Source organism: Nocardioides sp. zg-1230, assembly GCF_013155335.1.
Lineage (GTDB): Bacteria > Actinomycetota > Actinomycetes > Propionibacteriales > Nocardioidaceae > Nocardioides.
This window is the reverse complement of the sequence record NZ_JABJQZ010000001.1, coordinates 1,233,705-1,345,828: the sequence shown is the minus strand read 5'-3', so window position 1 is coordinate 1,345,828 and position 112,124 is coordinate 1,233,705. Positions and strand designations below refer to the sequence as shown.

At 72.1% G+C, this 112,124-nt stretch carries 102 protein-coding genes and 1 tRNA gene (2 of these 103 cut by a window edge); 31 read left to right on the top strand and 72 right to left on the bottom strand.

Annotated elements, in window-relative coordinates; all coding sequences use genetic code 11:
- Together HOO61_RS06530 and HOO61_RS06525 are read right to left on the bottom strand one after the other, a co-directional pair.
- On the bottom strand, positions 1-590 hold the 5' portion of the coding sequence (locus HOO61_RS06530) for a citryl-CoA lyase (protein ID WP_172257795.1). 223 nt of this gene lie to the left of the window's left edge; only the first 590 of its 813 coding nucleotides appear in the window; its start codon is at positions 588-590; the stop codon falls past the left edge of the window.
- On the bottom strand, positions 587-1,750 hold the full coding sequence (locus tag HOO61_RS06525) for a CaiB/BaiF CoA transferase family protein (protein WP_367650045.1): 1,164 nt from the start codon (positions 1,748-1,750) through the stop codon (positions 587-589). Before HOO61_RS06525 ends, HOO61_RS06530 begins: the two co-directional genes overlap by 4 nt.
- A 174-nt stretch (positions 1,751-1,924) precedes the next feature.
- Here HOO61_RS06525 and HOO61_RS06520 point away from each other — a divergent pair, with 174 nt between their 5' ends.
- The 3 genes from HOO61_RS06520 (at position 1,925) to HOO61_RS06510 (ending at position 5,178) form a co-directional block, all read left to right on the top strand.
- Positions 1,925-3,406 carry an amidohydrolase family protein gene (locus HOO61_RS06520; protein WP_172257793.1) on the top strand — a complete coding sequence of 494 codons (1,482 nt, stop codon included), beginning with the start codon at positions 1,925-1,927 and terminating at the stop codon, positions 3,404-3,406.
- Between the two features lie 3 nt (positions 3,407-3,409).
- Entirely contained in the window at positions 3,410-4,243 is an 834-nt protein-coding gene (locus HOO61_RS06515) for an IclR family transcriptional regulator C-terminal domain-containing protein (protein ID WP_172257792.1), read from the top strand.
- Between the two features lie 656 nt (positions 4,244-4,899).
- Positions 4,900-5,178, top strand: a complete 279-nt coding sequence (locus HOO61_RS06510; RefSeq protein ID WP_172257791.1) for a hypothetical protein — start codon at positions 4,900-4,902, stop codon at positions 5,176-5,178.
- Positions 5,179-5,190: 12 nt separating this feature from the next.
- On the opposite strand, the gene HOO61_RS06505 is transcribed toward HOO61_RS06510, so the two are convergent.
- The 3 genes from HOO61_RS06505 to HOO61_RS06495 are packed head-to-tail and all read right to left on the bottom strand — an operon-like array spanning position 5,191 to position 7,077.
- On the bottom strand, positions 5,191-5,577 hold the full coding sequence (locus HOO61_RS06505; RefSeq protein WP_172257790.1) for a DUF1801 domain-containing protein: 387 nt from the start codon (positions 5,575-5,577) through the stop codon (positions 5,191-5,193).
- Between the two features lie 26 nt (positions 5,578-5,603).
- Positions 5,604-6,596, bottom strand: a complete 993-nt coding sequence (locus tag HOO61_RS06500) for an aldo/keto reductase (protein ID WP_172257789.1) — start codon at positions 6,594-6,596, stop codon at positions 5,604-5,606.
- 19 nt (positions 6,597-6,615) lie between these two features.
- On the bottom strand, positions 6,616-7,077 hold the full coding sequence (locus HOO61_RS06495; RefSeq protein WP_216658566.1) for a MarR family transcriptional regulator: 462 nt from the start codon (positions 7,075-7,077) through the stop codon (positions 6,616-6,618).
- A gap of 54 nt (positions 7,078-7,131) precedes the next feature.
- Here HOO61_RS06495 and HOO61_RS06490 point away from each other — a divergent pair, with 54 nt between their 5' ends.
- Together HOO61_RS06490 and HOO61_RS06485 are read left to right on the top strand one after the other, a co-directional pair.
- Positions 7,132-8,022: an ABC transporter ATP-binding protein gene (locus HOO61_RS06490; protein WP_172257788.1), complete on the top strand. Its 891-nt coding sequence runs from the start codon at positions 7,132-7,134 to the stop codon at positions 8,020-8,022.
- On the top strand, positions 8,019-9,635 hold the full coding sequence (locus tag HOO61_RS06485; RefSeq protein ID WP_172257787.1) for an ABC transporter permease: 1,617 nt from the start codon (positions 8,019-8,021) through the stop codon (positions 9,633-9,635). Before HOO61_RS06490 ends, HOO61_RS06485 begins: the two co-directional genes overlap by 4 nt.
- Here HOO61_RS06485 and HOO61_RS06480 read toward each other — a convergent pair.
- The 22 genes from HOO61_RS06480 to HOO61_RS06375 all read right to left on the bottom strand — a co-directional run bounded on the left by HOO61_RS06480 (position 9,605) and on the right by HOO61_RS06375 (position 40,993).
- Positions 9,605-10,012 (bottom strand): DUF1622 domain-containing protein, encoded by a 408-nt coding sequence (locus HOO61_RS06480; protein WP_216658565.1) that lies wholly within the window; start codon positions 10,010-10,012, stop codon positions 9,605-9,607. The genes HOO61_RS06485 and HOO61_RS06480 overlap by 31 nt on opposite strands.
- A 97-nt stretch (positions 10,013-10,109) precedes the next feature.
- Positions 10,110-10,742, bottom strand: a complete 633-nt coding sequence (locus tag HOO61_RS06475; RefSeq protein ID WP_216658564.1) for a hypothetical protein — start codon at positions 10,740-10,742, stop codon at positions 10,110-10,112.
- Positions 10,739-11,542, bottom strand: a complete 804-nt coding sequence (locus HOO61_RS06470) for a DUF2382 domain-containing protein (RefSeq protein WP_172257786.1) — start codon at positions 11,540-11,542, stop codon at positions 10,739-10,741. The genes HOO61_RS06475 and HOO61_RS06470 overlap by 4 nt, the downstream gene beginning before the upstream one ends.
- 81 nt (positions 11,543-11,623) lie before the next feature.
- Positions 11,624-12,424 (bottom strand): hypothetical protein, encoded by an 801-nt coding sequence (locus tag HOO61_RS06465; protein ID WP_172257785.1) that lies wholly within the window; start codon positions 12,422-12,424, stop codon positions 11,624-11,626.
- 147 nt (positions 12,425-12,571) lie between these two features.
- Complete coding sequence (locus HOO61_RS06460; RefSeq protein ID WP_172257784.1) at positions 12,572-13,324, bottom strand: TetR/AcrR family transcriptional regulator C-terminal domain-containing protein; 753 nt, start codon at positions 13,322-13,324, stop codon at positions 12,572-12,574.
- Between the two features lie 74 nt (positions 13,325-13,398).
- Positions 13,399-13,602 carry a hypothetical protein gene (locus tag HOO61_RS06455; protein WP_172257783.1) on the bottom strand — a complete coding sequence of 68 codons (204 nt, stop codon included), beginning with the start codon at positions 13,600-13,602 and terminating at the stop codon, positions 13,399-13,401.
- 115 nt (positions 13,603-13,717) lie between these two features.
- A complete protein-coding gene (locus tag HOO61_RS06450; protein ID WP_172257782.1) occupies positions 13,718-17,047 on the bottom strand; it encodes a family 78 glycoside hydrolase catalytic domain in 3,330 nt (1,109 codons plus the stop codon).
- 451 nt (positions 17,048-17,498) lie between these two features.
- Entirely contained in the window at positions 17,499-20,930 is a 3,432-nt protein-coding gene (locus tag HOO61_RS06445; RefSeq protein ID WP_172257781.1) for a glycosylhydrolase-like jelly roll fold domain-containing protein, read from the bottom strand.
- 147 nt (positions 20,931-21,077) lie between these two features.
- Complete coding sequence (locus HOO61_RS06440; protein ID WP_172257780.1) at positions 21,078-24,674, bottom strand: family 78 glycoside hydrolase catalytic domain; 3,597 nt, start codon at positions 24,672-24,674, stop codon at positions 21,078-21,080.
- Positions 24,675-24,870: 196 nt separating this feature from the next.
- Positions 24,871-25,455: an LUD domain-containing protein gene (locus HOO61_RS06435; protein WP_172257779.1), complete on the bottom strand. Its 585-nt coding sequence runs from the start codon at positions 25,453-25,455 to the stop codon at positions 24,871-24,873.
- Complete coding sequence (locus tag HOO61_RS06430; protein ID WP_172257778.1) at positions 25,452-26,930, bottom strand: lactate utilization protein B; 1,479 nt, start codon at positions 26,928-26,930, stop codon at positions 25,452-25,454. The genes HOO61_RS06435 and HOO61_RS06430 overlap by 4 nt, the downstream gene beginning before the upstream one ends.
- Entirely contained in the window at positions 26,930-27,721 is a 792-nt protein-coding gene (locus HOO61_RS06425; protein WP_172257777.1) for a (Fe-S)-binding protein, read from the bottom strand. Before HOO61_RS06425 ends, HOO61_RS06430 begins: the two co-directional genes overlap by 1 nt.
- 43 nt (positions 27,722-27,764) lie before the next feature.
- Positions 27,765-27,971, bottom strand: coding sequence for a LuxR C-terminal-related transcriptional regulator (locus HOO61_RS06420; RefSeq protein WP_172257776.1), 207 nt, complete (start codon positions 27,969-27,971; stop codon positions 27,765-27,767).
- 2 nt (positions 27,972-27,973) lie between these two features.
- Positions 27,974-31,054, bottom strand: a complete 3,081-nt coding sequence (locus HOO61_RS06415; protein ID WP_172257775.1) for a glycosyl hydrolase — start codon at positions 31,052-31,054, stop codon at positions 27,974-27,976.
- Positions 31,055-31,081: 27 nt separating this feature from the next.
- The gene (locus HOO61_RS06410; protein WP_172257774.1) at positions 31,082-32,569 is read right to left on the bottom strand and encodes a rhamnulokinase family protein; all 1,488 of its coding nucleotides are present in this window, start codon (positions 32,567-32,569) and stop codon (positions 31,082-31,084) included.
- Positions 32,566-34,608, bottom strand: coding sequence for a bifunctional aldolase/short-chain dehydrogenase (locus tag HOO61_RS06405; protein ID WP_172257773.1), 2,043 nt, complete (start codon positions 34,606-34,608; stop codon positions 32,566-32,568). Before HOO61_RS06405 ends, HOO61_RS06410 begins: the two co-directional genes overlap by 4 nt.
- Before the next feature lie 30 nt (positions 34,609-34,638).
- Positions 34,639-35,802, bottom strand: a complete 1,164-nt coding sequence (gene rhaI, locus HOO61_RS06400; protein WP_172257772.1) for an L-rhamnose isomerase — start codon at positions 35,800-35,802, stop codon at positions 34,639-34,641.
- Complete coding sequence (locus HOO61_RS06395) at positions 35,802-36,188, bottom strand: L-rhamnose mutarotase (RefSeq protein WP_172257771.1); 387 nt, start codon at positions 36,186-36,188, stop codon at positions 35,802-35,804. Before HOO61_RS06395 ends, rhaI begins: the two co-directional genes overlap by 1 nt.
- A 100-nt stretch (positions 36,189-36,288) precedes the next feature.
- On the bottom strand, positions 36,289-37,332 hold the full coding sequence (gene rhaS / locus HOO61_RS06390; RefSeq protein ID WP_172257770.1) for a rhamnose ABC transporter substrate-binding protein: 1,044 nt from the start codon (positions 37,330-37,332) through the stop codon (positions 36,289-36,291).
- A gap of 21 nt (positions 37,333-37,353) precedes the next feature.
- The gene (locus HOO61_RS06385; protein WP_172257769.1) at positions 37,354-38,400 is read right to left on the bottom strand and encodes an ABC transporter permease; all 1,047 of its coding nucleotides are present in this window, start codon (positions 38,398-38,400) and stop codon (positions 37,354-37,356) included.
- Positions 38,397-39,479, bottom strand: coding sequence for an ABC transporter permease (locus HOO61_RS06380; RefSeq protein WP_172257768.1), 1,083 nt, complete (start codon positions 39,477-39,479; stop codon positions 38,397-38,399). Before HOO61_RS06380 ends, HOO61_RS06385 begins: the two co-directional genes overlap by 4 nt.
- Positions 39,476-40,993 (bottom strand): sugar ABC transporter ATP-binding protein, encoded by a 1,518-nt coding sequence (locus HOO61_RS06375; protein WP_172257767.1) that lies wholly within the window; start codon positions 40,991-40,993, stop codon positions 39,476-39,478. The genes HOO61_RS06380 and HOO61_RS06375 overlap by 4 nt, the downstream gene beginning before the upstream one ends.
- Positions 40,994-41,145: 152 nt before the next feature.
- On the opposite strand from HOO61_RS06375, the gene HOO61_RS06370 reads away from it, so the two are divergent.
- Positions 41,146-42,186: a LacI family DNA-binding transcriptional regulator gene (locus tag HOO61_RS06370; protein ID WP_172257766.1), complete on the top strand. Its 1,041-nt coding sequence runs from the start codon at positions 41,146-41,148 to the stop codon at positions 42,184-42,186.
- A 12-nt stretch (positions 42,187-42,198) separates the two neighbouring features.
- Here the strand turns inward: HOO61_RS06370 and HOO61_RS06365 are convergent, their stop codons facing one another.
- On the bottom strand, positions 42,199-42,720 hold the full coding sequence (locus tag HOO61_RS06365; protein ID WP_172257765.1) for a GNAT family N-acetyltransferase: 522 nt from the start codon (positions 42,718-42,720) through the stop codon (positions 42,199-42,201).
- A 129-nt stretch (positions 42,721-42,849) separates the two neighbouring features.
- On the opposite strand from HOO61_RS06365, the gene HOO61_RS06360 reads away from it, so the two are divergent.
- Complete coding sequence (locus tag HOO61_RS06360) at positions 42,850-43,077, top strand: hypothetical protein (RefSeq protein ID WP_172257764.1); 228 nt, start codon at positions 42,850-42,852, stop codon at positions 43,075-43,077.
- Between the two features lie 14 nt (positions 43,078-43,091).
- Here HOO61_RS06360 and bla read toward each other — a convergent pair whose 3' ends face one another.
- Together bla and HOO61_RS06350 are read right to left on the bottom strand one after the other, a co-directional pair.
- Positions 43,092-43,985, bottom strand: a complete 894-nt coding sequence (gene bla, locus HOO61_RS06355) for a class A beta-lactamase (protein WP_172257763.1) — start codon at positions 43,983-43,985, stop codon at positions 43,092-43,094.
- Between the two features lie 163 nt (positions 43,986-44,148).
- Positions 44,149-44,221 (bottom strand) — tRNA-Thr (locus tag HOO61_RS06350).
- Positions 44,222-44,344: 123 nt separating this feature from the next.
- On the opposite strand from HOO61_RS06350, the gene HOO61_RS06345 reads away from it, so the two are divergent.
- Positions 44,345-44,788, top strand: coding sequence for an OsmC family peroxiredoxin (locus tag HOO61_RS06345; protein ID WP_172257762.1), 444 nt, complete (start codon positions 44,345-44,347; stop codon positions 44,786-44,788).
- 5 nt (positions 44,789-44,793) lie between these two features.
- Here the strand turns inward: HOO61_RS06345 and HOO61_RS06340 are convergent, their stop codons facing one another.
- From HOO61_RS06340 to HOO61_RS06295, 10 genes are all read right to left on the bottom strand, one after another.
- Positions 44,794-44,961, bottom strand: coding sequence for a DUF6767 domain-containing protein (locus HOO61_RS06340; protein ID WP_172257761.1), 168 nt, complete (start codon positions 44,959-44,961; stop codon positions 44,794-44,796).
- Positions 44,962-45,014: 53 nt separating this feature from the next.
- Positions 45,015-46,571: an alpha/beta hydrolase gene (locus tag HOO61_RS06335; RefSeq protein ID WP_172257760.1), complete on the bottom strand. Its 1,557-nt coding sequence runs from the start codon at positions 46,569-46,571 to the stop codon at positions 45,015-45,017.
- A complete protein-coding gene (locus HOO61_RS06330; RefSeq protein ID WP_172257759.1) occupies positions 46,568-47,743 on the bottom strand; it encodes a DNA polymerase III subunit delta' in 1,176 nt (391 codons plus the stop codon). Before HOO61_RS06330 ends, HOO61_RS06335 begins: the two co-directional genes overlap by 4 nt.
- Positions 47,740-48,378 (bottom strand): dTMP kinase, encoded by a 639-nt coding sequence (gene tmk / locus HOO61_RS06325; RefSeq protein ID WP_172257758.1) that lies wholly within the window; start codon positions 48,376-48,378, stop codon positions 47,740-47,742. Before tmk ends, HOO61_RS06330 begins: the two co-directional genes overlap by 4 nt.
- A gap of 223 nt (positions 48,379-48,601) precedes the next feature.
- The gene (gene topA, locus HOO61_RS06320) at positions 48,602-51,292 is read right to left on the bottom strand and encodes a type I DNA topoisomerase (RefSeq protein WP_172257757.1); all 2,691 of its coding nucleotides are present in this window, start codon (positions 51,290-51,292) and stop codon (positions 48,602-48,604) included.
- Between the two features lie 155 nt (positions 51,293-51,447).
- Complete coding sequence (locus HOO61_RS06315) at positions 51,448-52,461, bottom strand: sugar phosphate isomerase/epimerase (protein WP_172257756.1); 1,014 nt, start codon at positions 52,459-52,461, stop codon at positions 51,448-51,450.
- 107 nt (positions 52,462-52,568) lie between these two features.
- On the bottom strand, positions 52,569-54,692 hold the full coding sequence (locus tag HOO61_RS06310; protein WP_172257755.1) for a PQQ-dependent sugar dehydrogenase: 2,124 nt from the start codon (positions 54,690-54,692) through the stop codon (positions 52,569-52,571).
- A 162-nt stretch (positions 54,693-54,854) separates the two neighbouring features.
- Entirely contained in the window at positions 54,855-56,324 is a 1,470-nt protein-coding gene (locus tag HOO61_RS06305; protein WP_172257754.1) for a methyltransferase, read from the bottom strand.
- A 77-nt stretch (positions 56,325-56,401) separates the two neighbouring features.
- The gene (locus HOO61_RS06300) at positions 56,402-58,705 is read right to left on the bottom strand and encodes a sodium-translocating pyrophosphatase (protein WP_172257753.1); all 2,304 of its coding nucleotides are present in this window, start codon (positions 58,703-58,705) and stop codon (positions 56,402-56,404) included.
- Between the two features lie 202 nt (positions 58,706-58,907).
- Positions 58,908-59,243 (bottom strand): anti-sigma factor antagonist, encoded by a 336-nt coding sequence (locus HOO61_RS06295; RefSeq protein ID WP_129427178.1) that lies wholly within the window; start codon positions 59,241-59,243, stop codon positions 58,908-58,910.
- Between the two features lie 176 nt (positions 59,244-59,419).
- Here HOO61_RS06295 and HOO61_RS06290 point away from each other — a divergent pair, with 176 nt between their 5' ends.
- The gene (locus HOO61_RS06290) at positions 59,420-61,762 is read left to right on the top strand and encodes a DEAD/DEAH box helicase (RefSeq protein WP_367650044.1); all 2,343 of its coding nucleotides are present in this window, start codon (positions 59,420-59,422) and stop codon (positions 61,760-61,762) included.
- 15 nt (positions 61,763-61,777) lie between these two features.
- Complete coding sequence (locus tag HOO61_RS06285) at positions 61,778-62,086, top strand: hypothetical protein (protein ID WP_172257751.1); 309 nt, start codon at positions 61,778-61,780, stop codon at positions 62,084-62,086.
- A gap of 1 nt (position 62,087) precedes the next feature.
- Here HOO61_RS06285 and HOO61_RS06280 read toward each other — a convergent pair whose 3' ends face one another.
- The 7 genes from HOO61_RS06280 to ssd form a co-directional block, all read right to left on the bottom strand.
- On the bottom strand, positions 62,088-62,453 hold the full coding sequence (locus HOO61_RS06280) for an Rv3654c family TadE-like protein (RefSeq protein WP_216658562.1): 366 nt from the start codon (positions 62,451-62,453) through the stop codon (positions 62,088-62,090).
- On the bottom strand, positions 62,450-62,827 hold the full coding sequence (locus HOO61_RS06275) for a TadE family protein (RefSeq protein WP_172257750.1): 378 nt from the start codon (positions 62,825-62,827) through the stop codon (positions 62,450-62,452). Before HOO61_RS06275 ends, HOO61_RS06280 begins: the two co-directional genes overlap by 4 nt.
- Entirely contained in the window at positions 62,827-63,069 is a 243-nt protein-coding gene (locus HOO61_RS24025; protein ID WP_172257749.1) for a DUF4244 domain-containing protein, read from the bottom strand. Before HOO61_RS24025 ends, HOO61_RS06275 begins: the two co-directional genes overlap by 1 nt.
- Before the next feature lie 141 nt (positions 63,070-63,210).
- Positions 63,211-63,897 carry a type II secretion system F family protein gene (locus HOO61_RS06265; RefSeq protein WP_172257748.1) on the bottom strand — a complete coding sequence of 229 codons (687 nt, stop codon included), beginning with the start codon at positions 63,895-63,897 and terminating at the stop codon, positions 63,211-63,213.
- Positions 63,894-64,589, bottom strand: a complete 696-nt coding sequence (locus HOO61_RS06260; RefSeq protein ID WP_172257747.1) for a type II secretion system F family protein — start codon at positions 64,587-64,589, stop codon at positions 63,894-63,896. Before HOO61_RS06260 ends, HOO61_RS06265 begins: the two co-directional genes overlap by 4 nt.
- On the bottom strand, positions 64,583-65,746 hold the full coding sequence (locus tag HOO61_RS06255) for a TadA family conjugal transfer-associated ATPase (protein WP_172257746.1): 1,164 nt from the start codon (positions 65,744-65,746) through the stop codon (positions 64,583-64,585). Before HOO61_RS06255 ends, HOO61_RS06260 begins: the two co-directional genes overlap by 7 nt.
- A 64-nt stretch (positions 65,747-65,810) precedes the next feature.
- Positions 65,811-66,824 (bottom strand): septum site-determining protein Ssd, encoded by a 1,014-nt coding sequence (ssd, locus tag HOO61_RS06250; RefSeq protein ID WP_172257745.1) that lies wholly within the window; start codon positions 66,822-66,824, stop codon positions 65,811-65,813.
- Positions 66,825-66,968: 144 nt separating this feature from the next.
- Here ssd and HOO61_RS06245 point away from each other — a divergent pair, with 144 nt between their 5' ends.
- Positions 66,969-67,766 (top strand): HAD family phosphatase, encoded by a 798-nt coding sequence (locus tag HOO61_RS06245; protein ID WP_172257744.1) that lies wholly within the window; start codon positions 66,969-66,971, stop codon positions 67,764-67,766.
- Positions 67,767-68,024: 258 nt separating this feature from the next.
- On the opposite strand, the gene HOO61_RS06240 is transcribed toward HOO61_RS06245, so the two are convergent.
- On the bottom strand, positions 68,025-68,741 hold the full coding sequence (locus HOO61_RS06240; RefSeq protein WP_172257743.1) for an oxidoreductase: 717 nt from the start codon (positions 68,739-68,741) through the stop codon (positions 68,025-68,027).
- 105 nt (positions 68,742-68,846) lie between these two features.
- Between HOO61_RS06240 and HOO61_RS06235 the strand changes: the two genes are divergently transcribed.
- The 7 genes from HOO61_RS06235 (at position 68,847) to HOO61_RS06205 (ending at position 75,416) form a co-directional block, all read left to right on the top strand.
- Positions 68,847-69,797, top strand: coding sequence for a calcium-binding protein (locus HOO61_RS06235; protein ID WP_172257742.1), 951 nt, complete (start codon positions 68,847-68,849; stop codon positions 69,795-69,797).
- Positions 69,798-69,861: 64 nt separating this feature from the next.
- Positions 69,862-70,710, top strand: a complete 849-nt coding sequence (locus HOO61_RS06230; protein WP_172257741.1) for a class I SAM-dependent methyltransferase — start codon at positions 69,862-69,864, stop codon at positions 70,708-70,710.
- 65 nt (positions 70,711-70,775) lie between these two features.
- Entirely contained in the window at positions 70,776-71,627 is an 852-nt protein-coding gene (locus HOO61_RS06225; RefSeq protein WP_172257740.1) for a calcium-binding protein, read from the top strand.
- A gap of 26 nt (positions 71,628-71,653) precedes the next feature.
- Positions 71,654-72,781 carry a sensor histidine kinase gene (locus HOO61_RS06220; protein ID WP_172257739.1) on the top strand — a complete coding sequence of 376 codons (1,128 nt, stop codon included), beginning with the start codon at positions 71,654-71,656 and terminating at the stop codon, positions 72,779-72,781.
- Positions 72,778-73,491: a LytTR family DNA-binding domain-containing protein gene (locus HOO61_RS06215; RefSeq protein WP_172257738.1), complete on the top strand. Its 714-nt coding sequence runs from the start codon at positions 72,778-72,780 to the stop codon at positions 73,489-73,491. The genes HOO61_RS06220 and HOO61_RS06215 overlap by 4 nt, the downstream gene beginning before the upstream one ends.
- A 21-nt stretch (positions 73,492-73,512) precedes the next feature.
- The gene (locus HOO61_RS06210; protein ID WP_216658561.1) at positions 73,513-73,905 is read left to right on the top strand and encodes a hypothetical protein; all 393 of its coding nucleotides are present in this window, start codon (positions 73,513-73,515) and stop codon (positions 73,903-73,905) included.
- On the top strand, positions 73,902-75,416 hold the full coding sequence (locus HOO61_RS06205) for a cation acetate symporter (protein WP_172257736.1): 1,515 nt from the start codon (positions 73,902-73,904) through the stop codon (positions 75,414-75,416). Before HOO61_RS06210 ends, HOO61_RS06205 begins: the two co-directional genes overlap by 4 nt.
- A gap of 194 nt (positions 75,417-75,610) precedes the next feature.
- Here the strand turns inward: HOO61_RS06205 and HOO61_RS06200 are convergent, their stop codons facing one another.
- Entirely contained in the window at positions 75,611-76,090 is a 480-nt protein-coding gene (locus HOO61_RS06200) for a MaoC family dehydratase (RefSeq protein WP_216658560.1), read from the bottom strand.
- A 110-nt stretch (positions 76,091-76,200) separates the two neighbouring features.
- Here HOO61_RS06200 and HOO61_RS06195 point away from each other — a divergent pair, with 110 nt between their 5' ends.
- Positions 76,201-76,740: a GrpB family protein gene (locus HOO61_RS06195; protein WP_172257734.1), complete on the top strand. Its 540-nt coding sequence runs from the start codon at positions 76,201-76,203 to the stop codon at positions 76,738-76,740.
- Between the two features lie 17 nt (positions 76,741-76,757).
- On the opposite strand, the gene HOO61_RS06190 is transcribed toward HOO61_RS06195, so the two are convergent.
- The 5 genes from HOO61_RS06190 to HOO61_RS06170 form a co-directional block, all read right to left on the bottom strand.
- Positions 76,758-77,867 (bottom strand): uroporphyrinogen-III synthase, encoded by a 1,110-nt coding sequence (locus HOO61_RS06190; RefSeq protein ID WP_172257733.1) that lies wholly within the window; start codon positions 77,865-77,867, stop codon positions 76,758-76,760.
- The gene (gene nirD, locus HOO61_RS06185) at positions 77,864-78,223 is read right to left on the bottom strand and encodes a nitrite reductase small subunit NirD (RefSeq protein ID WP_172257732.1); all 360 of its coding nucleotides are present in this window, start codon (positions 78,221-78,223) and stop codon (positions 77,864-77,866) included. The genes HOO61_RS06190 and nirD overlap by 4 nt, the downstream gene beginning before the upstream one ends.
- On the bottom strand, positions 78,220-80,820 hold the full coding sequence (nirB, locus tag HOO61_RS06180) for a nitrite reductase large subunit NirB (RefSeq protein WP_172257731.1): 2,601 nt from the start codon (positions 80,818-80,820) through the stop codon (positions 78,220-78,222). The genes nirD and nirB overlap by 4 nt, the downstream gene beginning before the upstream one ends.
- Positions 80,821-80,896: 76 nt before the next feature.
- The gene (locus tag HOO61_RS06175; protein WP_172257730.1) at positions 80,897-81,334 is read right to left on the bottom strand and encodes an SRPBCC family protein; all 438 of its coding nucleotides are present in this window, start codon (positions 81,332-81,334) and stop codon (positions 80,897-80,899) included.
- A 44-nt stretch (positions 81,335-81,378) separates the two neighbouring features.
- Positions 81,379-81,813: a hypothetical protein gene (locus HOO61_RS06170; RefSeq protein WP_172257729.1), complete on the bottom strand. Its 435-nt coding sequence runs from the start codon at positions 81,811-81,813 to the stop codon at positions 81,379-81,381.
- A 74-nt stretch (positions 81,814-81,887) separates the two neighbouring features.
- Between HOO61_RS06170 and HOO61_RS06165 the strand changes: the two genes are divergently transcribed.
- Positions 81,888-83,345 (top strand): phospholipase D-like domain-containing protein, encoded by a 1,458-nt coding sequence (locus HOO61_RS06165; protein WP_172257728.1) that lies wholly within the window; start codon positions 81,888-81,890, stop codon positions 83,343-83,345.
- Here HOO61_RS06165 and HOO61_RS06160 read toward each other — a convergent pair.
- Genes HOO61_RS06160 through HOO61_RS06150 form a run of 3 tightly spaced genes read right to left on the bottom strand, consistent with a single transcriptional unit; the run spans position 83,342 to position 86,117 of the window.
- Positions 83,342-84,007, bottom strand: coding sequence for a hypothetical protein (locus HOO61_RS06160; RefSeq protein ID WP_216658559.1), 666 nt, complete (start codon positions 84,005-84,007; stop codon positions 83,342-83,344). The genes HOO61_RS06165 and HOO61_RS06160 overlap by 4 nt on opposite strands.
- 58 nt (positions 84,008-84,065) lie before the next feature.
- Complete coding sequence (locus HOO61_RS06155; protein ID WP_172257727.1) at positions 84,066-85,637, bottom strand: alpha/beta fold hydrolase; 1,572 nt, start codon at positions 85,635-85,637, stop codon at positions 84,066-84,068.
- Positions 85,638-85,697: 60 nt separating this feature from the next.
- A complete protein-coding gene (locus HOO61_RS06150) occupies positions 85,698-86,117 on the bottom strand; it encodes a MarR family winged helix-turn-helix transcriptional regulator (protein ID WP_172257726.1) in 420 nt (139 codons plus the stop codon).
- A gap of 73 nt (positions 86,118-86,190) precedes the next feature.
- Between HOO61_RS06150 and HOO61_RS06145 the strand changes: the two genes are divergently transcribed.
- Positions 86,191-87,273, top strand: a complete 1,083-nt coding sequence (locus HOO61_RS06145; RefSeq protein ID WP_172257725.1) for a methyltransferase — start codon at positions 86,191-86,193, stop codon at positions 87,271-87,273.
- Position 87,274: 1 nt separating this feature from the next.
- Positions 87,275-87,673: a DUF1304 family protein gene (locus HOO61_RS06140; RefSeq protein ID WP_172257724.1), complete on the top strand. Its 399-nt coding sequence runs from the start codon at positions 87,275-87,277 to the stop codon at positions 87,671-87,673.
- A 1-nt stretch (position 87,674) separates the two neighbouring features.
- Here the strand turns inward: HOO61_RS06140 and HOO61_RS06135 are convergent, their stop codons facing one another.
- Together HOO61_RS06135 and HOO61_RS06130 are read right to left on the bottom strand one after the other, a co-directional pair.
- A complete protein-coding gene (locus HOO61_RS06135) occupies positions 87,675-88,577 on the bottom strand; it encodes an NAD(P)-dependent oxidoreductase (RefSeq protein ID WP_172257723.1) in 903 nt (300 codons plus the stop codon).
- A complete protein-coding gene (locus HOO61_RS06130) occupies positions 88,574-89,260 on the bottom strand; it encodes a phosphatase PAP2 family protein (RefSeq protein WP_172257722.1) in 687 nt (228 codons plus the stop codon). Before HOO61_RS06130 ends, HOO61_RS06135 begins: the two co-directional genes overlap by 4 nt.
- A gap of 147 nt (positions 89,261-89,407) precedes the next feature.
- On the opposite strand from HOO61_RS06130, the gene HOO61_RS06125 reads away from it, so the two are divergent.
- Together HOO61_RS06125 and HOO61_RS06120 are read left to right on the top strand one after the other, a co-directional pair.
- Entirely contained in the window at positions 89,408-91,066 is a 1,659-nt protein-coding gene (locus HOO61_RS06125; RefSeq protein WP_172257721.1) for an FAD-dependent oxidoreductase, read from the top strand.
- Entirely contained in the window at positions 91,063-92,454 is a 1,392-nt protein-coding gene (locus HOO61_RS06120; protein WP_172257720.1) for a sensor histidine kinase, read from the top strand. The genes HOO61_RS06125 and HOO61_RS06120 overlap by 4 nt, the downstream gene beginning before the upstream one ends.
- Positions 92,455-92,461: 7 nt before the next feature.
- On the opposite strand, the gene HOO61_RS06115 is transcribed toward HOO61_RS06120, so the two are convergent.
- From HOO61_RS06115 to HOO61_RS06100, 4 genes are all read right to left on the bottom strand, one after another.
- Entirely contained in the window at positions 92,462-93,382 is a 921-nt protein-coding gene (locus HOO61_RS06115) for an anti-sigma factor RsbA family regulatory protein (protein ID WP_172257719.1), read from the bottom strand.
- Positions 93,379-94,242 (bottom strand): MEDS domain-containing protein, encoded by an 864-nt coding sequence (locus HOO61_RS06110; RefSeq protein ID WP_172257718.1) that lies wholly within the window; start codon positions 94,240-94,242, stop codon positions 93,379-93,381. The genes HOO61_RS06115 and HOO61_RS06110 overlap by 4 nt, the downstream gene beginning before the upstream one ends.
- Positions 94,243-94,318: 76 nt before the next feature.
- Positions 94,319-95,368 carry an S-adenosylmethionine:tRNA ribosyltransferase-isomerase gene (locus HOO61_RS06105; RefSeq protein WP_172257717.1) on the bottom strand — a complete coding sequence of 350 codons (1,050 nt, stop codon included), beginning with the start codon at positions 95,366-95,368 and terminating at the stop codon, positions 94,319-94,321.
- The gene (locus HOO61_RS06100) at positions 95,365-96,066 is read right to left on the bottom strand and encodes an SDR family oxidoreductase (RefSeq protein ID WP_172257716.1); all 702 of its coding nucleotides are present in this window, start codon (positions 96,064-96,066) and stop codon (positions 95,365-95,367) included. The genes HOO61_RS06105 and HOO61_RS06100 overlap by 4 nt, the downstream gene beginning before the upstream one ends.
- A 49-nt stretch (positions 96,067-96,115) precedes the next feature.
- Between HOO61_RS06100 and soxR the strand changes: the two genes are divergently transcribed.
- Positions 96,116-96,610: a redox-sensitive transcriptional activator SoxR gene (gene soxR / locus HOO61_RS06095; RefSeq protein ID WP_172257715.1), complete on the top strand. Its 495-nt coding sequence runs from the start codon at positions 96,116-96,118 to the stop codon at positions 96,608-96,610.
- On the opposite strand, the gene HOO61_RS06090 is transcribed toward soxR, so the two are convergent.
- Positions 96,585-97,049, bottom strand: coding sequence for an SRPBCC family protein (locus HOO61_RS06090; RefSeq protein ID WP_172257714.1), 465 nt, complete (start codon positions 97,047-97,049; stop codon positions 96,585-96,587). The two genes, soxR and HOO61_RS06090, sit on opposite strands and share 26 nt — an antisense overlap.
- A 68-nt stretch (positions 97,050-97,117) precedes the next feature.
- Here HOO61_RS06090 and HOO61_RS06085 point away from each other — a divergent pair, with 68 nt between their 5' ends.
- Complete coding sequence (locus HOO61_RS06085; protein WP_216658558.1) at positions 97,118-97,537, top strand: GNAT family N-acetyltransferase; 420 nt, start codon at positions 97,118-97,120, stop codon at positions 97,535-97,537.
- A gap of 376 nt (positions 97,538-97,913) precedes the next feature.
- Here HOO61_RS06085 and HOO61_RS06080 read toward each other — a convergent pair whose 3' ends face one another.
- The 6 genes from HOO61_RS06080 to HOO61_RS06055 form a co-directional block, all read right to left on the bottom strand.
- Positions 97,914-98,321: a VOC family protein gene (locus tag HOO61_RS06080; RefSeq protein WP_172257713.1), complete on the bottom strand. Its 408-nt coding sequence runs from the start codon at positions 98,319-98,321 to the stop codon at positions 97,914-97,916.
- Positions 98,318-98,845, bottom strand: a complete 528-nt coding sequence (locus HOO61_RS06075; protein ID WP_172257712.1) for a hypothetical protein — start codon at positions 98,843-98,845, stop codon at positions 98,318-98,320. Before HOO61_RS06075 ends, HOO61_RS06080 begins: the two co-directional genes overlap by 4 nt.
- A 50-nt stretch (positions 98,846-98,895) precedes the next feature.
- Positions 98,896-100,284, bottom strand: coding sequence for an FAD-dependent oxidoreductase (locus HOO61_RS06070; RefSeq protein WP_172257711.1), 1,389 nt, complete (start codon positions 100,282-100,284; stop codon positions 98,896-98,898).
- The gene (locus tag HOO61_RS06065; protein WP_367650043.1) at positions 100,281-102,353 is read right to left on the bottom strand and encodes a molybdopterin oxidoreductase family protein; all 2,073 of its coding nucleotides are present in this window, start codon (positions 102,351-102,353) and stop codon (positions 100,281-100,283) included. The genes HOO61_RS06070 and HOO61_RS06065 overlap by 4 nt, the downstream gene beginning before the upstream one ends.
- Before the next feature lie 16 nt (positions 102,354-102,369).
- Positions 102,370-103,842: an MFS transporter gene (locus HOO61_RS06060; RefSeq protein ID WP_172257710.1), complete on the bottom strand. Its 1,473-nt coding sequence runs from the start codon at positions 103,840-103,842 to the stop codon at positions 102,370-102,372.
- Positions 103,843-104,000: 158 nt separating this feature from the next.
- Positions 104,001-104,204 (bottom strand): cold-shock protein, encoded by a 204-nt coding sequence (locus HOO61_RS06055; RefSeq protein WP_172257709.1) that lies wholly within the window; start codon positions 104,202-104,204, stop codon positions 104,001-104,003.
- A 372-nt stretch (positions 104,205-104,576) separates the two neighbouring features.
- On the opposite strand from HOO61_RS06055, the gene HOO61_RS06050 reads away from it, so the two are divergent.
- The 4 genes from HOO61_RS06050 to acs all read left to right on the top strand — a co-directional run bounded on the left by HOO61_RS06050 (position 104,577) and on the right by acs (position 109,711).
- The gene (locus tag HOO61_RS06050; RefSeq protein ID WP_172257708.1) at positions 104,577-105,500 is read left to right on the top strand and encodes an MEDS domain-containing protein; all 924 of its coding nucleotides are present in this window, start codon (positions 104,577-104,579) and stop codon (positions 105,498-105,500) included.
- A 163-nt stretch (positions 105,501-105,663) separates the two neighbouring features.
- Positions 105,664-106,005, top strand: coding sequence for a DUF485 domain-containing protein (locus tag HOO61_RS06045; protein WP_172257707.1), 342 nt, complete (start codon positions 105,664-105,666; stop codon positions 106,003-106,005).
- Positions 106,005-107,612 (top strand): cation acetate symporter, encoded by a 1,608-nt coding sequence (locus tag HOO61_RS06040; protein WP_172257706.1) that lies wholly within the window; start codon positions 106,005-106,007, stop codon positions 107,610-107,612. Before HOO61_RS06045 ends, HOO61_RS06040 begins: the two co-directional genes overlap by 1 nt.
- Positions 107,613-107,755: 143 nt before the next feature.
- A complete protein-coding gene (acs, locus tag HOO61_RS06035) occupies positions 107,756-109,711 on the top strand; it encodes an acetate--CoA ligase (RefSeq protein WP_172257705.1) in 1,956 nt (651 codons plus the stop codon).
- A 65-nt stretch (positions 109,712-109,776) separates the two neighbouring features.
- Here the strand turns inward: acs and nhaA are convergent, their stop codons facing one another.
- Positions 109,777-111,147, bottom strand: coding sequence for a Na+/H+ antiporter NhaA (gene nhaA / locus HOO61_RS06030; protein ID WP_172257704.1), 1,371 nt, complete (start codon positions 111,145-111,147; stop codon positions 109,777-109,779).
- A 163-nt stretch (positions 111,148-111,310) separates the two neighbouring features.
- On the opposite strand from nhaA, the gene HOO61_RS06025 reads away from it, so the two are divergent.
- Positions 111,311-111,727, top strand: a complete 417-nt coding sequence (locus HOO61_RS06025; protein ID WP_253941974.1) for a phage holin family protein — start codon at positions 111,311-111,313, stop codon at positions 111,725-111,727.
- A gap of 28 nt (positions 111,728-111,755) precedes the next feature.
- On the opposite strand, the gene HOO61_RS06020 is transcribed toward HOO61_RS06025, so the two are convergent.
- Positions 111,756-112,124, bottom strand: partial view of a MarP family serine protease gene (locus HOO61_RS06020; protein ID WP_172257703.1) — the end only. Its footprint extends 807 nt past the window's final position; only the last 369 of its 1,176 coding nucleotides appear in the window; its start codon lies beyond the right edge, outside the window; its stop codon occupies positions 111,756-111,758.

Genomic DNA, 112,124 nt, shown 5'->3' with positions numbered 1-112,124 from the left:
AGCACCTCGGGGTGCACCCGGCCGATGGCGGCGAAGAGGCGCAGGTGCGGCCCGAGCAGCCCCTCCTCCTCGGCGATGCGCATCAGCACCGGCGTGCGGGGGTCGCGCTCCTTGTGGACCGGGTGGCCGAGGCCGGGCACGTAGCGGCCCGCCTCCTTCGTGCGACGTACGGCCTCCACCGCGAGCGCGTCCCAGCCGTCGTCGTCGGTGGGCAGGTCGTCGGTCGCGACGACCACGTCGTGGAGGTAGCCGCCGCAGTCCTCGGTGACGCCGAGGAAGCGCGACCCGCCGCCGAGCAACCCTGCGGCGAGCGCACCCTGCAGCGAGTCGGGGGCCGAGAGGTACGTCAGCCGGGCCGCGATCGCGGTCGGGGTGAAGCCGTGGTCCGCGAGCGCGACCAGCACCGCCTCGAACAGCCGCGTCTCCGAGGGGGTGGGTCGGCGCAGCGCGACCAGCCAGAAGGCCAGCTCGCCGAACCCGACCTCGCCCATGAGGTCGGCGGTGAGGTCCTGGCCGAGGAGGTGGATCTCGTCGGCGGTCGAGGTGCCGAGGGAGGTGGGGTACTGCCCGCCGGGCGTTGGGGGTGTCACGGGGTCTCCTCGTTGAGCCAGGCACGGATCTCGTCACCGTGCTCGTCGAGTGCGGGGGGTGGCAGGTCGTAGCGGGCCTCGGCGTCGGAGAACCGGATCGGGTGGCGTACGCCGGGCAGCGCGCCGTCACCGGTGCCGACCGTGACGACGGGGTCGAGGCCGATCTGCTCGGCGAAGGCGACGCCCCCGTCGACGGTGTTGATCGGTCCGCACGGCACCCCGGCGCCGATGATGTCCTCGAACCACTCCTGCGCGGTGCGGGTCGAGAGCCGCTCGACCAGGAGCGGGCGCAGCTCGTCGCGGTTGGCGGTGCGGTCCTCGTTGCGCGCGAAGCGCGGGTCGTCGGCGAGCTCGGGGACGCCGAGCACCTCGACGAGCTTGCGGAACTGGCCGTTGTTGCCCGCCGTCACGATGAGGTCGCGGTCGGAGCAGGGAAGCGGCTCGTAGGGGAACAGGCTCGGGTGGGAGTTGCCCATCCGGAACGGGACGGTGCCGCCGGCGACGTACGCACTGGACTGGTTGACCATCCCGGACAGCGCCGAGGAGAGGAGGTTGACCTCGACGTGCTGGCCGCGGCCGGTGCGGTGCCGGTCCTGCAGCGCCGAGAGCACGCCGATGGTGGCATGGAGTCCGGCGAGCACGTCGAAGACGGAGATGCCGGCGCGGTAGGGCTCGCCCTCGGGGTCGCCGGTGAGGCTCATCAGGCCGCTGATGGCCTGGACAATCAGGTCGTAGCCGGGCAGCTTGGCGCCCTGCTCGCCGCTGCCGAAGCCGCTGATCGAGGCGTAGACGACACCGGGGTTGTCCTCCGAGACCGTCGGGTAGTCGAGGCCGAACCGGGCGAGGGCGCCGGGGCGGAAGTTCTCCAGCACGATGTCGGCGCGGGCCACCAGCTTGCGGGCGACCTCGAGGTCGTCGGCGTCCTTGAAGTCGAGGGCGATCGAGCGCTTGTTGCGGTTGACGCCGAGGAAGTACGTCGACACCCCGTCACGCACGGGCGGCTGCCAGGTGCGGGTGTCGTCACCCTGCGGCCCCTCGACCTTGACCACCTCCGCGCCGAGGTCGCCCAGCAGCATCGTGGCGTAGGGGCCGGCCAGGATCCGGGAGAGGTCGGCAACCAGAAGGCCGGCCAGTGGTCCCTGCTTCGGACGGTCGGTCACGTCGCATCCCTCCACCATGAGCGGACAAGTGTCCGCTGCTCGTTGTCCCAGTGTTCGCACGCTCGATCGCGGTTGTCAAGGGTCACCCCTTGACAACCGCCCGCCCCCGGCGGACAGTGACGTGCACCACAGAAACCGTCATACGGACACACGTCCGGGACTAGGAGCGGAGCGATGCCCACCTCGGCCGACCGCCGACCGGTGCTCTTCACCGGCGGCACCGTGCTCACCATGGACGACCAGCACACCGTGCTGCCCGACGCCGACGTGCTCGTCGTCGACGACCGGATCGCGGAGGTGGGGACCGGCCTGTCCGCCCCCGACGGCGCCGAGGTCGTCGACGCGTCCGGGGGCATCGTGATGCCCGGGATGATCGACACCCACCGCCACATGTGGCAGACGGCGATGCGCGCCTATGGCGCCGACTGGACGCTCACGCAGTACTTCGTCTGGTACTACCTCGAGCACGGCGCGAAGTTCCGCCCCGAGGACGTGAGAGCCGGCAACCTGCTCTCCGCGTGGGACGCCCTCGAGGCCGGCGTCACCACCACCGTGGACTGGTCCCACGGGCTGCAGACCGTCGACCACGCCGAGGCCGCGATCGAGGCGCTGCGGTCGGTCCCGGGCCGGTTCGTCCTCGCCTACGGCAACATCCAGGCCGCCCCCTGGGAGTGGACGGCCGACCCCGCGGTCCGTCAGTTCTTCGAGAACAACAGGGGGTCCGACGGAGACATGCTGGGCTTTCAGCTCGCCTTCGACGTCACCGGCGACCCCGCCTTCCCCGAGAAGGCGGCCTTCGAGCTCGCTCGCGAGGTCGGCCTGCCCGTCACCACGCACGCGGGCGTGTGGGGTGCGACCAACGACGACGGCATCCGGCTCATGCACGAGCACGGCTTCATGCAGCCCGACACCGTCTACGTGCACGCCGCGACGCTCACCACCGACAGCTACCACCGCATCGCCGCCACCGGCGGCTCGATCTCGGTGTCGACGGAGTCGGAGCAGAGCGCCGGCCAGGGCTACCCCCCGACCTGGCAGGTCCGCCGCCACGGCATCCCCGTATCGCTCTCGATGGACACCTCGGTGTGGTGGAGCAGCGACCTCTTCAGCGCGATGCGCACCACCCTCGGCGCCGACCGGTCGCGCGAGCACCTCGAGGCGCACGCAGCCGGCGACACCGTGACCCACTCCCACCTGCGCGCCGAGCAGGTCGTCGACTGGGCCACCCGCGGCGGGGCACGCGCCCTCGGACGCGACGACCTCGGCCACCTGACCGCGGGCGCCAAGGCGGACGTCGTACTCATCAAGAACGACGACTCCCCCGTGTCGTTCCCGCTGCTCAACCCCTACGGCCACGTCGCCTTCCAGTCGCAGCGCGGCGACGTGCACACCGTCGTCGTGGACGGCCACGTCGTGAAGCGGGACCACCGGCTCGTCGGCGCCGACCTCGCTTCGGTGCGCACCGACGTCGAGAACACGGTGGACCACCTGCGCTCCGCGATGGGCGAAGAGGTCTGGCGGCAGGGCATGAACCCGGACCTGCCCGGCGAGGACCACAAGGTGCTCGACAACCCCTACCAGTACACCGACTACCGCTCGCACACCACGCACGGCGCTCGCGGTACGGTCTTCGGCGAGCCGAACTCGGGGAGGTAGCCCATGGCCGGTCGAGGCAGTGGGCCCGACTTCGTGGAGTCGCTGGCTCGCGGGCTCGACGTCCTGGCCGGCTTCGGCCCGCAGCGACCGACGATGACGCTGTCGGAGGTGGCGACCGCAGCCGGCCTGGCACGCCCGACCGCGCGCCGGCTGCTGCTCACCCTCGAGGAGCTCGGCTACGTGCGCGTGCGCGACGGCGCGTTCTCGCTGACCCCGCGCGTGATCGGCCTCGGCATGGCGTACGTCGGCTCGCTGGGCCTGTGGGACGTCGCGCGCCCCCACATGGAGGACCTCGTCGGCCGGATCAACGAGTCGGTGTCGCTGGCGCAGCTCGACGGCTCCGACATCGTCTACACGGCCCGGGTGTCAGTGCCCAAGATCATCGCGCTGCGCGTCGAGATCGGCACGCTCTTCCCCGCCGCCCAGACGTCGAAGGGCAAGGTGCTGCTCGCGGCACTGCCACCGCGCCGGGTCGCGGACGTGCTCGAGGTCCCGAGCCGGTCGGGGATCGCGCCGCGCACCGGGCGCAGCCTCGACGAGCTGATGGACGAGCTGACCCAGGTGCGGGCCCGCGGGTGGGCGCTGGCGGACGAGGAGCTCGCTCCCGGCATCCGGTCGGTCGCCGTCCCCGTGCGCGACGGCGAGGGCGAGGTGCGGGCGGCGATGAGCGTCACCGTGCACGCCGCCGAGACGTCGCGAGAGACGCTCGTCGAGGACCACCTCCCCCAGCTCGTCCGCACCGCCAGCGAGGTCAGCGCCGACTGGACGCTGTGGGGATCGCGACCGCACGTGGAGCTCGACGCGGCGAGATCCGGCTCGCCGTCCAGTGGGCCGTGACGCAGGGACATCCGCGCGACGATCGGGACCCGATGGTCACTCCCGGCGGTGACGGCACTCCCCCGGTCCGCGATCACGCCATCCCCGAGCTGGCCATGCTCCGCTGCCGCGGACGCCTCTTCGTCCACATCACCGACGAGGCGCTCCGCACGCGCACCGGAGTCGCGCGGATCGAGGGCGTGGGCCCTGCCGACGTACACCAGCTGCGCGAGGTCCTCGGCGACGCCTACGTCACCGTCACCCCGGTCGTCGACCTGCGGCGACTGCATCCCCTTCACCCCGCGCACCGCCACCCGGGGCGGCGTCGACTTCGACCACGCGGTCCCCTACGACGACACGGGACCACCCGGTCAGACCGGTCCGCACAACTCGGGCCCGTTGCGCCGGCGTCACCATCGCACCAAGACGCACGGCGGGTTCACCACGCGCGTCGTCGGCCCCGGACGGCACCTCTGGCGCACGCCCTACGGCCAGGCCTTCCTCGTCGACCACACCGGCACGAGACGGATCGCAGATCGCCAGGCGTCGGCGATGGCCGAGGCGATCGAGGACGGCGTCGAGCTCTACGTCACCCCGACGCCGTCTTTGACCGGTCCGATTCCTCCTCCAGACTGGGGGTCACAGCTGGAACCACATCGCGACCTCGAGGGGTGTTCATGACGAGCCAGACCCGCCTGACCGACGAGCTCAACGCCCTCTATGCCAACTACGTCCAGTCGATCAACGATGCTGTCGCGGCCGACGACCTGGCTCTTGCTGCCGAGCTCGCCGACTCCTACGACCGGGACGCGATCTTGCTGATGGCCGAGCGTGAGGGTCGCCCGGACCTGCTGCCCCACTTCGGCCTGACGCCGGATGGCGGACGCCTCAGCGTGCAGCGCGACACGCCCCTGCGTCGTCTCGTGAAGAGCCTCGCTGCACTGCGCTCGGCCTAGGCGAAGACCCGCTCACCCCCCGATCCGGCGCCAGCCACCCCGGCGGTTGTGCTCGACGATCTCCGCCAGGATGCCGGTGATGGCGTCGCTGTCGATCGCGTCGTCCCGGTAGACCTGGATCGACCGGGCGGTGAGGTTGTCGTGCCCCTGGTTGATGACGCCGGCGGGGTCGCTGACGGTCGGGTCGTAGAGGAACAGGTTCACGTGGTCCTTCGTCGCCAGCAGGGCGCAGACGTTGCCGTCGAGGACGAAGTAGGGCTGGACCGTCCGCTTGATCGTCTCCTCGATCCCGGGGTCCGTGGCCCAGATGATCTCGCGCAGCTGCGTGCAGATCGACTGCTGCCACTCGGGCAGCTGCTCGATGTACGCGTCGACCCCAGGATGCGCCCGGTCCGTCATGGAACGGATTGTGGCAGCGATGCGCCCTACCAGCGAGCGTGAACCTGCTCGCGGATCCTCCGGTCGTACAGCTCACGCACACCCTCGCGGAACGAGGCCGGCAGCTCCCCGACGAGCCCGGCGGCGGCGTTGGCACGCGCCTGGTCGACGTTGCGCGCGCCCGGGATGACGGTCGAGACGCCCGGCTGCTGCACGATCCACGCAATCGCGGCCTGCGCCGGCGTGGCGTCGAGCCCGGACGAGGACACGAGCGCGGAGAACTCCTGCGCCGCCTCGACGCCGGTGGCGTAGTCGACCCCGGCGAACGTCTCGCCGACGTCGAAGGCGCTGCCGTCGCGGTTGTAGGTGCGGTGGTCGTCCGCGGCGAACGTCGTGTCGAGGTGGTACTTCCCGGACAGCAGGCCCGAGGCCAGCGGCACGCGGGCGATGATGCCGACGCCGGCAGCCTCGGCCGCGGGGAGCACCTCGTCGAGGGGCTTCATCCGGAAGGCGTTGAGGATGATCTGCACGCTGGCGACGCCGGGCCGGGCGATCGCACTGAGCGCCTGCGCGGCGGTCTCGACGCTGACGCCGTACGCCGCGATGAGGCCCTCGTCGACGAGGCGGTCGAGGACGTCGTACGTCGCATCGTCGTCGATGACCTCGCTCGGCGGGCAGTGCAGCTGGACGAGGTCGATCGTGTCGACGCCGAGGTTCGTCCGCGACCGGTCGAGCCAGGAGCGGAAGTGGGCCTCGACGTAGTTCTCCGGAACCTGGTCCATCCGCCGGCCCATCTTGGTCGCGACGGTGAAGCCGGCGTCCGGGTGCGCCGCGACGAAACGGCCGACGAGCTGCTCGCTGCGACCGTCGCCGTAAACGTCCGCCGTGTCGTAGAAGGTGACGCCCGCCCCGGCGGACGCCTCGAGGACGGCCATGGCATCGGCCTCACTGACTTCGCCCCAGTCGGCGCCGAGCTGCCAGGTGCCGAGACCGACGACCGAGACCTCGCGGCCGGTCCTTCCGAGGGTGCGGTGCTCCATGAGTCGAGTCTGTCAGCCCTCACCGATGGGCTGCACGCCACTCGCGCCAACGCCGGTCGAGACCCCGGGAGTCCTCCTGCACGAACCGCAGGTAGTCACGGGTCTCCTCGACGCGCTCGCGCCCGGCGGAGCCCTCGGGCAGCAGGTCCACCGCTTCCTGGGCGGACGCGATGATCACGTCGAGCACCGGCAGCCGGGCGGCCTGGATGGTGCCCCAGATGTCGCCGTCGCGAACCCGGAAGAGGTCGCCACGACCCGCGGGGTTGCGCTCGCGGACGACGAGATGGGTGTCGGAGAGATAGCGGACGGCACCGGAGATGGCCGCCGGAGAGACGTCGAGGCCCCGGGCCAGGTCTGCGGCGGTGTAGACGGACTGGTCGTCGGCCAGGATGAAGGCGAAGACCCGGGCGGGCATGCGCGGCAGGCCCATGGTCTCCAGGGTGTGGCCCAACCGTTCGACGGCACGCGCGAGGTCGCTCACGGTCTCACTATTACAAACTTCACAAGTTTGTGAAAGTTGTGCCACACTCGAATCATGGCTGTGATCGAGCTCCACGACGTCGTCAAGACCTTCGGCGCCACCCGCGCCCTCGACCACCTCGACCTCACCGTCGACCAGGGTGAGGTGCACGGCTTCCTGGGGCCCAACGGCGCAGGCAAGTCCACCGCGATCCGCGTGCTCCTCGGCCTGCTCAGGACCGACTCCGGCACGGCGACCATGCTGGGCGGCGATCCGTGGCACGACGCGGCGAGCCTGCACCGTCGGCTCGCCTACGTGCCCGGCGACGTCTCGCTGTGGCCCAACCTGACCGGCGGGGAGGTCATCGACGTCCTGGCCCGCATGCGCGGCGGCCTCGACGAGGAACGACGCCAGGAGATGCTCGAGCGCTTCGACCTCGACCCGACGAAGAAGGCGCGCACCTACTCCAAGGGCAACCGGCAGAAGGTCGCGCTGGTCGCCGCGCTGGCCAGCCGGGCCGACCTCTACCTGCTCGACGAGCCGACGTCCGGGCTCGACCCCCTGATGGAGGCCGAGTTCCAGGAGGCCGTCCTCGAGCTCAAGGAGGAGGGCGCCACCATCCTGCTCAGCTCCCACATCCTCGCCGAGGCCGAGGCGCTCTCCGACCGGATCAGCATCATCCGCGCGGGGCGTGTCGTGCAGTCCGGCACCCTCGCCCAGCTCCGGCACCTGACCCGCACCACCGTCATCGCCGAGACCGACCGGCCCGCCACGCACCTCGCGACCGTTGCCGGCGTCCACGAGCCCGAGCTGCACGGCAACCGCGTCACCTTCGACGTCGACTCCGACCACCTCGACGAGGCGGTCCGCGCTCTCTCAGCCCTCGGCGTACGCTCCCTCGCCGCGCACCCGCCCACGCTGGAGGAGCTGTTCCTGCGCCAGTACGGCGACGAGGTGACCGCATGAGCACCACAGCCTCGGCGACCTCGGTCACCGGGGTCGGCCACCTGCTGCGCCTCGTCCTGCGCCGCGACCGGGTGCGGCTGCCGCTGTGGCTCATCGGCTTCGGCGGGTCGATCGTCGCGAGCGCGCTGGCCGTGCCCCCGCTGTACGACACCCCCGAGAAGGTCGCGGGCTATGCCCGCACCGTCGGCACGAGCCCGGTCAGCTACCTGATGTCGGGCCGCCAGGCCGGGCTGGACACCCTCGGCGGCATCGTGGCCAACGAGATCTCGCAGGTCGCCCAGCTCGGCGTGTGCCTGATGGTCGTGTTCCTCGTCGTGCGGCACACCCGCGCCGAGGAGGAGTCCGGGCGCGCCGAGCTGCTCCGCTCGACCGTGCTGGGCCGCCATGCGGCCACCCTCGCCGGACTCGTGTACGGCATCACTGCCGCACTGCTGCTCTCCGCGATCACGTCCATCTCGATGCTGGCGGCCGACCTGCCCGTCGTCGGCAGCATCACGTACGGCGTGGGGCTGGCCCTGCTGGGGGTGGCCTACACCGCGGTCACCCTGGTCGCCGTCCAGGTCTCCACCTCGGCCCGAGGGGCGCTCGGCATCGCCGGGGCCGCCGTGGCCGTGGGCTACCTGGTGCGCGGCATCGGGGCGATGCAGGACAACGCCCTCGTCTGGTTGTCCCCGTTCGGGTGGGCGCAGCGCATGGACGCGTTCGGTGACGAGCAGTGGTGGCCCGGCTTGCTCCTTCTCGCTTTCACCGCTGCCCTGCTGGCCCTGGCCGCGCGACTGATGGCGCACCGCGACTTCGGTGGCGGACTCCTCGCCGACCGGCCGGGCCCAGCACGTGCGAGCTGGCAGCTCAACACACCGTTCGGCCTCGCGACCCGTCTCCAGCGCGGCCTGCTGATCGGCTGGGCCGTCGGGCTGTTCCTGCTGGGCGTGCTCTACGGCGCCGTCATCCCCACCGTCCCCGACCTCATCGAGTCCAACCCCGAGATGGCCGACGTCGTCGGCGCATTCGGCGAGAGCGCCGAGGACGCCCTCGTCGACGCGTTCCTCGCCTACATCTTCCTGTTCATGGCCGTCATCGCATGCGGCTTCGTCGTCTCCTCCGTGCTGCGCCTGCGCGCCGAGGAGGAGGCCGACCGCGGCGAGGTCGTCCTCTCGACGCCGGTCAGCAGGACGTCCTGGATGGCGGCGACCACCGCCCTCGCGCTCGTCGCCGCCACCAAGCTGACCGTCATCATGGGGCTGGGGCTCGCCATCGGCTACGCGATCGCCAGCGGTGAGTGGGACCAGGTCCTCCCCCAGGTCGCCGGCCAGCTCGCCTACCTGCCCGGCACGCTCGTCGTGGGCGCGCTCGCCGCCGCCCTCTTCGGCCTGCTGCCCCGCGCGACCGGGATCGCGTGGGCCGCCGTCGCGCTGATCGCGCTGCAAGTCGTGCTCGGCCAGCTCCTCGGGCTCCCTGACTGGGTCCAGGCCATCTCGCCGTTCTGGCACCTGGCCGCCGTGCCGACCGACGACTTCGAGGTGGTGCCGTACGTCTCGCTGCTGCTCATCACCGCTGCCCTCGTGGCAGTCGGCCTCTGGGGCTACCGGCGACGGGACGCCGTCGCCGACTGAGGCTGCGCTGCGTCGTCAGGCGAGGGCGGTCGTCTGCGCCACGGCAGGGTGCCCTCGAGCTCGACCTCGAGCGAGAAGCTGAGGAACGTCCGGACGACCACGATGAGTCCCAGGGCGAGGGCGCTGTCGAGGGTGGGGTCCACGGTGATCGTCAGGACGATGTCGGCGATGATCAGCAGCTCGAGCCCCAGGAGGATGGCTCGCCCCACACTGCGCCGAGCGGTCTCGTACGCCGCGGACGGGCCGCTGCGACGCGCGATCACGGCCGCGTGGGCGAAGGCGCCGAGCGCTCCGACGACCAGGACGACCACCCCGGCGATCTCGAAGCCGTGCACCACGAGCTCCATCAGGTGGTCGAACCGGTCGTCACTGATCATCTGGCCACCCTCGCACGACATCACGGGGACGGGGAGTGCACGCGCGGAACCGCCCGCCCCTCCAGCAGGAGGGACGGGCGGTCACGGACGAGGCGGCTCAGCCGCCCAGACCGGTGCGGTCGACCTTGCGGTGGAACCGCATCCCGGCCAGGCCGCCGAGGATCGCGCCGCCGAGGCTGGCGATGACCGCGGCCACTGCCGTGATGATCCCGCCGGTTGCGAGATCGCCCTCGCTGACCGGCACGCGCGGCAGGCTGTTGAGCTGCGACAGCACGTTGTACTCGCTGCCCGCGATCGCCACGACGACGGCTACGACGACGGCGATGATCAACGCCCAGAGCCAGACGGCGACGCCCTGCTTGGCGCCGTCGAAGCGTGCCATCCGGCCGGCGACGTACCCGCCTGCGTAGTAGGCGACGAACAGGATCACCAGGAGCGCGACAGCACCTATGATGCCCACCGTCTCGGCGTTCTGCGACGCCTCACGCTCGGCCTGCTGCGGGCCGGAGAGAGCCCCGAGCCCGACAGCCGTACCGATCGCGCTGAGCAGTGCGGTCACGAGGATGGCGGTGCCGGCGGCGGTGAGCCAGCCGAAGAAGGCCGAGCCCCACTTGATGCCGCCGTGCTCCTCCTTCTCGCGGGCGAGGACCGTGTGCCGGTCGGGAACGCCGTCCCGGTCGTGGTCCACGTCACCGCCGACGTGGCGCGGCTGGTCCGCGCTCGTGCTCACAGGTTGCCTCGACGGTCGTCGACGTCGCCCTCTGCCTCGATGTGCTCCTTGCGGACCTCCTCGGTGACGGTCTCCTCGTCGGTGACCGTCTCCGTCCCGAGCTTGACGCGCTCCACCGGCTCGGCGGTCTTGCCGACGACGGGGCGCTCCTCGGTCAGGACCACCTCGTGCTCCTCCTCGGAGATGTCCGGGCCGGACGTGGCCTCGTCACGGTTGGCCTCGGTGATGGGCTCGGTCTCGAGGACGGCCCGCTCCTTCTTCACCGGGACCGTCACGGTCTCCTGCTCGGTGGTGACGTACTTGCGCAGGCGGGCGCGGCCGGCCTCCTGCGACGTCGTACCCACGTCGAGGCGCTCCTCCGAGCGGGTCATCGCCTCGTCGGTGTTCGGCCCCGAGGTGTCGTGGCCCTCGCCGGTGAAGGTGTCGGTCGTGCCGGTGGTGGCGGTGGTGCCTTCCGCGGGCAGGCCGGAGTCGCTGGTGCGCTCGGTGTAGGTCATGCCGTAGTGGCTGTAGAGGCGCTGCTCCTCGGACTGGTCGAGGTGGCCGCTGTCGACGTCGACGTTCGGCGCGTCCTTGATCTGGTCCTTGGTGAACGGGACGCGTACGCCGTCCCCGTTGACCTCGGCATCGGCGGCCGGGACGAACGACTCGTTCATGCCGAACAGGCCCGTGTTGACGGTGAGGAACTCGGGACGGTCGGTGTCGTCGTCGAGGTAGACCTGGCCGATCTTGCCGACCTTCTCGTTGTCGCTGGAGTAGAGCGTCTGGCCGATGAAGCGGTCGTGGTTGTTGGTGTTCATCTTCGTGTTCTCCTCTGTGGATCCGTGGCGGGCGACGAGGGAGCGTCACCGCGCCGGTTGGGTGATCGTTTGAAGTGGTGCTCAGTACTGGCGCGACGTGGCGTCGTAGCCGTCGGTGGTCTGGTCGTAGACCGCCGTGCTGCCGGTGGTGCTGCTCGAGCTGGACAGGTCCTGCGCGGCGGAGGCCGCCTGGTCGCGCACCGACGGTGCGGTGTCGGCCTCGGCCTTCATCCGGGGTGCCTCGCGCTCGGCGGTGCTGAGGTAGCCCTCCCACCGCTGCTGCATGGGACGGATCAGGCCGCCACCGACACCCACGACGATGACTCCGCCGATGGTGGCGAGGATGGCGATGAGGACCGGCGTGGTGACCGTCGTGGCGACGCCGACCTGGTTGAGCGCCGCGACGACGCCGAGGAACAGGATGAAGGCGGAGGCGATGTTGGCGAGCGCTCGTCCGTAGGACAGGCCGCCGATCATGTTCTGCAGCAAGCCCTTGACTGCTGCCGCGATGGAGGCGGCGACGACCAGGATGATGATCGCGACGACCAGGCTGGGCAGGAAGCGGATCACGTCCTCGATGAGCCGGCTGATCGGGTTCGCACCGAAGACGCCGAAGGCGAGCTGGAGCACGAACAGCAGCAGCGTGTAGTAGATGAGCTTGGCGACGATGTCGCTGGCGTCCATCTTCGAGTTCGCCAGGGCGCGCTTGATCCCGCCGCGCTCCACGGCCCGGTCGAAGCCGGCCTTCTCGAGCAGCGCGTTGAGCGCCTTGGCGATGACCTTGGCGATGATGATGCCGACGACCAGGATGACCAGGAACAGCGCCAGCTTGGGCACGAACTCGGCAATGGTGCTCAAGCCGTCACGCAGTGCGTCTCTCATGTGTCCTCCGTCCGCGGCCGCCGGGATGTCCCGGCACGGGGAGGGGACGTGGCCGGGCGACCGCAAGGGTGAATGGGTTTACGACGTAAGCCGTACCCACGCCCAGAGGGCACATACAGCCCGTACCCCCTCAGGGAGGGGTCCGAGTCACTCGGCCAGGTGCGCGGAGCGCGCGACGGTCATCCGGTCCAGGAGCGCCTCGAGCGCCTCTTCGAACTCGATCGCGGACCTGTCCTCCGACAGCGGTCCGCGCAGCCGCGCGACGATCGGGTAGGCAGCGAGGCCGGGCTCGCCGGTCTGGTCGTCCAGGACGTCGAGGGGCCCCACGTCGGCGCCGTGCACGGCCACCTCGAGGAGGAGGTGCCCCAGGAGGAAGCTGGTGTAGGCGCGGTAGCCGTCGATGGCGGCTTCGTCGCTGAAGCCCTCCTCCAGCAGTCCCGACAGGAACGTCTCGACAACGTCGAGGCTGCGCAGGGGCGGGCGCAGCCACGGCGCCTCCGCCGGCCTGGATGCTACGAGCGGAAAGGCCTTGGGGTGGGCCAGCGCAACGCGTCGTACGCCGTGGGCCAAGCGCTGCAGGAAGTCCTGCCACCCGTCTCGCGGCGAGTCGAGGACGACCTCGTCATCGCGGATCTGGGCGACCAAGGACTCCACCACCGCGTCGAGCAGCTCCTCCTTGCTCGGGACGTAGCGGTACAGCGCCATGGCCTCCACCCCGAGCTGCTCGCCGAGTCGTCGCATCGTCAGGCCCGGGAGACCGTTGGCGTCGATGAAGTCGAGGGCCGCCGCGACGATTCGTTCGCGGTCGAGCGGCACCCGTGCCGACGGAGCCGGCTCGTCCCGGACCGCCGCACGGTCCGCGTCCGGGTAGGTGTCGCGGCCCGGATCTTCCTCGCTCACGCTGACGTCCCCCTGTCGCGGCACTTCGACGGACCACCCACCGTAGCGCGGAGCAGGGCGCCGGGCGCCGCGGCTCACTCCTCGGGGTCGGCCTTGTCCTGCGCCTCGCCCTTGTCAGCCCGCGGGGCACCCTCGGCCATCTCGTGGTACTGCTCTGCGCTCAGGTAGCGCTTCATCGCGGCCTCGATCGCCGACGCGGAGGACCCGCGCGACATCCCGGCACGGTCCCTCGCCTCACGGGCGGCCTTCATCGCCTCAACCTTCGACATGTCGTTCATGACCTCACCTCCCACCTCACCCCCAGCACATCGCTCGATGGTGCGCCAGCGAAGTGCCGATGGGCCCGGCGTCCCGGGACATCAGGCCTCTTGGTCCCGGGACGCCGCGCGGGTGTCAGTCGGTGGTGAAGCTCCAGGTGCCGGAGCCGACCTCGTAGCGGACGGTGCCGTCGCCGCCCGCGACCTCCACCGGGCGGGCGCCGCCGCGGCCGGTCGCCGTGTAGTCACCGGCCGGGAGCTCGACGATCGCGGTGGTGTTGACCGGGATCGTCGTCGTCAGCGACGTGCCAGCGGCGTCGCGCGTCCACGACGAGGCGACCGTGCCGTGCTGCGTGGGCCGCGTTCCCTCGGCCTGCGTCAACCCGGTGTCGGGAATGCTGATCGACAGCTCCGAGCCACCAGGCGCCGCGAGGTCGATGCCGAGCACGTCGCTCAGCAGGTCGACGGCCGCACGCGAGCCCCAGCCGTGCGAGGCGCTGTTGGCCGAGCCGCTCAGCTCCCACGCCTCGGGCGTGAAGGTGCCGCCCTGCTTCAGCCAGCCGGCCCAGCCGTAGTCGTCCTCGTTGGTCAGCAGTGTCCGCAGTGCGTCGCCACGACCCGACTCTGCCAGAGCCTCGACGAGCCAGTGGACCGTCATCGGGCCCTGCTTCATGCCCATCCCGGCGAGGTGGTCGCCGAGCGCCGGCACGTCGGCCTCCGGCGCGATGCCCAGCGCGACGGCGTACGACGTTGCGTGCTGGCCGGCGTGCGGGCTCTGCGAGCCGTCGCCGAGCAGGCCGTCGACGTAGGTCCCGTCGGACTTGCGGAGCGTTGCGTTCATTCGGCCGGCGAGCGCGTCGGCGTCGGAGCGGTACGCCGCCACCTCGGCGTCGGGACGGCCGAGGGCCTCCGCGACCAGGGCGACCTTGCGGAGCACGTCCACGCCGAGGGCGTTGACGGTGGTACGGGCCGTGGCGGTCATGTCGTAGCCGAAGCGACCGTGCGCCGGCCAGTCGACGATGCCGTGGAGGTACTGCCCGCTGCCACCCGAGAGCTGGGTGACCAAGCCTTGGGTCGGACCCGAGGTGGCGATGTGCCGGCGGACGTAGCCCGCAGTCGCGGCCAGCTCGTCGTACGTCTGCTCGAGCATCCGCGTGTCCCCGGTCTCGAGGTAGTAGCGCCAGATCCAGTCGGGCACGACCTCGGTGAAGTCGGGGATGTCGCGCTTGCCGTCGCCGTTGGGGTAGACCGCGTTGTAGCGCCCGGCGTCGTTCCCGGTGCGCCAGTAGCGCGCCTGGCTCAGCATGAACTCCCGGATCGCCTGGCGGCTGGCCACCCGCTCGCTGTGGGTCGCCATCAGGCCGTAGGAGATGTTGACCGTGTCGTGCAGGAACTGGCCCTGCTCGCGGGTCGGGGTGTCGACGAAGGTCTCCTGGACCGAGTACTCGAGCGAGCGGGCCATGAGGTCCCACACTGCGTCGAGGGTCTCGTCGGAGGAGCTGAAGGTCGCCTCCCCGCCCTCGGGGTAGGCGGTGGTCACGACCGTGGCGGACACGTCGTCGATGGAGATGTCCTCACCGGCGCCGGGGACCTCGAGGTACCGGAAGCCGAGGTGGCCGAAGGCTGCGTAGTCCTGCTTGCCCGCCACCTGGGTGTAGGGGAAGGACATGTTGGTGCCCTGCGTGTCGACGCCGCTGGTGGAGACGCGGCCGCTGGTGGCGAGGCCGTAGCTCGCGCGGATCGGGACGACCCGTCCGGCGACGCCCTGCTCGAAGTGCACCGCCGGGCGGGCCGGGATGACCTTGCCGAAGTCGGCGACCGGGGTGCCGTCCTGTGCGGTGAGGATGCGCTCGGGGTGGACGACGGTCTCGGTGAGTCGGGTCTGCTGCGCCTCGAGGGTCGTGAACGGGGCGACCGGGTGCTTGCCGATGACGACCGCGTCGGACCAGCCGCTGTCGTCGTACCCGACCGCGGTCCAGTCACCGATGGCCTTGGCGGCGGGGCCGTCGCGGTGCTCGACGTAGAGCCCCTCACCGTTGCGGGTGCCGACGAGGACGTAGGGGCCGCGGCGCACCTTCCAGCTGCCGTCGGTGGTGAGGACGTACGACGACCCGTCGGCGTAGTCGACGACGATGCGGGCGAGCAGCCCCGGGACGCCGGCGGCGCGGCCCTGGCCGGCGCTGAACCAGTGCAGCATCGCGCCGACGGACAGGCGCTCACCGGGCCGAACGAGGTCGGTGACGTCCGCGACCTGGTAGTAGCCCTCGCTCGGGTAGCCGTAGTTGCTCATCCGATCGGCGCGCTCGCCGTCGAGGTAGAGCTCGGCAGTGTGGCTGGCGGCCAAGTAGCTGCGGGCGCGGACGATCTCGCCGGCGGGGACGTCGACCTCGGTGCGGGCCAGCGTGTACTCGTCTGCCTCCTGCCCGGTCGAGCCGCGGACCCACTTCGAGAGGTCGCCGGAGAAGTCCTCGGAGAACAGCGTGGAGGCGCCGTCGAGCGAGGTGACGCTGACGTTGTCGAAGTCGGCGACCTCCCCACTCGCCTCGCGGAAGCCGATCGTCCCGGCGCGTGAGCCGGTGGCCGACGGGTCGGTCCAGGTGTCGACGACCGTGCCGTTGATGCTGGTCTGGAAGGTCTGGCCCTGAACCTTGATGCCGAGGCGGTAGGTGACGCCCGGGTCGATGACGTACGGCACCGTGCGGCGCGCGTCGGTCGGGAAGGCGCCGCCGGTCATCCGGTGGGTCTTGATCGCGTCGTCGTTGGCGTGCAGCTGCCACATGTAGCCGGTCGCCGCGTCGGGCGCGCGAAAGACGACCGCGGCCGCGCGGGTGATCGGCGTGACGTCCATGCTGACGACGTAGTCGGTCCAGTCGGTGCCGGCCTTCGCGATGGTGACGTTGCCGCCGCTGACCCGGCCGCGGCCGTCGACGATGCTCAATGCACTGGCGTCGGGGTTGCCGGCGGGTCGGCGGATCCAGGCGGCGTCACCCCAGTCGGCGTCGGAGATCGCGGTCTCGAAGCTCTCCCACTCCGACCACGGGGAGGGACGCTTGTCGCTGTCCCACGTGCGGACACGCCAGGTGTACGCCGCCCCGCGCTCGAGGTCGGCACCGGCGTACTCGACGTACGACTGCTGCCGCGAGGACACCTTGTCGGTGTCCCACACGATGCGGCCCGCCTCGTCACGGACCTCGATCTTGTAGGCGGTCTGCACCTCGTCGGGGTCGACGTCCTGCGGCAGCCACCCGAAGCGCGGCGTGGTGGCGGCGTCGAGGGGCCTGGTCAGGTCGTCGACGACCAGGTGGGTGGGAGCGGTGGGCTTGGCGCCCGGCTTGCCGGGCGCGGCGCCGGCCGTGCCGACGGTGAGCAGCGCAGCCGGTAGCGCCAGGGCGAGAGCGACGGCAGTGCCGCGGGTGCGCGAGAGCGAACGGGGCATCAGGACCTCCGAGACGATGAAACGATTCATGTGACCGTAGGCGCTGCGTGACCGCCGTCACAACCCCGCTGACCGCTATCGGACACCCCTCGTTTCATGTCCGGGCGGGGCCCCGACCACATTGCGCCGCCTTGGCTTCAGGGGCTCCGCTCGCCCGGCGAGACCCGCGCGACACGGCGTCAGCGGTGGCGGACCGATAGTCCTCGGCAGAGGAATGTGAGTGGATCACCGCTCGTCTGGCCCGCGGTGAGTGAGACATGTTCCGGTCGCTGAGAACCTGCGTCCCGCACCGCTCAGCAGCAGGCTTGAGGAGACGAGCAGGACGTGGAGCGTTCGCGGCCCGTGGACGCCCGTCGACCCGGTCGAGCCCGATGTCGCTGGCCGTCCCGCAGTGATGAGCGGCGCCACCTTGGAGGACGACGCCGCTCGTCACGGAAGCCAGCAGTCTCGCGAACCGGAGGTGGCGCGAGACTGACTGCGATCACCTCAAGGTGGCCTCGACGACGGCCTGCGGCCGAAGCGTGACCGGACCGAGCAACCCGGACGGCGGGGGGTTCTTGGTCCGTCGGTTCAGCAGGGTGTTGGTCACGCGCACCTCGATCGCGTTGGCACCCGGGCGCAACGCCTCGGTGACGTCCACGACGTACGGCGCCCACAGCGCGCGCGGAAGGACGGTGCCGTTGACCGTGACCTGCGCCAGCTCGCGTACGTCGCCGAGGTCGAGGAGCAGCTTGCGGTCCTCGATCGCACCCCTCGCCAGGCTGATTGAGGTCTGGTAGACGCCACTGCCTGAGTAGGTCGGGTCCGTCGTGGTCCACGATCCGAGTTGGGTGGGCCTCGCCGTCTCACCGTCGCGCTCGAGGCGCAGTGTCCACGGGCCGTCGAGCTCGATCGGCTGGAGCGTGTCGGTGACGGTGGCCAGGCCACGATAGGTCTTGCCGTGGAACTGACCCCGCAGGTCGAAGGTTCCGGGCCTCTCGACGACCAGGCTCGCGGCGATCGTGTTGCGCACCTTCGCGACCGATCCAGCCACCAGGCCGCCGACCAGGTGCGGCTCCACCCTGGTGCCCTCTTCGAACACCACCGCCACGGTCTCGTACGGGTCGAGCTCGAGCGGGACGGTGGTCTCGCCCTGGCCGGCCTCGTCGTACGTCGTGAAAGGGTCGGTCGTCCCGGTGCGGGGGTCCCACATCTCCGGAACACCGTCCGTCGGGAGGCTCGCCTCTGTGCTGATGCTCTCGCCGCTCTCGTTGTTGACGAGGTAGGCCACGTCACTGCCGCGACCCGTGCGCAACACGCGCACCGCCGGCACCGCGGGCGACAGTTCGGCGGCGGTCACGCCGGCGTCCTCGGCCAGCGCTTCGAGGGACGCGACGTCGGGCACGACCGCGACCCCGCCTGCGCCGCGTCGGGTCCAGCCGTCGGCGGCGCCCTCGAACAATGAGCCGAGGGCATCGGACATCTCCGCGTCGCGACCGCGGGCCTCGTGGGTGGGCAGCGGGCCGACGAACGCGACGTGGCCACCCGTGCTGACGAAGTCCTGCAGCGTCCGGACCGTCTCGAGGTCCAGCACCGGCGTGCGCGGGACGACGACCATCCGGTAGGACGCGTCGCCGATCCGCAGCTCGCCCTGCTCCGCCTCGGCGTGGAAGCGGGTGTGCGGGTCACCGGAGAACGACCCGTCGCTGACCATGTCGAAGTCGACCTGACCCCGCTCCAGGGCGTACGCGGTGCCGCTGAGGTCGGCGTCGAGCCGGTGCTCGGCGTCCGAGGTCCGCGTCTGCTCGGCCGCTCGCTGCGGCTGAAGCAGCACGGTCTGCGCGAGCGACTCGCCGCGCGCCATCTCGCTGACGCGCCCGATCCACGCGTCGATGTCGCCCATCGCGTCCCAGAAGGTGCTGGCCGGGCCGAACGGTGGCGCAAAGAACACCTGCTGCTCGTCGGTCCACAGCGCGTGCAGCGCGAACGAGTTGACGCCCCGGGTGGCGAGGCCGCCGATGGTCGCGTGCATGAACTCGGGTGCCACGTCCCAGCCCGAGTTGCCGAAGACCTCCGACAGCGCACGTTCTCCCCCGCTCAGGTGCATGGCTGCGGCGGCGTTGCGGCCGAGGGTGGTCTGTCGACCGGGTGTGTAGTCGGTGGTGATCATGTCGGTGCCGGGCACCTGGGCGTACTGGTTGTTCTTGCTCAGGTCGCCGGTGCTGTGCATCCGCTTCTGCGGGCTGTCCTCGTCCAGCAGGGGGTTGGTGATCAGCTGAAGACCACGGTCCGCCATCCACTCCGCCTGGCGCTGGAAGTAGTTCGTCGCGAAGGCGTCGTTCACCGCTCGCCAGTAGGCACCGGAGTACTCCTCGCCCCTGCGACCGAGCTCGTCGAACGCCGCGGTGTAGGCAACACCGGGGGTCGACCCGGCCTCCTTCACCAGCGCGTCCAGGCTGGCCGACCAGGGCAGGCGCTTGAACGGCCACGGCTCGGCGGAGGAGATGAAGGGCTCGTCGTCCCAGAATCCGGGCACGACGGTGCCCATGGCCCACCCGAACCGGCGGACGTACTCACCTTGCGCGACCTCGAAGAGCCGGTCGGTGGCGACCGGGTCGAGCAGGTCGAGGTAGCCGCGGTGGTAGCCACTGCTGTCGTCGGTCAGGATCGCCTTGCCGTAGGTGTCGACCAGCCAGCGACCGTCGGGGACCGTCCACGACCCCGCTTGCAGCTCGGGGGTGAGCTCGACGAGATCGGCTGCGTCGTTCGAGTCGACCGGACGGGCGGCGGCTGCGACGGCGCCGTCGATGCGCACGACGGGCCCACCGAACGCCTCCACGTCCTCTCCATCGTCGAACGTGCTGGTCCACAGCTCTGAGCCAGCGGGGTCGGTGACGGTGAGGTTGTTCCACGTGACGCGCTGCAGCCCCTCGACGGCATCCTGCACGCCTACCCCGCCGTACTCCGCGCTCACGGCCGGAGCGCCCGCGGCGTATGTCGTGTCTTCGGCCACGGGCTGCACGGTCTTGTTGATCACCGGTGCGATCGAGCCGCCCGAGACCTTGACCGTGATCGTCTGCTCGCTGCGCGGGTGGAAGCCCGGCGACGGGACTCCGGTCGTCAGCCTCGTCCGCTCCTCGCCGTCGAGGCGCCACACGCTCGCGCGGCCCTTGACGTCGACGTCGACCAGGTAGCCGTGGGTGCCGTCGGCCGAGGAGCGGACGACCACCTGGGCGCCCGACGCGGTCAGCCGCACCCTGCCGCTCACGGTGTAGTCGGTCCAGCCATTCCCGACGACCAGCGGGTGCGCGCCCTCGCGGATCGCCGCCTCGACCACGAGGCGGCCCTCGGCGATGCTGAGGCCGCTGGACTCGTTGGGGTCGATCGTCGTCGGCCCCTCGATCACGCGGGTCGAGCGCTGCAGCGCCTTGAGCCGCAGCTCGGGGCTCGGCTCGTAGGTCGTGTCACCGACGGTCCCGCCGTTGGCGATGATCCCGCCGGCCTTGCCGCTGGGGAAGTTGCTGTCGTTGAAGAGCCAGATGCGCATGCCGGTGCGCTCGGCTTCCCGAAGGACGTGCTCCACGATGTCGAACCACGCCTCGGTGAAGTACGCGGGCTTCATGCCGGGGCCACCGTAGGGGAAGAGCACGGCTTCGTGGATGCCCTTGTCCCGCAGCTCGGCCATCTGCGTGTCGACCACCGCGGGCGTGACGGTGCCGGTCCAGTACCAGTAGACGGACGGCCTGCTGTCCTTCGGCGGGTCCGCGAACGCGGCGGGGTCGAAGCCCCGCTCGCGATGGGCCGTCGAGGCGGCCTCGTCAGGGCCTGCCGCGGCCGTGCCGGTGGGGGTGGCGGCGATCGTCAGGGCGAGCGCGGCGACCATGGCGGCAGCGGTGACCGACGCGAGTCGGCCTGGGGTGGTGAGTCGACTCATGGGAGTCCCTTCCGATTGGGGTTCGCACAGCGCTGACAGGCGCCGCGGCGTGTGGGCTGACCACGAGGTGGTGGCGACGGCGGCACGCCGCCACCACCCCTCGCGTCCTTCCGCTCGCAGAGTGCGTCGAGACCTACTGCGCCGTTGTCAGCGAGGCACCTGCTGCCTCGGGGAGCCGACTCCACCGCGGAACGTGTAGGAGCCCGGGACCACGGTGTAGACGGCGTACGTCGTGTCGCCCACTGTCTGGTCGCGGACGTAGGTGGCCGCGGGTGGGGCCACGACACCCTTGCCCAGCGTCGGGACCCAGACCTCACCGGTGGTGTTGGCCGGGATGGTGACCTTCAGCTCGAGCATCCCAGCGGCGTTGCGGGTCCACTCGCTCGACGCGGTGCCGTGGGGGGTCTCCCGCTTGCCCGCGACGTGGTTGAGCGTGCCGGCGGGCTGCGGCCGGATGACGATCTCGTCGAAGCCCTTGGAGCCCTTCGCCTGCTGGATCCCGGCGAGGCCGGCGTTGAACCACTCGTCGACCTGCAGCAGGATCATGTGGTTCTGCGAGCCCGCGAAGTCCCACGACTCGGGGATCGTGGTGCGGCCCTGGGCGACGAAGTTGGCGTAGCTCGGCGCCGTCGGCTCCTGCAGCACCTCCCAGAGCAGCTCGCTTCGACCGTTCTCCATCAGAACGCGGTAGGTCGGCTGGAGGCCGACGGTGCCGCCGGACATGTGCGGGCCGCTGCCGTTGGCGCCGGGGTGGTAGCTGCGGATGCGCCGCTCGAGGTCGTCGAGCACCGCCTCCTTGTCCTCGGCCGGGACGATGCCCATGGCCAGCGGCAACGCGTCCAGCGTCTGCGAGCCGGTCGTTCCGTTGGGTCCAGCGTTGGTGTACGACTTCGCGGTCGGGTTGTAGAACTTCGCGTGGAAGGCCTCGCCCAGGCTGGTCGCGAGCTGGCGGTAGTCGGCGGCGTCGTCTGTGTGACCGAGCTCGGCAGCCATCTCACCCAGCTGGGTGGCCATCACGAACAGGCCGTAGGTGCCGGTGGCGTCACGCGGGGTCGTGGTGTCGCCGGCGATCCAGTCGCCGAGACCGCTGACGAGCAGGCCGTCCTTGACCTGCGCGCGGACGTAGGCGAGGTAGTCCTGCATCGGCTCGTAGTACTCCGCCATCGTGGCGGTGTCGTCATACGTCCGCCAGAGCTCGTAGGGCGTCAGGATGAACGCACCGCCCCAGTTGACGTCGTCGCGGTACCCGCCCCCGAAGATCGGGAACTCCGGCGCGGTGCCCGGGACGAGGCCGCCCGGCTGCTGCGACTCGAACATCTGGCGCTGCATGCCGCGCAGGTAGGCGGAGACGTCGAAGTTCGACTCGATCGCACCCATCGACTGGATCATGTCGGCCAGCCAACCGAGCTTCTCGCGGTGTGGGCAGTCGGTGAAGATCGATTGCATGTTGGAGCGGATGGACCACTCCGACATCCCGTGGACTTTGTTGATCAGCTCGTTGTCAGTGATGACGCCACCGCCCGAGGGGACGTCGGCGTTGGTGGCAAGCCCGACGAGGGCGTCCGGCGTCGGGGTGAAGTCGGCAGGGAGGCCGTCCACCTGGACGTGCTGGAAGCCGTGGTACATGAACTGCGGCGTGAAGCTCTCGCCGCCCGCGGCACCCGAGGTGGTGTACGTGTTGAGGATGCCTGTGGCCGAGCCCGCTGACGCCGTGCTGACCACGCCGTTGCCGCCCCGGCTCTCACCTGGGGTCATCCGGATGGTCGTGCCGGCCGGGACGGTGCCGGGAGGCAAGTTGAGCTGCGGCATGCCGGCGAAGTTCTGGCCGAGGTCGAAGGACCAGGAGCCGGGGGCGATCTGCTTGATCGCGGCTTGGGTCGACCGGAACTCCGTCTGCACGCGCACCGGCGGGGCCTGGCGCCACGTGAGCTCGGTGTCGAGCGAGGGCGGCGACGTGATCCACGAGTCCGCCCAGCCCTTGGCCTCGGACAGGTCAGCGCCCGGCTCGTCCCAGCCGGCCTCCACGAGGCGTGCGTCGTAGTCGGTGCCGGAGTACCAGTTGTCGGTGGTCGTCGGGCCGTCCTTGTAGCGCCAGCTCGGGTCGCTGGCGATCGACGAGGACGTGCCGTCGGCGTACCTCAGCTCCAGGCGCGCGATCAGACGCGGCGAGACCGCCATCTGGGCGACGTTGGAAGGACCCGAGCCGACCACGACGGCGCCGCTGCTGTGGCTCTCGCCGAACGCGCTGCCGACCGTGAGGACGTTGCCGTTGACCGCGGTCACCCGGCGCGACTCCAGGCGGCTCCCGCCGTCACCGGTGTCGACGTTGACGGTGTCGCCGACGGCGTAGCCGGTCACTCCAGAGAGCTGGACCGCGGTGTCGCCCTCCGCGACGTCCGCGGTCAGCGTGCCGGCGGGGACCGGGCGCGAGTTGAACTTCGTGTAGACATCGGTGCGACCCGCGACAGAGTTGGTCTGCGGGTAGACGTTGGTCTGCCCATTGCCGAGCGCGACGCCCAGGGTGTTGTCGCCGCCCTGGACGAGGTCGGTGACGTCGTACGTGCCGTACTCGACCGAGCGCAACGGGTTGGTGACCCCCGGGTTGAGCACGGTGTCGGTGACGTTCGTGCCGTTCACCGTCGCCTCGTAGGCACCGAGGCCGGCGACGTAGAGCCGCGCGGCGGTGAGCTCCTTCTCGGCCTCGAAGGGCTTGGCGAAGATGGGCAACGGGTTGTCGGTGTCGGGACCCTCCGGGTTGGGCTGGTCGGTGACCGTCTTGACGATGTTGTCCGCGGTCGGGGCGCCCGTCGACGAGACGCGCACAGTGAAGTCGACCGGGAAGTGAGGGATCAGCCCCTCAGGGGTCCGCGCGTCGGTGCGGGGGTAGAGCACGAGGCGGTCGAACGTCTGGACCGAGCCGAGGTCGATCTGAACCCACTTCGAGGTAGCGAGCTCTTGGGTGGTCGACTGCCGGCTGGCGTAGCCGGGGCTGATGATCTTGCCGTCGGTGAGCAGCTTGGTACCGCAGCCGGGGCAGGCGAACTGGTCGTGGACCGACACGCTCCTGCCGACCGCGAGGTTCGTGCCGTCGGGCGCGAGGACCTCCATCTCGGAGAGCATGATGCGGGAGACGAGGCCGTAGGAAGGCTCGTGGATCGGCAGCCCGAGCTTGGTGACGTCCATGCGCACGTAGCGGCCGGACTGCTCACCCAGCTCGATCGTCTCGCCGCGGTTGGACGGCGGTTGGGGGGACTGGATCCACCGCGCACCGTCCCAGTCGGCCTCGTCGAGAAGGCCCATCTCGAAAGCGGACGCATCGCTCCACGCCGAGGCATCACCCTCGCCGTCCCAGACGCGGACCTGCCACGACACCTCGGTGCGGGACGTGAGCGGCGCACCGTCGTACTCCACCTGCGTGGTCGCCCCGCTCACCTTCCCGGAGTTCCACAGCGGTTGGCCGGTCCCGTCGGCGACGCGCACCTCGTACGCCGTCTGCCGCGCAGCCGCACCTCGGCCGGCGAGCTGCCAGCTCAGTACGGGAGTGGTGTCGTCGACACCGAGCGGCTGGTCGTCACGGTTGTCGATGCGCAGGCCGTCGACGGTCACCGCGGCGGGAGCCGCTGCCGCTGCGGCAGACCCGGCGAGCGCGGGAGCGGCGACGATTGCAGCGGCTGCGAGGGCACCGGTCCATCGCCGTGCTCTGCTGCCCGCAGCCGCGGTTCGTTGTGCGCGTCCTCTGTGCACGGAAGGCTCCTTGCTCGTGATGAATCGTTTCAGTGAGCAGGCTCACACTCTGTGACGTGAGACACAAGGCTTCTGACCGGTTCCGGACAGCCACACCGCGTCGAAGGTCCTACCGGTTGGCTGCTAGGACGTCATGCTGAGGGTCCCGTCATCGCCGTCACGACGGACTGCTGCGCACGGGACGGGTCCGAACGTTTCAGCCCACAAGGACGACGTGCAGCGTCCGGGGCCCATGGACACCCTCCACGCGGTCGAGCTCGATGTCGCTGGTCGCCGACGGCCCGCTGATCCACGTCGTAGGTCTGGCTGGGTCGAGCAGGGCGATCGCGTCGGGGACGTCTGCGACGACCTGGCTCGCGTCGACGATGCAGACGTGGAGGTCGGGGACGAGGCTGATCGCGCGGCGGCCCTGGTCGGGCGCGTGGTCGAGCACGATCGTGCCGGTCTCGGCGATCCCGACGCGGGCGCGGGTGACGACGGCGTCGATCGCGTCGAGCTCGGCGGCGGTCAGGCCGTCGTCGACGACGGAGCCGGGCACCTCGAGCCCGAGGCCGGGAGGTACGACGGCGCGCGCGCCGCCGAGTGCCTCGGCAACCGTGGCCTCCAGGTCGGCGGCCGCGCATCGCGTGACCACCGCGCGGTAGTCGGCCACGCGTTCGTCGAAGAGGGCCACCAGGTCCCCGCGGTCGGGGGCCCGAGGGGCCGCCGGAAGGTCGACCGCGGGCGACACGCCGTCGAGCGCCGAGCGGACACGCCCGAGGATCTCGTCGCGCGCGCTCATGAACGGCCCCCGTCGGTCCGATCCCACCACTCGCGGAAGGACTCCGTCGGCGGGGCGGGCAGGTCGCGTGCCCCGGTCCAGCCGGCCGCAGGCCCGGGCAGGCGGCCTGCAGCGGTACGGCCGCCGGGGAGCGTCGTACGGGAGAAGCGGCCGAGCACGCGGCCGGCGAGACCCGAGGCGCGCTCGGCCCACCGCAGGCGGCGGGAGTCGGAGAAGGTCCAGGCCGCGGCCTTCATCGCGACGGCCTCCGGCTTCGGGACCCGGTCGCCGCGGTGGGAGTCGACGACGGCGGCGCGCTGGTCGACCAGCACGGAGGGGATGTCGATCCGCACCGGGCAGACCTCGAAGCACGCGCCGCAGAGCGACGAGGCGTACGGCAGGGACGCGGTCTGCTCGTCGGAGACGCCGTTGAGGAGCGGGTTGAGGATCGCGCCGATCGGGCCGGGGTAGACCGATCCGTAGGCGTGGCCGCCGACCCGCTCGTAGACCGGGCAGACGTTGAGGCACGCCGAGCAGCGTATGCAGCGCAGCGCCTGGCGGCCGACGTCGTCGGCGAGCGCGCGGGTGCGGCCGTTGTCGAGGAGGACGACGTGCACCTCCTGCGGACCGTCGCCGGGCGTCACGCCGGACCACGTCGAAGTGTAGGGGTTCATCCGCTCACCGGTCGACGAGCGCGGCAGCAGCCGCAGCATCGGGTCGAGGTCGGACCACGTGGCGACGACCTTCTCGATGCCGACCACGCTGACCAGCACCTCGGGCAGGGTCAGGCACATCCGTCCGTTGCCCTCGGACTCCACCACGACGAGCGTGCCGGTGTCGGCGACCGCGAAATTCGCGCCGCTGACGGCCACCTTGGCGCGCAGGAACTTCTCGCGCAGGTGCTCCCGCGCCGCCCCGGCCAGGACGGCCGGCTCGTCGGTCAGGTCGTCCGGCGCCGGGCGACCGACCGCGCCCATGCGCCGGCGGAAGATCTCGCGCACCTCGGCACGGTTGCGGTGGATCGCCGGCACCAGGATGTGCGAGGGCAGGTCCTCCCCCAGCTGCACGATGAGCTCGGCCAGGTCGGTCTCCCAGGCCGCGATGCCCTCGGCCTCGAGCGCCTCGTTGAGACCGATCTCGCCGGTGGCCATCGACTTGACCTTCACGACCTCGTCGACGCCGTGGCCGTGGGCGACCGACGCGACGATCGCGCAGGCCTCCTCGGCGTCGCGGGCCCAGTGCACGGTCGCGCCAGCCCTGGTCAGCGACTCCTCGAGCGTCTCGAGGTGGGTGGCGAGGTCGCGCAGCGCGGCTTCCTTGACCGCGGCCCCGGCGACCCGCAGCTCTTCCCAGTCCTCCACCTCGGCGACGACCGCGGCGCGCTTGTCGCGGATCGTGCGGGTGGCGTGGGCGAGGTTGCGCCGCAGCTGGGTGTCGCCGAGCGCCTCGCGCGCAGCAGTCGGGAAGGCCGGCATGCCGACGAAGGTGCCGCTCATCAGGCCCCCTCCGCCCGTGCGCCAACGGCAGGTCCGGACGACTCGGCCTCGTCGTCCTCGGTGGCGGCCAGCACCTCGGCGAGATGCATCACGCGTACGCCGGCGCGCTGGCGCGAGAGCATCCCGCCGACGTGCATCAGGCAGGAGTTGTCGCCGGCCACCAGGACCTCGGCCCCGGTGTCCCGCACGTGGCGGGCCTTGTCGGCCCCCATCGCGACGGAGGTGTCGGCGTTCTTGAGGGCGAAGGTGCCGCCGAAGCCGCAGCACTCGGTCGCGTTCGGGAGGTCGACCAGCTGGATCCCGCGCACCGCCTCCAGCAACCGCCGCGGCCGGTCACCGACCCCGAGCATCCGCAGGCTGTGGCAGGTCGGATGGTAGGTGACCCGGTGCGGGAAGTAGGCGCCGACGTCGGTCACGCCCAGCACGTCGACGAGGAACTCGCTCAGCTCGTAGGTCCGCGGTCCGGTCTCCGCGACGGCTGCGACGAGGGACGGATCGCCCGAGCGGTCGGCGACGATCGAGTGCTGGTGCCGGGCCGACCCGGCGCACGAGCCCGACGGCGTCACGATGGCGTCGTACCCCGCGAACGCGTCGACGAACGTCCGCACCACCGGCACGGCCTCGTCGAGGTATCCGGTGTTGACCATCGGCTGCCCGCAACAGGTCTGCGCCTGCGGGAAGTCGACATCGACGCCGAGACGGCGCAGCAGCCGTACGACGGCCTTCCCCGTCTCGGGGAACATGGCGTCGTTGACGCAGGTGACCTGGAGGGCGACCTTCACGGTTGGCATCCTTCCACGGTGCTGGACGGTGGTTGTCGGGGTGGGGAGGCGATCAGATGAGCCGGCGCCGCACGGCCCACACGATCGCCTCGATGGTCGTGTCGACGCCGACGGCCGCGCACGCCGCACGGGACTTGCGCCGCACGGTGCGCTCGGAGACGTCGAGGCGGCGCGCGACCGCCTCCACCGTGTGCCCCTCGGCCATCAGGCGCAGCACGACGAGCTCGTCGTGGCCGAGGGGCACCGGACTGTCGTCCATCGTCAGCGGCGGACCGGCTGGTCGACGTAGGGCACCAGGCGGACGGGTCCGAGGAGGCCGTACGCCTGCCGCTGGGCCACGCCGTAGACAGCGGGCGTCACCGTCCGCAGCCGGTTGAGGAGGGTCGAGGCCACCTCGACCTCGATGGTGTTCCGGCCGGGCTGGAGAAGGCCGGCCAGGTCGACCCGCGGGTGGAGCGGGTCGCACCCGCCCACCGCCACGCCGTTGACCGTGACCCGGAAGGTGTCGGTGACCTCGCCGAGCTCGAGCCAGGCGCCGTCGCGGTCGGTCCAGTCGGAGCCGAGGTCGACCTCGGTGGCGTAGCGACCGATGCCCGAGACGTCCTCGAGCCCGGGGATCTGGCTCCACGGGACGAGTGTGGTGAGCTCGGCCGTCCGCAGCGGCTTGACCGTCTCGGTCGCGCTCGCGCCGGGCTGCCAGTCCTCGACCTCGAGCCGCCACGACGACGGCACGACCGGGTCGCGGACCCGGTCGATCGTGGCGGGGACCGTACGACCGTCGCCGAGGGTGACGGTGTGGTTGCCGGCGGTACCGGCGCGAGCCACGAGCCTGCCCGGCTCCCGCAGCACGTCGAGCGCCGTGGTGGCGACCGCGTGCAGCTGGGCGGGGTCGGCCGACTGCGGGGTGGCGAAGGCGATCACGGTGGACTGACCAGGAGCGAGGTCCACGCGGACCCGCACCCGGTCGGCCTGGCGCTCCCAGAGGCCGACCGGGCGGGTCTCACCCGTCCAGGCGTCGAGCACCACCGGCACCGCGCGCGGTGACGTGGTGGTCAGCCAGACGTCCTGGGTGACGCGGTTGAGACGACGGTTCTCGGCGTGCCGCGCGTTGGCGACGTAGTAGAGGTCGACGTCGCCGACCACCCGTCGCAGTGTCATCACGGTCGAACGCTCGTGCTCGACGTCGCGCGTGACCCCGAGCGACGCGAGCGCGCCCGGGATGTCGGCGTCGGCGGCCGCCGTGCGCGTGGTGGGCAGCGCCATGATCTGGGCGACGAGGTCGCGCAGCTGAGTGACCTCCGCGTCCGTCGCCCCCTCGGGCAGGCCGACGGGTCGCGGATCCGACCAGTCACGCACGAAGACGATCGGGAGCCCGGCGCGACCGAGCTCGAGCACCCGTCGCGCGGTGGCGACGGCCATCGTGGCGACCTGGCCGCGGAACTGGTCGGTGCCGATGATCATCGCCTTGTAGGCCGGACCGTCGGGAGCCAGCCGGCCGTCGCGGACCTCGGCGAGCGGCAGGTCCAGGAGCGCCGGGGTCGCGAAGGAGTGGGTCCACCCGAGCGGGATGCCGTCGTTGGTGGCCCAGAAGGCGCCGATGCCGGTCGACGTCCAGCCCTTCTGCCGGAGGAAGACGACGTCGTACTTCGGCGTGCCGGTCTGCAGGACGAGCTGGGTGCGGGAGAGATATGCCGCGATGTCCGGCATGTGCTGCCACTGCGGGGTCCGCGGCCCCCACGCCTCGCCGAAGCCGATCGCGCCGTTGTAGTAGGGCGAGAAGGCTGCGAAGCCGGGCCACGTCACGCCAGGCGCGTCCGCGTAGGGGAAGCCATGGATGATCGCCTGGTTCACGCCCGCGGCGAAGATGCTGTTGAGGGTGAAGAGCGCCTGGTTCTGCTGCGTCGGGCTCGCGCTGTTGCCGCCCAGCATCGTGTTGTAGGCCGCGCCGTTGTAGCAGATGGCCTCGCAGGACAGGATCGTGTGGCCGGCCATGTCCCGACCGCCCGCCATCACCCGGTAGTCGTCGAGGTTCTTGAAGCCGAGCGACTCGGTCTCGGGGATGTCGAGCAACGCCGCGTGCTCCACCGTGTCGGTCTCGAGACCGTAGGGCTGGACGCGCAGGCCCATGCCGAGGGTGCGGGCGAAGGCCTGCAGCGGAAGCAGGTGGTGGTCGCGGTAGAGGTCTGAGAGCACCTGGTTGTAGTCGTCGCGGACCTGGTTGGTGCGCAAGGCGTCGGTGGTGGCGGCGTTGGCGCCGGTGCCGAGGTCGAAGAGGTACTTCTCCTTCAGCTCCATCACGATCGGCAGCCACGGTCGCAGGTCGTAGCCGGCCCGCTTCTCGAACTCGTCGAACATCCTCGGCGTCCAGATGGTCGCCTCGGTCTCGATCTCGAGGGAGTCCTCGAAGAGGTAGCCGCCTGCGCGGCCGAGCAGGCCGCGCAGCTCGCTGTCGAGGACCTTCGTCTCCCACAGGTCCACGACGGCCCTCGAGCCCAACGCGCTGAAGTGGTCGACGACGTACGACCGCGGCGAGGTGTGCGGGGCGGCCTCGGGCTCCTGGCCCGAGCCACGCTGCCAGAAGGACAGCAGCACCCACGACCCGCCGGCGGGCGCGGCCGGTGCCGTCCAGGTGATCCGGCCGTCGACGACCTGGTCGAGCAGGTCGACGTACGAGTCAGGGTCGACCTGCGGCAGCACGCGAGTGTTGGTCGACGGCGTATAGCGGTGCGCCTGGAGCGCCACCAGTGTCTGCTGCGTGACGGCGCCCTCGGCGTGCAGCACCGCCTCGGGGACGGGGCCGTCGTACGTCGCTCCGGCGGCGAGGTCGGCCCGGCCGTGCGCGAGCTCGGTGCACGCCGCGGCGTCGTCGGGGGTGATGGTGGAGACGGCGGCCGGCCAGGACGGCCCGACGGTGATGTCGATGCGCACGTCGCGCTCCGCCGCCTGCGACAGCGCGGCCTTCACGCCGGCGACCCATGGGGCCGTGCCCCAGCCGTGCGTGCCGACGTCGATCGTGATGTTGCGGGCGCGGAGGCTGTGGGTGACGTCTGCAACCTCGAGTACGCCGAAGCCTGCGTCGGCGACCTGGTCGACCTCGCGGGCGATCTCGACGGGGTCGACGAGGCCGTGGGGCCACCACCAGCGGAAGCCAGCGGCGGTCGCGGTGCCCGGCTGGGCGAAGCGGCGCACGAGGTCCTTGGGGAGCCATTGGGTCGCGGCCGAGGCACCGCCCGGCGCGGCAGCTGCCGGCATGGCGGAGGAGGCAGCGACGAAGCCCGCTGCGGCGGCCGACGCACCGAGCAGGGTGCGGCGGGTGAGGTGGGTCGGGCCGGGCTGGTCCATCGGGGCTCCTGGGGTCAGGTGGTGGGGTCAGGCGGGCGTGGTGCCGACGCGGCGGTCGGCCGCGTCCCAGTCGAGGCCGGGGCGCGGGTCGTGACGTCGTACGTCGTGGGTCTCGCGCACGAGGGCACGCATGGCGGCGAGGTCGGGGAGGTCGGCGCCGAGGGCGCGGGCCTGGACGAGGGCGTTGCCGAGCGCGGCTGCCTCGCCCGGGCCGGCCAGCACCGGTACGCCGAGGGCATCCGCGGTCAGCTGGCAGAGCAGGTGGTTGTGGGAGCCGCCGCCGACGACGTGCACGACGTCGAGGTCGCGCCCGGCCAGGCGGGCGGCCGTGCGGAGGTGGCGTCGATAGGCGAGCGCGAGGCTGTCGAGGATGCAGCGGGTGATCTCGCCGGGGGTCTGCGGCACCGGTTCGCCGGCCGCGCGAGCCAGCCCGACGACCCGCTCGGGCATCGGGTCGGTGGCGCTGCCGGGGCCCAGGAGCGAGGGGTGGTTGATGTCGACCACGGTCCGCAGCGGCGCCGCGGTGCTCGCGTCGGCCAGCAGGGACGCGAGGTCGGTGGCCGGGGTGCCGCGGTCCCGCCAGGCCCGGAGGCACTCGGAGAGCACCCACAGGCCCATCACGTTCTTCAGGAACCGGACCGTGCCGTCGACGCCGCCCTCGTTGGTGAAGTCGGCCTCGCGGGCCGCTTCCGTGAGCACCGGCTCGTCGAGCTCGAGCCCGACCAGCGACCACGTGCCCGAGGAGATGTAGCCGAACGAGGTGTCCGCGTCGGCAGGTACGGCGACCACTGCCGAGGCGGTGTCGTGGGACCCCACGGCGATGACGGGGACGTCTGTCCGGACGCCCAGATCGGCGGCGACCTCCGGGCGGACCGGTCCCACGAGCGACCCGGCGTCGCGCAGCGGCGGGAGGATCGACCACGGCAGGCCGAGGCGAGCGGCCAGGTCGCTCGACCACTCCCCCGTCGTCACGTCGAGCAGGCCGGTGGTGGAGGCGTTGGTGCGCTCTGCCCCCACCTCTCCGGTGAGCCAGTAGGCCAGCAGGTCGGGCAGCAGCAGCAAGGCGTGCGCGGACTCCAGCGCCGCCGTGCCCCGCGCTGCCACGAGCTGGAAGACGGTGGTGAACGGCAGCTGCTGCAGCCCGTTGACGGCGTACTGCTCCTGCACGTCGATGCTCTTCGCGACCAGCTCGGGTACGTCGCGGGTGCGGGGGTCGCGGTGGCTGTAGGGGTTGCCCAGCAGCTCGCCGTCGCGGTCGAGCAGGCCGTAGTCGACGGCCCACGAGTCGATGCCGATCCCGTCGAGGTCGCCGGTGCGGGCCACCTCGGCGATGCCCGCGAGCACCTCGCGGTGGATGCCCAGGACGTCCCAGAACAGTGAGCCGCCGACCGGGACCGCGCCATTGGGGAACCGGTGCACCTCCTTGAGGGAGAGGTGCCCCGGTCCGACGCGGGCGGCCATCACCCGGCCGCTGGTGGCGCCCAGGTCGACGGCGGCGACGCGGAGGTCGGTCATCGCAGGAAGGCCGCCGCCACGCCCGCGTCGACGGGGATGTGCAGGCCGGTGGTGTGGCTGAGCTCGTCGGTGCAGAGCACGAAGACGGCGTTGGCGATGTTGTCCGGCAGCACCTCGCGCTTCAGGATCGTGCGCTGCGCGTAGAACTTGCCGAGGTCCTGCTCCTCGACGCCGTAGACGGCGGCGCGGTTGGCGCCCCAGCCCGAGGCGAAGATGCCGGAGCCCTGCACGACGCCGTCGGGGTTGACGCCGTTGACCTTGATGCTGTGCTCGCCGAGCTCGGCGGCCAGCAGCCGCACCTGGTGCGCCTGGTCGGCCTTGGCGGCGCCGTACGCGACGTTGTTGGGGCCGGCGAAGATCGAGTTCTTCGAGGAGATGTAGACGATGTCGCCGCCCATCCCCTGCTCGATCATCGCCTTGGCCGCGGCCTTCGCGACGAGGAACGAGCCCTTGGCCATGACGTCGTGCTGGAGGTCCCAGTCGGCCTCGGTGGTCTCGAGCAGTGAGCGCGACAGCGAGAGGCCGGCGTTGTTGACGACGAGGTCGACACCACCGAACGCCAGCACCGTCGCGTCGAGCGCTGCCTGCACGGCCGCGGCGTCGGACACGTCGACCTGCACGCCGACCGTGACGTCGGCAGACCCGATCTGGGCGGCAGCGGCCTCGGCCTTCTCCAGCGAGAGGTCGGCGATGACGACGCAGGCGCCCTCGGACGCGAGCTTCCTCGCGGTCGCGAGGCCGATGCCGGAGGCGGCACCGGTGACGAGGGCGACGCGGGTCGCGAGCGGCTTGGGCTTCGGCATCCGCTGGAGCTTGGCCTCCTCCAGCGCCCAGTACTCGATGCGGAACTTCTCCGACTCGTCGATGGGGGCGTACGTCGACAAGCCCTCCGCGCCGCGCATCACGTTGATCGCGTTGACGTAGAACTCACCGGCGACGCGCGCGGTCTGCTTGTCCTTGCCGAAGCTGAACATGCCGACGCCGGGGACCAGCACGATGAGCGGGTCCTTGCCGCGGATCGCCGGGCTGTCGGGCGTGGCGTTGCGGTCGTAGTAGCCCTGGTAGTCCTCGCGGTAGGACACCGCGAGCTCCTGGAGGCGGGCGATGCTGTCCTCGACCGAGGCGGACGCCGGCAGGTCGAGGACCAGCGGCTTGACCTTGGTGCGCAGGAAGTGGTCGGGGCACGACGTGCCGAGCTCGCCGAGACGGGGGTGCTCGGCGTGCGCCAGGAACTCCAGGACGACGTCGGCGTCGGTGAAGTGGCCGACCATCGGACGGTCCGCCGAGGCGATGCCGCGGATGGTGGGCGCGAGGGCGGCGGCCTTGGCGCGGCGCTCGGCCCGCGGGAGGGCGGCGTACCCCTCGAGCGCGGGGCCGAACGGCTCGGCCTTGGAGTGCTCGGCGATGTAGGTGGAGGCGGTCTCGATGATCCAGAGGCTGTTGGCCTCGGCCTCCTCGGAGGTGTCGCCCCACGCGGTGATGCCGTGGCCGCCGAGGATGCAGCCGCGGGCCTGCGGGTTCTTCTCCTTGATCTCCGCGATATCGAGGCCGAGCTGGAAGCCCGGGCGGCGCCACGGCACCCACACGACCTGGTCGCCGAAGATCGTGGAGGTCAGCTCCTCGCCGTCGGCAGCGGTCGCGATGGCGATCCCGGAGTCGGGATGCAGGTGGTCGACGTGCGCGGCGTCGACGAGGCCGTGCATCGCGGTGTCGATCGACGGCGCGGCACCGCCCTTGCCGTGCAGGCAGTAGTCGAAGGCCGCAACCATCTCGTCCTCGCGGTCCACGCCGGGGTAGACGTCGACGAGCGCGCGCATCCGGTCCAGCCGCAGCACGGCCAGGCCGCCGGGCGTCAGTGTGCCGAGGTCACCGCCGGAGCCCTTCACCCACAGCAGCTCGACCTCCTCCCCGGTGACCGGGTCGGTCTCGGTGCCCTTGGCGGAGGTGTTGCCGCCGGCGTAGTTGGTGTTCTTCGGGTCGGAGCCCAGCCGGTTCGAGCGCTCGACGAGGGCAGCGACGGTGGGGTTGAGGTCACTCACGGTGCAGGTTTCCTTCGGGGTCGGGTCGGGTCAGTTCCAGCTGAGCTGCGAGCCGCCGACGCGGTCGGCCTCGATCTGCTGCTGGTAACCGGAGTCGAGGTAGGCGCGCATCGGGTCCGCGGGCAGGCCGCGCTCCTCGCGCCACGCCGCCAGGTGGCGGCGTACGTCGGTGTAGAAGGCGTCCATGAAGATCTCGTTGGCGCGCAGCACGTCGCCGGCGGAGCGCGCCTCGTCGAGCGCCGCGGTGTCGAGGAGCAGCGCGCGGGCGGTCATCTCCTGGACGTTGAGGACCGAGCGGATCTGGCCGGGGATCTTGTCCTCGATGTTGTGGCACTGGTCGAGCATCAGCGCGACGTCGCTGTCGGCGCCGAAGCCGCCGCCGCGGATCACCTCGACCATGATGCGGAAGAGCTGGAACGGGTCGGCCGCCCCGACGATGAGGTCGTCGTCGGCGTAGAAGCGGCTGTTGAAGTCGAACGAGCCGAGCTTCCCGAGCCGCAGCAGCTGGGCGACGATGAACTCGATGTTGGTGCCGGGCGCGTGGTGGCCGGTGTCGAGGCACACCTTGGCGCGGTCGCCGAGGGCGGCCACGTGGGCGTACGACGTGCCCCAGTCCGGGACGTCTGTGTGGTAGAACGCCGGCTCGAAGAACTTGTACTCCAGCACCAGTCGCTGGTCCTCGGAGAGCCGGTCGTAGATCGTGCTCAGGCCCTCGGCCAGGTGGTCCTGCCGGGCGCGCATGTCGCCCTGGCCGGGGTAGTTAGTGCCCTCCGCCAGCCAGATCTTGAGGTCCCGCGAGCCGGTCTGGTTCATCACCTCGATGCACGCGAAGTGGTGGTCGATCGCCTTCTGGCGGACCGCTGCGTCGGTGTGGGTCAGGGCGCCGAGCTTGTAGTCGTCGTCCTGGAAGGTGTTGGAGTTGATCGTGCCGAGCGCGACGCCCTGTTCCTTGGCGTACGCCGCCAGCGCGGCGTAGTCGTCGACCTCGTCCCACGGGATGTGGAGCGCCACGGTCGGCGCGAGGCCGGTGAAGCGGTGCACGGTCGCGGCGTCGGCGATCTTCTCCTCGACGGTGCGCGGGGTGCCCGGGGTGCCGAACACCTTGAAGCGGGTGCCCGAGTTGCCGTAGGCCCAGGACGGCACCTCGATCGCGAGTTCGCCGAGCCGGTCGCTGATGGTGGAGAAGCTGGTCATCACTGGTCCTGAGCTGTCGGGGTGTTCGTGGAGTCGGAGTTGGTGCCGGGGGCCGCGGTGGCGAGCTGGTCCTCGAGGTGGAAGACCTCGGTGAGCTGCCAGAAGCCCTGGTCGGGCGGGAGGTCGAGGTCCTCGAAGAACTCGGCCATCTCCGCCTGCCACCGGGCGTTCACGTCGGTGCGGGCCATGCCCTCCTGCGCAGCGGCGAGGTCGGGCGTCTCGAGGTAGCCGACGAGCAGGCCGTCCTCGCGCAGGAAGAGGGAGTAGTTGGTCCAGCCGGTGTCGCGGAGGGCGCGGAGCATGTCGGGCCACACGGCCACGTGGCGCTCGGCGTACTCCTCCATGCGGTCCGTGCGGACCTGCAGGGTGAAGCAGACGCGCTGCATCGCGCTCTCCTCTCGGACGGTGCTGGGTGGGGTGCCCCGGGGCCGGCGGCGGCTCGAGGCCGCCGGCCCCGGGACGAGGTGGGTTCGACTCAGATCAGGGTCAGAAGTCGAAGTCGCCGATGTTCTCGGCGTCGAAGGTGAACGGCTCGCCGAGCAGGACGACGCCGTCGGCGCCGACCTCGAACTCGCCGAGGTCACCGGCCTCGAAGGAGTCGCCCTCCTCGCCGGAGATGTCACCGTTGGCCAGCGCGGCCGCGGCATAGGCAGCCAGGGCGCCGAGGTCACCCGGGTTCCACAGCGCGAACGACTCGACCGTGCCGTTCTCGACGTACTCACGCATCTGGTTGGGCGTGCCCAGGCCGGTCAGCGCGACCTTGCCCTTGTACTGCGAGTCCGACAGGTAGCGCGCCGCTGCGGCGATGCCGACCGTGGTGGGCGAGATGATGCCCTTGAGGTCGGGGTGGTTCTGCAACAGCGCCTCGGTCTGGTCGAAGGACTTCTGGTCGTCGTCGTCGCCGTAGACCGTGTCGACGAGCTCGAGGCCGGCGTAGTCCGGGTTGTCGGCCAGCTCGGTCTCCATCATCTCGATCCACGCGTTCTGGTTCGTCGCGTTGGCGGCGGCCGAGAGGATCGCGATCTCGCCCTCGCCACCGATCTGCTCCGAGATGAGCTCGAGCTGCTTGGCGGCGATGCCCTCGGCCGTGGCCTGGTTGATGAACAGGTCGCGGCACTCTGGGTTGGTGTCGGCGTCGAAGGTGATCACCTTGACGTCGGCGGAGCGGGCCTCCTCGATCGCGTCGCACAGCGCCTCGGGGTCGTTGGCCGACAGGATCAGGGCGTCCTTCCCCTGCTGGGCGACGGTGTTGATGTACGACACCTGGGCGTCGGGGCTGGCGGTCTCGGGACCGACCTCCTCGAGCTCGGCGCCGAGCTCCTCGGCTGCGGCCTGGGCACCGGCGGTGCTGGTGTCGAAGTAGGGGTTGCCGAGGTTCTTCGGCAGCATGGTCATGCTGAGCGAGCCGCCACCGTCGCCGCCGGAGCCGCTGTCGCCACCGTCGTCGTCGCTGCCGCACGCGGTGAGCGCTGCGGAGGCGGTGAGGATGATCGCAGCCAGAGCGATCGGCCGCCGGGTGTGGAACTTCATGTGGGTCTGCCTTTCGTGTTCCTAGACGCCGGCGGATGCGGCGTTCTGGGTGGGGCTCGACTCCCGAGGAGTCGATGCCTTGCGGGGCAACCTCGACGAGGTCCACGCAAGGACGCTGGGGAGGATCACCGAGGCCACGAGCAGCAGGCCGACGATGATGTTGGTGACGTTGACGGTCACGCTCTCCAGGCGCAGGGCGCTGGAGATGACGCCGATCAGCACGACGCCGGCGAGCACGCCGTGGAGCCGCCCGCGGCCGCCGAAGATCGAGACGCCGCCGAGGAGCACCGCGGCGATCACCTGGAGCTCGTAGCCGGTGGCGTTGTCGCCGCGGGCCGATCCGTAGCGCAGGGTGAAGTAGATGCCGGCGAAGGCGGACACCACGCCGGAGAGGACGAAGAGGGTGAACTTGGTCCGGGCGACGTTGACCCCGGTGAAGTGGGCCGCCTCGTCGTTGAGCCCGATCTCGTAGATCCCGCGCCCGAAGGTGGAGAAGTGCAGCAGCACGACGAAGGCGATGGTCAGCACCGCGAACGGGATCATCACCAGGGGGATGCGTGACTCACCGATGGTGTCGGTCGCGAGGTCGGCCCACTTGTCCGTGAACTCGGTGATGGCCGTCGTGCCGAGCAGGCCGACCGCGATGCCACGGAAGAGCGCGAGCGTGCCGATGGTGACGGCGAGCGACGGCAGTCCGACGTAGGCGATGAGGAAGCCGTTGAGGGCGCCGCACGCGAGGCCCGCGACCAGGGCCAGCGTCGCCGCGACCGGGATGGACATGCCGCTGTCGTGGAAGACGCCGAGCAGCACGCTGCTCAGGCCCATGATGCTGGCGACCGACAGGTCGATCTCGCCGGTGATGATGATGAGCGTCATCGGCAGGGCGATCAGCAGGATCGGTGCGATGTCCTGGAGGAGGAACTTCACGGTCAGCGGGCCGTCGAAGTTGTCGACGTTGATGGTCGCGTAGACGAAGACCGCGACGGTCAGCGCGATGACGGCCATCTCCCGGGTCAGGAGCCAGCGCCTCCAGAGCGGCGCCGAGTAGTCGGCGTACGTGCGGCTCATGAGTGGTCCCTCGATTCGGCGAGCTTGCGGGCCTGTCTGACGGCGAGGACGCGGTCGAGCACGATCGCCCCGAGGATCAGGGCGCCGACGACGGCGCGCTGCCAGAAGTCCTCGATGCCGAGGCTGGGCAGCGCCCGGTTGATGGTGACGAGCAGGAAGGCTCCGATGGCCGCGCCCCACACCGTGCCGCTGCCGCCGAAGATCGCGACGCCGCCGATGACCGCCGCGGCGACGGCCTGCAGCTCGATGCCGAGACCGACGCTCGAGCTCACGGTGCCGTAGCGGGCGGTGTAGAGGGCGCCGGCGAGACCGGCCAGCGCGCCGCTGAGGACGAAGGCGGCGAGCAGGCGGCGGCGTACGGGCAGTCCGTAGAGCACGGCGGCGTCGGGGTCGGAGCCGATCGCGTAGAGCTCGCGACCGCCGCGGGCGGTGTAGAGGTAGTAGCCGACGATCGCCAGGACGACCAGCGCCAGGATGGTCAGCAGCGGGATGCCGAGCAGGGAGCGGGTGCCGAGCTGGAGGAACTCGCGGGGCAGGTCGCCGGCGTTGATCCGGTCGCTGCCTGCCCAGGTGAGCATGATGCCGCGGTAGATGTAGAGCGTGCCGAGGGTGATGACCAGCGCGGGCACGCCGCCGTACGCCACCAGCACGCCGTTGACGAGCCCGAGGACCGCGCCGAGGAGTAGGCACGCCGCCAGCACCGCGACGATGGGGATGTTGGGGTTCTCGATGAACAGCCGGCCGGTGAGGTAGGCGGTCAGCGCCATCACCGAGCCGACGGAGAGGTCGACGTTGCGGGTGATGATCACGACGGCCTGGCCGACGGCGAGCAGCAGCAGGATCGACGGGTTGAGCAGGAAGTTGCGCCAGCCGTCGTTGCTGAAGAGGAAGCCGTTGTTCTTGGTGGTGGCGAGCACGACGACGGCCACCAGCACGAGGAAGATCGACAGCTCACGGGAGCGCAGCACAGTGGTGAGCGCGCGGCGGGTGGGCGAGAGCCGGCTGGGCTCGACGAGCAGCGCCTCGCTGGAGGAGACCTCGGTTTCGTGGTCCGGGCGCTCGATGTCGGTGTGGCTCATCGAGCGTCCTCCAGGTGGTGGGTGGCCGCGTGCATGACGGCCTCGGGGGTGGCGTCGGCGCGGTCGAGCTCGGCGGTCACGCGGCCCTCGCACAGGACGACGACGCGGTCGGCCATGCCGAGGACCTCGGGGAGCTCGGAGGAGATCATCAGGATCGCGAGGCCTTGCCCGGCGAGCTCGGAGAGGAGCCGGTGGACCTCGGCCTTGGTGCCGACGTCGATGCCGCGGGTGGGCTCGTCGATGATCAGCAGCTTGGGGTCGGTGGCCAGCCACTTGGCGATGACGACCTTCTGCTGGTTGCCGCCGCTCATGGTGGCCGCGTTCATGTCGAGCGCGTTGGTCTTGACCTCCAGGCGTCCGGCCCAGGGGCCCGCGGCCCGGTTCTCCATGGAGGTGGTGAGCAGGCCGGCCTTGGCGATGTTGCGGCGGATGACCCCGGCCACGTTGCGGGTGACCGAGGAGTCGATGACGAGGCCCTGCTTGCGGCGGTCCTCGGGGATGAACGCCATGCCGGCGCGGATCGCGGAGCGGGGGTCGTTGGCCTTGACCTGCTTGCCGGACACCGTGACCGACCCGGAGTCGTAGGAGTCGACGCCGAAGACGGCCCGCGCGACCTCGCTGCGACCGGCCCCCACCAGTCCGGCCAGGCCGACGATCTCCCCGGCCCGGACCTGGAGGTCGATGTCGTGGAAGACCCCGGCGCGGTTGAGGCCGCGCACCTGCAGCACCGGCTCACCGAGCTCGGCGGCCACCTTGGGGAACAGCTCGTCGACGTCGCGGCCGACCATCAGCGAGACCAGCTCGGACGGCGTGGTGTCGGCGACCTTCTTGGTCTCGATGTAGGAGCCGTCACGCATGACGGTGACGGTGTCGGCGAGGTCGAAGACCTCGTCGAAGCGGTGCGAGATGAAGACCAGGGCGCGCCCCTCGTCGCGCAGGCTGCGGGCGACGGCGAAGAGCCGGTCGACCTCGACGCCGCTCAGCGCGGCGGTCGGCTCGTCCATCACGAGCAGCCGCGCGTCGAGCGAGATGGCCTTGGCGATCTCGATGATCTGCTGGTCGGCGATCGAGAGCCCCTCGGCGGGACGGCGGGGGTCGATCCGCACGCCGAGCCGGTCGAAGAGCCGCTCCGCCTCGGCGTACATCGCCTGGCGGTCGATGCGGCGTCCACGGGCCAGGATCTGGCGGCCCATGAAGATGTTCTCGGTGACCGAGAGGTCCGGGAAGAGCGTCGGCTCCTGGTAGATGACCGCGACGCCGGACTTCTTCGACTCCGCGGTGGAGGAGAAGTCCACGGGCTCGCCACCGAGCTCGAAGGTGCCCGAGTCGCGGCGGTGCACGCCGGCGACCACCTTGACCAGCGTCGACTTGCCGGCGCCGTTCTCCCCGATCAGGGCGTGGATCGAGCCGGCCTCGACGCGGAGGCTGCCCGAGCGCAGGGCGACGACCGGACCGAACGACTTGGACACGTCGCGCAGCTCGAGCACCGGCTCAGCGGTGGGATTCGGGACCATGGGGCATCCTCGGATTGAAAGGTTTCAGATCGAGGTAGACGTTAAGTGGCGGCCATCACACGCGTCAAGCACCGACGCCACATTTCTGTGACGTTTCACTCATGCGGTCCGGTCGACTACGCTCCACAGGTCACCGTCCGTCGAGGAGCCAGATGTCCAAGATCCCCGCGCCACAGCGTCCGGCGCGACGGCCCTCGGTGAAGGACGTGGCCGAGCGTGCCCAGGTCTCGTTGGGCACCGTCTCCAACGTGCTCAACCGCCCGGATCGCGTGAGCGCGAGCACGCGGGACCGCGTCGAGCGGGCGATGGCCGAGCTCGGCTTCGTCCTCAACGAGTCGGCACGCCAGCTCCGGATGGGGCGCAGCAACACCTTCGCCTACGTGATGCTCGACGCGACCAACCCGTTCTTCACCGATGTCGCCCGCGGGATCGAGCTCGCCGCCGAGAAGGCTGACCTCTCCCTGTTCCTCTGCAACAGCGACGGTCGCAGCACCCGCGAGGGCGCCCACCTCGCGCACCTGCAGCAGCAGCGCGTGGATGGCATCCTCATCACGCCCGTCGATCCGGACGCTCCCGAGCTCCCGCGCATCGTCCAGCAGGGCACGCCGCTCGTGGTCGTGGACCGCGCCGCCACGAGCGGCTCGTTCTGCTCCGTGACCGTCGACGACAAGCTCGGTGGGCGCATCGCCATCGAGCACCTGCTCGACCAGGGCCACACCCGCGTGGCGTTCGTCGGCGGCCCGGACTCGATCGGCCAGGTGCGCGACCGCTACGAAGGAGCGTGCGTCGCGTGGCGGGAGGCGGGACTGCCCGACACCGACCTGGTCCGCGTCGAGACGGAGGCGCTGTCGGTCCAGGAAGGTCACGTCGCCGGTGAGCGGCTCGCGGGACTGCCGAAGCGGAAGCGACCGAGCGCCGTCTTCTGCGCCAACGACCTGGTGGCCCTGGGGCTCCTCCAGCAGGTGGTGTCGAGCGGGCAGCGCGTGCCTGAGGACCTCGCCATCGTCGGCTACGACGACATCGCCTTCGCCGCAGGCGCGGCCGTACCGCTGTCGTCGGTCCGCCAGCCGCGCCAGGCCCTGGGACGCACGGCGGCCGAGCTGCTGATCGAGGAGGTCAACAACCCCGACCACGAGCACCAGCAGGTCGAGTTCACCCCCGAGCTGGTCGCCCGGACCTCGACTCTGGGCTGAGCGGGGACCCGGTCAGAGCGCTCTCGTCGTCATGACGCTGGTGCCGTACGGCGTCTCCTCGCGGTCGGACTCGGTGAACCCGAGCTTCGCCAGCACCCGGCGAGAGGCGCCGTTCCACTCCCAGACCGACGCCCACAGCCGCTCGTGGCCGGACGCGCGCGCCCGCTCCAGCACGGCCCACCCGGCCTCCGTCGCGTAGCCCTGCCCCCAGCACCGGCGCAGGAGCTCGAACGCCAGCTCCGGCTCGTGCGCGCCGGTTCCGCCGACCAGGCCGCAGTAGCCGATGACGTCCCCCTCGGCCTTCCGTTGCACGGCGCGCAACCCGGCGGACGACGGGTCGTTCGTGCGGATCGACTCCTCGAACTCGGCGACCGTGGGGTGTCCGTCCGCGTCGATGCGGCGGCGAGGGGGCACGCGCGGGTCACGTTCGAGCCACATATCGCGCTGGACGGAGGCCTCCCCCACCCGCCATGGCCGGAGCAGCAGGCGTGCGGTCTCGAGCGGTACGTCACTGTCGCCGGCCCCGAGTGGCATGAGGCGAGCCTCCCACGAGCGACCACCGGCTCGAGGTGTCGGCGTATCAGAACTCCCCGTCCGTCCTCCTGTCAGGTGAACGGTCGGAAGAAGTGAGTCCCGGCAGGACTCGGAGGGATCATGCAGGTGGTGTACCGCGTCGCATACGCGCCCGGGCCCGACGACGCGCCCGACCGCGACCGGATCGTGCGGGACTTCGCCGCCACGACGGGCCGTGAGGCCCAGGACGAGGCCCACCGCTGGGCCGCCAGCCGCAACCGCCAGCGACCACCCGAGCTCCGCAGCGAGTGGCCCTGGGTGCTGGAGCGCTGGAACGCGCGGTCGCGGAGCTGGGAGCACGTCACCCACATCCGGTGAAGGACCCAACCCGCTCAGCCGTCGAGAGCTTGGGTGACCACCGCGGTCGCCCGGGCGACCAGCCCGTCGTCGGGTTCGGCGTCCGGATCGGGGTGCGACGTCATGACCACCACCACCCACGGCGCGCGGCCGGGTGGACGGACGACCGCGACGTCGTTGCGCGTCCCGTACGACGCGGTCCCGCTCTTGTCGCCGACCGGCCAGCCGGACGGGACGCCGGCGCGGACGAGGCCCGCACCGGTGAGACTGTCGGAAAGGTCGTCGTTGAGCACGCGACGGTCTGCCGGTTCGAGCACGTCGCCGAGGGCGAGACGACGGAACGTGCGGGCGAGGGCCGCAGGCGTGCTCGTGTCGCGAACCTCCCCCGGCCGCCAGTCGTTGAGCCCCGGCTCGACTCGGTCGATCGACGTCACGCTGTCGCCGAGCTCGGCGAGACGTCGGTCGACGGCGGCAGGACCGCCGACGGTCTCGAAGAGCAGGTTCGCCGCCGTGTTGTCGCTCTGGGCGAGCGAGGCGTGGATCAGCTCCCGGACCGTCATGCCCGAGTCGATGGACGCCCGCGTCACCGGGGCGTGCTCGAGCAGGTCACCCGGCTCCCAGAACACGCGCTCGTCGAGGCCGCTCGCCGACAGCTGCTCCAACACCACCGCCGCGAGGGGGACCTTGACGGTGGACGCCAGCGCGAACCGCTCGTCCGCCCGGTACGCCACGGACTCGCCGCTGCCGGTGTCCACGGCGAACAGGCCGATGCGTGCGTCCGCCCTGCGCTCGAGCGCCCTGAGCCGCTTCTCGACGTCCGGCGTCGTGACCCGAGCGGGTGACGTCGTGTCTGCTGGGTCAGCTCGGTGGTCGTCCGACTCCGACGACGCCGCGTGCCAGAAGACCGCCAACGACGCGGCGAGGAGCATCGCCGTGCCTGCCGCACAGCACGAGCTCGCCTGGCCGGCGTCATCACGTCCTCACACTCCCCTGCCTGGGTCGACTGGTGACAGCTCACGCCCACGCGCGCTGGACCGCATGCCCACTGACGCAGAAGACTCCCCCAGGGTCTCGGGTCCCCGGGGGAGTCGGAGCCGCCTGTCGGAATCGAACCGACGACCTAGTCATTACGAGTGACTCGCTCTACCGACTGAGCTAAGGCGGCGTGGCCTGCCGAGCGTGCTCGGTGGACCGCGGGCGAGTATACGGAGGCGGCTGGCCGGGACAGAAATCATGGTCCACCGGTTAGGTTCGAGGCGACCGCACATCCCTCATCTCAGGAGGCACGATGCCCACTCGCTCCGCACGCACTGCCTGGACCGGCGGACTCACGGACGGCTCAGGCAAGGTCGAGCTCACCAGCTCCGGCGCCGGCACGTTCGACGTCGACTTCCCGCGACGGGCCGCCGACGACGCAGACGGCACGACCAGCCCCGAGGAGCTCGTCGCAGCCGCGCACTCGGCGTGCTACGCCATGTCGCTGTCCAACCTCGTGGCGGAGGCCGGCGCGACGGTGCACGCGCTCGACGTCTCCGCCGACGTGACGCTCGGCGCCGACAAGGAGGCGGGTGGGTTCAAGCTGACCGGCATCACGCTCACCGTCCGCGGCGAGGTCGAGGGTCTCGACGAGGCCGGCTTCCAGGACGCTGCCGAGAAGGCCAAGGCGGGCTGCCCGATCAGCAAGGCACTCGCCGCCGTGGACATCACCCTCGACGCCGCGCTGGAGGGCTGAGGCGGTCAGCCGGCTGCGGCCTCGCGCCGCAGCTCGGCGAGCCGCTCGCGCAGCGCCGGGTCGCGCATCACCTCGGCCACGGTCGGGCAGTCCTGCGGCCCGGTGGCTCCGGGCACGCACAGGGTGCACATGTCACCCGGGCGCAGGGGGCACCGCGCGTCGACGTACGTCATGCCTCGACACTAGGCGGCCCCCGGATCGCTCCACAGGGCCGAAGGTCCCTGCGTCAGCAGCTGGTGCCGTCGGCGGGCACGGTGCCGTCGAGGAGGTAGTCCTCGACGAGGGTGTCGATGCACTCGTTGCCCGCGTTGTACGCCGTGTGGCCGTCGCCGTCGCGCTCGACGAGCACACCGGAGTCGAGCTGGGCGGCGAGGGCCTGCGCCCACTCGATCGGGGTGGCGGGGTCGCGGCTGGTGCCGAGGACCACGATCGGCGCGGCACCGTCGCCGCGGATGGTCAGCGGCTCCTCGCTCGACGTCACGTCGATGCCGCGGCAGCCGGTCATCCCCCAGGCGAAGACCCGGCCGAAGGTCGGCGACGCCTCCTCGAACTCGTCGAACAACGCCGGCACCCGGCCGAACGGCACCGACGACGGGTCGTCGAGGCAGTTGATGGAGTAGTTGGCCTCCACCGAGTTGTCGGCGTAGCTGCCGTCGGGGTTGCGGGAGGCGTAGGCATCGGCGAGCGACATCAGCGCCGAGCCCTTGCCGTCCAGCGCCGAGGCGAGCGCGGTGCTGAGCAGGAACCAGTAGTCGCGGTTGTAGAGCGGCGTGATGACGCCGTAGAACGCGTTGCCGACGGTCAGCTCGCGATCACCCGCGGGCAGCGGCTCCTCCTCGATGGAGTCGAGCATCCCGGCGATCGTGGCCATGCCCTCGTCGAGGGTGTCGCCGAGGAAGCAGTTGTCGGTCGTGTCGAGGCAGTTCTGGACGTAGGCGCGCAGCGCGGTCTCGAACCCAGTGGCCTGCTCGAGCGCGAGCGACTTGGCGTCGACGGAGACGTCGACCGCACCGTCGAGGACGAACCGGCCGACCTTGTCGGGGAAGAGCTCGGCGTAGGTCGCGCCGAGCTTGGTGCCGTAGGAGGCGCCGAAGTAGCTCAGCGTCTCCTCCCCCAGCGCCGCGCGCAGCACGTCCATGTCGCGGGCCGCCTCGGTCGTGGTCACGTGGCCGACGACCGGGCCGGAGCCGACCACGCACTTCTCGCCGAACGACAGCACCGACGCGCGGTAGGCGGAGCGCTCCTCGGCCGTGTCGGGCGTCGGGTCGCCGCCGAGGTAGACGTCGAGCTCGGCGTCGCTCAGGCAGTCGACCGGTGCCGAGGCCCCGACGCCCCGGGGGTCGAAGCCGACGATGTCGAAGCCGTCGAGCAGCGGCTCGCGGAACACCTGCCGGCCCGCGGCGGCGTACGTCGTCCCGCGGGCGCCGGGACCGCCGGGATTCACCACCAGCGAGCCGACGCGCGACCCCTTGGCCGGGATCCGGAGCAGCGCCAGGTCGATCGTCTCCCCCTGCGGGTCGGCGTAGTCGACCGGGACGGTGAGGAAGCCGCAGTCGTGGTCGTCGTCGGTCTCGCACGGCTGCCAGTCGATGCGCTGGGAGTAGAGCTCGGCGAGCTCCCCCGACGGCGCCTCGGTGACGGTCGCCGGCGGCGGGGTGGTCGGTGACGGCGTGGGCCGAGCACCCGGCGAGTCGGGCGTGGCGCCCTGGATCGCCAGGCCGACCGCCACGAAAGCGGTGAGCGCCAGTGCGAGCACGGCGACCACCGCGACGGCCTTCTTCATCGACGCCCTCCGGGCAGCCGCAGCGCGACCGTCATGGACTCGAGCGCGAGCTGGGGAGGCACGTTGAACTCCAGCATCTGCTCGCGGGCGGTGAAGATCGCGTCGATCATCCGCAGCAGCTCCTCGGGCGAGGCCGCGCGTGCGACGACCGCGACGTCGCCGCGCAGCTCCTCGTTGACGAGCAGGCCGGGAGCGCCCACGGACAGCGCGATGGCGTCGCGGTAGACCGAGACGAGGTCCATCAGGGCACGGTCGATCACGTCGAGCACGCGGCGCTTGGCCTTCTGCTTCTGCAGCTTCTCCAGCCCTGCGAGCGCGGCGCGGTAGGAGCGGCTCGTGGTGTCCTTGCGCTCGCTGCCGAAGATCGCCTGCAGCTCGGTCAGCTCGCGTCGCTCGGCGTCGGCGGTGATCGCCTCGGTCTCCTCCTTGGCGAGCTCGGCGAGGTTGGTCGCCGCGGTCATGCAGGAGCCCAGGGACGTCAGGCGGGCCGGGATGCTGATCACCTCGCGCCGGCGCGTGCGGGTCTCCTCGTCGAGGGCCAGGGCGCGGGCGCGGCCGATGTGCCCCTGGCTGGCCCGGGCGGCGAAGCCGGCCATCGTCTCGGAGATGCCGTCGTTGGCGGTCAGGAAGGCCGCGACGTCACTGGTGCCGGGCGTCGCGAGCGTCAGGGTGCGGCAGCGCGAGTTGATGGTCGGCAGCACGTCCTGGACGGTCGGCGCACAGAGCAGCCACACCGTCTTGGGCGTCGGCTCCTCGATCGCCTTGAGCAGCGCGTTGCCGGTGCGAGGGTTCTCGGGGGTGCCGAGCCGGTCGGCGTCCTCGATGACGACGATCTGCCAGCGCCCGATCGCGGGGAACTTCGCTGCCGACTGCACCAGGTCGCGCATGTCGTCGACGTAGAGGACCGAGGTCTCCGACTTCACCCACGTGATGTCGGGGTGGGACCCCTTCATGCCGAGCCGGCACGCCTCGCACTCGCCGCAGCCGGTCTGCCGCTCGCACTGCAGCGCCGCGGCGAAGGCGCGGGCGACGTTGGAGCGGCCGGATCCGGGCGGGCCGGTGAACAGCCACGCGTGGGTCATGCCCACACCGGCGGCGGCGTGCTGGAGCACCTCGATGGTCGGGCGCTGGCCGACGAGGTCGGACCAGACGGTCCGGGTCGCGGTCGTCATCGTGCCGCCAGCAGGGGCTCGATGCGCTCGCGGATCGCCCGGGCGATCTCCTCGATCGGCGCCCGCGCGTCCAGTACGACGTAGTGGTCAGGGTCGGCGGCGGCGAGGCCGAGGAAGCCCTGCCGCACCCGCTGGTGGAACTCCAGCGACTGCCCCTCGATCCGGTCGCGCTCGTCGAAGCGGCCCAGGCCGGCCTCCGGCGCGAGGTCGAGGACGACGGTCAGGTGCGGGCGCAGGTCGCCGGTGGCCCAGCGGGCGACGGCCTCCACCTCCGCGACGTCGAGCGTGCGGCCGGCACCCTGGTAGGCCAGGGTCGAGTCGACGTAGCGGTCGGTGATCACCACCTCGCCCCGCGCGAGCGCGGGAAGGACGACGTGGTCCACGTGCTCGGCCTTGTCGGCGGCGTAGAGCAGGGCCTCGGTGCGGTCGGACAGCTCGCCGGTCGCCGGGTCGAGCACGATGCGCCGCAGCTCCTTGCCGACCGAGGTGTCGCCGGGCTCGAAGGTGAGCAGGACGGTCTCGCCGCGCTCCACGAGCCAGTCGCGCAGCAGGCGGGACTGGGTCGACTTGCCGGCCCCCTCGCCGCCCTCGAAGCACACGAAGAGCCCATGCTCCGAAAACACGCCTGAGTTCACGGGGTCACCCTACGGGCGCGCTCCCACAGCGCCGGAGACGCGCGGACCAAAGTCCGGTCACGGGCGTGGCCACGCGTGAGGCCAGCTCGCCGACAAGGGTTGTGTCCGCGCGTCTACGCGCCCGACGGTCGGACGGACCCAACGGCGGTCGCGACGCGCGCGTCACGCGTACGCCGGATGCCGGCCGGCGCGTTCGGTCCGATCGACCGCCATGAGCCCGTCGTCAGGACTTCTTCGCGGTCTTCTTCGCAGCGGTCTTCTTGGCGGCGGTCTTCTTCGCGGCAGCCTTCTTGGCGGGGGCCTTCTTCGCGCCCTTCTTGGCCGCCTTCTTGGCCGGGCCGCGCTCGCGGCGCTCGGCGAGCAGCTCGGCCGCGCGCTCGAGCGTGATCGACTCGACGGTGTCGTCCTTGCGGAGGGTGGCGTTGTACTCGCCGTCGGTGACGTACTCGCCGAAGCGACCGGCCTTGACGATCACCGGCTGGCCGGAGACGGGGTCGTTGCCGAGCTCCTTGAGCGGCGGGGTGGCCGCACCGCGGCCGCGCTGCTTGGGCTGGGCGTAGATGGCCTTGGCCTGGTCGAGGGTGATGTCGAAGATCTGGTCCTCGGACGTGAGGCTGCGGGAGTCGGTGCCCTTCTTCAGGTACGGACCGTAGCGACCGTTCTGCGCGGTGATCTCGGTGCCGTCCTCGTCGACGCCGACGATGCGCGGAAGGTCGAGCAGCTGGACAGCCTGCTCGAGGGTCACCGTGTCGAGGGTCATCGACTTGAAGAGGGAGCCCGTGCGCGGCTTGGCCGACTTCGGGGCGTCCTCGGGCAGCAGCTCGGTCACGTAGGGGCCGAAGCGGCCGTTCTTGGCCACGATCTGCAGGCCGGTGTCGGGGTGGTTGCCGACGACCTGCTCCTCGCCGGCCGGGTTGGCCAGCAGCTCCTTGGCCTTGGCCACGGTGAGCTCGTCGGGCGGCAGGTCGTCGGGGACGTTGGCGCGCACCGGCGCTGCGTCTCCGCCGTCGGGACCCGGGCCCTCGACGTAGGGCCCGTAACGGCCCACGCGCAGGTCGATGCCCTCCCCGATCGGGAAGGTCGCCATCTCCTTGGCGTCGATCTCGCCGAGCTCGGTCACCAGCGTCTTGAGGCCCACGATGTCGCCAGAGCCGTAGTAGAACTCGCCGAGCTCGGTGGCCCGGTCCTTGCGACCGCCTGCGATCTCGTCGAGGACGTCCTCCATGTCGGCGGTGAACTCGTAGGACACCTGCCGCGGGAAGTGCTCCTCGAGCAGCCGGATCACCGAGAACGCCAGCCACGCCGGGACGAGCGCGGTGCCCTTCTTGTAGACGTAGCCGCGGTTGAGGATCGTTCCGATGATCGAGGCGTAGGTCGACGGGCGGCCGATCTCGCGGTCCTCGAGCTCCTTGATCAGCGTGGCCTCGGTGTAGCGCGCCGGGGGCTTGGTCTCGTGGCCCTCGGGGCTCAGCGTGGCCGCCGACACGGCCGCGCCCTGGGTGAGGTTGGGCAGGCGGGTCTCGGCGTCGTCGCGGCGCTTCGAGGCGTCGTCGATGTCCTCGACATAGGCCTTGAGGAACCCGTGGAACGTGATGGTGCGACCGCTGGCGCTGAAGACGACGTCGCGGCCGTCGGCGGCGGCGCCACCGATGCGGATCGTCACCGAGTTGCCGGTGGCGTCCTTCATCTGCGAGGCGACGGTGCGCATCCAGATCAGCTCGTAGAGACGGAACTGCTCGCCGGACAGGCCGGTCTGCGCCGGGGTGCGGAACGTGTCGCCCGCAGGCCGGATCGCCTCGTGCGCCTCCTGTGCGTTCTTCACCTTTGAGGCGTAGGTCCGGGGCGAGTCGGGCAGGTACTCGGCGCCGTACAGCTCCCGCACCTGGTCGCGCGCGGCACCCACCGCGGCGTCCGAGAGCGTCGTGGAGTCCGTACGCATGTAGGTGATGAAGCCGTTCTCGTAGAGCCGCTGCGCGACCGACATCGTCACGCTCGCGCTCATCCCGAGCTTGCGGCTGGCCTCCTGCTGCAGCGTGGTGGTGCGGAAGGGGGCGTACGGCGAGCGCCGGTAGGGCTTGGACTCGACCGAGCGGACGTCGTACGCCGTCTCGCCCAGGCCGGCGGCCAGCGCCTCCGCGTCGGCACGGCTGAGGTGGACGCGCTCGGCCTTGCCCTTGAGCTCGCCGGTGTTGTCGAAGTCGGCGCCTCGGGCCACGCGGACGTCGTCGACGCTGTAGAGCTTGGCGGGGAACATCCGTGGGTCGTGGCCCGTGCCGGCGTCGAAGGTGGCGTCGAGGTCCCAGTAGGAGGCGACGCGGAACTTCATCCGCTCGCGCTCCTTGTCGACGACCAGGCGGGTCGCCACCGACTGCACGCGGCCCGCGGAGAGGCCGGACATGACCTTCTTCCACAGCACCGGGGAGACCTCGTAGCCGTAGAGGCGGTCGAGGATGCGGCGCGCCTCCTGGGCCTCGACGAGGTCGTCGTTGATCTCGCGGGGGTTCTCGACCGCGGCGAGGATCGCGGGCTTGGTGATCTCGTGGAACACCATCCGGTGGACCGGCAAGCCCTTCGGCGGCTTGAGCTCGTCGAGGAGGTGCCAGGCGATCGCCTCGCCCTCGCGGTCCTCATCGGTGGCGAGGTAGAGGGCGTCGGCGTCCTTGACCAGCTTCTTCAGCTTGGCGATGTGGCTCTTCTTGTCGCGCGGCACGACGTAGTAGGGCTCGAAGCCGTTGTCGACGTCGACCGCCAGCCGGCCCCACGGCTTGTCCTTGATCTTGGCCGGGGTGTCCGCGGCGTTGTTGGGCAGGTCGCGGATGTGACCGATCGAGGACTCGACGACGTAGTCCGCGCCGAGGTAGCCGCCGATGGTGCGGGCCTTGGCCGGGGACTCGACGATGACGAGCTTTGCCACGTGTATTTGCTCCCTCAACTTCTTGCTGCTGATGTTGCTCAGCGCCGCAACGGTAGCGCCAGATCCCGAGATCGCCACTCCTCGCCGTCCACAGCACGGCTCGGGCCCCACGTCACGAGGACGTGGGGCCCGAGCGCGTCAGGCTGTGGAGCGGCTCAGAAGTCGAGGCCCTCCAGGTAACGGAAGCCCGTGTTTGCGGTGGCGGCCGGCTGGAAGTCCGGGGTGTCGTTCTCGACGATGTACTCGTCGACCTGGTGGGCCTTGAAGATCGTCGGGAAGTCGATGACGCCGAGGCCGAGGTCGGCCATGTCGCCGGGGGTCTGGGCGTAGAGCGCGGCAGCGTCAGCGCCGTGCCGGTCCTTGACGTGGTACTGCGGGACCTCGAGCGCAGACGACTCGACCACGTCGATGGCGAACTGGAGCGGGTCGGCCGCACCAGTCTGCACGCCACCCGTGTAGGCCCAGTAGAGGTCGATCTCGAAGTGGACCAGCTTGGGGTCGAGCTCACTGGTGAGGACGTCCCACGGGGTCTCCCCACCGCCGAGGTCGATCGTGAACTCGTGGGCGTGGTTGTGGTAGCCGTAACGCAGACCACGCTTGCGCGCCGCCTCCGCCTCGGTGTTCATCTGCTCGGCCCACAGCTGCCAGTCGCTCTTCCTGGTCGAGTTGAGGTAGGCCACGTTGATGTACTTCTGGCCGAACGTGTTGGCGTCGTCGAGCTTCTTGTTGAGCTTGACCGGGTCGAGGACGCCACCGGTCGCGGCGATGCCGTCGTGGCTCGAGGAGGCCCAGATGCCGCGCGAGTCGAGCGCGGCCTTGAACTGCGCGGCGGTGTAGCTGTAGAGACCGGCCCGCTCCACCCGCTCGTAGCCGTACTTGGCGAGCTGGTCGAGCATCAGCTGGATCTCGGTGTCTGAGTTCATCTTCGACCGCAGCGTGTAGAGCTGGATGCTGATGTGGTCGGCCTTGACGCGGTTGCGCCCATGGGCGTGGCCGTGGCCCTGGCCGGGGTGGCTGCCGGGCTTGCCCGCCATGGCCGGGGAGCCGGCGGCGAGCACGGTGGCTCCTGCCGCACCGGCGACGGCGCCGCGCAGCAGGCCGCGACGGCTCGCGCCCTTCCTCTCCAGCGACTCGTTCAGGGCGGCGTCGCCGTCATATCCGTAACACATGTGCTGCCTTCTTCCTGGTTTCTCGGGGGGATTCTCGGGGTGGGTGGTGCTGGGAGGAGGCGGACCCGGGTCGCCCCGGGCCCGCCTCCGTCAGGGCATGCTGCAGATCAGCCGGCGGGCTCGAGGACGACCTCGTCGGACCCGCTGAGCGGGGGCTCGGAGCCGGCGTCGGTGTACTCCGCGACGAAGACGGCCGCGAGGTCGTCGGTCGCCGGGTCGTGGCCTCCGGGCACCGTCGTGGTGATGGACCCGGTGCAGCCGTTCGCCGTGGTCTGCGGGTGGCCGTGGGTGTCGTGGCCCAGCACGTAGGTCACCGTGACCTTGCTGCAGTCGACCGGCTGGTCGTCAGTGACGCTGACCTCGTACGTCACGGTGTCGCCGAAGGTGAACGACTGGCCCGCCACCGGGGTGACGAACTCGACGACCGGGGCCTCGTTGCCGACGATGATGTCGACGTCGGCGGAAGCGCGACGCCCGCCCTTGTCGGTCACCGTCAGCGTGGCCCGGTAGGTGCCGTCCTCGGTGTAGGTGTAGGTCGCGTCGGCCCTGCGGCTGTCGATCTTGCCGTCACCATCGAAGTCCCAGGCGTACTTCAGCTTGGTGTCACCGTCCGGGTCGGTGGTGCCGGTGCTGGAGAAGTCGACCGTCAGCGGGGACTTGCCGGCCGTCGGCTCGGCCTCGATCGCCGGCACCGGGCTGCGGTTGCCGCCCTCGCCGACGAAGTCGATGCGCGAGAGCTGCGCGTCGGGGTTCTCGGCGAAGTAGCCGTCGCCGTACTCGAGGACGTATAGCGCGCCGTCGGGGCCGAACTCCATGTCCATCGGGTTGTCGGTGACGATGTCGGGCACGACGTCCTCGATGGCGACGTCCTCACCGTCGACGTGGAAGCCCTTGATGTAGTCGCGGGTCCACTCGTAGAACAGCGGGGTGTCGTCGTAGCGCTCGGGCCAGGCGACGGGGTTGCGGCCCTTGGTGGCCAACTTGTCGAACTGGTACGCCGGTCCGGCCATCGGGCCGATGCCCCCGGTCTCGAGCTCGGGGAACTCCTGGGAGAGGCCGTAGCTGTACCAGACCTCCGGCTGCTCGACGGGCGGCAGCTCACGCAGGCCGGTGTTGTTGGGGGACTCGTTGACCGGTGCGTCGCAGTTGAACTTCGGGCCACTGGTGCGGGTGGCGAAGTCGAAGTCGTTGTAGGGGAGCTCGGCCGTGGCGCAGTAGGGCCAGCCGTAGTTGGACGGCTCGTCGACGACCGCCCACTTGCCGTGGCCGGCGGGACCGCGGTCGGGGTTGGCGTTGCGGGCGTCGGGCGAGTAGTCGGCGACCCAGATGTCGTCGGTGTCGGGGTCGATCTCGATGCGGAACGGGTTGCGCCAGCCCATCGAGTAGATCTCCGGGCGGGTCTTCGGCGTGCCGGGGGCGAACAGGTTGCCCTCCGGGATCGTGTAGCCGCCACCGGCCTTGGGCGTGATCCGCAGGATCTTGCCGCGCAGGTCGTTGGTGTTGGCCGAGGTGCGCTGGGCGTCGAAGGCGGGGTTGCGGTCGGGGCGCTCATCGATCGGCACGTAGCCGTCGGACTGGAACGGGTTGGTGTCGTCGCCGGTCGACAGGATCAGGTTGCCCGCCGAGTCGAAGACGATGTCACCGCCGACGTGGCAGCAGATGCCGCGGTCGACGGGGACGTCGAGCACCTTCTGCTCGGAGTCGACCTGCACCTGGCCACCGGAGTACTGGAACCGCGAGACGGTCAAGTGGCCCTTGTAGGGCGCGAAGTCAGCCGCCGTGCCGGTCTCCGGGGCGTCGCCCTCGTTGACCGAGGTCGTCGCCGGGTCGTCCACCGGGGTGTCCAGGACCGGGGAGTAGTAGAGATAGATCCACTTGTTCTTCTTGCCGTCGTAGCCCGGGTCGAGGGCGATGCTCTGCAGGCCCTCCTCGTCGTGGAGGTAGACCGGGATGCGACCGGCGACGCTGTTGACGCCGGTCTGGGCGTCGTTGTGCCAGATGACGCCCGCGCGCGTGGTGTGCAGGACGTCGCCGTCGGGCAGCACGGCGAGGTCGATGGCCTCGCCCGGGCGGTCGTTCAGGGTGACCTTCTGGAAGGCCCCGGCGGGTGGCGGCGGGGCGGTGTCGTCGTGGCCCTCGTGGGCGGTGGCCGCGGTGGTCGCCGCCAGCATGGGCAGGCAGAGGGCGGCGCCGACGGCAGCCGTGAGCCTTGTGCGGAAGGGATGCTTCATTGGGGGGTCTCCTGTTCCCGAGGTGGCTGGGGAGCCAGCAAGCAACGTAGGCACGTGACCGTCGTCACGTCAACGAGCATGCGACTTTTGTTCGCCTGTCGACACAAGTACGTCGCTCAGGGCCCCACCCGCAGCGGTGAACCTCCCCGGACCAGCTCCCGATCAGTCCAGGACCAGGAAGCCCTCGCCCACGAGCTCGCGCACAACCGGGAGGTAGGTCTCGCGCAGCCCGGCCTCGTCGCGCTGCAGCAGCGCGGCGATGGCGCCGAGGAGCTGTCCGAGCGCCAGGTCGCCGTCGCTGGCGCCGACCAGGGCCGCCTCGACCGTGTCGGCCGTCCGTGCCCGCCGGAAGCCGCGCTGCTGGCGCAGCACGATCGCCTCGGGGTCCTCGGCGCCGGGCCGCCCGACCGTCTCCTGCTGCACGTCGTCCCGCGCGCGCAGCACGCTGCCCAGCAGCGCGTCGTCGGTGAGCCCGCGCAGGCCCGAGACCGCCTCGCCCCAGGCGCCGATGGCGGGACCGATGGGCTGCTCGACGTCGTACGGCCACTCGAGGAGGTCGTGCCGACCGCCACCCCCCAGCCGGACGTTGATCCAGCCGAACCCGACCCCCTCGATGCCCGTCTCCTCGAGCCAGGACAGCCAGGTGTCGTAGCGCCGGGCGTAGTCGGGGCGACCGTGGTGGCCGCTGTCCTTGAGCCAGAGCTCGACGTACGCCGACGGGTCCAGCGTCTCGCGCTGCACCACCAGGGCGTCGCAGTCGTCGCGCAGCCACGACCCGAGCCGCTCGTCCCAGGGGCGGCCGTCGACGATCGCCCAGTTCGCGAGGACCTGCAGCCAGCCGCCCTCGGTGAGGTGGTCGGACCCGGTGCGCACGATGTGCTCGACGACGCGGTCGCCCGGCAGGCCGGAGTCGCGGTAGACCAGGCGCTCGCCGGTCGCCGGCGAGATGACGAACGGCGGGTTGGTGGCGATGAGGTCGAAGCGCTCGCCCGCCACCGGCTCGAAGAACGACCCGTCCCGGACGTCGACCTCGACCTCGTTGAGCTCAGCGTTGAGCCGGGTCATCCAGAGTGCGCGCTCGTTGACATCCGTCGCCACCACGGTGTCGGCGTGGGCGGCGAGGTGCAGGGCCTGCACGCCGCAGCCGGTGCCGAGGTCGAGGGCGCGGCCGACCGGCTCGCGCATCGTCAGCTGGGCCAGGCTGGTCGAGGCGCTGGAGATGCCGAGGACGTGGTCGGGGCCGACCGCGACGGGGGCGCCGTCCAGCCCGGGGGTGAGGTCGGAGACGACCCACAGGTCGCGCTGGTCGGTGGCGTAGGGGCGGCAGTCCGTGCGGGCCGCGACCTCACCGACGCTCTGCTCGAGGAGCCCGGCGTTGCAGAGCCGGTCGACCAGGCCGGGGAGCGCCCGCTCCGCCTCCTCGCGCGCCACCGGCGCCTGCAGCAGGAAGAGCCGGACCAGGGTGTCGAGCGGCGCGCCCGACGTCGTACGACGCCGCGCGGGGAGGGTCTCGTTGCGTCCGAGCGCCCGGTGCGCCTCCTCGCCGATCGTCTCGGCGACGCGGTCATAGGTGAAGTCGGCGGCCAGCAGGGCCTCGCGCAGGGGCCCGGTGAAGTCGAGGTCGGACGGCATGGCCCCAGCCTCGCAGACCGGAGCGGCCCGCCACTCCGGTGAGTGACGGGCCGTTCTGGCAGTGCAGGGCAGTGCGGTCAGGCGTGGTGCGGGGCCATCGACGACGAGCCGGTGTTGTCGCCGTCGTCGGCGATCGCGACCTCGCGACGCTTCGAGATCACGACGGCCACGGTGATGATCGCGACCGCGACGAGGGCGATCGCGATGCGCAACACGTCATTCTGGTCCTCGCCCACGCTCATCGACACGATGGCGCTCGCGATGAGCAGCGAGACCAGGTTCATCACCTTGATCAGCGGGTTGATGGCCGGACCGGCGGTGTCCTTGAACGGGTCGCCGACGGTGTCACCGATGATCGTGGCCTCGTGCGCGGGCGAGCCCTTGCCGCCGTGGTGGCCGTCCTCGACCAGCTTCTTGGCGTTGTCCCACGCACCGCCCGCGTTGGCGAGGAAGACGGCCATCAGGGTGCCCGCACCGATCGCACCGGCGAGGAACCCCGCCAGGGCGGTCACGCCGAGGCCGAAGCCGACGGCGACGGGGGCCATCACGGCGAGGACGCCGGGCGTGACGAGCTCGCGGAGCGAGTCGCGGGTGACGATGTCGACGACCTTGCCGTACTCCGGGCGGCCGGTGCCCTCCATGATCCCGGGGATCTCCCGGAACTGGCGGCGCACCTCCATCACGACCGCACCGGCAGCGCGGGCGACCGCGTTGATCGCGAGGCCGGAGAAGAGGAACACGACCGCCGCACCGAGGAGGACGCCGACGAGCACGGCCGGGTTGAAGACCTGGAAGTTGAGGATCTCGTCGGAGCCGGACTCCGCGAGCGCCTCGGCGACCGAGGTGGCGTACGACCCGAACAGCGCCGTCGCGGCCAGCACGGCCGTCGCGATGGCGATGCCCTTGGTGATGGCCTTCGTGGTGTTGCCGACGGCGTCGAGCTCGGTGAGGATCTGCGCGCCCTCGGGGCTGACGTCGCCCGACATCTCGGCGATGCCCTGGGCGTTGTCGGAGACGGGACCGAAGGTGTCCATCGCGACGATGACGCCGACGGTGGTCAGCAGGCCGCAGCCGGCGAGCGCGACAGCGAACAGCGACACCGTCAGGGTGGCGCCACCGAGGAGGTAGGCGCCGAAGACGGCCGCGCCGATGACGAGGGTCGTGTAGACCGCCGACTCGAAGCCGACGCTCAGGCCGGACAGGATGACGGTGGCCGGGCCGGTGAGGGAGGTCTTGCCGACGTCCTTGACCGGGCGGTACTCGGTGCCGGTGTAGTAGCCGGTCAGGGCGAGGATGCCCGCGGCCATCACGATGCCGATGACGACCGCGGCACTGGCGATGAAGCGCGGGTCGCCGTCGATGCCGGCGAAGGTGTCGCCGAACTCGGCGAAGTCGCCGGGCAGGTAGACGTAGGACAGGATCACCGAGGCGATCGCGCCCACGGCGGCGGAGATGTAGAAAGCCCGGTTGATGGTGGTCAGGCCGTTCTCACCGGCACGCGGCTTGGTGATGTAGATGCCGAGGACGGCGGTCAGCGCACCGATCGCGGGGATCAGCAGCGGGAAGACCAGGCCCTTGTCGCCGAACGCGGCGGCGCCGAGGATCAGCGCGGCGACCAGCGTGACGGCGTACGACTCGAAGAGGTCGGCGGCCATGCCGGCGCAGTCGCCGACGTTGTCGCCGACGTTGTCGGCGATGGTGGCGGCGTTGCGGGGGTCGTCCTCGGGGATGCCCTGCTCGACCTTGCCGACGAGGTCGGCGCCGACGTCGGCGGCCTTGGTGAAGATGCCGCCGCCGACACGCATGAACATCGCGAGCAGCGCGGCACCGAAGCCGAAGCCCTCCAGCACGACGGGGGCCTCGTCGCGGAACAGCAGGACGACGACGCTGGCGCCGAGCAGGCCCAGGCCGACGGTCGCCATGCCGACGAACGCACCGGTGCGGAAGCCGATCGTCATGGCGGGGTCGCGACCCTCGCTCTCGGCGGCGGCGGCGACGCGCAGGTTGGCGCGCACGGCCAGGCTCATGCCGAGGTAGCCGATGGCGGCGGAGAAGCCGGCGCCCACGAGGAAGAAGATGGAGCGGCCGATGCGGACGGTCATGTCGTCGGCGGGCAGGGCGAACAGGACCACGAACGCCACCGCGGCGAAGATCCCGAGAGTGCGGAACTGCCGCTGCAGGTAGGCGTTGGCGCCTTCCTGCACGGCCTGGGCGATCGTCTTCATGTTGTCGGTGCCCTCGCCCGCGGCAAGCACCTGCGACCTGAACATCGCGGCCATCCCGAGCGCGCCGAGCGCGATCAGGGCGACGACGACGACCAGGACGAGGTTGCTGCCTTCGAGCTCGGGAGTCGCGACGACCGCGGGCAAGATCCCCGTCATGCGTGTCCTCCTCGGACTTGGTCAAGCGCTGGAAAAGATCCGTGAACGCGCCGGAGTCTACGCAGACGTGATCCAGATCACGGGTCGGCGTGACCCACACCACACCGGCTATCTGGACCGGCGCCGGATTCGAACGTGACAAAATCCCTCCGGACACGTCCGGAGGGGTGGGAGGTGCGACGCGCGGGTCGCCAGCTGGACCTCAGGCGCCGGGCGCGAGACCGACGGAGTCGTGGATCACGAACACCTTGGCGAGGCCGGTGATGCGGAAGATCTTGAGCAGCCGCTCCTGGGTGCACACCAGGTCGAGCGAGCCGTCGTGTGCGCGGACCTTCTTGAGACCACCGACGAGCACGCCCAGGCCCGTGGAGTCGAGGAACTCGACCGCCTCGAGGTCGATCACGATGTCGTAGGTGCCGGCACCGACGAGCTCGGTGATGCAGTCACGCAGCTTGGGCGCGGTGTAGACGTCGATCTCGCCGCCGACGGCGACGACGGCACGGCCGTCCACCTCGCGTGTCGCAAGGGTGAGATCCACGACTGCTCCCCCGGTCCCCGAACTCGTTCGGACAGTGCGCCTTCGGGCACGCTCGTGCCCCTTCGTTCTTCCGGGTGGTATCAAACCACGAGTCACAAGGGTTCCGCAGGACTCCTCTCCACATGAGCACGGCCGCCGCCGCGGGCGGCGTCCCCGGCCTTTGCCAGACTGCGCGGGTGAACCCCTCCCGCCCCGGCGTCGTGCCACCGGTCGACGTGCTGGTACGTCGGCTCGCTGGCGTGCCCGGACGCGAGGACCGGCTGCGCCACCTCGAGGTGCTGCCGGCGCGGGAGGCGGTGCACGAGGACTGGCCTGCGTGGGTGCCCGACGACGTCCGGGGCGCCTTCGCCGCACAGGGGGTGGCGCGACCGTGGCGCCACCAGGTGGTGGCGGCCGACGCGGCCCACGCCGGCGACCACGTGATCGTCGCCACAGGCACGGCGTCGGGCAAGTCGCTGGCGTACCAGCTCCCGGCCCTGTCCGCGATCCGAGCGGCCCGCGGGCCGCGTGGTGAGCGCGGTGCGTCGGTGCTCTATCTCGCCCCGACCAAGGCGCTGGCCCACGACCAGCTCGCCGGGCTGTCGTCGCTCGGCCTCGACGTACGCCTCGCGGCGCACGACGGCGACAGCTCGCGCGAGGAGCGCGACTGGACGCGCGACTTCGGCGAGTACGTCCTCACCAACCCCGACATGCTCCACCGCTCGCTGCTGCCCTCCCACCACCGGTGGTCGCGGCTGCTCGGGTCGCTGCAGTACGTCGTGGTCGACGAGTGCCACCACTACCGCGGCGTGTTCGGGGCGCACGTCTCCCACGTGCTGCGCCGGCTGCGCCGGGTGTGCGCGCTCTACGGCGCCCACCCGACGTTCGTGCTCGCCTCGGCGACCGTCGCGGAGCCGGAGGTCACCGCGGGGCGGCTGACCGGGCTCGACGTGGTCGCGCTGACCCGCGACGACTCCCCGCGCGGGCAGGTGTCGCTGCTGCTCTGGGAGCCGCCCTTCACCTCCCACGCCGGGGAGAACGGCGCGCCCGTGCGCCGGGCAGCGTCGTCGGAGGTCGCCGACCTGCTCGCCGACCTCGTGGCGGAGGACGTGCGCACCCTGGCCTTCATCCGGTCGCGGCGGGGCGCCGAGCAGGTCGCCCTGTCCGCCGCCGAGCTGCTGGCGGAGGTCGACCCGTCGTTGCCGGGCCGGATCGCGGCCTACCGCGGCGGCTACCTCCCCGAGGAGCGGCGGGCACTGGAGGCGGCGCTGCGCCGCGGCGACCTGGTCGGGCTGGCCGCGACCAACGCCCTCGAGCTCGGCATCGACATCAGCGGGCTCGACGCCGTGCTCATCGCAGGGTTCCCGGGGACTCGCGCGGCGTTCTGGCAGCAGGTCGGACGGGCCGGGCGCGGCGCCCAGGACGCGCTCGGTGTCCTGGTGGCCAAGGACGACCCGCTCGACACGTACCTGGTCACCCACCCCGACAAGCTCATCGGTGCTCCGGTCGAGGCGTCGGTCTTCGACCCGTCGAACCCGCACGTCATGGGCCCACACCTCTGCGCGGCCGCGCAGGAGCAGCCGCTCACCGAGGCCGACCTGCCGCTCTTCGGGCCCACCGCCCGCGAGGTGGTCGACGAACTGACGACGCTCGGGCTGCTGCGGCGTCGCCCGCGCGGGTGGTTCTGGACCGACCGCAGCCGGGCGGCCGACCTGGCGGACATCCGGTCCGCCGGCGGGTCGCCGGTCCAGCTGATCGAGGCCGGCACCGGCCGGGTCGTCGGCACGGTCGATGCCGGCGGCGCCCACAACCAAGCCCATCCCGGCGCGGTCTACGTGCACCAGGGCGAGACCTGGCTGGTCGAGGACCTCGACCTCGAGCACCACGTGGCGACCATGCGGCGCGACGAGCCGTCCTACAGCACCACCGCCCGCGAGGTCACCGACATCAGCATCGTCGCGACGCGCGAGCGCCGGTCGTGGGCCGGCTGCGACCTCGCCCTGGGCGAGGTCGACGTCTCCCACCAGGTGGTCTCCTTCCTCAAGCGGCGACAGCCCGGAGGCGAGGTGCTCTCGGAGGAGCCCCTCGACCTGCCCGAGCGAACCCTGCGGACGACGGCGGTGTGGTGGACGGTGCCCGACGACGTGGTCGCCGAGACCGGGCTCGCCGCGCTCGACGTGCCGGGCGCGGCACATGCCGCCGAGCACTGCTCGATCGGCCTCCTCCCCCTGTTCGCCACCTGCGACCGCTGGGACATCGGCGGTGTCTCGACGGCCCGCCACGCCGACACCGGGCTGCTCACCGTGTTCGTCTACGACGGCCACCCGGGCGGGGCCGGGTTCTCCGAGCGCGGCTTCCGCACGGCCGTCGCCTGGCTCACCGCCACCCGCGAGGCGATCGCGAGCTGTGAGTGCGCAAGCGGCTGCCCGTCGTGCATCCAGTCACCCAAGTGCGGCAACCAGAACAACCCGCTCGACAAGGCCGGCGCCATCTCCCTCCTCGACGCCCTCCTCTCGGGGGCACCGCGCGCTGGTGGCTAGGGCTAGATTCACCTCATGGTGATCCTCGGTCTCGGCCTCATGATCCTCGGCGGCATCGCCGTGCTCTCCGCCCTCTTCGTCAGCGAGCCCGGGTCGGGCGGCGAGCTCCTCGGCTTCAGCGTCAGCACGCTCGAGTCGTTCCTGGTCGGTGTGGCTGCGGGCGCCGCCATCCTGTGGGGCTTCGCGATCCTCAAGTGGGGCACCAAGCGCAGCCTGGCGCACCGCCGCGAGCGCAAGGAGCTGACCGAGCTCAATCAGAAGCTCGAGCGGGTCGAGGCCGAGCGCCGCACCGACGACGAGCCCGAACGCCGCGACACCGTCTGACTCAGCCGGGGCCGGCGCGCGCCTCGGCCGTCACCCTCACCTCCCGCCAGGGGACGTCCGGGCCGTCGACCGACACGGTGATGCGCACCGTGCGACCGTCGGGAGCGCACGCGTCGAGCGCGGCTGCGTTGGCGACGGCGACCCGGGCTGCGGCGGCGCACGGGTCCGTCGGCCCGCTGAGCGCGGCGAGCGCTGAGGCTCCCGCGAGGGCGGCGAGGTCCGCTGCGGCCTGGGCTCGGCGCTGGGCCGTCACGAGGCCTCCGGCGGCGGCCAGGCCGACCATCACGAACAGCAACACGCCCGCCATCGCCACCACGAGCACGGTCGCCGCCCCCTCCTCGCCCTCGGCCGGGCCTCGAGGTGTCACGACTCCTCCACCACGGCCATGGCGTCGGCGGTCACCGTCACACCCGGCAGCGAGCCGAGCAGGCCGCCCGGGCCGCTGACCCGGGCGGTGGTGGTCACCACCACCTCGGTCTCTCCGACCTCGACCCGGACGCGCGCCCCCTCGGGAGCTATGCGCGCGGCCACGCCCTGGGCCGAGGTGGGGTCGTCACCACGGGCGACGGCGCGGGCGGCCTCGCGGGAGGCGTCGATGACGCGGACCTGCGCGGCTCCCACCGCCAGCATCCACACCAGGCCGGCGGTCAGCGCGACGAGGAGCGGGATGCCGATCGCGAGCTCGGCCGTCGCCGCACCCGCCTCGCCCCGGGACCGTCCCCCGCGAGACCCCACGGACATCAGCCGATGCCGAGCAGGCTCATGACGTGCTTGAACATCCGCTCGAGCAGCTGGTCGCCGAAGGCGCCGGTGAGCAGCGTGTAGAGCAGCCCGGCGAACCCGGCCCCGGCGGCGGTCCCCACGGCGTACTCCGCCGTGGTGATGCCGGCCTCCATCTCCGGCCGGCTGGACCTGCCGGACCTGGTGCCGGCCCTGCCGGGCCTGCTGGTGGACCTGCTGCGTGCGAGGTGCGTGAGCTTCATCGGTTCCCCTGTCGTCGTGGGGCTCCGGATGAACCCCGACCGACGTCCAGCCTGCGAGGACCGCGGCCCGCCCGCACGACCGCGGCGGCGAGCCTGTGGAGGACGCCCGGACCGACCGCCCTGTGGACGCCCGGTGGCCCCTCACGGCGTCACCGAGCCGAAGAGCGACGCCACGGTGGGCACGACGCCGAGCAGCATGAAGGCGGGGAGCAGGCAGGCGCCGAGCGGGATCGCCGCGGCCACCCCCACACGCCGGGCCGCGTCCTCGGCACGGGCGAGCGACTCCCGCTGGAGCTCATCGGCGAGCCGCTCCACGCTCTGGACGACCGACGCCCCGGACACCTGCGAACGGACCATCGCACGCGCCAGGGGCGCCAGCTCGGGATCGTCGACGACGCTCGACCAGGCCTCGACTCCGGAGGCTCCCCACCGCGACTGCTCGACGACCGGCACCAACCGGTCCGCGGCCGCGCCCGGGAGCGCGGCGCAGACCTGGGCCAGTCCGGCGACGGGTGCGGAGCCGGCACGCAGGGTCGCGGCGAAGAGGTCCACGAGGTGCGGCAGGGTCCGCTCCACCTCGTCCCGCTCGCGACGGGTCGACGGAGCCTCGGCCGCCACGAGCACCCGACGGGCGGCGACGCCCGCCGCAACCGCCACCAGGACCCCGACGACCCCGCCCACGACGAGCCAGGCACCGATCGCGACGCCACCCACTGCGAGCGGACGCAGTCCGGGCGTCACGGACGAGCGCCGACGCACGCCGCGCGGAGCGGACGGCAGCAGGGCCGCGACCGCCAGAGCCGCACACGCGACTGCCAGCCAGGTCACGGCGCCGCCGCCCGGTCCGCGAGCCGCCCGATCCACCACAGGCCGAGCCCGACGAGGGCCAGCCCGACGACACCGCAGGCCCACCCGACTGGGGTCGCGATGAGGAAGGACCACGGGTCGGAGCCGGCGCCGGATCCCATGAGGAGCACGGCGATGGGCAGGCAGGCGACGAGGCGGGCCGTGGACCGGGCCGAGGCCAGCTCCGAGTCCACGAGGCGACGCGTGCGACGTCGGGCACGCAGCCCGGCAGCCGTCCGCTCGAGCGCTGCGGCGAGGCCGTGACCGGAGTGCTGGGCCACCTGCCACGCCCCGGCCACCCAGTGGAGGTCGGCTGCGCCCCGCCGCTCGGAGGCCAGCCGGCGCATCGCCTCGGGGACGTCGGAACCCAGCCGCAGCGCCTCCACGACCGGAAGCAGCGGCGGCCACCTGTCGGCCCCGGCGGCGAGGGCGGCCTCGGGCGGACGGCCTGCGGCGAGGTCGGCGGCCAGGAGGTCACACACCTCCAGCACCGCCGCCTGGTCGGCCGCGGCGCGCCTGCGCCGGGCCACGATCGGAACGGGAACGGTCCAGTGCCACGGCGGCGGCGGTTCCCTGCGGCCACGCGCCCGCGGGCCCAGGGCAGGCCGCGCGCCCGGCACGGCCACTACGACCGCGGCCCCGAGCAGCAGCGCCGCGAGCCATCCGGTCACCACGCCACCGACCGGAGCCGCGCGGCGAGGGCGCCGGCTGCAGGGCCGCGCACGACGCGGTCGGCCTCGAACGTCGCGGCGGTGCGGAGGGCGACGTGGCCGGACTCGTCGCGCTCGGGCACCCCGAGCTCGAGAACGCGGCGCCGTCCGTCCCTCCCGCGACCGAGGTGGATGACGACGTCGAGCGCCGAGGCGAGCTGGCTGTGCGCCGCCGAGCGCGGCAGGCCCGCGGCGAGGGACAACGCCTCGACCCGCGCGGGCACGTCGGCGGCCGAGTTGGCGTGGAGCGTGCCGCACCCTCCCCCGTGCCCCGTGTTGAGCGCGGCGAGCAGGTCGACGACCTCGGCCCCGCGCACCTCGCCGACCACCAGGCGGTCGGGCCGCATCCGCAGCGCCTGCCGCACCAGCAGCTGCAACGAGATCTCCCCGGCGCCCTCGATGTTGGCCGGGCGTCCCTCGAGGGCGACGACGTGCGGGTGGTCGGGGCGGAGCTCGCTGGCGTCCTCGACGAGGACGATGCGCTCGCCGGGGTCGACGAGCGACAGCAGCGCGGAGAGCACCGATGTCTTGCCGGTGCCCGTGCCGCCGGTGACGAGGAAGGCGCACCGCGAGTCGACGATCTCCTCCAGCAGGAACGCACCGTCGGGCGGCACGGCTCCCGCCGTCACCAGCTCCGGGAGGGTCCACACCCGCCCGCGCGGCACCCGCAGCGACAGCACGGTGCCCGACCTCGCCACCGGGGCCAGCACGGCGTGGAAGCGCGTGCCGTCGGGGAGGCGTACGTCGGCGTGCGGGGTGGCGTCGTCCAGGCGCCGCCCGGCCGATGCGGCGAGCCGTTGGGCGAGGCGGCGCACCGCGGCGTCGTCGGGGAACGACACCGCTGCGCGCTCGAGCCCGCCGCCGCGGTCGATCCAGACCTCGTCGGGGCCGTTGACCAGGACGTCGGTGACGTCGGGCAGGCGGAGCAGGTCCTCCAGCGGTCCGGCGCCGAGCACGTCTCGCCGGAGCAGGTCGTGGACCGCGAGCACCGTCGCGTCACCGACCGGCGACCCGGAGGCCCGCAGCGCCTCGGCGACCCGGTGCGGGGTCAGCTCGCCGGCCGACCCGGCCAGCCGACGGCGTACGTCGTCGAGCACCGCTGTCGGGACCGGGGCGCTCATGCGGGGTCCCCACGGCGTTGTCCGGCGGGGGAGCGCAGCGGAGCCGGAGAACGGCGTGGGGTGTTCATGCGGCGTCCGTCAGGAGGGCGCGGGCCGCGCGGGCGAGCGGGCCCCTCGCCGGCAGCGGACCGAGGCCGCGGTCGACCGAGGCGGCCACGCCGCGCTGGTCGGCGACGGCGGCCACGACCGGCAGGCCCGTCACCCGCTCGGCGTCGGCGTCGCTCAGGGCACCCGGTCGCAGCACCAGCCCGGCCCGGCCGTCGCGACCCAGGTCGGCGACGAGGCGGGCGGCCGCCGCCAGGCCGGGCACGGTCGCGGGGGTCACCACCAGCAGGTCGTCGCACCGGTCGACCAGCTCGGCCAGCTGCACCCCGCCCTGCCGGGCGAGGTCGACGACGACGAGGTCGTGACCGAGCACCGCGGCCGGGAGGACGCGGCGAGCCGCCGCGAGGTCGAGCCGGCGTCGTAGGCCCGACCAGGTGAGCACGCCGAGGTGGTCGCGCCGCGGCACCCCCTCCCGCAGGGCTCGGGCCCCGAGGCGGCCTGCTGTCTCGGCCAGGGCCTCCCACCTGACACCGGGGAGGTCCTCCATGCCGAGCAGCCGGTCGAGTCCGGGCCCGAGCGGATCGGTGTCGACGAGCAGCGTGGACGCGCGCGTCGCGTGCGACTGGGCGAGGGCGCACGCGAGCGTCGTGGCACCCGCCCCACCGGCCCCGCCCACGACGCCGACGAGGCGCCCCGGCGAGGCCTGCTCGCCGACGTCGGCGAGCTCGTCGCAGAGCCAGTCCGCGCCCGCGGGCAGGTCGAGGACGGACGCCGCGCCCAGCTCGACGGCGTGCCGGAAGGCGACGTCGCCGACCCCGACACCGACCACGTGGACGCCCGCGCGCCTCGGTGGTGCCAGTGCCACGAGCGTGCTCGCCAGGTCGTCGCCGACCAGCACGAGGTCGGCCTCGCGCCAGGCGGCCAGGGACAGGGAGGGCTCGGCGCAGACCTCTGCCCCGACCCCCGCCGCCGCACAGAGGGGGACGACCGAGTCGTGGACGGACGGGGACCGGGTGATCAGGAGGACGGGCATGCTCCGAGCGTCGACGCCGGCACCGACGCCCGACAGCCCTCCCGGGCACGGCCTGTGGACGACGACCGACCGAGGCCGCCTGTGGACGCCTGCTGGCCCGCCGAAGCACCGGGCTCCGCCCCGCGAGGCCCCTACGATGGCCGCATGCCCCGCCCCCAAGCGGCCTTCTTCGATCTCGACAAGACGATCATCGCCAAGTCGAGCACGTTGGCCTTCAGCCGCGAGTTCCAGGCGGGCGGGCTCATCTCACGACGCGCGATGCTGCGCTCGGCGTACGCCCAGTTCGTCTTCTTCACCGGCGGCGCCGACCACGACCAGATGGACAAGATGCGTGAGTTCATGTCGCAGCTGTGCGCGGGCTGGGACGTCGCGACCGTGCGCGACATCGTCCACGAGACCCTCACCACGATCGTCGAGCCGCTCGTCTACGACGAGGCGGTCACCCTGATCGAGGAGCACCGCGCCGCCGGGCGCGACATCGTCATCGTCTCGGCGTCCGGTGTCGAGGTGGTCGAGCCGATCGGCGAGATGCTCGGCGCCGACCGCGTGATCGCGACGCGCATGGAGATCGTGGACGGGAAGTACACCGGCAACATCGACTACTACGCCTACGCCGAGGAGAAGGCCCGCGCGATCGAGCACCTCGCCGCGACCGTGGGCTACGACCTCGAGGAGTGCTTCGCCTACAGCGACTCGGTGACCGACGTGCACATGCTGGAGGTCGTCGGTCACCCCTTCGCAGTGAACCCCGACCGGGAGCTGCGGCGCATCGCGACCGCCAGGCAGTGGCCGGTGCTGCTCTTCGTACGGCCCGTGGCGCTGCGCCGCCGACTGCTCGTGCCGGCGACCCGTCCGACCCTCGCTGCCCTGGCTGTCGGCGGCGCTGTCGCCGCGGGCGGACTCATCTGGTCGAGCCGCCGCAGGAGGATCGACGGGGCCTGAGCGGGACCCATCGACGGGCAGCAAAGTCAACCCTTGAAGGTGGCCGGGGACCGGGATAGAACTGAGACAGAACTACACAGCAGCACGTGATCCGGGTACCCACGCGGCGATCCACCCATCCGATGGGGTGCTGGCCGATCGGGATCTGCCCGAGGCAGCGATTAGACAATGCACGCTTGGTAGCCAGGCATCACGTGTCAGCGGCGGCACCCGATCCACGTGAGCGGGTGCCGCTCGCATGCGGACGGTGCTGCGTGACTACCCGCGCAGCGGTGAGGCCTCGGCGCCCGCGCTGAAGGCCTCGGCCCCGTAGAGCGCCCAGGCGTGCACCCCGCTCGGCCCGCCGTCGCGATAGGCGCGGAGGTTGGACTCGTACGCCGCCCGGTGCGCCAGGTGCCCGGCCTCCGGCACGACGAGCGACTTGGCGTCGACGCCGCGCGACACCAGCACCAGCCGTTCCAGTGCCCGGGCCACGATGCCGTTGTGCGAGGCGAACGGCGCCGCGCTCGCCACGTCGGCATGGGCGACCGCGGCGACCAGCAGGGCCGGCGCCTCGGTGCCCGAGAGCAGCAGCTCCGCCACCCCGCGCAGCCGGTCGGCTGACGCGGCGTCGCGCGGACGTCCGAGCTCCTCGGGGGCGAGGGCCGCGGCCCCCACGACCGCGTGCAGGCGCGCGATCGCCTGGAGTGGCGCGGTCTTGAGCAGCGGCGCGAGCGCCAGCATGGAGGCGGACAACCGGACGGCGTCGGCCGCGATCTCGTCCCCCTCCCCCGCCCGCACCTGCTCGAGCGTGGCGACCGACCCCTCGAGCACGGCGCTCGCGTGGGCGCCGCGCAGCAGGGACTCCGCGGTCAGCTCCGGCGACGTACGCCGCAGGCCGCGGTCGCGCAGCATCACGTCGATCCCGTCGCGGGTGCCGGCGTAGGCCGAGCGGACCCCTTCGAGGTCGGTGAGCCAGGCGAGCGGGTCGGTCATGGGGAGGACGGTAGTCGCGACAACTTCCACGCCGGACAGAGCGTCCTCACTGGTGGTGCGCCGATGACGGCAGGTCGGTCGGCGGTCGTGACGGGAGAAGTCGAGATGGGTGGAGCGTGCGTGCGTCGTACGGTCGGGGTGGCCCTTGCCGGCGTGCTGACGGGCCTGGTCGTGGTCACGTCGGGGAGCGCGACGGGCGCGGGGATGGCGCCGGTCCTCTGCGGAGGCCGGTCCGCGACGGTGGAGGGCACGACGCCCACGGTCACCGGGACGCCCGGTCCCGACGTCATCGTGGCCGGCGCCGCCGAGCGGGTGCTGGGTCTCGGGGGTGACGACATCGTCTGCGTGGACGGGGGCGTGGGCGCGCGGGTCGTGCACGTCGACGCAGGGCCAGACGACGACCTCGTCTTGCTGGAGGGCACCGCGCTCGCGTCCGGCAGCAGCATCGACGGCGGACCCGGTCACGACTACCTCGCCGCAAGTCGACCCACCGGCTCGCTCGAGCTCGACCTGCGTTACCTCGACCGGCTGAGCGTCGAGGGCCAGGTCCTCGCTTCTGTCGACGGGGTCGAGGACGCGCACCTGGGCGCACCGACGGTGCTCGTCATCGGCACCGACGAGGACAACGCCCTCAGCGCGCATGCCTGCTCGGCGAGCCTCATCGGACTGCGGGGCGACGACCGCCTCCGGTTCGTCCTCGGCGACCCGTGGTTCGACGCGGATCGCTTCCCGTGCCCCACGACGGTGTCGATGTACGGCGGGCCCGGTGACGACGACCTGGTCGGGTCCGGCGGCGGCGACTCGCTCCAGGGCGACGACGGGCGCGACCACGTCCGGGGTCGAGGCGGCAACGACCTCATGGCCGGTGGGGCGGGTCGGGACGTCCTCGAGGGCGGCGACGGCCGGGACCACGTGGTCGGCGACGACGGTTCCGACGTCCTGCGGGGCAACGGGGGTCGCGACCGGCTGCGCGGCGGGGCTGGGCGAGACACGGCCGACGGGTCCGCGGGCCGGGACCGGTGCGCGGCCGAGCGAGAGCGGCGCTGCGAGCGCTGATCCTGAGGCGTTCGGCTGCACCACGGGCACGCACCGTCGCGCCGTCGCTTGTAGCCTGACCCGGATGAGCGACGACCTCTCCGAGACCCCAGCCACCGCCGACCGCGCGCGGTCCTTCGGGGCCGTCGCCGAGGCGTACGACCGGGGCCGGCCGACCTATCCCGCCGAGGCCGTGGCGTGGCTCGCCGGCGGCGAGGCAAAGGTCGTCCTGGAGCTGGCTGCGGGCACGGGCAAGCTGACGCGCGAGCTGGTCGACCAGGGCCACGCGGTCTTCGCGACCGAGCCCGACGAGGCGATGCTCGAGGTCCTGCGCCGGCGGGTGCCGGAGGTGAGCGCCAAGGTCGCCACCGCCGAGTCGATCCCCGCCAACGACCGGTCGGTCGACGTGGTGGTCGTCGCGCAGGCGTTCCACTGGTTCGACCCCGACGTCGCCCTTCCCGAGATCGCCCGGGTCCTCAAGCCGGGCGGCCACGTCGCGCTGGTGTGGAACAGCCGCGACGAGCGGATCCCGTGGGTTCGCCGGATGGGCGACATCCTGGGCCGCCAGGACCTCGACACCTCGTCGTCGGAGCACCTCGTGCACAGCGACCTCTTCGGCTTCATGGAGGAGGCGAGCTTCAAGCACTGGCAGGAGGTCAACCGCGAGACGATCCTCGACATGGCGCGCTCGCGATCGAGCTTCGCGGTGATGGACGACGAGGAGCGCGAGCGCCACCTGGTCGAGGTGCGCGCCTTCTACGACGACTACGGCCGCGGCATGGACGGCATGCAGGTCCCCTACGTCACGCGCTGCTACCGCGCGGTCGTGGTCGACCGCGACGACACCGGCCCGGCCGGGGAGGACGAGCAGCCGGACGGTCCGGTCGTGAGCGACGGCACCGACACCGACATGCTGCTCATCGACTTCCGCTGACCCGCAACCTTCCGGTCGCTGGAGGCATCTCACCGGCGACCACCACCACGTTCTCGGGGGAACACATGCGTCGTACGACGTCACTGACCGCTGCCGGCCTGCTCGGCCTGGCCCTTCTCGCTCCGGCCACCTGGGCCGGCCCGGCCGCCGCGGCCGCCGAGACCTGCCTGGGCCGACCCGCGACCGTCGTGGGGACCGGGCCGACGGTCATCGGCACGGAGAGCCGCGACGTGATCGTGAGCGGCACGGCGACCACGATCGAGGCGCTCGGCGGCGACGACCTGGTCTGCGTGTCCCGGCCCGGGCAGGCCCCGGTCGTCCTCACGGTCGATGCCGGCAGCGGGAGGGACATGGTCGTCGTCGAGCCCTCGGACGCCGTGGCGACCGGCAGCAGCGTCGAGGGGGGCCGCGGACGGGACCAGCTGATCGCGGCCCAGCCGGAAGGTCGGCTGGCGGTCAACCTCCGCCGCGACCGCTGGCTCCTCGACGACAGGTCAGCAACCGTCACCGGGCTCGAGGACGTCACGCTGGTGGCGCCCTCCGTGCGGATCCTGGGTGACGACCATGACAACTCCTTCGGCTCCTCGGCCTGCTTCGCCAAGCTCGACGGCAACGCGGGGGACGACTACCTGGGCAACCGCCCCGGCCGCTACTTCGAGGACTACTCCTTCGACTGCGACGCATCGAGCCGGATGCACGGCGGCCTCGGGGCGGACGTGCTGCACGACTCGGACGGGGACGGCGCCCTCCACGGCGGGCCGGGCGACGACGAGATCGAGGGCCGCGACGGTGACGACCAGCTCGACGGCGGCACCGGCCGCGACGACCTGGTCGGTGGGGAAGGGCGCGACCGCGCCGACGGTGGCTCCGGGCGCGACCGTTGCCGGACCGAGCGTGAGAAGCGGTGCGAGCGCTGAGGGTCGTCGGCGGTTAGTCTCCGCGCATGGCGTGGAGATGGCGGCGTACGTCGCTGGGCGGGGAGGCCGACCGCGCCGCCTTCCGCGCCCTGCACAACGCCTCCCTCGCCGGCCCGGCGCTGCGCGAGGGCCTGACCACCGCCAGCGCCGAGCGGTCCGTACGCCACCTCCGCGCCCTGCTGGGCACGCCGGCCGCGGGCCTGGGTGACACCAGCGGCCTGCTCGCCTGGGACGGCCTCGGCAACCACCACCGCTCGCAGCTGGCCGGCACGATCGGCCAGGTCGCGGAGACCGGGCGCACGATGATCGTCGACGAGCGCACGCTGGTCTGCGACGACGGCGGGTGCCAGGTCCGGCAGGCGATCGTCAGCCCGCTCGTGGTCGAGGACACCCTCGTCGGCGCCCTCGTCGTCGGCGCCCCGCACACCACCGGCGGGCTGGTCCGGGCCGCGGACGAGGTGGCGTCGTGGGTCAGCGGCCAGCTCGAGCTCGCAGAGCTCGACCTGTCCCGCAACCGGCTGATGGAGGCCGAGGTGCGCGCGCTGCGGGCCCAGATCAGCCCGCACTTCATCTACAACTCCCTCGGCGCGATCGCCAGCTTCGTGCGCACCGACCCCGACCGGGCCCGCGAGCTGCTGCTCGAGTTCGCCGACTTCACCCGCTACTCCTTCCGCCGCCACGGCGAGTACACGACGCTCGCCGAGGAGCTCCGCTCCGTCGAGCGCTACCTGCTGCTCGAGCAGGCGCGCTTCGGCGACCGGCTCCAGGTCACGCTGCAGGTCGCGCCGGAGGTGCTGCCCGTAGCGGTGCCGTTCCTGTGCATCCAGCCGCTCGTGGAGAACGCCGTACGCCACGGGCTCGAGGCCAGCGCCGACAAGGCCGACGGCGTCGGCCGCCTCTCGATCGTCGCGCGCGACCACGACCAGGAGTGCGTCCTCGAGGTCGAGGACGACGGCTCGGGCGAGGATCCCGAGCGCGTACGACAGGCGCTGGCCGGCGACGCGTCGATGGACTCCGTCGGGCTCGGGAACGTGGACGCACGGCTGCGCAACGCGTTCGGCGACGACTACGGTCTGGTCGTCGAGACCGCACCCGGCGCGGGCACCAAGGTGATCGTCCGGGTGCCGAAGTTCGCCCCGGGGGTGCAGGTATGAACGCTCTGAAGGTCCTCGTGATCGACGACGAGCGCCCCGCGCTCGACGAGCTCACCTTCCTGCTGGGCCGAGACCCGCGCGTCGGGGAGGTGCGGGGCAGCGACTCCGCGACCGAGGCGCTGCGGGTGCTGCAGGCCGAGGAGGTCGACGCGGTGTTCCTCGACATCCAGATGCCCGGCCTCACCGGCCTCGACCTCGCCCAGGTGCTCTCCCGCTTCAAGTCCCCGCCGCCGGTGGTCTTCGTGACCGCGCACGAGGAGCACGCCGTCGCGGCCTTCGAGCTCCGCGCCGTCGACTACGTCCTCAAGCCGGTCCGCGAGGAGCGCCTCGCCGAGGCCGTACGCCGCGTGGTCGAGGCCGGCGGCCCGACGCCGTCCGGCGACGTGCAGATCCCGGTCGAGCGCGGCGGCGTAACCCGCTTCATCAGCCGCTCGGAGATCACCCACGTCGAGGCGCAGGGCGACTACGCGCGCCTCCACACCGCCGACGGCTCGCACCTCGTCCGGACCCCGCTCTCCTCCCTCGCGGAGCAGTGGGCGTCCGCCGGCTTCGTCCGGATCCACCGCTCCGTGCTCGTCGCGCTCCCCCACGTCGAGGAGGTGCGCAGCGAGGGCGGGCGGGTCAGCGTCGTCATCGCCGGCACCGAGCTCCCGGTGAGCCGCCGCCACACCCGCGAGCTGCGGTCGGTGCTCACCCGCCGCGAGACGTGAGGCGAACATGAGCGAGTGGCCGTGAGCGACCAGCCGCCTCCACGGGTCCGGGTGACCGGGCCGCCGCGTCGTCGCGCGGACGTCGTACGCCCTGTCGGCACGCGCGAGATCGACGCGGAGACCGCCCTGGGCGAGGTCTTCATGCGCTCCCTGCTGCGCGAGCAGCTCTTCCTCGCGCTGCGGGTGCTCGCTGCGCTGGGACTCACGCTCGGGCTGCTGCCCCTGCTCTTCCACCTGTTCCCGTCGCTCGGTGACGAGCGGGTGGGGCAGATGCCGCTGGCGTGGCTGCTGCTCGGGATCCTCGCCTACCCGTGGCTAGTCCTGCTCGGCTGGTTCTACATCCGGCGCGCCGAGGACCACGAGCGCGACTTCGCCGACCTCGTCGGGTCGGTCGGCTCCGAGGACCAGCCGTGAGCACCGACGTCGTCCCCGGCGTCGTCGCCGTCGTCCTGGTCTCACTGGCGACGCTCGTCATCGGCACCTGGGGGCTGCGGATCTCGCGCACGACGAGCGACTTCTTCGTCGCCTCGCGGACGGTGCGCCCGCGGCTCAACGCCAGCGCGATCGGCGGCGAGTACCTCTCGGCTGCGTCGTTCCTCGGTGTCGCCGGGCTGCTGCTGACCTTCGGCGCGGAGATGCTCTGGTACCCGATCGGCTGGACCGCGGGCTACCTCGTCCTGCTCGTGCTCGTCGCCGCTCCCCTGCGCCGCTCGGGCGCCTACACGCTGCCCGACTTCGCCGAGGCGCGGCTGGGGTCGCGGGGCGTGCGCAAGCTGTGCTCGGTGCTGGTCGTCGGCATCGGCTGGCTCTACCTGCTGCCGCAGTTCCAGGGAGCCGGGGTGACGCTGCGGTCCACCATCGGAGCGCCGACCTGGGCGGGCTCGCTCGTCGTCGCCGTGGTGGTGCTGGCGTCGGTCAGCCCGGGCGGGATGCGGTCGATCACCTTCGTGCAGGCCTTCCAGTACTGGCTCAAGCTCACCGCCCTGCTCGTGCCGGTCTTCGTGCTGCTCGCCGTGTGGATGGCCGACGGCGCGGCCGACCCCGCGGCCGCCGCGCCGCGCTCGTGGTCGATCCCGCTGGCCTCGCCCGGCGGCGGCATCGGCCTCTACACGACGTACTCGCTCATCGTCGCGACGTTCCTCGGCACGATGGGCCTGCCGCACGTGGTGGTGCGGTTCTACACCAACCCCGACGGCCGGGCGGCTCGTCGGACGACGCTCGCGGTGCTCGGGCTGCTGGGCATCTTCTACGTCCTGCCGCCGGTGTATGCCGCCCTCGGCCGCATCTACGCGCCCCACCTCGTCGACGGCCGGTCGGACGTCCTCGTGCTCGAGCTGCCGTCGCTGATGGTGGGCGGTGCGCTGGGGGCCGTGCTGACCGGCCTCGTCACCGCCGGGGCGTTCGCCGCCTTCCTGTCCACCAGCTCCGGGCTGACGATCGCGGTGGCCGGCGTGCTGTCGCAGGACGTGACCGGGCGGCGCTGGGGGTCGCGCCGGCTCGGCGGGGTGGCGGCGTTCCGGGTCGCGGCGGCCATCGCGGTCGTCGTACCCCTGCTGCTGTCCTTGCCCGCCCAGGACGTCGCGGTCGCGCGGACGGTGGGCCTGGCGTTCGCGGTGACCGCCTCGACCTTCGCTCCGCTGCTGATGCTCGGCATCTGGTGGCGGGGCCTGACACCGACCGGGGCGGTCGCGGGCCTCCTCGTCGGCGGGCTGGGCTCGGGCTTCGCGGTGGCATGGACGCTGGCTGCCTCGCCGTCCGCCGGCTGGGCGTCGGCGATGCTCGGCCAGCCCGCCGCCTGGTCGGTGCCGGCGTCCTTCTGCACGATGGTCGTCGTCTCCCGCCTGACCCGGGACTCCGTGCCCGCCCACGCCGGGCGGTTCATGGTCCGCCTCCACACCCCCGAGGCCGTCGAGCTCCAGCGCTGACAGGCGCGGACCAACGTAGGCAGTTCGAGCCGCCGCTCGCGCCGACCACGCCCATCTCGGCCAGCGGCGCGGGCGAACTGCCTACGTTGCGCCACGGTCGGGCCACGCCTGCACCATGAAGGCAGTTCGCGCGCCCGCCTGTGGGCTCCACGCTCAGCAGGTCTGCATCGGCGCCGAACTGCCTGCATGGTGTCTCAGTCGGGCGCCTTCACCGGGTAGTGCCGGAAGAGCGCCTGGGCCACGCACGCCGGTCGCTCGACGCCGTCGATCTCGATGGTGAGGTCCACGGTGAGCTGCTCCCCGAAGCCGAGGTCGACCACGTCCACGATGTCGGCGCGCATGCGGATCGCCGAGCCGACGGGGACGGCGGTCGGGAAGCGGACCTTGTTGTAGCCGTAGAACATCGCATCCTCGCCCTCGGCGACAGCGAGCAGCGACGCGAAGAGGTGCGGGACGAGACCGAGGGTCAGGTGGGCGTAGCCGATGGTGCCACCGAACGGGCCCCGTGCCGCAAGCGCGACGTCGTTGTGGGCCCAGTGCCACTCGTCGACCGAGCGGGCGAAGGCGTCCACGCGCTCCTGCTCGATCGCGAACCACTCGGACGGCCCCAGGGAGCGGCCCTTCAGGGCGAGCACGCTCTCGGTACTGGGCGCCACGACCCGGTCTGCGGCCACCGCGCCACCTCCCGTGAACGGACTCCCGTCCATCGTCAGCCGCGGCGGCGACGGCCGCAAGACCGGTCAGGACCACCGCGACCGCTCGCGACGTGTGCCAGCATCGGGGGATGACCTCCGGACCGGAGTTCGTCCGTCCGCCGCGTGTCCACAGCGGCCCGATCCACCTTGCTCCCGCGGATCCCGCGTGGTCGCGCCAGTACGCCGAGGTGGAGGCGCGCATCGTCGAGTCCCTGGGGCCGATCGCGGTCGTCGTCGAGCACGTGGGCTCCACCTCGGTGCCCGGACTGGACGCGAAGCCGTTCCTCGACGTCCTGCTCCTCGTCCCTGACCCGGCTGACGAGCCGGCGTACGTCGCACCGCTGGAGGCGGCCGGCTTCCTGCTCCACGTCCGCGAGCCCGACTGGCACCAGCACCGGTTCTTCCGGGCATACGACCCCGAGGTGCAGGTGCACGTCTTCGCCGTCGGGTCGGAGGAGGGCGAGCGGATGCTGGCGTTCCGGGACCGCCTCCGGACCGACGGGGCCGATCGTGAGCTCTACCTGCAGACGAAGCGCAGGCTCGCCGCCCGCAGCTGGACGCGGATCCAGGACTACGCCGACGCCAAGTCCGAGGTGGTGGAGGAGATCCTCGCCCGTGCACGCGGGTGAGGGCTCCCGACGACCGCTCACCGCACCGCGAGCCGGTAGCCCCGCTTCACGACCGTGAGCACGGCCTTCGTCCCGATCGCGGCCCGGAGCCGGGCCACGGCCATCTCGACCGCGTGCTCCGACCCCGCCTGCCCGGACGGCAGCGCCGCCAGCAGCGCCCGCCGCGACACCACGTGCCCCGGGTTGACGAGCAGGGACAGCAGCACCGACAGCGGCGCGGGCGACAGCTCGACGGGCACCCCGTCGAGCAGGAGCGAGTCGGTGTGCACGATGAGCGTCCGCCCGTCGGCCAGGCGTACGTCGACACCGTCCCGCCGCGTCGGCAGCTCGGTCTCCAGCTGCTTGACCATCCCCGCCAGGCGCGAGCGGTCGGGGAAGATCGTCGGCACGCCCCACATCTCGAACGCCGCCGCGGTGACGGGTCCGACGCAGGAGGCGACGACGTCGGACTGGAAGGCGCTGACCAGGTCGTCGCGCCGCCCGACGCTGTACGCCGCCTCCATCAGCGCCGCGACGGCCGGGGCGGAGGTGAAGGTGACCGCGTCGAGCTCGCGGTCGGCGATCAGGTCGATCAGCCCGAACATCGGCGCGGGGTCGTCGGCGGAGGCGACGCGGTAGATCGGCACCGTCACCACCGACGCGCCCTGCCGGCGCAGCGCGTGGGCGGCCATCGACAGCGACTGCCCGTGCTCCTGCACCACGATCCGCTTGCCCGTGAGGTCGCGGCCGCGCAGGTGGGCGAGGACGTCCTCGAAGCACTCGGACTCCGGCGCCCACAGCTCGCGCAGGCCGTTGGCCCGGAGCACGCCGACGCTCTTCGGGCCGCGCGCCAGGATCTCGGCGGAGCCGAGCGCAGCGACGAGGTCGTCGTACAACCCGGCGTCGGCCGCGGCCGAGAGCCAGGTCTTCATGCCGATGCCGGTGGTGGCGAGGAACAGGTCGACCGGTCCGAGGATGACCTCCTTGGTCGCGGCCAGGAGCTCGGCCAGGTCGACGTGGTTGGGCTCGAGCGACAGCGCAGCCGCCCACTCGACCGTGGCCCCGCGGCGCTCCAGCAGGGCCACCTGCTCCTCGGCCTTGCGAGCAGCGGTGACCCCGATCCGGAATCCCGAGAGAGGAAGAGTCACGTGGCCTCCCGATCCGGACGGGCGGGCCCGACGTGCACGACGCCGTCGGCGACCGCGACGTCGTACGACGCCACCCGCACCGTGTCGTCGTCGAGGCAGGCGCCGGTGCGGAGTTCGAAGGCCTGCTTGTACATCGGCGAGCTCACCACCGGCACGTCGCCGCGCGAGCCCACGATCCCCCGGGACAGGACCGACGCGCCGCTGAACGGGTCGACGTTGGAGAGGGCGAAGACCTCGCCGGAGTGCGTACGGAACACCGCCACCGCGCGCCCGTCGACGAGGGCTGCGACCCCGCCCTCCAGCGGGATCGCGTCGACGGTGCACACGGGGGTCAGGGACACGGCGACGGCGCTCATGCGGGCGCTCCGACCGGGATGAGGGCCGGCGCGATGGGCTGGATCTGGTCGCGCTCGGTGGTGAAGGCGATCGTCGGGTCGGGGGTGTCGGGGGCGTTGACGAAGGACACGAACCGCTCGAGCTTGGCCGGGTCCTCGAGCGTCGCACGCCACTCGTCCTCGTAGCCGCCGACGTGGCGGGCCATCTCCGCCTCGAGGTCGGCGCCGAGCCCGAGCGAGTCGTCGACGACGACCTCGCGCACCCGGTCGAGCCCGCCCTCGAGCTGCTCGATCCAGGTCGAGGTGCGCTGGAGCCGGTCGGCGGTGCGGACGTAGTACATGAGGAAGCGGTCGAGGTACGACACGAGCGTGGCGGTGTCGAGGTCGCCGGCGAGCAGCCGCGCGTGGGCAGGGGTCGCGCCGCCGTTGCCACCGACGTAGAGGTTCCACCCCTTCTCCGTCGCGATGACGCCGAAGTCCTTGCCGCGCGCCTCGGCGCACTCGCGTGCGCACCCGCTGACGCCGCCCTTGAGCTTGTGGGGACTGCGCAGGCCCCGGTAGCGCAGCTCGAGCGCGATCGCGAGGCCGACCGAGTCCTGCACGCCGAAGCGGCACCAGGTCGAGCCGACGCACGACTTCACCGTTCGCAGCGACTTGCCGTAGGCGTGGCCGGACTCGAAGCCGGCGTCGACCAGCCGCTTCCAGATCGCAGGCAGCTGCTCCATCCGGGCCCCGAAGAGGTCGATCCGTTGGCCACCGGTGATCTTGGTGTAGAGCCCGTAGTCCTTGGCCACCTCGCCGATCACGATCAGCTTGTCGGGCGTGATCTCACCACCGGGGATCCGCGGCACGACGGAGTAGGTGCCGTTGCGCTGGATGTTGGCGAGGTAGGCGTCGTTGGTGTCCTGCAGCTCCGCGGTCGCGGGCTCGAGGATGTGGGTGCTGGTCTGGCTGGCCAGGATGCTGGCGATCGCGGGCTTGCAGACGTCGCACCCGCGGCCGGTTCCGTGGGCCGCGACGATGTCGTCGAAGCGCCGGTAGCCGTGGACCGCGACGACGTCGAAGAGCTCCTGGCGGGTGAGCCGGAAGTGCTCGCACAACCCCTTGTCGACGACCTTGCCGACGCTGGCGAAGTGGTCCTCGATGACGTTCTTCACCGTCGCGACGCACGAACCGCACGTGGAGCCCGCGCGGGTGCACTGCTTGACGTCGGCCACGCTCTCGCAGCCCTGCTCGGTGACCGCGTGGAGGATGTCGGCCTTCGTCACGTCGTTGCACGAGCAGACCTGCGCCTCGTCGGGCATCCCGAGCTGGAGACCGCCGCCGGTGCCGACCGGGAGGATGAGCTGCTCGGGGTTGGCAGGGAGCGCCAGCCCGCTGCTCACCATCGGCCGCAGGATGCCGTACGCCGACGCGTCGCCGACGAGGATCCCGCCGAGCAGCCTGAACGAGCCGTCCCCCACTCCTGACTCTGCCACGACGAGCTTCTTGTAGACGCCGGCGACCGCGTCCGCGTACGTCAGCTCGAGCGCGCCGTCGGTGGTCGCGAACGCGTCGCCGAAGCTCGCGACGTCGACGCCGAGGAGCTTGAGCTTCGTCGACATGTCGGCGCCGGTGAAGGTGCCCGGTCCGTCGAGGAGCGCGTCGACGACGACCTCGGCCATGGCGTAGCCCGGGGCGACGAGGCCGTACATCGTGCCGCCCGGCGCCGCGCACTCCCCGATCGCGAAGACGTGCGGGTCGGCGGTCCGGCACTGCTCGTCGACGAGCACACCGCCGCGCGGAGCGACCTCGAGGTCGCACTCGCGGGCCAGGGCGTCGCGCGGCCGGATGCCGGCGGAGAAGACCACCACCTGCGCGTCGACGACCTCCGTCGGTGCGCCCTCCTCCGTGCCTGCCGGCCGCACCCGGAGGCCGGTGACGGACGAGCCTCCCTCGATCTCCTCCGTCACCACACCCGTGTGCACGGTGACGCCGAGCCGCTCGATGTGCCGCACCAGCGTGGCGCCGGCGGCGTCGTCGACCTGCACCGGCATCAGCCGGGGCGCCATCTCGACCACATGGGTCTCCAGACCGAGCTGGACGAGCGCGTTGGCCGCCTCCAGCCCCAGCAGCCCACCGCCGATGACGACGCCGCTCGTCGCGGCTTCGCTGGCCGCGCGGATCGCCTCGAGGTCCTCGATGGTGCGGTAGACGAAGCAACCGTCCTTGCCGCGGCCCTCGACGGGCGGCACGAACGGCGCCGCGCCGGTGGCGAGCACCAGCACGTCGTACTCGTGGACGGTGACGGCGCCGGGGTTGGCGAGCAGGTCATCGGCGGCCGACGGCGGGGACACGACGGTGACGGTGCGCGCGGCCCGGTCGACCTCGGTCACGACGCTGTCGAGGACCAGCCGCACCCGCGGGTCGTCGTACTCACCACCGGGCAGGAGCGACAGCGCGTCGGAGCCTGCGCCGAACCAGCTCGTGAGGGCGACCCGGTCGTAGGCCGCACGCGGCTCCTCGCCGAGGACGAGGACGTCGTGGGTCTCGGTGAGGCCGCGCTCGATGGCGGCCTGGGCGAACCGGTGGCCCACCATGCCGTGCCCGACGACGACGATCCGCTGGCGCTTGGTCATGCGGGAGACCCTAGGAAGCCGATGTTGTCAGCGGCGTTCGTGAATGTTTCGGGCGTGAAAATTGGGTGGCACGACCTCACGCGGGCTCAGCCGGGCCGGCCTCCGCGGTCCGCTTGATCGATGCGGCCTCGGTCTCGACGTAGCGCCTGGTCAGGCCCTTCGTCATCAGCCACCCGACGGGAGCGAGCGGTCCCGAGAGGCTGACCGACAAGGTCAGCCGGGTGGAATCGCCCTGCGGCTCCACCGCGTGGTCGGCCGAGATCGCGACGCCCCTCGACCGCGACTCCCACGTGAACGCCCGTCCTTCGTCGAGCTCGGTGACCGTCCACACCGCCTCCGGCAGCTTCGGTTGCTGCAGGCGGGTGCGTGACCCGACCCTCAGCGGACCCTCGTCGAGCCGCTCCACGGAGTCCACGGTCGCGATCCGCTCCGGCCAGCGCTCCACGTCGGTGAGCACCTCCCAGACCCGCTCGGGCGGCGCGGCGACGGTGACGGCGTGTTGGAGACTGGGCATCCTCCGAGTCTGCACCCGGCGTCCCTCCGGGCGCGACGCCTGAGTTACCCGAGCGTCCCGAGCTCCTCCCGCATGCCGGCCAGCACGGCGAGCTGCTCGGGCGTGACGTACGACGGGTTGCTGCCGGCCGGCATCCGCAGCACCTCCAGCGCAGCGAGGTCCGGGTGCCCGACGAGCTCCGAGCGCAGCAGCGGGGCTTCCAGCGGGCCAAGGACCAGCGGCACGACGCCGTCGCGCGCCGGCCCGGTGGTGCGGCCGTGGGCGTGGATGCCGGCGGGGAGCCCGGGCTCGGAGCCGCTGACCCAGAGCAGCACCGGCTGCCCCGCCGCGACGAGGTCGGTGCGGTAGGTCGGTCGCACGCACCACGTCTGCGCGTGCGCGAAGCCGGCACGGACGTGCTCGCGCGTCGAGGGTGCCGCGCCGCTTGCCTTGAACAGCCAGGCACCGAGCGTGTCGGTCGAGAGGGCGCGCGCGGGCATGCACCGAGTCTGCACCCACTCCTTCGGGGTGGCAGGCCGTCGACACGCGGCGGCGACGGTGCGAGCGTGGCAGCGTGAGCGAGTGGTTCCTGCCGGAGACGGAGCGTCCCTGGACCTCCGGCAACCTGGTGGTCCCCCGCGTGCACGGCGCGGCCTACTTCGCCCGCCTCGCCGAGCTGGTCGGCGCGACCGGCGCGGGTGACCGCATCTTCTTCACCGACTGGCGCGGCGACTCCGACGAGCGGCTCACCGAGGACGGACCGACCGTCGCCGAGCTGCTCCGCGACGCGGCGGCGCGCGGCGTCGAGGTGCGGGCGCTGATGTGGCGCTCGCACCCGGGGCGGCTCAACAGCGAGGAGAACAGCCACCTCGGCCGGATCATCAACGAGTGCGGCGGCGAGGCGCTGCTCGACGAGCGCGTGCGCAAGGGCGGCTCGCACCACCAGAAGCTCCTCGTCGTACGCCGCAAGGGTCGGCCCGAGGAGGACGTGGCGTTCGTCGGCGGCATCGACCTGTGCCACGGCCGGCGCGACGACGCGGGCCACGGCGGCGACCCGCAGGCCCCGCCGCTGGACGAGAGGTACGGCGACGCCCCGCCGTGGCACGACGCGATGGCCGAGATCCGCGGGCCCGCGGTCGCGCACGTGCTCGACACGTTCACCGAGCGGTGGGACGACGACACCCCGCTCGACCACCGCAACCCCTACCGGGCGGCGGCGCACCGCATCGCGCGGATGCCGCGTCGCGCCGAGCAGCTCCCCGAGCGTTGGAACCCACCGCCCGCAGCCGGTCGGCACCTGGTGCAGATCCTGCGGACCTATCCGTTCAAGCGTCCGCACTACCCGTTCGCCCCGGACGGCGAGCGGTCGATCGCGCGCGCCTACTCCCGCGCCTTCGGCCGGGCGCGGCGGCTGGTCTACGTCGAGGACCAGTACTTCTGGTCCGACGTGGTGGCCGCGACGCTGGCCGACGCGCTCCGCCGCGAGCCCCGGCTGCACGTGATCGCCGTGGTGCCGCGCCACCCGGAGGAGGACAGCAGGGTCGGGGGTCCGCCGATGAAGCACGGCCAGCGCATCGCGTGGGAACGGCTGAAGGCGGCCGGGGGCGACCGCTTCGCGATGTTCGACCTCCACAACGCCGAGGGCACCCCGATCTACGTGCACGCCAAGGTCTGCGTCGTGGACGACGAGTGGATGACGATCGGCTCGGACAACCTCAACCTCCGGTCGTGGACGCACGACTCCGAGCTGACGTGCGCGGTGGTCGACCCGGACGGCGTACTGCCGCGGGGGCTGCGCACGTCGCTGTGGGCCGAGCACCTCGGCCTCCCCGACGACGACGCGCGGCTCGCCGACCTCGACGACCCGATGACCCTGTGGACCTCGCGCGTCGGCGCCCCGGGCAGCCGCATCGCAGTGCACGACCCGCCCCGGCTGCCACGTCGTACGACGCTGTGGGCGCGGCCGGCCTACCACCTCGCCTACGACCCCGACGGCCGCCCGCGGCGGCTGCGGGGCACGACGGACTTCTAGGCGGGATCGAGGCTCGCCGCCACGTCCGGGCGCTGTCGGAGGACCTCGGGCAGGAGGTGCTCGAGGACGCCGACCTCCTCGACGTTGTGCCGCACCCAGGCCACGGCCATCGCGGGTGGGAAGACGCGGGTGGTCAGGTAGCGGTTGACGGGCGTCGCCACCGCACTTCGGGCACCGAGGTCCATGACGCTGACGTAGTGCGTGCCCTCGGTGCCGGCCGACCACGTGTGCTCGAGCTGGAAGACCTGGACGCCCAGCACGCGGCGCACGAGCCGGATCCCCGTCTCGTCGAGCTTCTCGACCCGTTCGACGGAGTCGATGCCGAAGCCCTCGTCGCGCCCGAACGCCTCGACGATCCGGTAGCGCGCACCCTCCCCCGCGCCGCCGCCCGGCGCCGGCCGCGCCAGCTCCCAGCGGATGTGGTCGAGCGGGTGCCAGGCGAGGTAGCCCGACATCTCATGCCCGGCGTAGGTGACGACGTCTCCGATGTGGCTGAACCACCAAAGCAGCATCGCCGGAGTGATGCCCGCGAGTGGCTGGTGGTCGATCGTCACCCTCGTGCGGTGGTGGCTCAGCCGGTGGATGCGCCAGCGGGCGGAGCCGGGGTCGCGCAGCGGGTGCACCACCGGCCGCGGGGGCAGGAGCTGCACTCGACGGGGCACGGCGTCTCCCTCCGGCGCACGGGACGCTCCCGACGATAGGGCCCGGACCGGCGCCCGGTCATCCCCTCACCGGCAGGTGCAGGACCACGTCCTTCATCCGCATCGCGCCGACGACGCGGCTGCCGAAACCGACGGACATGTCGGAGATCGGCGCGACGGTGAGGAAGAGCGTCTGCCCGGCGGGCACGTCGACGGCGACCGACGGCAGCTCGACCCCGCGCCGCGGCTTGTCGATCGCGATGCCGTTCTCGCGGATCGGCAGCATGTTGTTCTGCACGACCCGCGCGTCGAGCGGGCTGGTCCCGACCGACAGCCCGAGGAAGGCACGGTTGTCGAGGCCGATGGTCGTGAGCCTCGCGTCGAGGGTGGGTGAGCCGGCGATCGTGAGCGGGCCCTGCGCGACGGGGTAGGCGACGGGTGCGCCGACCCCGACGGTGCTGACGACCTCGCCGAGCTCGACGTCGGTGGTGGGCGAGACGGCGGGCACGCTCACGCAGCGGTCGCCTGCTGCGGTGGTCAGGTGGTATCGCCCGAAGCCGGTCAGCCCCGTCCTCTCGCCCTGGAGGTTCTGCTGGAGGAACCGCAGGCCGAGGTCGGCGAACGTCGGGCTGCCGAGCGTCGGCGAGCAGGCGTCGGTGGTGGCCAGCGGGATGTCGAGGTTGGTGCCGCCGGGCAGCACCGCGGGAAGGGTGTGCCCGCCGTTGTAGCCGACGAAGATGCTGCGCGAGCGGGCCTTGTCGGTGAGCAGCCGGCTGAAGTTGTCGAGGCCCTGGTCGAGCGGGAAGAGGTTGTCGGTCGCGCCCTGGCCGAAGAGCACCGGGACGTCGAGCCGGCGGCCCTGGCGCACGTGCCACTCCGGGCCGTTGCGGTCGAGGAACTCGTGGAGGTGGGTCGGCACGTTGCCCGTCGCGGCCGCCTCGGCGAAGCCCTGGACCACGCGCGGCGGGAGGGCGTCGGTCGGCAGCGCGGCCGCGGTCAGCGCCGTCGCCCACTCGGTGCGGGGCACCCCCTGCGGGAACAGGCTCTCGGTGAGGCTCCACCAGGTGATCTCGGGAACCAGCGCGTCGAAGCGCGTCGCCCCGCGGTCGCGGATCTCGCTGAGGGCGCCGACGAACTGGTAGCCGCCGCCGTAGGACCCGCCGATCGCGCCGAGCACGGGGTCGCCCGGGCGCTGCTGCTGCACCCACGGCTGGGCGGCCACGAGGTCGACGACCTCCTGGACGTCCTTCCCCTCCACGTCGGGGTTCTCGATGTGGGCCCGGCCGCCACTCTCGCCGAAGCCGCGCTGGTCGAAGCTCAGCACGCCGAACCCGGCGTCGGTCAGGTAGGCGAACGCGGCGGGATCCGTCGTACGGCTGCCGCCCCAGCCGTGGCTGTGCAGCACCATCGGCACCGGGCGGTCCGTCGTGGCGCCGGCGGGCCGGAAGATCGTGAAGCAGATGTCGACCGGTGCGGTCGTGCCCGGGTCGGGCACGCTCTGCAGGCAGCCGTCGGTGGTGGTGACCCCCTCGGCGGCGGTGGCCGGTACGCCGACGAGTGGCACCGCCGCGGCCGTCAGCAGGCCGGCGACGGCGGCGGCGAGGCGCCGGGCTCGGTATCGGGCGGTGGGTCGGTGCGGCAGCGTGGGCATGGCATCTCTCCTGCGACGGGGTCACAGGTACCAACGAGTAACCGTCGCGTGGGCTACGCCTCACGCGTAGGGGTCGGTGACCTCGCGCAGTCGGACCAGCCCCTCGCGCAGGCGGTCGCTGAGCTCGGGGCCGAGGTGCTCGGTCCACTCCCGCTCGACGCCGAGGACGACCTCCTTCGCCCGCTCCGCCGCCTCCCGCCCCCGTGCGGAGAGCCGGATGAGCCGGGCCCGGCCGTCGGCGGGGTCGGGCACGCGCTCGACGAGCCCCTCGCGCTCCAGCGCGGCGACGAGGAGGCTGGCCGTCTGCTTGGTGACCTGGGCCCGATCGGCGAGCTCGGTGAGGCGCGTCCCCTCGTCGGCGATCCGCTGGGCGAGGCGTGACTGCGCGACCGTGACGTCGTACCCCGCCTCGCGCATCGCGAGCCGCACGCGCTCGTCCATGGCGCGGTAGGAGACGAACATGAGTGTCGCGAGATCCATCGTTCCCCTTGACGTAGTCAGCCCTGCTGACCATTATGGTCAGCATCCCTGACGAATAGTAGAGGGGCGGCCCATGTCCAGACTTCCTCCCGTCCGGGTCGCCCGCGCGGCGACCTCCGTCCGCACGGCGGTCCAGGGGCTCACGCGGCGGATGGTGCCGCCGCCGATCGGCGTGCTCGAGCTGATGACCGGCCTGATCGAGGCCAACACGCTGTACGCCGTCGCGAGGCTGGGGGTGCCCGATGCCCTGGCCGACGGCCCCCGCACCGCCGCGGACGTGGCGGCCGAGCTCGGCACGCACCCCGACGCGACCTTCCGCCTGCTGCGCGCCGCGGCGGGCCACGGCCTGCTCGACCAGGACGGCGACCGGTTCGCGCTCACCACCCTGGGGCGCACGCTGCTGTCCGACGCGCCCGACTCGATGCGCGCGGTGGTGCTGATGATCGGCGACCCTCGCTACCAGTCCGTGTGGGGCCGGCTCCCGGAGTCGGTCACGACCGGCGCTGCGCAGGCCGAGGCCGTGCACGGGGTGTCGATGTGGGAGCTGCTCGACCGCGACCCCGACTACGCCGCCACCTTCAACGAGGCGATGACCCGCCTCACCGCGCTCGACTGGCCGACTGTCGAGGCGGCGTACGACTTCACCCCCTTCCGGCGCATCGTCGACGTCGGCGGCGGCCACGGCCAGCTGCTCGCGTCGATGCTGACGGCCGCACCGGCGGCCGAGGGGGTGCTGCTCGAGCAGGAGTCGCTCCTCCCCCACGCGGAGCAGCGGCTGCGCGAGGCCGGGGTGCTGTCGCGGTGCCGCCTCGAGGGCGGGTCGTTCTTCGAGCGCGTGCCCGACGACGGCGACCTCTACGTGATGCGACGGGTCGTCCACGACTTCGACGACGAGCAGGCGCTCGCCCTCCTCACCACCGTGCGTCGCGACATGCCGGCCGGGGCGACGCTCCTGCTGCTCGAGAGCGTCGTGCCCCCGGGCGGCGGGCCCCACTTCAGCAAGAGCCTCGACCTCGACATGCTGCTCTTCGCGGGCGGGCGCGAGCGCACCGAGCAGGAGTTCGCCGCCCTCCTCGGCAAGGCCGGGCTGGAGATGACGCGCATCGTGCCGACCATCTCGATGATCTGCCTCGTCGAGGCCCGTCCGGCGGCGTGAGGTGGACGTCCTCGCGCAGGTCTGCACCGCCGTCGCGGCGGTCGTCCTGATCGCGGTCTTTCCGCTCGAGGCGTTCCTGATCGACCGCCCGTGGGTGCAGCGCTTCCTCGGCATCGAGCCGGACGGCATCGCCCACGTCCACCTGTGGTCGTTCTGCATCGGCGTGCGCAACGCCCTGGCCGGCATCGGCGGCCTGGTCGGCCTGGGGATCGTGAACCGGGGCGACGATACGGTCGGCACGGCCGTGGTCGTGACGGTGCTGGCCTACATGCTGCTGTCGTCGCTGGCCATGGGCGTCGCCGACCTGCTCGGCTTCTGGCGCCCGCGCGGCGGCAGCGTGCGCGGGACCGTGGCGTCGTCGGTGCTGCCGGCGGTGGCGCTCGTCGTCCTGGCCGTGTAGGTCAGCCGCGGAGGCCGGCCCTCAGCTCCTCGAGGGCGGTCGGCAGGTCCACCCGGGGCGTCCAGCCCCAGCGCCGCGCGCGGTCGGCGACGATCTGTCCCGTCCAGGCCGGGCCGTCGTCCCAGGTGGGTTCGAGGCCCAGCGCGGCGGTGACCGCGCCGAGGTAGTCGCGCTGCGTGGCCGGACCGCTGGCCACGTTGACCGGGGTGCACCCGCCCGCGACCGGACCGGACTCGGGGTCGTCGGCCGTCTCGATGGCGCCGGTGGCGAGGTCGGCCGCGAGGCTCGCCAGGTCGTCGACGTGCACCCAGGCGAAGGTCTGGTCGGGGTTCGCGTGCCGCTCGCTCTCGTCGTCGCGGATCTCCGCCGGCCGCACCGTGTTCCAGATCGACGTCGCGCCCGGGCCGAGGATCGCCGGCGGGCGCAGCAGCACTCGCGTCGTCCCCGCCAGCCGCTCGAGCGCGGCGTCGACGTCGCGCTTCACGACGCCGTAGGCCGACGCGGCGTCGGGCACCAGCGCAGCGGACTCGTCGACGTCGCCGACCTCCGGGCTCCGGTCGTAGACGCCGGCGGTCGAGACGTGGACCAGGAGGGGCACGCCGGCGTCGACGGCCGCCTCGGCGATCGTCATCGTGCCGTCGAGCCCGACGCGGCGCTGGTCGTCCCGTCCGCTGCCCAGGGGGTGCACGGTCGTGACGAGCGCGTCGGCGCCGGCCACCACGGTCGCCGCGAAGGCGGGGTCGGCGAAGTCGCCGACGTGCTCCTCGACGTGTGGGTGCTGCGGCGCGGTGCCGACGCGGCGTACGACGGCGCGCACCGTCGCCCCGCGCTCGCTGAGGGCGGACACGACGTGGCTGCCCACGAGTCCGTTGGCACCGGTGACGACGACGATCGGGGAGGTCATGCCTCCACCATGGCACTGCGGGCCTCACCGCGGTCGTCGGCCGTCCGCGGCAGGAGCACCCGGGTGACTGCCAGGAGCCAGACCGTGGCGAAGACCAGGCTGGCCATCACGTCCGTCGGGTGGTGCGCCCCCTGGTAGAGCCGCGACGGCGCGACGACCAGCGGGGCGAGCAGGAGCGGCCATGCCCACCGGCGCCAGCGGGGCGCGACCGCGGCGACCCACAGCGCGATGCCGCCGTAGACGACGATCGCGGTCGCCACGTGTCCCGAGGGGAAGCTGTGGTCGGGCACGAGCCCGGGGTCGAGGATCTCCACCGGCGGCCGGTCGCGCGGCACCAGGTGGGTGACGATGACGTAGAGGGCGAGGTAGCCGCCGACGAGCACCGTGAAGTGGACGAGTGGGCGCCACGAGCGCTGCCACCACGACCCGGCCAGGCCGACCACGACGGCCAGGGCCACGCCGATGACGGTGTCGGCGACGTGGCTGCCCGCGGCGGCCGCGGTGTCGAGGTCGGCCGTGCGCTGGTCCTCCAGCCACAGCACGACGCTGTCGTCCCACGGGTCGACCGTCGGCTCCAACGGTCCGGTGAGGAGCCAGCCCACCCCCAGGACGCCGAGGACGAGGCCGATCCAGACGAGGCCCAGGGTGCGCGCGGCCTCGCGCCGCTCCGTCGACGTGCTCACGCCGCTGAGGATGCCCCAGATCGGGGTTCTCGTCGTCCACCCCCAGGGAGAGTCCCGCGGCCCCCCGGTCCTACTGGTCTCGACCACCTGTGCGCGGGGCCCTCGCGGCAGTAGCGTCCGAGGACGGCAACGGACCGGGAGGTGCCGATGGCGAAGCCCGCCATCCTCGCCGTCGACGACGACGCGGCCGTGGTCGCTGCCGTCGTGCGGGACCTCCGAGAGCGCTACGGCCGGGACTACCGGGTCCTGCGGGCGACGTCGGGGCCCGAGGCCCTCGAGATCCTCGCCGACCAGCTGTTGAAGGACCGCGCGGTGGCTGCGGTCGTCTCCGACCAGCGGATGCCGGGGATGACGGGCATCGAGGTGATGCAGGAGGTGCGGCAGCAGTCCCCCGACTCCAAGCTCCTGCTCCTCACGGCGTACGCCGACACGGACGTCGCCATCCGTGCGATCAACGACATCGCGCTCGACTACTACCTGATGAAGCCGTGGGACCCGCCCGAGGAGCGGCTCTACCCCGTGCTCGACGACCTGCTCCGCGACTGGGCCCACGACCACCCCGACCGCGACGCCGAGGTGCGGGTCGTCGGCCACCGGTGGTCCGAGCGGACGGTCGAGGTGAAGACCTTCCTCACCCACAACCACGTGCCCTACCGCTGGCTCGAGGTGGAGGGGGCCGGGACCGGCGACGAGGCGACCCGGCTGCTCGAGCTCGCCGGGGCGGGCGCCGACGACCTCCCGGTCGTCGCGCTGCCCGACGGGGCCGCGCTGCGCTCCCCGACGACGGTGGAGCTCGCCGACGCGCTCGGGCTGCGCACGCACGCGGAGAAGCCGCTGTACGACCTCTGCATCGTCGGTGCCGGCCCGGCCGGCCTCGCCGCCGCCGTGTACGCCGCCAGCGAGGGGCTCGCGACCGTCGTCGTCGAGCGCGACGCCCCCGGCGGCCAGGCCGGGCAGAGCGCGTCCATCGAGAACTACCTGGGCTTCCCCAAGGGTCTGTCGGGCGCGGACCTCACGCACCGGGCGGTCGCGCAGGCGAGCCGCTTCGGCGCCGAGATGGTGCTGGCACGCGACGTCGTCGGCTTCGAGACGCGCGGGCCGGTGCGCGCGGTGCTCCTCGACGGGGCAGCCGACATCGAGGCCCGGGCCGTGCTGGTCGCCAGCGGCGTGACCTACCGGCGCCTCGGCGCACCCGGGCTGGACGAGGTCGTCGGTCGCGGGCTCTACTACGGCGCCAGCGCGAGCGAGGCGGCACAGACGGCCGGGGAGGACGTGTACGTCGTCGGTGCGGCCAACTCCGCCGGGCAGGCCGCGCTGAACTTCGCCCGCCACGCCGCGCGCGTCGTGCTGGTGGTGCGCGGCGAGTCGCTCGAGGCATCCATGTCGCAGTACCTCGTGGGGCGGATCCTCGCAGCCCCCACCATCGAGGTGCGGCTGCAGACCGAGGTCGTCGGCGCCCGCGGCGACGGGCACCTCGAGGCGATCACGTTGTGCGACCGCGCCGCCGGGCGGGTCGAGGAGGTCGAGACCGGCTGGGTCTTCGTCTTCATCGGCGCGGCGCCACGCACCGACTGGCTCGGGGAGGTGGTCTCGCGCGACGACCGCGGGTTCGTGCTGACCGGACCCGACCTCTCCCTGGACGACGGGTGGCCGTTGGAGCGTGGCCCGCTCGCGCTGGAGACGAGCGTGCCGGGCGTCTTCGCCGCCGGCGACGTACGCCGTGACTCGATGAAGCGGGTCGCGTCGGCCGTCGGCGAGGGAGCGATGTCGGTCTACCTCGTCCACCGATACCTGGCGACGACATGACGCTGGCGGACGAGCTGCGCGCGATCGCGATCCTGGACGGCTTCACCGACGCCCAGGTGGCCGAGCTCGCCGCCGCCGGCGAGGAGGTGGCGTACGCCCCCGGCGACCGGGTCTTCGACGAGGGCCGCCCCGCCGAGCACTGGTGGGTGATGCTCGAGGGCCGGATCGACGTCGTGCGTCGCGTCGGCCACGAGGAGGTCGTGATGGTGACCATCGAGAACCCGGGCCAGTGGGCCGGCGGGTTCCGCGCCTGGGACGAGCACGGCGTCTACATGGGCTCGGCTCGCGTCATGGAGCCCAGCCGCGTGTTCCGGTTGTCGGCGACCGAGCTCGCCCGGTTCGGGAGCGAGTGGTTCCCCTTCGCGGTGCACCTGCTGTGCGGGTTGATCGTCACCGCGCGGCGCATCGAGCACAGCGCCCGCGAGCGCGAGGCGCTCGTCGCGCTGGGCACCCTCGCTGCGGGGCTCGCCCACGAGATCAACAACCCGGCCTCTGCCGCGGTCCGCTCCGTCGGCGCCCTGCAGCAGAGCAGCGACGACACCTTCTCCTCGCTCCAGCGTCTGGCCGGCGAGGGCATCTCCGCCGAGCAGTTCGTCGCCCTCGACGGCCTGCGGCGCTCGATCGACGTCAGCTCCGCACCCACGGGCGTCGCCCTCGCCGACCTCGAGGAGTCGCTCCTCGACTGGCTCGGCGAGCACGCGGTCGATCGCGACTGGGTCATCGCCCCGGCACTGGCCGCCGCCGGCGTCTCACCGGCGTGGCTCGACCGCGTCGCGTCGACCCTTCCCGACACTTCTCTCCAGGCCGGGCTCGAGTGGGTGGCGAGCTCCGTGACGACCGCCGCGCTGATCGCCGAGGCGCAGAACGCCACCCGGCGCATCTCCGACCTCGTCTCCGCCGTGAAGTCCTACTCCCAGCTCGACCGCGCCGCCGTGCAGGACGTCCGCGTCGTCGACGGTCTCGAGAGCACCCTGATCATGCTCGGGCACAAGCTGCGCGAGGGTGTCACAGTCGTCCGCGACTACGACGACACCGTGCCCGTCGTCACCGCGAACCCGGGCGAGCTCAACCAGGTGTGGACCAACCTCGTCGACAACGCCGTCGACGCGATGGAGGGCGAGGGCACCCTGACCGTGCGGACGTACGCCGACGAGCACCACGTCGTCATCGAGGTCGGTGACACCGGGACGGGCATGACCGACGAGGTCGCCGCCCACGCGTTCGAGCCGTTCTTCACGACCAAGGAGGTCGGGAAGGGGACCGGGCTCGGCCTCGACATCTCCCGGCGGATCGTCGTCGAGCGGCACGGCGGCGCGATCGACGTCGCGTCGGAGCCAGGACGCACGGTCGTGGCGGTCCGGCTGCCGCGGCACGCCCCGCCCGGGTGAGACCGGGTCAGCCCTTCCGCACGTGGAGCCGCACGTGGGTGCCGGTGTCGTCGCAGCCGACGTCGACGGCGGCGACCAGCTGGCGGGCCAGCCACAGCCCGTAGCCGTGGTCGGCGGGCTCGGCGGGTGGCAGCAGTCCCGCGAGCGGGTCGACGGGCAGCCCCCCGCCGTCCTGGACGTGCCACACCCACGTCTGGTCCTCGTCGTAGACGTGCACGAGGACCGGAGGTGAGCCGTGCACGAGGGCGTTGGTCAGCACCTCGGTCACCGCCAGCTCGAGGTCGCCGACGAGACCGCGGTCGAGGCCCAGGTCGGCGCCCCGGGTGCGCACCAGACCGCGGACGAGGGCGACGCCGGAGTGGTGGGAGCAGTCGAGCGTGGCGGCGTCCGCGGGCGGGCGCGCCACGGCCGACAGGTCGGCGAGGACCGCCAGCGGGTCCCGGAAGCGCGTGTTGGGCACGACGCAGCCGTCCTCGCGCACCCCGCCGTGCGCGTCGAGGGCGATGTCGACCAGGTCACTGGGGAGGCCGGCGTCGTAGGGGCAGAGCAGGTCCACCGGCTGCTCGGCGAAGACGAGGTTGGCCGCGGACTCGAGCCTGCGGTAGTCGACGAGCTCGACGCTCGTCCGCGTCGCGAGCGGCTGCTCGGCGATCACGCACGACCGGACGCCCGGAGCCGCGGTCACGAAGTCGAGCAGCACCCGGTAGGCGTTCCACTGCGGCCCGTAGGCCACGGCGTCATCGACGACGGCGACCTCGTCGGCGTCGCGACCGAGCTCGCGCCGGATCGCCTCCACCCGCGACGCCGGGGCCATGACGAGCGCCCGATGACCGCGTTCGAGGCCCGCGCGCAGGAAGACGCCCGTCTCGGCCGCGTAGTGGCGGTCTCCGTCGTAGAGCAGCGTCGTGTGCGTGGCGGTCGCTGTCACGGCTCGAGCCTCATCCGGTCGTGGCACAACCCTGTGGCGGCCAGGATCCGTCGTACGACGTCGGGGACGCGCGTCAGCACGAGGTGGCCGCCCTGCGGCAGGGCGGCGGCGATCGAGCTCAGGCGGGCGACCGTGCCCGCGTCGGCGAACGTCACCCCCTCGAGGTCGAGCCGCAGCCGCGGGCTGACGGTGGCGCGCGAGAGCACCAGCCGGTGCAGGAGGTCCCGGTTGGACACGTCGACCTCGCCCCTCACCCGCACGCCCCAGGGCTCGTCGACCGCGAGGAAGGTCGCGATCGGGGCTACGTCGACCTGGGGGGCCAGGCCGTCGTGCTCCCGGGCCACCGCGGCACCGTCGCCCGGCTCGAGCCGGTCGCTGTCGTAGAGGCAGACCGAGCTGACCCGCAGCTCGCGCTGGAGCTCCGTGGACATCCGCTCCCAGGACGTCACGGCGTGGATCGACCCGAGCAGGTCAGTGAGCCCGTCCATCCGCGCAGCCACCCGGAGAGCGGGGAACCCCCGCTTCCTCGTCTCCTGTGCCGCGAGGCAGAACCCGTCGGCGACGGTCTCCAGGTGCTCCGGCCGTGTCGAGCCGTAGGCGAGCTCGAACGAGCTGGTCACCAGCTGGCCGGTGCGGAGCGCCTGCCGCGCGTCCAGATGCTCCGACAGCCGCTGGAGGAGACCGTCGACCTGCTCGTCGGAGGCGACGTAGAGGAGCTGGTCGCCCGCTGCGAGTCCCTGCGCGACGAAGGTGGCAGCGACCCGGTCGAGCTGCGGGCCGTCCGGCTCGAGCGCGCACAGGTGCGTCCCCGGCTCCAGCGAGCAGAGGTCGGCAGCCGCGCGGTGCGACCCGAGAATCATCCGCTCAATCTAGGACGGTGTCGCCGCGCGGGACCCACAGTTCTCTCACATTTTTCGGCGGTGGGCCGCCGTATCCTCACCGCCCCAGGAGCAGCGCGGAGTCCCCGAACTCGTGCCAGAGGTAGCCCTCCGCGACCGCGGCGTCGTACGCCGCCTGGGTGAGGCGGGCGCCCGCGACCGCCTCGACCAGCAGCAGGTGCGAGGCCATCGGGTCGTGCCACCCCGTGACGAGCCCGTCGACGACCCGGGGCGGGGCTGCGGGCGTGACGACGCGGTCGGTCCATCCGCGGCCCGCGACGACGGACGACCCACGCACGGTGGACTCGACCGCACGGGTCGCCGTCGTGCCGACGGCCACGACGCGCCCGCCGTCGGCGCGCGCCTGGTTGATGGTCCGCGCGCTGGTCGGTGTCACCTCGAACCACTCCGGTCCCGGGGCTTCCCCGGCCTCCTGCGACGACACACCGGTGTGCAGCGTGACCGGCGCGAGCTGCACGCCCGCGGTGACCAGCCGGGTGACCAGCTCGTGCGTGAACGGCCGCCCGGCCGACGCCATCTCGGCGCTGCCGGGCCTCGTCCCGAAGACGGTCTGGTAGTCGGCGAGCGGGTAGCGCCGGTCGAGGTAGCCGTAGGCGATCGGGCGGCCGTTCCAGTCGAGCTGGCGGTCCAGGTCGCCGCGCGCCGACGCGCGCCAGAGCCGGTTGCCGCTGCCCGTCGGTGAGGACGCCTGGCCGGGCCACGGCTCGCGGAGCACCAGGCGCACGTCACCGACGCGCACCACGTCTCCGGCGCGCGCGTCGAGCAGGGAGCGGGACGCGTCGGGCGCGGTCCGCAGCTCGACGACGCGGTCGCCGTCGTCGAGGCGGTGCGCCACGTGCAGGACGACGGGGCTGCCGTCGAGGTCCGCGTCGACCTCGGCGGCGACCGTCGCCGACGTGTTGACGACCAGCACGTCGCCCGCGCGCAGGTGCTCGGGCAGGTCCCGGAACCGGCCGTGGGACAACCCGTCGGGCGTCGCGACGAGCAGGCGCACCTCGTCGCGGGCGAGGCCCCGGGCCTCGGCCGGGCGGGGCGCGAAGGAGGAGGCCTCGAAGTGGGTGTGCGGGGTCTCGTGCAGGAGCGTCATCCGAAGTCCTCCGCGCGGTAGCGCCCGGACCCAGGCCGGGCGTCCAGCAACGCCAGCAGGCGCGGTACGACCGTCGTCGGCGGCGGGCGGTCGGAGATGTCCTCACCGGGGAACGCGTCCTGGTGCATGGCCGTGCGCATGTCGCCGGGATCGACGGCGTACGCCCGCAGGCCGGTCTCGGCGGCGTACGTCAGCGTGACGTGGTCGAGCGCCGCCTTGCTGGCGCCGTAGAGGCCCCACGTCTCGTAGTGGTGGACAGCTGCGTCCGAGCTGATCGAGAGGAGCACTCCGTCCGCCTCGCGGAGCCACGGCAGCAGGGCCGAGGTGAGGACCAGGGGGCCGCCGATGTTGGTCCGCCAGACCTGCGTCAGGTCGGGGATGTCGACCTCGGAGAGCGGACGCATCGGCAGCGGGCCGAGCGTGCTGGCGTTGTGGACCAGGAGGTCCAGCCGGCCGTGCCGCTCCACCTCCGACCGCAGCCTGTCGCGGTGGTCGGCGTCGGTGAGGTCGCCGACCACCACCGTCACGCCCTCCGGCAGCTCGGCCTCCTTGAACTTCTCCTCGCTGCGTCCGTCGGTGATCACCTGCCACCCCTGGCGCGCGAGCTCGCTGACCAGCGCAAGGCCGAGCCCGGCCGATCCTCCGGTGACCAGGGCCACCCGTCCCGTCGTCCTGGTGGTGCTTGTCGTGTCATTCATGGCACCATGGTTCAAGTTGAAGTGAACTTGAGTTCAAGAGGTGACACCGATGGAAGCTCGCGACCTGCTGCCGATGGGCGAGATCTCGCGGCGCAGCGGCTTCGCCGCGTCGGCGATCCGCTACTACGAGGCCGAGGGACTCATCGAGGCGAACCGCTCCGGCGGCGGGCAGCGACGGTTCGAGCGCAGCGTGCTGCGGCGGCTGGCCTTCATCCGGGCGGCGTCCAACGTCGGGCTGAGCATCGAGGAGATCCGCGACGAGCTCGCCCGCCTGCCCGGCAACCGCACCCCCACCAAGGCCGACTGGCAGCGCATCTCCCGGCACTGGGGCCGCCGGCTCGACGAGCAGATCGCGGCACTCCAGCGGCTCAAGGGCGGCCTCGACGGCTGCATCGGCTGTGGGTGCCTGAGCCTGCGCTCGTGCGCCTTCTCCAACCCCGACGACGTCCACGGCGAGGGCGGGTCCGGTGCGCGACTGCTCCCCGACTCGCTCCGACGCCCGCACCCGACGCGGCGGGCTACGGGGACTGCTCGAACGACCTGACGAGGGCGTCCATCGTGGCGGTCCGCTCGCGCCGCGCGAAGACGCGCAGCAGCGGCGTGCCCAGGGCGCGGACGCCGTTGGCCCGCAGCCGCGCGTGGTGGCGTACGAGCGTCTCCCGTTCCCCCACGGCCTCGAGGGCGTAGCACGGCCACCCCTCCATCCGGGTCCTGCCCGACGAGCTGCGGTCCCACCAGTGGTAGACGATCCGGTGCGGCGCGTCGAGCTCCGCGACCTCGCCGGGCATGGCCCCCATCCGGGTGCGGTCCTCGTAGGTCGTACCGACCTCCACCGGGCCGGGCGACGTCTGCCGCGACTGCCGCAGGATGCTGCCCCGACCGGGCACCCACGCGTTGTGGCCCTCGATGTCGGCGAGCCGGGCGAAGACCTCGTCGATCGGTGCCGCGACCGTGCGCTCGACCTCGACCTCGACCTCGCCCATGTCGCCATGGTCGACCCGTGCGGGCCTCCGCTCAAGGCCGGTCCAGCCCGATCGAGGAAGATGCGGGGGTGACCGACTACGTGCTCCGCTCCGACCTCGCCGACATGGACCTCGACCTCGTCCACCGGTGGCTCAGCACCGACGCGTACTGGGCGCTCGGTCGCAGCCGCGAGGCCGTCGGGACGGCTGCACAGCACTCGCTCAACGTCGGCGCGTTCACCGGCGACGGGCGGCAGGTGGCGTACGCCCGCGTCGTCACCGACCACGCCAACTTCGCCTGGCTCTGCGACGTGTACGTCGACCGCGACCACCGCGGGCGGGGTTTGGGCAAGCGACTGGTCGGGTCCGTGGTCGAGCGCCTCGACGAGCTGGGCGTCCGGCGCACGCTGCTGTCCACCCAGGACGCGCACGGGGTCTATGCGGGCAACGGGTTCGAGCCCCTGCCCGACCCGACCACGTGGATGATCAGGACACCCCCGGGGTCCTGACCTGCGGGAGGCAGGTAGCTCGCGCTGGTCGCGCTACTTCTTGAACGCCAGCCGCTGGACCGCGCGGGCGGCCTTGGATGTGTCGCTGCCGTGCACCTCCTGCAGGTGGCGGCGGCAGATCGCAACTCCGTGCAGCTCCGTCGTTGCGGGAGCCACCGTCGAGGCAGAGTTCAGCAGCTGACATATCCCGCAGCTCGGGACCCAGGAACCGGACACAGGTGCCTCCTCGTTGGCGACGGGTGCAGCCAGTGTCATCTCGGTGTGCCCTCAGTACCACCCCCTGACGTAGGCAGTTCGGGCCCGTCACGGCCAGGCTGAGCGTGGACCTCCGGCCCCGACGTGCGAACTGCCTACGTTGCGCGACGCGGCAGCGGCGTCAGGACTCCTGGCCGGGGGTGAACAGCGTCAGCTGCATGCCGTCGGGGGCGGCGACCCGGGCGTTGCGGTCGCCCCACGGGGTGTCGACGGCGGGCGCGACCGCCGTGGCACCGGCGGCGACGAGCGACGCGGCGGCGCCGTCGGCGTCCGGCACCCGGAGGGCGAGGCGGACCGTGCCCGACACCCGCTCCCCCACCTCGAGGTCGTCGACCATCGCGGCCTGCGCCTCGTCGAAGAGCTCGAGCGTGGCGCGACCGGCGTCGAGCAGGAGCACGCGCCCCTGCTCGCTGCTCCAGTCGGCCACCTCGGGCAGCCCGAGCGCGTCGCGGTAGAGGCGTACGGCTGCGTCGAAGTCGGCGACGGTCAGGGTGATCCGGAGCTCGCTCACGTCGATCGGGGAGGTCATGGTCTCGATCGTCGGGGCTCAGGTGCACCTGAGGTCAAGACCCGGGGGCTGTCGATGTGGAACCAGCCGATGACGGTGACGCCGTCCCGCGCGTAGAGCGGGATGTCACGGCCGTCCGGATCGAGGTTCGCCATGTACTCGGCGGCTTCCTCGGGGTTGCGCGGCTGGTCCCCCTCCCGGTCGGCGGCGCGGATGAAGCCGCACCGGCCGTTGGTGCCGTAGGCGGCGACCAGGTCGGGGCCGGGGTCGTCCTCGTCGACGTTCGCGCCGGAGCCGTAGGTCATGCCGCGGTCGTTCTCCGGGTAGGGCGGCGCCATCGCCATCAGCGGGCAGTCCTCGAAGACGACCTCCTCGGGCCCGTCCGCCCCGTCCGCCCCGTCCGACGCGTCCTCCTCGTGCGCCCTCGGGTCGACGGCGACCGTCGCCGGTGGCGCGTCCGACGCCGCGACGACCTGGTGCAGCTGGACGCCACCCAGGAAGCCGACGACGACCGTCGCGGCCCCCAGTGCCACGCGCACGAGCATCCGTCCTCCTCCGGTACGTCGATGGGACGAGGCGCACGGCGCAGAAGTTGTCAGCCGACCGCGACCGGCGTCGCGCTGCCCTCCACCAGGCGGCGTACGACAGCCGCGCACCCGCCGCAGCCCGTGGTCGCCCGGGTCCGGTCGGCGCACTCCCCCACGGACCGGCAGGCCCGGACCTCGCCCGCGGTGACGCCGGCGCACGCGCAGACCTCCGCGTCGTCCGGCAGCGGTGCGGGGGCGTCCGCGACCTCGGGGAGCAGCAGCTGGCCGGGCTCGTCGCGGCCGAGCAGGGTGCCGCGGTCGTAGAGCTGGGTGATCAGGCCGACGCGCGACAGGTCGCCCACGAGGGCCGCGGCGACGATGCGCCCGCCGTGGACGACGAGGCGGCGGTGCGACCCGGCGATCGGGTTCGTCACCTCGACCACCTCCCCCTCCGCGTGCTCGGGGTCGCCGAGCACCGCGACCTCGAGACCCGTGGCCCGCAGGCGCGCGACGCTGCGGCTGCCGTCGTACGACGCCTCCTCCCCGCGCAGCACCCGGGCAAGCACCTCGGCCTGCTCCCAAGCGGGTGGGACGAAGCCGGTGGTGCGACGACGGTGCTCGGCACAGTCGCCGAGGGCGTGCACCCGGTCGTCGGTGACGCTGGTGAGCGTGTGGTCGACCACGACCCCGCGGCGGACCATCAGCCCGGCCCGACGGGCGAGCGCGATCGACGGGCGGCCGCCGGCCGTGAGGACGACCAGGTCGCTGGGCAGGACGTGGCCGTTGTCGAGCTGCAACCCGTCGTCGGTGATCCGGACGGCGCGAGCGCCGGTGTAGACCTCCGTGCCGAGCCGGCGGAGGTCGCGGGCGAGGACGCGTCCGGCGCCGGGACCGACCTGGCTGGCGAGCAGGTGGTCGGCGCCCTCGACGACCTCGGTCAGCAGTCCGCGGACCGACAGCGCGCGGGCGACCTGCAGGCCGAGGAGACCGCCGCCGACGACGACCGCACGTGCGCCGGGGGCGAGGGCATCGTCCAGCCGCCGGCAGTCGGCGAGGGACCGGAAGGCGTGGACCTTCGGGTGCAGCGTGCCGTCGCGGCGCACCAGCCCGCGGATCGGCGGGAGGGTGGGGATCGAGCCGCAGGCCAGGACGAGCCGGTCGTAGGCGACCCGTTCCCCGTCGACCAGCACGGCCTCGCGGGTCTCCCGGTCGATCTCCAGCACCCGCGCGCCCAGCCACAGCTCGATGCCGTGGCCGGCGAACCACTCCTCCGAGCGCAGCGTCAGCGCACCGGCCGCGTGGGTGCCCTCGAGCACCGCGGACAGCAGGATCCGGTTGTAGGGCGCGTGCGGCTCGTCGGCGAGGACCGTGACGGCAAGGCGCTCGTCGCCGGCGAGGTGCTCGGCGAGGCGGACCGCGGCCATCCCGCCCCCCACGACGACGACCCGCTCCTTCATGCGGATGACCTCGGTTTCGACACGCTCGCTGGCGCTCGCTGCTCAACCAGCGGCGGCGAGACCGACGCCGCGCACACCTTGAACTCCGGCATCCGCGACGCCGGGTCGAGGGCGTCGTTGGTGAGCCGGTTGGCGCCGACCCAGTGGAACGGCACGAAGACCGTGTCGGGGCGGATCGTCGGCACCACCTTCGCGGGGGCGGTCATCTCACCGCGGCGGGTCGCCACGCGGACGGCGTCGCCGGGCCCGACCCCGATGCGCCCGGCGAGCAGCGGATGCAGCTCGACGAACGGGCCGTCGTCGGGCAGCGAGCGGGTCCGCCGGGTCTGGGCACCTGACTGGTACTGCGCCAGCACCCGCCCGGTCGTGAGGTGCACCGGGTAGTCCGCGCACGGCTGCTCGGCCGCGCCGCGGTGCTCGACGGCGTACATCCGGGCCCGGCCGTCGGGGTGCGCGAAGGACTCGGCGAAGAGCCGCTCACCACCCCAGAAGACGCCGTGCTCGTCCCGGATCCGGTCGTAGGTGATCGCCGAGTAGTCGGCCGGTCCGCCCGCCGACGCGCGGCCGAGCTCGGCGAAGACCTCCTCCGGGTCGGTCGGGAACGACGCCGTCGACCCGAGCCGCTCCGCCAGACCGGCCAGCACGTCGAGGTCCGAGCGCACCCCCGACGGCGCCGTGATCGCGCGCTGGCGAAGGACCACCCGGCCCTCGAGGTTGGTCATCGTCCCGGTCTCCTCGGCCCACTGCGTCACCGGCAGCACGACGTCGGCGAGGGCCGCGGTCTCCGACATCACGAGGTCGCACACCACCAGCAGGTCCAGCGCCTCGAGTCGCGACGTCACGTGCGTGGCCCGCGGTGCGCTGACTACGATGTTGGACCCGAGGACCAGCAGCGCCGACGGGCCGTCGGGGGTGCCGAGCGCGTCGAGGAGCTCGTACGCCGACCTGCCGGGGCCGGGCAGCTCGTCGGGATCGATCCCCCACACGCCGGCGACGTGCGCACGGGCGGCGGGGTCGTCGATGCGCCGGTAGCCGGGCAGCTGGTCGGCCTTCTGCCCGTGCTCACGTCCGCCCTGGCCGTTGCCCTGCCCGGTCAGGCAGCCGTAGCCCGCGCCCCGCCTGCCCACCATGCCGAGCGCGAGCGCGACGTTGATCCAGGCCAGCACGGTGTCGGAGCCCGTCGAGTGCTGCTCGGCGCCACGTGCGGTGAGCACCATGACCTTGCGCCCGGTCAGCATCGCGGCCAGCGCCCGCAGCTCGTGCGCCTCGATGCCGGTCACCCGCTCGACCCGCTCCGGCCACCAGGAGGCGACCGAGTCCCGCACGTCCTCCCAGCCGGTGGTGCGCTCGGTGACGTACGTCGTGTCGACCGCGCCGGCGGCGACGAGGAGGTGCAGCAGCCCCAGCGCGAGGGCGAGGTCGGTGCCCGGCACCGGCTGGAGGTGCAGGTCGGCGCGGTCCGCGGTCGGCGTACGACGCGGGTCGACGACGACGACCTTCCCGCCGCGCTCGCGCAGCCGGTCGAGGTGACGGGCGGCCGGGGGCATCGTCTCGGCGAGGTTGGAGCCGACGAGCACCAGCACGTCGGTCTCCTCGACGTCGGCCAGCGGGAAGGGCAGCCCGCGGTCGAGGCCGAAGGCGCGGATGCCGGCCGAGGCGGCCGAGCTCATGCACCAGCGGCCGTTGTAGTCGATCTGGGAGGTGCCGAGTGCGACCCGGGCGAACTTGCCGAGGGCGTAGGCCTTCTCGTTGGTGAGCCCGCCGCCGCCGAACACGGCCACCCGGTCGGGCCCCCCGGCCGCCTGGGCGGCGCGGATGCCGTCGGCGACCCGGTCGAGCGCGTCGTCCCACGAGACGGCCGACCACTCGCCGGTCTCCCGGTCGCGCACCAGTGGCGAGGTGAGCCGCTCGCGTCCGCCGTACAGGCCGGCCGCAGCCCACCCCTTGCGGCACAGCGCGCCCTGGTTGACGGGGAACTCCTCCCAGGTCGACACCTCGGGCGTACGACGCCCGGCCAGCTTCATCCCGCACTGCAGCGAGCAGTAGGGGCAGTGGGTCGCGGTCGACACGATCGACAGTCTCCGCTCAGATCTCGGCGGTGGCGAGGCCGTGGGCCCGCACCGGGCGACGCAGGTAGAGCGCCCAGGTCAACGCCGCGCAGCCGACGTAGTAGGCGGTGAAGACGGTGAAGGCCGCCCGCGTCGCCGACAGCGGGTCGCCCACCCAGGGCGCGGCGAAGGCGAGCGGCACCAGGAACCCGCCCACCGCACCGACCGCACCGATCACGCCGAGCGCGGACGACGACTGCCGGGTGGCCGAGGCCAGTGCGGCGGCGCGCTCAGGCGTGCCCGGCACGGTCTCGCGCTCAGCCGACGCCTTCCAGAGCGCCGGGATCATCTTGTAGACCGAGCCGTTGCCGATGCCGGTGGCGGCGAAGATGCAGAGGAAGAAGCCGAGGAAGAGCGGGAACCAGGCGGCGTTGGCAGTCGCCACCGCCGGGTCGGCGCCCGGGTTGGGCGTGAGCTGGTTGACCGTCCACAGCACGCCGAGGGTGAAGACGACCATCGCGACGAACGACGCGAGGGTGACCCGCGCGCCGCCCCAACGGTCGGCCATCCACCCACCGAACGGGCGCGTCAGCGAACCGACGCCGGCACCGAGGAAGGCGTAGAACGCGAAGTAGATCCCGGTGCCGAGCGGCGCCGGCTCCGGCACCCAGAAGTTGAGCCTGATCAGCAGCGGCATCGCCGCCGAGTAGCCGATGAACGAGCCGAACGTGCCGATGTAGAGCAGCGACAGCAGCCAGGTCTGGCGCTGCCTCACGACCTGCAGCTGCTCCCGCGGCGAGGACGTCACGGTGGCCAGGTTGTCCATCCAGAGCCACGCGGCGGCCGTCGCCAGCAGGGCCAGCCCGGCATAGGCGTACGCCGCCCGCTCGAGGTGGATGCCGCTGCCGGACGCCTGCACGAGGCCGAAGATGCCGGCGCCGCCGACCATCACGGGGAGCAGCAGCTGGATGAGCGAGACGCCGAGGTTGCCGCCCGCGGCGTTGAGCCCGAGCGCAGCGCCCTTCTTGTCGGAGGGGTAGAAGAAGTTGATGTTGGCCATCGACGAGGCGAAGTTGCCGCCGCCCACGCCGGCGGTCGCCGCGATCAGGCAGAAGACCCAGTAGGGCGTCGTCGGGTCCTGCACGGCGTACGCGAAGAGCAGGGTCGGCACGAGCAGCATCGCGCCGCTGACGATCGTCCAGTTGCGACCGCCGAACTTCGGCACGGCGAACGTGTAGGGCAGCCGCAGCAGCGAGCCGACCAGGTTGGGCAGGGCGACGAGGAGGAACAGCTGCTGGGGCGTGAAGGCGAAGCCCTGCGCCAGCAGGAAGGCCGACGAGACGCTCCAGATCAGCCAGACCGAGAAGCCGACGTGCTCGGCGAAGATCGACCAGACGAGGTTGCGCCGGGCGACCGCGCGGCCGCCGCCCTCCCAGAAGTCGGGGTCCTCGGGGCGCCAGTCCTCGATCCAGCGACGCGTGCGGCGGGTGCCAGTGACGGGGGTGCTCATGCCGAGGAGACTCCGCCCCCGTTGTGACACCGGGCCTGCCGATCCGGTGCCGGAGTCGTCAACTTCTCCTCACGACCTCACGACACGCACGACCTCACCGGGGGGAGATGCAGAGGAGCCCCGACCGCCAGGCGGTCGGGGCTCCTCGAGGCGCTACGTCAGACGGCGCGGACGTTCTCGGCCTGCGGGCCCTTGGGGCCGGCAGTCACGTCGAACTCGACCTTCTGGTTCTCGTCGAGCGACTTGTAGCCGTTCGTCTGGATCGCGGAGAAGTGGACGAACACGTCCTCGCCGCCGCCGTCCTGCGCGATGAAGCCGAAGCCCTTGTCAGCGTTGAACCACTTGACGGTTCCCTGAGCCATGATCTGATCCTTTGTTCTGTGCCGGCGACGACCTGCCGCCGAGGTGCTGAAGACATCCATCCGTGCTGATGTCCAGCGAACCGAAGACCAGGAGAAACAAGACACGAGCCGCGCCACGTGCGCGGCCAGGACGCACGCGGTGCGACCCTTCAACGCCTCCAGCGTACGGCACGACGGGCCCGAAGCCGTCTTCGACGACGGCGGGAGCCGAGACCGCATGGCTCGACCTACGCGTGCACCCGCCACCTGTTGGGCCGATCAGCGCTGAGGCTTGACGCTTCCTCCCTTCCCCCACGAGTCCGAAGGGGGCAGAATCCTGGGGACGGCGTGGGACCGGGGGCTCGGCCCGGTGTGGGGAAGAGGGTCTGCTCGATGACCGACCGAGAGCACGAGGTCGCGGTCTACGACGACGACGCGGCGCTCGTCCGGCGCGTGGCCGACTTCGTCGCACACTCGCTGGACGGCGGTGTCCCGGTCGTCACCGTGAGCCGCCCCGCGCACCGCCGGGGCGTGGACGAGCTCCTGGCCGCTCGCGGCGTCGACGGCGCCGCGGCACGACGCGACGGCCTCCTGACCACGCTCGACGCCGCGGCGACCATGTCCTGCTTCATGGTGGACGGGCGACCCGATCCCCAGCTGTTCGCGGCCGTCGTCGACACCTTGGTGCCGGAGGGCGCCCACACCGTCAGCGCGTTCGGGGAGATGGTCGCCATGCTGTGGGAGCGGGGCGAGGTGGTGGCGGCCCTCGAGCTCGAGTCGCTGTGGAACGCCGTTCTCGCCCAGCATCCCGTCCGGCTCCTCTGCGCCTACCCGGGCGACGTCCTCGCCGACGCCGACCTCGCTGACGTGGCCCGGATGTGCAGCCTCCACGACCACGTCAGCCTCGCCGGGGCGCACCCCGGCTCCGGTGCGACGGCCCCGGACGACGACGTCGCCAGGTCCGGCGTGCACCTGCCCGTGGCTGCGGCCGTGGGGTGCGTGCGCGGTTTCGTGCGCGGGGCGCTCACCGAGTGGGGCCTCGACCACCTCGTCGGCGACGCCGTCCTCATCACCTCCGAGCTCGCCACCAACGCGGTCACCCACGGCAGCTCGCCATTCCGGACCTCGCTCGTGCGCGGCGACGGGGTCGTGCGCGTGTCGGTGGAGGACGTGTCGAGCACCTGGCCGCAGCTGCACCACGCGCTGCCGGGCGACCAGGACGGCCGGGGCATGGCGATCGTCGCGACCCTGTCACGTCGGACGGGGTGCGACTCCACCGCCGGCGGCAAGGTCACCTGGGCCGAGCTCAGCGCCTGACCTGACGCCGGCCCCGACCGCTCGTCGTACGACACCGACCGCTGGGCGACCGACGGCGCCCATCGACCGACGCGGCGCCGCGCACCCCTCCCGAACCGCGCGTGAGCGGTGTCACGGTGACGGCGGTCACACCCGGTGGCCCCACGCTCGGAAGGACCGATCCGTGACAGACCAAGAGCAGGCCGCGCGCCACGATCCCATCTACGACCGCTTGCATGCGACCCCCGAGTTCGTCGAGCTGCGACGCCGCTACCGCGGCTTCGTCTTCCCGGCGACCGTCGCCTTCCTGTCCTGGTACCTGCTGTACGTCGTCCTCTCCAACTGGGCCGGCGACTTCATGGCGACGAAGGTCGTCGGCAACATCAACGTGGCCCTCATCTTCGGCCTCCTCCAGTTCGTGACGACGTTCGGTCTGGCCTGGATGTACGCCCGCTTCTCCTCCTCCAAGCTCGACCCGCTGGCCCGCCAGCTCGACGCCGAATACCGCAAGGGAGACGACGCCTGATGGACACCCAGGTCCTCACCACCAGCCTGTTCCTGCTCGTCGTCGCCCTGACGGTCGCCATCACCTTCTGGGCGAGCCGCCAGACCAAGACCGCCGCCGACTTCTACTCCGGCGGCCGCTCCTTCTCCGGCTTCCAGAACGGTCTCGCCATCGGCGGCGACTACATGTCCGCGGCGTCGTTCCTCGGCATCTCCGGAGCCATCGCGCTCTACGGCTACGACGGCTTCCTCTACTCGATCGGCTTCCTCGTGGCGTGGCTCGTCGCGCTGCTGCTGGTCGCCGAGATGCTGCGCAACGCCGGCCGCTACACGATGGCCGACCAGCTCGCCTTCCGGATGTCGCAGCGCCCGGTGCGCACGGCCGCGTCGATCTCCACCGTGGTCGTCTCGATCTTCTACCTGCTCGCGCAGATGGTCGGCGCCGGCTCGCTCGTCGCCCTGCTGCTCGGCGTGGACAGCGAGGCACTGAAGAACCTCACCATCGTCGGCGTCGGCGCCCTGATGATCTTCTACGTCGTCGTCGGCGGCATGAAGGGCACGACCTACGTGCAGATCGTGAAGGCCGTGCTGCTGATGGTCGGCTCGGCGCTGATCGTGGTGCTCGTGCTCGCCGAGTTCAACTTCAACCTCTCCGACCTCCTCGGGGCGGCCGCGGACAACTCGGGCAAGGGCGAGGAGTTCCTCGCACCCGGGCTCCAGTACGGCGCGAGCCTGACGTCGAAGATCGACTTCTTGTCGCTCGGACTGGCCCTGGTGCTCGGCACCGCCGGCCTCCCGCACATCCTGATCCGCTTCTACACCGTGCCGACCGCGCAGGACGCGCGGAAGTCGGTGCTGTGGGCCATCGGGCTCATCGGTGCCTTCTACCTGATGACGCTGGTCCTCGGCTTCGGCGCCGCGGCGCTGCTCGACCGTGACCAGGTCGACCCGGCGGTGGGCGGCAACCAGAACCTCGCGTCCCCCCTCCTCGCCGAGGCCGTCGGTGGCGGCGAGGGATCCACGGGCGGCGCCGTCCTGCTCGCGCTCATCGCGGCGGTCGCCTTCGCGACCATCCTCGCGGTGGTCGCCGGCCTCACCCTGGCCAGCTCCTCCTCGGTGGCGCACGACCTCTACAAGGGCGTCATCAAGAAGGACCAGCCGATCTCGGAGCACGACGAGGTCCGGGTCGCCCGCATCGCCGCGTTCGTCATCGGTGCGGTCGCCATCGCCCTGTCCATCCCGGCGCAGCGGCTCAACATCGCCTTCCTCGTGGCGCTGGCCTTCGCCGTCGCCGCGTCGGCCAACCTGCCGGCGATCATCTACAACATGTTCTGGCGGCGCTTCAACACCCGCGGCGCCACCTGGAGCATCTACGGAGGCCTCATCGCAGCCGTAGGCCTGGTGTTCTTCTCGCCGGTGATGTCGAGCCTCCCCACGTCGCTGTTCCCCGACTCCGACTGGGCGATCTTCCCGCTCAACAACCCCGGCATCATCTCGATCCCGATCGGGTTCCTGCTCGGCTACATCGGCACGATCACGTCGAAGGACCCCGCTGCCGAGGACCGCTTCACCGAGCTCGAGGTCCGCGCCCTGACCGGGGCCGGCGCCGAGCAGGCCGTCAAGCACTGAACCATCAGCACCGGTGACCCCCTCGCCGAGCCGGAGTAGGTTCGGCGAGGGGGTCGTCTCCCTTCATCTCCACCCCTGACCAGCCCCTGACCCGCACCCGCCGCACCTGACCCGCACCCGCCCGCCCGCCCGAGGAGAGAGCCTTGTCCGAGCAGACCCTGTCGAACCTGATGTCCGAGGACCGACGCTTCGAGCCGCCGGCCGACCTCGCGGCGAACGCCAACGTCACGGAGGAGGCGTACGCCCGTGCCGACGCCGACCGCGAGGCGTTCTGGGCCGAGGCCGCCGAGCGGCTGGACTGGGGCCAGAAGTGGGACCAGGTCCTCGACTGGACCGACCCGCCGTTCGCCAAGTGGTTCGTCGGCGGCACCATCAACGCCTCCGTCAACTGCGTGGACCGCCACGTCGCGGCCGGCAACGGCGACAAGGTGGCGCTGCACTGGGTCGGCGAGCCCGCCGACGACACCCGCGACATCACCTACGCCCAGCTCAAGGACGAGGTCTCCCGGGCCGCCAACGCGCTCACCGAGCTGGGGGTGAGGAAGGGCGACCGGGTCGCGATCTACATGCCGATGATCCCCGAGGTCGTCGTCGCCATGCTCGCCTGCGCCCGCCTCGGGGCCCCGCACACCGTCGTCTTCGGCGGGTTCTCCGCCGACGCCCTCGCCTCCCGCATCACCGACTGCGAGGCCCACGTCGTCATCACCTCCGACGGGGGCTACCGCCGCGGGGCCGCCAGTGCGCTCAAGCCGGCCGTCGACGAGGCCGTGGAGAAGACCGGCGACCTGGTGCGCAACGTGCTCGTCGTACGCCGCACGGGACAGGACGTCGACTGGCACGAGGGTCGCGACGTGTGGTGGCACGACGTCGTCGACGGCGCGTCGGCCGAGCACGAGCCCGAGATGCACGACTCCGAGCACCCGCTCTACGTCATGTACACCTCCGGCACCACCGGCAAGCCCAAGGGCATCCTGCACACCACCGGCGGCTACCTCACCGGGACGTCGTACACCCACTGGTCGGTCTTCGACCTCAAGCCCGAGACCGACGTCTACTGGTGCACCGCCGACGTCGGCTGGGTGACCGGGCACTCCTACATGGTCTACGGACCGCTCGCCAACGGCGCGACGCAGGTGATGTACGAGGGCACGCCCGAGAAGGGCCGCTGGTGGCAGATCGTCCAGGACTACAAGGTCACGATCTTCTACACCGCACCCACCGCGATCCGCACGTTCATGAAGCAGGGCCGCGAGATCCCGGACAGCTACGACATGTCGTCGCTGCGGCTCCTCGGGTCGGTCGGCGAGCCGATCAACCCGGAGGCCTACGTCTGGTACCGCGAGGTCATCGGCGGCGACCGCTGCCCGATCGTCGACACCTGGTGGCAGACCGAGACCGGCCAGATCATGATCAGCCCGCTGCCCGGGGTCACCGCCGGCAAGCCCGGCTCGGCCATGAAGGCGCTGCCCGGCATCGCCGCCGACGTGGTCGACGACGACGCGAAGTCGGTCGGCAACGGCAACGGCGGCTACCTCGTGCTGAAGGAGCCGTGGCCCGCGATGCTGCGCACGCTCTGGGGCGACGACGAGCGCTTCAAGGACACCTACTGGTCGCGCTGGAAGGGTCTCTACTTCGCCGGCGACGGCGCGAAGCTCGACGATGACGGCGACATCTGGCTGCTCGGCCGCGTCGACGATGTCATGAACGTGTCGGGCCACCGCCTCTCGACCACCGAGATCGAGTCCGCGCTCGTGTCGCACCCCAAGGTCGCCGAGGCGGCCGTCGTCGGTGCCGCCGACGAGACCACCGGCCAGGCCGTGTGCGCCTTCGTCATCCTGCGCGACTCCGCCGGCGACGGCGGCGAGGACATCGTCGAGGAGCTGCGCAAGCACGTCGCCAAGGAGATCGGCGCCATCGCCAAGCCGCGCCAGATCATGGTCGTGCCCGAGCTGCCCAAGACGCGCTCCGGCAAGATCATGCGCCGCCTGCTCAAGGACGTCGCCGAGCACCGCGAGGTCGGCGACGTGACCACCCTCGCCGACTCGACGGTCATGGACCTGATCAAGACCAAGGAGGGCTCGGCCCCGGCGGAGGACTGACCTCGCTCGCGCCCTGCGTCATACGAACCCGTACCGATCGGTGCGGGTTCGTATGGCGTCCGGGCCTAGCCGTCTGCGTCGCTGCTCGCCGTACGCCGATGGCGGGTCGAGGCGAGCAGCAGGACGACACCGAGCACCGCGGCGATCAGCGAGGCCATCAGGATCGCGATCTTCGCCTCCTCGGTCAGCAGGTCGGCGCCGGGGAACGACAGCCCGGCGATGAAGATCGACACGGTGAAGCCGATGCCGGCGACGGCGCCGAGGCCCGCCACCATCGGCCACGACGTGTCCTCGGGCAGCTTCGCGATCCCGAGGCGTACGGCGACGAACGAGGTCGCGACGATGCCGACGGGCTTGCCGAGCACCAGGCCCAGCACGATCCCCAGGCCGACCGGCTCGGTGAAGACCTCGCCGATCGCGCCGAGCTCGACCCCGGCGTTGGCGAGCGCGAAGACCGGGAGCACGACGTACGCCGACAACGGGTGCAGCGTGCTGATGAGCCGCTCGACGACCGACACCGACTCCTTGAGCAGGAAGCGCAGCCGGGCGAGCTCGTCGGGGTTGAGGTGGTGGTCGCGCAGCGCCCGGCTGGCATAGTCGCGGGCCACCTCCTCCTTCAGCAGCGGCTTGGCCGGGGCGAGGAGACCGATCGCGACCCCCGCGAGCGTCGCGTGCACGCCCGACTCGAGCAGGGCGAACCACACGCCGACGCCGAGGATCGCGTACACGACGATCGCCCACACGCGCAGCAGCCGCGCGGCGACCATGGCCGCGAGCAGCCCGAGCGCGATCGCCAGCCACGTCAGGGACAGGTCGCTGGTGTAGAAGACGGCGATCACCAGGATCGCACCGATGTCGTCGACGATGGCGAGCGTCAGCAGGAACAGCCGCGCCGCAGACGGGATCCGGCGCCCGAGCACGCCCAGCACTCCGACGGCGAAGGCGATGTCGGTGGCCATCGGGATGCCCCAGCCGGCACTGCCCTCGCTGCCGGGCGGGTTGAGCGCGAGGTAGATGCCGGCCGGCACCACCATCCCGCCGACCGCCGCGACGATCGGCAGGGCTGCCGTCCGCGGGTCGCGGAGGTCGCCGTTGACCAGCTCGTACTTGATCTCGAGCCCCACGACGAAGAAGAAGATGACCATCAGCGCGTCGTTGACCCAGTGCTGGAGCGACTCGTCGAGGTGCAGCGGGCCGACGTCGATCGTGAGGTGCGCGTGCCAGAGCGCGTCGTACGACGACGCCCACGCGCTGTTGGCCCAGATCAGGGCGGCGGCCGCGGCGATCAGCAGGAGGATCGAGCCGGCTGCCTCGACGCGGAGGAACTCGCGCACGGGACGCGCCACGAGGCGGGCCAGCGGCTTGTCGCTGGCGCTGTAGACGGGGCCGGCCCTCCACAGGTCGTCGAGGCGGGAGCGGTCAGGTGGCGTGGCCATGGAGAAGGGTGGTCCTTCCGGGGGTGGTCGAAGCGTGATCACCGCGGAGAGACTCTCCACGGGCCGACCAGACTTCCCGGCTCACCTGAGACCTCAGTGTAGACAGGCCCGTTGGTAGGGTCGCTGCACCCAGCCCCCGGCGTACACCGAAGGACAGCTCCGCATGGCACACCAGATGTCCAACGAACCGGTCAAGGACACTGATCCGACGCTCGGCAAGCTCGTCATGGACGCGCAGCGCGACATCTCCTCGCTCATCTCCAAGGAGATCCAGCTCGCGAAGAGCGAGATCAAGGTCAGCGTCAAGCACGGCGGCGTCGGCATCGGCCTCTTCGCTGGAGCGGCCTTCCTCGGCCTGCTGGCGATCATCATGCTGTCGGTGGCGTTCGCCTACTTCCTCCACTGGAACGGCGACGGCCTCGACCTCCACTGGGCCTTCACCGTGGTCTTCGTCGTCTACGTCCTCGTCGCCGCGCTGCTGGCCTACATCGGTCTGCGACAGGTCAAGAAGGTCAAGGCGCCCGAGCGTGCCATCGAGCAGGGCAGGCAGATCCCCCAGGCGCTCAAGGGCCGCCCCTGACCTCACGCGCCACCAGCGCGTACGACGCTCAGCGCACGCAGGTGCCGGTGTCGACCGGGGACGCCGCGGTGACACCGGCGGCCGCCGACTCGGCCACCTGCTCCGCGGTCAGGGCGTAGCCGGTGTCGGGGTCGCTGACGGAGGCGGCGAACACCATGCCCGCCACGTCGCCGGCCGACGTCACGATCGGGCCGCCCGAGTTGCCCGGCCGGATGAGGGCCCGCAGCGAGAAGACCTGACGGATGACGGTGCCATCGCCGTAGATGTCGGGCGAGCGGAGCCGCTGCTCGGAGCGGACGCGGCCGGACTCCACGTCGTAGGGGCCGTCCTCGGGATAGCCGAGGACGGCGACCGGGTCGCGCGGCTCGACCTCGGTGTCGAAGGCCAGCGGGAAGGA

What these genes read in the sequence shown, in the direction of transcription:
- HOO61_RS06520 (WP_172257793.1), top strand. Translation starts at nt 1,925, where the DNA reads ATGCCCACCTCGGCCGACCGCCGACCGGTGCTCTTCACCGGCGGCACC.
- HOO61_RS06515 (WP_172257792.1), top strand. Translation starts at nt 3,410, where the DNA reads ATGGCCGGTCGAGGCAGTGGGCCCGACTTCGTGGAGTCGCTGGCTCGC.
- HOO61_RS06510 (WP_172257791.1), top strand. Translation starts at nt 4,900, where the DNA reads ATGACGAGCCAGACCCGCCTGACCGACGAGCTCAACGCCCTCTATGCC.
- HOO61_RS06505 (WP_172257790.1), bottom strand. Translation starts at nt 5,577, where the DNA reads ATGACGGACCGGGCGCATCCTGGGGTCGACGCGTACATCGAGCAGCTG.
- HOO61_RS06500 (WP_172257789.1), bottom strand. Translation starts at nt 6,596, where the DNA reads ATGGAGCACCGCACCCTCGGAAGGACCGGCCGCGAGGTCTCGGTCGTC.
- HOO61_RS06490 (WP_172257788.1), top strand. Translation starts at nt 7,132, where the DNA reads ATGGCTGTGATCGAGCTCCACGACGTCGTCAAGACCTTCGGCGCCACC.
- HOO61_RS06485 (WP_172257787.1), top strand. Translation starts at nt 8,019, where the DNA reads ATGAGCACCACAGCCTCGGCGACCTCGGTCACCGGGGTCGGCCACCTG.
- HOO61_RS06480 (WP_216658565.1), bottom strand. Translation starts at nt 10,012, where the DNA reads ATGATCAGTGACGACCGGTTCGACCACCTGATGGAGCTCGTGGTGCAC.
- HOO61_RS06470 (WP_172257786.1), bottom strand. Translation starts at nt 11,542, where the DNA reads ATGAACACCAACAACCACGACCGCTTCATCGGCCAGACGCTCTACTCC.
- HOO61_RS06465 (WP_172257785.1), bottom strand. Translation starts at nt 12,424, where the DNA reads ATGAGAGACGCACTGCGTGACGGCTTGAGCACCATTGCCGAGTTCGTG.
- HOO61_RS06455 (WP_172257783.1), bottom strand. Translation starts at nt 13,602, where the DNA reads ATGAACGACATGTCGAAGGTTGAGGCGATGAAGGCCGCCCGTGAGGCG.
- HOO61_RS06450 (WP_172257782.1), bottom strand. Translation starts at nt 17,047, where the DNA reads ATGAATCGTTTCATCGTCTCGGAGGTCCTGATGCCCCGTTCGCTCTCG.
- HOO61_RS06445 (WP_172257781.1), bottom strand. Translation starts at nt 20,930, where the DNA reads ATGAGTCGACTCACCACCCCAGGCCGACTCGCGTCGGTCACCGCTGCC.
- HOO61_RS06435 (WP_172257779.1), bottom strand. Translation starts at nt 25,455, where the DNA reads ATGAGCGCGCGCGACGAGATCCTCGGGCGTGTCCGCTCGGCGCTCGAC.
- HOO61_RS06430 (WP_172257778.1), bottom strand. Translation starts at nt 26,930, where the DNA reads ATGAGCGGCACCTTCGTCGGCATGCCGGCCTTCCCGACTGCTGCGCGC.
- HOO61_RS06425 (WP_172257777.1), bottom strand. Translation starts at nt 27,721, where the DNA reads ATGCCAACCGTGAAGGTCGCCCTCCAGGTCACCTGCGTCAACGACGCC.
- HOO61_RS06420 (WP_172257776.1), bottom strand. Translation starts at nt 27,971, where the DNA reads ATGGACGACAGTCCGGTGCCCCTCGGCCACGACGAGCTCGTCGTGCTG.
- HOO61_RS06415 (WP_172257775.1), bottom strand. Translation starts at nt 31,054, where the DNA reads ATGGACCAGCCCGGCCCGACCCACCTCACCCGCCGCACCCTGCTCGGT.
- HOO61_RS06410 (WP_172257774.1), bottom strand. Translation starts at nt 32,569, where the DNA reads ATGACCGACCTCCGCGTCGCCGCCGTCGACCTGGGCGCCACCAGCGGC.
- rhaI (WP_172257772.1), bottom strand. Translation starts at nt 35,802, where the DNA reads ATGACCAGCTTCTCCACCATCAGCGACCGGCTCGGCGAACTCGCGATC.
- HOO61_RS06395 (WP_172257771.1), bottom strand. Translation starts at nt 36,188, where the DNA reads ATGCAGCGCGTCTGCTTCACCCTGCAGGTCCGCACGGACCGCATGGAG.
- rhaS (WP_172257770.1), bottom strand. Translation starts at nt 37,332, where the DNA reads ATGAAGTTCCACACCCGGCGGCCGATCGCTCTGGCTGCGATCATCCTC.
- HOO61_RS06385 (WP_172257769.1), bottom strand. Translation starts at nt 38,400, where the DNA reads ATGAGCCGCACGTACGCCGACTACTCGGCGCCGCTCTGGAGGCGCTGG.
- HOO61_RS06380 (WP_172257768.1), bottom strand. Translation starts at nt 39,479, where the DNA reads ATGAGCCACACCGACATCGAGCGCCCGGACCACGAAACCGAGGTCTCC.
- HOO61_RS06375 (WP_172257767.1), bottom strand. Translation starts at nt 40,993, where the DNA reads ATGGTCCCGAATCCCACCGCTGAGCCGGTGCTCGAGCTGCGCGACGTG.
- HOO61_RS06370 (WP_172257766.1), top strand. Translation starts at nt 41,146, where the DNA reads ATGTCCAAGATCCCCGCGCCACAGCGTCCGGCGCGACGGCCCTCGGTG.
- HOO61_RS06365 (WP_172257765.1), bottom strand. Translation starts at nt 42,720, where the DNA reads ATGCCACTCGGGGCCGGCGACAGTGACGTACCGCTCGAGACCGCACGC.
- bla (WP_172257763.1), bottom strand. Translation starts at nt 43,985, where the DNA reads ATGCTCCTCGCCGCGTCGTTGGCGGTCTTCTGGCACGCGGCGTCGTCG.
- HOO61_RS06345 (WP_172257762.1), top strand. Translation starts at nt 44,345, where the DNA reads ATGCCCACTCGCTCCGCACGCACTGCCTGGACCGGCGGACTCACGGAC.
- HOO61_RS06340 (WP_172257761.1), bottom strand. Translation starts at nt 44,961, where the DNA reads ATGACGTACGTCGACGCGCGGTGCCCCCTGCGCCCGGGTGACATGTGC.
- HOO61_RS06335 (WP_172257760.1), bottom strand. Translation starts at nt 46,571, where the DNA reads ATGAAGAAGGCCGTCGCGGTGGTCGCCGTGCTCGCACTGGCGCTCACC.
- HOO61_RS06330 (WP_172257759.1), bottom strand. Translation starts at nt 47,743, where the DNA reads ATGACGACCGCGACCCGGACCGTCTGGTCCGACCTCGTCGGCCAGCGC.
- HOO61_RS06315 (WP_172257756.1), bottom strand. Translation starts at nt 52,461, where the DNA reads ATGTGTTACGGATATGACGGCGACGCCGCCCTGAACGAGTCGCTGGAG.
- HOO61_RS06310 (WP_172257755.1), bottom strand. Translation starts at nt 54,692, where the DNA reads ATGAAGCATCCCTTCCGCACAAGGCTCACGGCTGCCGTCGGCGCCGCC.
- HOO61_RS06305 (WP_172257754.1), bottom strand. Translation starts at nt 56,324, where the DNA reads ATGCCGTCCGACCTCGACTTCACCGGGCCCCTGCGCGAGGCCCTGCTG.
- HOO61_RS06300 (WP_172257753.1), bottom strand. Translation starts at nt 58,705, where the DNA reads ATGACGGGGATCTTGCCCGCGGTCGTCGCGACTCCCGAGCTCGAAGGC.
- HOO61_RS06285 (WP_172257751.1), top strand. Translation starts at nt 61,778, where the DNA reads ATGGTGATCCTCGGTCTCGGCCTCATGATCCTCGGCGGCATCGCCGTG.
- HOO61_RS06275 (WP_172257750.1), bottom strand. Translation starts at nt 62,827, where the DNA reads ATGTCCGTGGGGTCTCGCGGGGGACGGTCCCGGGGCGAGGCGGGTGCG.
- HOO61_RS24025 (WP_172257749.1), bottom strand. Translation starts at nt 63,069, where the DNA reads ATGAAGCTCACGCACCTCGCACGCAGCAGGTCCACCAGCAGGCCCGGC.
- HOO61_RS06255 (WP_172257746.1), bottom strand. Translation starts at nt 65,746, where the DNA reads ATGAGCGCCCCGGTCCCGACAGCGGTGCTCGACGACGTACGCCGTCGG.
- ssd (WP_172257745.1), bottom strand. Translation starts at nt 66,824, where the DNA reads ATGCCCGTCCTCCTGATCACCCGGTCCCCGTCCGTCCACGACTCGGTC.
- HOO61_RS06245 (WP_172257744.1), top strand. Translation starts at nt 66,969, where the DNA reads ATGCCCCGCCCCCAAGCGGCCTTCTTCGATCTCGACAAGACGATCATC.
- HOO61_RS06240 (WP_172257743.1), bottom strand. Translation starts at nt 68,741, where the DNA reads ATGACCGACCCGCTCGCCTGGCTCACCGACCTCGAAGGGGTCCGCTCG.
- HOO61_RS06235 (WP_172257742.1), top strand. Translation starts at nt 68,847, where the DNA reads ATGGGTGGAGCGTGCGTGCGTCGTACGGTCGGGGTGGCCCTTGCCGGC.
- HOO61_RS06230 (WP_172257741.1), top strand. Translation starts at nt 69,862, where the DNA reads ATGAGCGACGACCTCTCCGAGACCCCAGCCACCGCCGACCGCGCGCGG.
- HOO61_RS06225 (WP_172257740.1), top strand. Translation starts at nt 70,776, where the DNA reads ATGCGTCGTACGACGTCACTGACCGCTGCCGGCCTGCTCGGCCTGGCC.
- HOO61_RS06220 (WP_172257739.1), top strand. Translation starts at nt 71,654, where the DNA reads ATGGCGTGGAGATGGCGGCGTACGTCGCTGGGCGGGGAGGCCGACCGC.
- HOO61_RS06215 (WP_172257738.1), top strand. Translation starts at nt 72,778, where the DNA reads ATGAACGCTCTGAAGGTCCTCGTGATCGACGACGAGCGCCCCGCGCTC.
- HOO61_RS06195 (WP_172257734.1), top strand. Translation starts at nt 76,201, where the DNA reads ATGACCTCCGGACCGGAGTTCGTCCGTCCGCCGCGTGTCCACAGCGGC.
- nirD (WP_172257732.1), bottom strand. Translation starts at nt 78,223, where the DNA reads ATGAGCGCCGTCGCCGTGTCCCTGACCCCCGTGTGCACCGTCGACGCG.
- nirB (WP_172257731.1), bottom strand. Translation starts at nt 80,820, where the DNA reads ATGACCAAGCGCCAGCGGATCGTCGTCGTCGGGCACGGCATGGTGGGC.
- HOO61_RS06175 (WP_172257730.1), bottom strand. Translation starts at nt 81,334, where the DNA reads ATGCCCAGTCTCCAACACGCCGTCACCGTCGCCGCGCCGCCCGAGCGG.
- HOO61_RS06170 (WP_172257729.1), bottom strand. Translation starts at nt 81,813, where the DNA reads ATGCCCGCGCGCGCCCTCTCGACCGACACGCTCGGTGCCTGGCTGTTC.
- HOO61_RS06155 (WP_172257727.1), bottom strand. Translation starts at nt 85,637, where the DNA reads ATGCCCACGCTGCCGCACCGACCCACCGCCCGATACCGAGCCCGGCGC.
- HOO61_RS06150 (WP_172257726.1), bottom strand. Translation starts at nt 86,117, where the DNA reads ATGGATCTCGCGACACTCATGTTCGTCTCCTACCGCGCCATGGACGAG.
- HOO61_RS06145 (WP_172257725.1), top strand. Translation starts at nt 86,191, where the DNA reads ATGTCCAGACTTCCTCCCGTCCGGGTCGCCCGCGCGGCGACCTCCGTC.
- HOO61_RS06135 (WP_172257723.1), bottom strand. Translation starts at nt 88,577, where the DNA reads ATGACCTCCCCGATCGTCGTCGTCACCGGTGCCAACGGACTCGTGGGC.
- HOO61_RS06125 (WP_172257721.1), top strand. Translation starts at nt 89,408, where the DNA reads ATGGCGAAGCCCGCCATCCTCGCCGTCGACGACGACGCGGCCGTGGTC.
- HOO61_RS06120 (WP_172257720.1), top strand. Translation starts at nt 91,063, where the DNA reads ATGACGCTGGCGGACGAGCTGCGCGCGATCGCGATCCTGGACGGCTTC.
- HOO61_RS06110 (WP_172257718.1), bottom strand. Translation starts at nt 94,242, where the DNA reads ATGATTCTCGGGTCGCACCGCGCGGCTGCCGACCTCTGCTCGCTGGAG.
- HOO61_RS06105 (WP_172257717.1), bottom strand. Translation starts at nt 95,368, where the DNA reads ATGACGCTCCTGCACGAGACCCCGCACACCCACTTCGAGGCCTCCTCC.
- HOO61_RS06100 (WP_172257716.1), bottom strand. Translation starts at nt 96,066, where the DNA reads ATGAATGACACGACAAGCACCACCAGGACGACGGGACGGGTGGCCCTG.
- soxR (WP_172257715.1), top strand. Translation starts at nt 96,116, where the DNA reads ATGGAAGCTCGCGACCTGCTGCCGATGGGCGAGATCTCGCGGCGCAGC.
- HOO61_RS06090 (WP_172257714.1), bottom strand. Translation starts at nt 97,049, where the DNA reads ATGGGCGAGGTCGAGGTCGAGGTCGAGCGCACGGTCGCGGCACCGATC.
- HOO61_RS06080 (WP_172257713.1), bottom strand. Translation starts at nt 98,321, where the DNA reads ATGACCTCCCCGATCGACGTGAGCGAGCTCCGGATCACCCTGACCGTC.
- HOO61_RS06075 (WP_172257712.1), bottom strand. Translation starts at nt 98,845, where the DNA reads ATGCTCGTGCGCGTGGCACTGGGGGCCGCGACGGTCGTCGTCGGCTTC.
- HOO61_RS06070 (WP_172257711.1), bottom strand. Translation starts at nt 100,284, where the DNA reads ATGAAGGAGCGGGTCGTCGTCGTGGGGGGCGGGATGGCCGCGGTCCGC.
- HOO61_RS06060 (WP_172257710.1), bottom strand. Translation starts at nt 103,842, where the DNA reads ATGAGCACCCCCGTCACTGGCACCCGCCGCACGCGTCGCTGGATCGAG.
- HOO61_RS06055 (WP_172257709.1), bottom strand. Translation starts at nt 104,204, where the DNA reads ATGGCTCAGGGAACCGTCAAGTGGTTCAACGCTGACAAGGGCTTCGGC.
- HOO61_RS06050 (WP_172257708.1), top strand. Translation starts at nt 104,577, where the DNA reads ATGACCGACCGAGAGCACGAGGTCGCGGTCTACGACGACGACGCGGCG.
- HOO61_RS06040 (WP_172257706.1), top strand. Translation starts at nt 106,005, where the DNA reads ATGGACACCCAGGTCCTCACCACCAGCCTGTTCCTGCTCGTCGTCGCC.
- nhaA (WP_172257704.1), bottom strand. Translation starts at nt 111,147, where the DNA reads ATGGCCACGCCACCTGACCGCTCCCGCCTCGACGACCTGTGGAGGGCC.
- HOO61_RS06025 (WP_253941974.1), top strand. Translation starts at nt 111,311, where the DNA reads ATGGCACACCAGATGTCCAACGAACCGGTCAAGGACACTGATCCGACG.